The sequence below is a fragment of the Aliirhizobium smilacinae genome, assembly GCF_006335145.1.
GTDB classification, from domain to species: Bacteria; Pseudomonadota; Alphaproteobacteria; order Rhizobiales; family Rhizobiaceae; genus Neorhizobium; species Neorhizobium smilacinae.
Map to the genome: position 1 here is coordinate 1 of NZ_VDMN01000003.1, position 114175 is coordinate 114175.

The 114175-nt window shown below is 59.3% G+C and carries 107 protein-coding genes (1 of these 107 cut by a window edge); 53 read left to right on the forward strand and 54 right to left on the reverse strand.

Annotated features, from left to right (window positions below; genetic code table 11):
• From FHP24_RS14715 to FHP24_RS14730, 4 genes are all read right to left on the reverse strand, one after another.
• The coding region (locus FHP24_RS14715) for a carbohydrate ABC transporter permease (RefSeq protein ID WP_139676993.1) at positions 1–622 on the reverse strand (622 nt) is incomplete at its 3' end.
• A 201-nt stretch (positions 623–823) separates the two neighbouring features.
• A complete protein-coding gene (locus tag FHP24_RS14720; RefSeq protein WP_139676994.1) occupies positions 824–2140 on the reverse strand; it encodes an ABC transporter substrate-binding protein in 1317 nt (438 codons plus the stop codon).
• 146 nt (positions 2141–2286) lie between these two features.
• Positions 2287–3240, reverse strand: a complete 954-nt coding sequence (locus FHP24_RS14725) for a sugar-binding transcriptional regulator (RefSeq protein ID WP_139676995.1) — start codon at positions 3238–3240, stop codon at positions 2287–2289.
• A gap of 111 nt (positions 3241–3351) precedes the next feature.
• Positions 3352–4356 (reverse strand): sugar-binding transcriptional regulator, encoded by a 1005-nt coding sequence (locus FHP24_RS14730; protein WP_139676996.1) that lies wholly within the window; start codon positions 4354–4356, stop codon positions 3352–3354.
• Between the two features lie 198 nt (positions 4357–4554).
• Here FHP24_RS14730 and tal point away from each other — a divergent pair, with 198 nt between their 5' ends.
• Together tal and FHP24_RS14740 are read left to right on the forward strand one after the other, a co-directional pair.
• Complete coding sequence (gene tal, locus FHP24_RS14735; RefSeq protein WP_139676997.1) at positions 4555–5520, forward strand: transaldolase; 966 nt, start codon at positions 4555–4557, stop codon at positions 5518–5520.
• 190 nt (positions 5521–5710) lie between these two features.
• A complete protein-coding gene (locus FHP24_RS14740; protein ID WP_139676998.1) occupies positions 5711–7414 on the forward strand; it encodes a methyl-accepting chemotaxis protein in 1704 nt (567 codons plus the stop codon).
• 89 nt (positions 7415–7503) lie between these two features.
• On the opposite strand, the gene FHP24_RS14745 is transcribed toward FHP24_RS14740, so the two are convergent.
• From FHP24_RS14745 to FHP24_RS14770, 6 genes are all read right to left on the reverse strand, one after another.
• Entirely contained in the window at positions 7504–8799 is a 1296-nt protein-coding gene (locus tag FHP24_RS14745; protein ID WP_139676999.1) for an MFS transporter, read from the reverse strand.
• 142 nt (positions 8800–8941) lie between these two features.
• Positions 8942–9343: a MarR family winged helix-turn-helix transcriptional regulator gene (locus FHP24_RS14750; protein ID WP_139677000.1), complete on the reverse strand. Its 402-nt coding sequence runs from the start codon at positions 9341–9343 to the stop codon at positions 8942–8944.
• Between the two features lie 57 nt (positions 9344–9400).
• Positions 9401–10234: a metal ABC transporter permease gene (locus FHP24_RS14755; protein ID WP_139677001.1), complete on the reverse strand. Its 834-nt coding sequence runs from the start codon at positions 10232–10234 to the stop codon at positions 9401–9403.
• Entirely contained in the window at positions 10231–11106 is an 876-nt protein-coding gene (locus FHP24_RS14760) for a metal ABC transporter permease (RefSeq protein WP_139677002.1), read from the reverse strand. The genes FHP24_RS14755 and FHP24_RS14760 overlap by 4 nt, the downstream gene beginning before the upstream one ends.
• Positions 11087–11998, reverse strand: a complete 912-nt coding sequence (locus tag FHP24_RS14765) for a manganese/iron ABC transporter ATP-binding protein (protein ID WP_139677003.1) — start codon at positions 11996–11998, stop codon at positions 11087–11089. Before FHP24_RS14765 ends, FHP24_RS14760 begins: the two co-directional genes overlap by 20 nt.
• Complete coding sequence (locus FHP24_RS14770) at positions 11995–12894, reverse strand: metal ABC transporter substrate-binding protein (RefSeq protein ID WP_139677004.1); 900 nt, start codon at positions 12892–12894, stop codon at positions 11995–11997. Before FHP24_RS14770 ends, FHP24_RS14765 begins: the two co-directional genes overlap by 4 nt.
• A gap of 227 nt (positions 12895–13121) precedes the next feature.
• Between FHP24_RS14770 and FHP24_RS28735 the strand changes: the two genes are divergently transcribed.
• A complete protein-coding gene (locus FHP24_RS28735) occupies positions 13122–14429 on the forward strand; it encodes a hypothetical protein (protein WP_180356010.1) in 1308 nt (435 codons plus the stop codon).
• 214 nt (positions 14430–14643) lie between these two features.
• Here FHP24_RS28735 and lysS read toward each other — a convergent pair whose 3' ends face one another.
• The 3 genes from lysS to FHP24_RS14795 form a co-directional block, all read right to left on the reverse strand.
• Positions 14644–16140 carry a lysine--tRNA ligase gene (lysS, locus tag FHP24_RS14780; RefSeq protein WP_139677005.1) on the reverse strand — a complete coding sequence of 499 codons (1497 nt, stop codon included), beginning with the start codon at positions 16138–16140 and terminating at the stop codon, positions 14644–14646.
• 224 nt (positions 16141–16364) lie between these two features.
• Positions 16365–17822 carry a glutamate--tRNA ligase gene (gene gltX / locus FHP24_RS14790; RefSeq protein ID WP_139677007.1) on the reverse strand — a complete coding sequence of 486 codons (1458 nt, stop codon included), beginning with the start codon at positions 17820–17822 and terminating at the stop codon, positions 16365–16367.
• A gap of 126 nt (positions 17823–17948) precedes the next feature.
• Entirely contained in the window at positions 17949–19721 is a 1773-nt protein-coding gene (locus FHP24_RS14795; RefSeq protein WP_139677008.1) for an SLC13 family permease, read from the reverse strand.
• Positions 19722–19951: 230 nt separating this feature from the next.
• Between FHP24_RS14795 and FHP24_RS14800 the strand changes: the two genes are divergently transcribed.
• The 4 genes from FHP24_RS14800 to FHP24_RS14815 all read left to right on the forward strand — a co-directional run bounded on the left by FHP24_RS14800 (position 19952) and on the right by FHP24_RS14815 (position 23560).
• Positions 19952–21091 (forward strand): ABC transporter substrate-binding protein, encoded by a 1140-nt coding sequence (locus tag FHP24_RS14800; protein WP_210237840.1) that lies wholly within the window; start codon positions 19952–19954, stop codon positions 21089–21091.
• Between the two features lie 23 nt (positions 21092–21114).
• A complete protein-coding gene (locus tag FHP24_RS14805; protein ID WP_139677009.1) occupies positions 21115–22185 on the forward strand; it encodes a FecCD family ABC transporter permease in 1071 nt (356 codons plus the stop codon).
• Entirely contained in the window at positions 22185–22943 is a 759-nt protein-coding gene (locus FHP24_RS14810; RefSeq protein ID WP_139677010.1) for an ABC transporter ATP-binding protein, read from the forward strand. Before FHP24_RS14805 ends, FHP24_RS14810 begins: the two co-directional genes overlap by 1 nt.
• A 74-nt stretch (positions 22944–23017) precedes the next feature.
• Complete coding sequence (locus tag FHP24_RS14815) at positions 23018–23560, forward strand: glutathione peroxidase (protein ID WP_180356011.1); 543 nt, start codon at positions 23018–23020, stop codon at positions 23558–23560.
• Between the two features lie 43 nt (positions 23561–23603).
• Here FHP24_RS14815 and FHP24_RS14820 read toward each other — a convergent pair whose 3' ends face one another.
• Together FHP24_RS14820 and FHP24_RS14825 are read right to left on the reverse strand one after the other, a co-directional pair.
• The gene (locus FHP24_RS14820) at positions 23604–24374 is read right to left on the reverse strand and encodes a TerC family protein (RefSeq protein ID WP_139677012.1); all 771 of its coding nucleotides are present in this window, start codon (positions 24372–24374) and stop codon (positions 23604–23606) included.
• 107 nt (positions 24375–24481) lie between these two features.
• Positions 24482–25177 (reverse strand): TetR/AcrR family transcriptional regulator, encoded by a 696-nt coding sequence (locus FHP24_RS14825; RefSeq protein ID WP_139677013.1) that lies wholly within the window; start codon positions 25175–25177, stop codon positions 24482–24484.
• Positions 25178–25311: 134 nt separating this feature from the next.
• On the opposite strand from FHP24_RS14825, the gene FHP24_RS14830 reads away from it, so the two are divergent.
• From FHP24_RS14830 to xylA, 5 genes are all read left to right on the forward strand, one after another.
• A complete protein-coding gene (locus tag FHP24_RS14830; RefSeq protein WP_139677014.1) occupies positions 25312–26517 on the forward strand; it encodes an HlyD family secretion protein in 1206 nt (401 codons plus the stop codon).
• A 57-nt stretch (positions 26518–26574) separates the two neighbouring features.
• A complete protein-coding gene (locus FHP24_RS14835; protein WP_139677015.1) occupies positions 26575–28161 on the forward strand; it encodes a DHA2 family efflux MFS transporter permease subunit in 1587 nt (528 codons plus the stop codon).
• Between the two features lie 146 nt (positions 28162–28307).
• Positions 28308–29333: a LacI family DNA-binding transcriptional regulator gene (locus tag FHP24_RS14840; protein WP_139677016.1), complete on the forward strand. Its 1026-nt coding sequence runs from the start codon at positions 28308–28310 to the stop codon at positions 29331–29333.
• A 90-nt stretch (positions 29334–29423) separates the two neighbouring features.
• A complete protein-coding gene (gene xylB / locus FHP24_RS14845; RefSeq protein ID WP_139677017.1) occupies positions 29424–30878 on the forward strand; it encodes a xylulokinase in 1455 nt (484 codons plus the stop codon).
• A gap of 151 nt (positions 30879–31029) precedes the next feature.
• Positions 31030–32340 carry a xylose isomerase gene (xylA, locus tag FHP24_RS14850; protein ID WP_139677018.1) on the forward strand — a complete coding sequence of 437 codons (1311 nt, stop codon included), beginning with the start codon at positions 31030–31032 and terminating at the stop codon, positions 32338–32340.
• A 45-nt stretch (positions 32341–32385) separates the two neighbouring features.
• Here the strand turns inward: xylA and FHP24_RS14855 are convergent, their stop codons facing one another.
• The gene (locus tag FHP24_RS14855; RefSeq protein ID WP_139677019.1) at positions 32386–33447 is read right to left on the reverse strand and encodes an SDR family oxidoreductase; all 1062 of its coding nucleotides are present in this window, start codon (positions 33445–33447) and stop codon (positions 32386–32388) included.
• Positions 33448–33569: 122 nt separating this feature from the next.
• Between FHP24_RS14855 and FHP24_RS14860 the strand changes: the two genes are divergently transcribed.
• Positions 33570–33941 carry a winged helix-turn-helix transcriptional regulator gene (locus tag FHP24_RS14860; RefSeq protein WP_139677020.1) on the forward strand — a complete coding sequence of 124 codons (372 nt, stop codon included), beginning with the start codon at positions 33570–33572 and terminating at the stop codon, positions 33939–33941.
• Positions 33942–34084: 143 nt separating this feature from the next.
• On the opposite strand, the gene FHP24_RS14865 is transcribed toward FHP24_RS14860, so the two are convergent.
• A complete protein-coding gene (locus FHP24_RS14865; RefSeq protein WP_139677021.1) occupies positions 34085–34978 on the reverse strand; it encodes an aldo/keto reductase family oxidoreductase in 894 nt (297 codons plus the stop codon).
• A gap of 120 nt (positions 34979–35098) precedes the next feature.
• Between FHP24_RS14865 and FHP24_RS14870 the strand changes: the two genes are divergently transcribed.
• Positions 35099–35995, forward strand: a complete 897-nt coding sequence (locus FHP24_RS14870) for a LysR family transcriptional regulator (RefSeq protein ID WP_139677022.1) — start codon at positions 35099–35101, stop codon at positions 35993–35995.
• On the opposite strand, the gene FHP24_RS14875 is transcribed toward FHP24_RS14870, so the two are convergent.
• The gene (locus tag FHP24_RS14875; protein ID WP_139677023.1) at positions 35929–36267 is read right to left on the reverse strand and encodes a hypothetical protein; all 339 of its coding nucleotides are present in this window, start codon (positions 36265–36267) and stop codon (positions 35929–35931) included. The genes FHP24_RS14870 and FHP24_RS14875 overlap by 67 nt on opposite strands.
• 93 nt (positions 36268–36360) lie before the next feature.
• Here FHP24_RS14875 and FHP24_RS14880 point away from each other — a divergent pair, with 93 nt between their 5' ends.
• The 7 genes from FHP24_RS14880 (at position 36361) to FHP24_RS14910 (ending at position 44447) form a co-directional block, all read left to right on the forward strand.
• A complete protein-coding gene (locus tag FHP24_RS14880) occupies positions 36361–37443 on the forward strand; it encodes an acyltransferase family protein (protein ID WP_180356012.1) in 1083 nt (360 codons plus the stop codon).
• A 272-nt stretch (positions 37444–37715) separates the two neighbouring features.
• A complete protein-coding gene (locus tag FHP24_RS14885) occupies positions 37716–38054 on the forward strand; it encodes a DUF6665 family protein (RefSeq protein ID WP_139677025.1) in 339 nt (112 codons plus the stop codon).
• A gap of 167 nt (positions 38055–38221) precedes the next feature.
• Positions 38222–39763, forward strand: coding sequence for a sugar ABC transporter ATP-binding protein (locus FHP24_RS14890; RefSeq protein WP_139677026.1), 1542 nt, complete (start codon positions 38222–38224; stop codon positions 39761–39763).
• Entirely contained in the window at positions 39760–40761 is a 1002-nt protein-coding gene (locus FHP24_RS14895; protein ID WP_139677027.1) for an ABC transporter permease, read from the forward strand. The genes FHP24_RS14890 and FHP24_RS14895 overlap by 4 nt, the downstream gene beginning before the upstream one ends.
• Before the next feature lie 98 nt (positions 40762–40859).
• Positions 40860–41825: a substrate-binding domain-containing protein gene (locus FHP24_RS14900; RefSeq protein ID WP_139677028.1), complete on the forward strand. Its 966-nt coding sequence runs from the start codon at positions 40860–40862 to the stop codon at positions 41823–41825.
• A 213-nt stretch (positions 41826–42038) separates the two neighbouring features.
• Positions 42039–43091: a sugar phosphate isomerase/epimerase family protein gene (locus tag FHP24_RS14905; protein ID WP_139677029.1), complete on the forward strand. Its 1053-nt coding sequence runs from the start codon at positions 42039–42041 to the stop codon at positions 43089–43091.
• Positions 43092–43274: 183 nt separating this feature from the next.
• Positions 43275–44447 (forward strand): Gfo/Idh/MocA family protein, encoded by a 1173-nt coding sequence (locus FHP24_RS14910; protein ID WP_139677030.1) that lies wholly within the window; start codon positions 43275–43277, stop codon positions 44445–44447.
• A gap of 63 nt (positions 44448–44510) precedes the next feature.
• Here FHP24_RS14910 and FHP24_RS14915 read toward each other — a convergent pair whose 3' ends face one another.
• The 6 genes from FHP24_RS14915 to FHP24_RS28740 all read right to left on the reverse strand — a co-directional run bounded on the left by FHP24_RS14915 (position 44511) and on the right by FHP24_RS28740 (position 50429).
• A complete protein-coding gene (locus FHP24_RS14915) occupies positions 44511–44900 on the reverse strand; it encodes a DoxX family protein (RefSeq protein ID WP_139677031.1) in 390 nt (129 codons plus the stop codon).
• Between the two features lie 116 nt (positions 44901–45016).
• Positions 45017–45997 carry an HD-GYP domain-containing protein gene (locus FHP24_RS14920; protein ID WP_394344628.1) on the reverse strand — a complete coding sequence of 327 codons (981 nt, stop codon included), beginning with the start codon at positions 45995–45997 and terminating at the stop codon, positions 45017–45019.
• A 165-nt stretch (positions 45998–46162) separates the two neighbouring features.
• A complete protein-coding gene (locus FHP24_RS14925; protein WP_139677033.1) occupies positions 46163–47485 on the reverse strand; it encodes a c-type cytochrome in 1323 nt (440 codons plus the stop codon).
• A gap of 11 nt (positions 47486–47496) precedes the next feature.
• Positions 47497–49266, reverse strand: coding sequence for a GMC family oxidoreductase (locus FHP24_RS14930; RefSeq protein WP_139677034.1), 1770 nt, complete (start codon positions 49264–49266; stop codon positions 47497–47499).
• A gap of 5 nt (positions 49267–49271) precedes the next feature.
• Positions 49272–49973, reverse strand: coding sequence for a gluconate 2-dehydrogenase subunit 3 family protein (locus FHP24_RS14935; RefSeq protein WP_139677035.1), 702 nt, complete (start codon positions 49971–49973; stop codon positions 49272–49274).
• A gap of 279 nt (positions 49974–50252) precedes the next feature.
• Positions 50253–50429, reverse strand: coding sequence for a hypothetical protein (locus tag FHP24_RS28740; protein ID WP_180356013.1), 177 nt, complete (start codon positions 50427–50429; stop codon positions 50253–50255).
• Between FHP24_RS28740 and FHP24_RS14940 the strand changes: the two genes are divergently transcribed.
• From FHP24_RS14940 to FHP24_RS14965, 6 genes are all read left to right on the forward strand, one after another.
• Entirely contained in the window at positions 50428–51801 is a 1374-nt protein-coding gene (locus FHP24_RS14940; protein ID WP_139677036.1) for a GH1 family beta-glucosidase, read from the forward strand. The two genes, FHP24_RS28740 and FHP24_RS14940, sit on opposite strands and share 2 nt — an antisense overlap.
• A 334-nt stretch (positions 51802–52135) precedes the next feature.
• Positions 52136–53170, forward strand: coding sequence for a methionine ABC transporter ATP-binding protein (locus FHP24_RS14945; RefSeq protein ID WP_139677577.1), 1035 nt, complete (start codon positions 52136–52138; stop codon positions 53168–53170).
• Positions 53160–53828 (forward strand): methionine ABC transporter permease, encoded by a 669-nt coding sequence (locus FHP24_RS14950; RefSeq protein WP_139677037.1) that lies wholly within the window; start codon positions 53160–53162, stop codon positions 53826–53828. Before FHP24_RS14945 ends, FHP24_RS14950 begins: the two co-directional genes overlap by 11 nt.
• A 21-nt stretch (positions 53829–53849) precedes the next feature.
• Complete coding sequence (locus FHP24_RS14955; protein WP_139677038.1) at positions 53850–54629, forward strand: MetQ/NlpA family ABC transporter substrate-binding protein; 780 nt, start codon at positions 53850–53852, stop codon at positions 54627–54629.
• 86 nt (positions 54630–54715) lie between these two features.
• A complete protein-coding gene (locus tag FHP24_RS14960; protein ID WP_139677039.1) occupies positions 54716–55492 on the forward strand; it encodes a MetQ/NlpA family ABC transporter substrate-binding protein in 777 nt (258 codons plus the stop codon).
• Positions 55493–55764: 272 nt separating this feature from the next.
• The gene (locus tag FHP24_RS14965; RefSeq protein ID WP_246091803.1) at positions 55765–57897 is read left to right on the forward strand and encodes a bifunctional diguanylate cyclase/phosphodiesterase; all 2133 of its coding nucleotides are present in this window, start codon (positions 55765–55767) and stop codon (positions 57895–57897) included.
• A 4-nt stretch (positions 57898–57901) separates the two neighbouring features.
• Here the strand turns inward: FHP24_RS14965 and FHP24_RS14970 are convergent, their stop codons facing one another.
• The 4 genes from FHP24_RS14970 to FHP24_RS14985 are packed head-to-tail and all read right to left on the reverse strand — an operon-like array spanning position 57902 to position 60666.
• Positions 57902–58222, reverse strand: coding sequence for a low molecular weight protein tyrosine phosphatase family protein (locus FHP24_RS14970; protein WP_139677041.1), 321 nt, complete (start codon positions 58220–58222; stop codon positions 57902–57904).
• An 11-nt stretch (positions 58223–58233) separates the two neighbouring features.
• A complete protein-coding gene (trhO, locus tag FHP24_RS14975; protein ID WP_139677042.1) occupies positions 58234–59190 on the reverse strand; it encodes an oxygen-dependent tRNA uridine(34) hydroxylase TrhO in 957 nt (318 codons plus the stop codon).
• 17 nt (positions 59191–59207) lie between these two features.
• Entirely contained in the window at positions 59208–60194 is a 987-nt protein-coding gene (locus FHP24_RS14980; RefSeq protein ID WP_139677043.1) for a CHAD domain-containing protein, read from the reverse strand.
• On the reverse strand, positions 60169–60666 hold the full coding sequence (locus FHP24_RS14985) for a CYTH domain-containing protein (RefSeq protein WP_139677044.1): 498 nt from the start codon (positions 60664–60666) through the stop codon (positions 60169–60171). The genes FHP24_RS14980 and FHP24_RS14985 overlap by 26 nt, the downstream gene beginning before the upstream one ends.
• A gap of 155 nt (positions 60667–60821) precedes the next feature.
• Here FHP24_RS14985 and FHP24_RS14990 point away from each other — a divergent pair, with 155 nt between their 5' ends.
• The 3 genes from FHP24_RS14990 (at position 60822) to FHP24_RS15000 (ending at position 62674) form a co-directional block, all read left to right on the forward strand.
• A complete protein-coding gene (locus FHP24_RS14990) occupies positions 60822–61460 on the forward strand; it encodes a 2-dehydro-3-deoxy-phosphogluconate aldolase (RefSeq protein ID WP_139677045.1) in 639 nt (212 codons plus the stop codon).
• A gap of 124 nt (positions 61461–61584) precedes the next feature.
• Entirely contained in the window at positions 61585–62322 is a 738-nt protein-coding gene (locus FHP24_RS14995; RefSeq protein WP_139677046.1) for a tellurite resistance TerB family protein, read from the forward strand.
• Positions 62323–62410: 88 nt separating this feature from the next.
• On the forward strand, positions 62411–62674 hold the full coding sequence (locus tag FHP24_RS15000; protein WP_246091768.1) for a hypothetical protein: 264 nt from the start codon (positions 62411–62413) through the stop codon (positions 62672–62674).
• 60 nt (positions 62675–62734) lie between these two features.
• On the opposite strand, the gene FHP24_RS15005 is transcribed toward FHP24_RS15000, so the two are convergent.
• Positions 62735–63055, reverse strand: coding sequence for a hypothetical protein (locus tag FHP24_RS15005; RefSeq protein WP_139677047.1), 321 nt, complete (start codon positions 63053–63055; stop codon positions 62735–62737).
• Between the two features lie 205 nt (positions 63056–63260).
• Between FHP24_RS15005 and FHP24_RS15010 the strand changes: the two genes are divergently transcribed.
• Together FHP24_RS15010 and FHP24_RS15015 are read left to right on the forward strand one after the other, a co-directional pair.
• The gene (locus FHP24_RS15010; RefSeq protein ID WP_139677579.1) at positions 63261–63944 is read left to right on the forward strand and encodes a GNAT family N-acetyltransferase; all 684 of its coding nucleotides are present in this window, start codon (positions 63261–63263) and stop codon (positions 63942–63944) included.
• 11 nt (positions 63945–63955) lie between these two features.
• Positions 63956–64156, forward strand: a complete 201-nt coding sequence (locus tag FHP24_RS15015) for a hypothetical protein (RefSeq protein WP_139677048.1) — start codon at positions 63956–63958, stop codon at positions 64154–64156.
• Positions 64157–64168: 12 nt separating this feature from the next.
• Here the strand turns inward: FHP24_RS15015 and FHP24_RS15020 are convergent, their stop codons facing one another.
• From FHP24_RS15020 to FHP24_RS15030, 3 genes are all read right to left on the reverse strand, one after another.
• Positions 64169–65236 (reverse strand): nickel/cobalt transporter, encoded by a 1068-nt coding sequence (locus FHP24_RS15020; protein WP_394344629.1) that lies wholly within the window; start codon positions 65234–65236, stop codon positions 64169–64171.
• Positions 65230–65874 carry a DUF1007 family protein gene (locus tag FHP24_RS15025; protein WP_139677049.1) on the reverse strand — a complete coding sequence of 215 codons (645 nt, stop codon included), beginning with the start codon at positions 65872–65874 and terminating at the stop codon, positions 65230–65232. Before FHP24_RS15025 ends, FHP24_RS15020 begins: the two co-directional genes overlap by 7 nt.
• A gap of 111 nt (positions 65875–65985) precedes the next feature.
• Positions 65986–66879, reverse strand: a complete 894-nt coding sequence (locus FHP24_RS15030; RefSeq protein WP_139677050.1) for a LysR family transcriptional regulator — start codon at positions 66877–66879, stop codon at positions 65986–65988.
• A 545-nt stretch (positions 66880–67424) separates the two neighbouring features.
• Between FHP24_RS15030 and odc2 the strand changes: the two genes are divergently transcribed.
• The 3 genes from odc2 (at position 67425) to FHP24_RS15045 (ending at position 70199) form a co-directional block, all read left to right on the forward strand.
• Complete coding sequence (odc2, locus tag FHP24_RS15035; RefSeq protein WP_139677051.1) at positions 67425–68558, forward strand: ornithine/lysine decarboxylase; 1134 nt, start codon at positions 67425–67427, stop codon at positions 68556–68558.
• A 114-nt stretch (positions 68559–68672) separates the two neighbouring features.
• A complete protein-coding gene (locus FHP24_RS15040; RefSeq protein ID WP_139677052.1) occupies positions 68673–69242 on the forward strand; it encodes a GNAT family N-acetyltransferase in 570 nt (189 codons plus the stop codon).
• Between the two features lie 261 nt (positions 69243–69503).
• Positions 69504–70199, forward strand: coding sequence for an OmpW/AlkL family protein (locus FHP24_RS15045; protein WP_139677053.1), 696 nt, complete (start codon positions 69504–69506; stop codon positions 70197–70199).
• A 75-nt stretch (positions 70200–70274) separates the two neighbouring features.
• On the opposite strand, the gene FHP24_RS15050 is transcribed toward FHP24_RS15045, so the two are convergent.
• Together FHP24_RS15050 and FHP24_RS15055 are read right to left on the reverse strand one after the other, a co-directional pair.
• Positions 70275–70493, reverse strand: a complete 219-nt coding sequence (locus FHP24_RS15050) for a tautomerase family protein (protein ID WP_139677054.1) — start codon at positions 70491–70493, stop codon at positions 70275–70277.
• A 22-nt stretch (positions 70494–70515) separates the two neighbouring features.
• Positions 70516–71256, reverse strand: a complete 741-nt coding sequence (locus FHP24_RS15055) for an SDR family oxidoreductase (protein ID WP_139677055.1) — start codon at positions 71254–71256, stop codon at positions 70516–70518.
• A gap of 97 nt (positions 71257–71353) precedes the next feature.
• Here FHP24_RS15055 and FHP24_RS15060 point away from each other — a divergent pair, with 97 nt between their 5' ends.
• The 3 genes from FHP24_RS15060 (at position 71354) to FHP24_RS15070 (ending at position 74703) form a co-directional block, all read left to right on the forward strand.
• Complete coding sequence (locus tag FHP24_RS15060) at positions 71354–72247, forward strand: LysR substrate-binding domain-containing protein (protein ID WP_139677056.1); 894 nt, start codon at positions 71354–71356, stop codon at positions 72245–72247.
• A gap of 82 nt (positions 72248–72329) precedes the next feature.
• On the forward strand, positions 72330–73349 hold the full coding sequence (locus tag FHP24_RS15065; RefSeq protein WP_139677057.1) for a serine hydrolase domain-containing protein: 1020 nt from the start codon (positions 72330–72332) through the stop codon (positions 73347–73349).
• A gap of 82 nt (positions 73350–73431) precedes the next feature.
• The gene (locus tag FHP24_RS15070) at positions 73432–74703 is read left to right on the forward strand and encodes a GGDEF domain-containing protein (RefSeq protein WP_139677058.1); all 1272 of its coding nucleotides are present in this window, start codon (positions 73432–73434) and stop codon (positions 74701–74703) included.
• Between the two features lie 270 nt (positions 74704–74973).
• Here the strand turns inward: FHP24_RS15070 and FHP24_RS15075 are convergent, their stop codons facing one another.
• The 5 genes from FHP24_RS15075 to FHP24_RS15095 form a co-directional block, all read right to left on the reverse strand.
• Positions 74974–75960 (reverse strand): WD40 repeat domain-containing protein, encoded by a 987-nt coding sequence (locus tag FHP24_RS15075; protein ID WP_139677059.1) that lies wholly within the window; start codon positions 75958–75960, stop codon positions 74974–74976.
• Positions 75961–76058: 98 nt separating this feature from the next.
• Positions 76059–77183: a CobW family GTP-binding protein gene (locus tag FHP24_RS15080; RefSeq protein ID WP_139677060.1), complete on the reverse strand. Its 1125-nt coding sequence runs from the start codon at positions 77181–77183 to the stop codon at positions 76059–76061.
• A 123-nt stretch (positions 77184–77306) separates the two neighbouring features.
• Positions 77307–77711 (reverse strand): type II toxin-antitoxin system VapC family toxin, encoded by a 405-nt coding sequence (locus FHP24_RS15085; protein WP_139677061.1) that lies wholly within the window; start codon positions 77709–77711, stop codon positions 77307–77309.
• 6 nt (positions 77712–77717) lie between these two features.
• Positions 77718–77963, reverse strand: coding sequence for a type II toxin-antitoxin system VapB family antitoxin (locus FHP24_RS29225; RefSeq protein ID WP_139677062.1), 246 nt, complete (start codon positions 77961–77963; stop codon positions 77718–77720).
• Positions 77964–78011: 48 nt separating this feature from the next.
• Positions 78012–78803, reverse strand: a complete 792-nt coding sequence (locus FHP24_RS15095; protein WP_139677063.1) for a creatininase family protein — start codon at positions 78801–78803, stop codon at positions 78012–78014.
• Positions 78804–78885: 82 nt separating this feature from the next.
• Between FHP24_RS15095 and FHP24_RS15100 the strand changes: the two genes are divergently transcribed.
• Complete coding sequence (locus FHP24_RS15100) at positions 78886–79380, forward strand: MarR family winged helix-turn-helix transcriptional regulator (protein WP_139677064.1); 495 nt, start codon at positions 78886–78888, stop codon at positions 79378–79380.
• Positions 79381–79506: 126 nt separating this feature from the next.
• Positions 79507–80544, forward strand: a complete 1038-nt coding sequence (locus tag FHP24_RS15105) for a LacI family DNA-binding transcriptional regulator (protein WP_139677065.1) — start codon at positions 79507–79509, stop codon at positions 80542–80544.
• A gap of 5 nt (positions 80545–80549) precedes the next feature.
• Here the strand turns inward: FHP24_RS15105 and FHP24_RS15110 are convergent, their stop codons facing one another.
• Positions 80550–81326: a gamma-glutamyl-gamma-aminobutyrate hydrolase family protein gene (locus tag FHP24_RS15110; protein WP_139677581.1), complete on the reverse strand. Its 777-nt coding sequence runs from the start codon at positions 81324–81326 to the stop codon at positions 80550–80552.
• Positions 81327–81602: 276 nt separating this feature from the next.
• On the opposite strand from FHP24_RS15110, the gene FHP24_RS28745 reads away from it, so the two are divergent.
• Both FHP24_RS28745 and FHP24_RS15115 read left to right on the forward strand, forming a co-directional pair.
• On the forward strand, positions 81603–81752 hold the full coding sequence (locus FHP24_RS28745) for a hypothetical protein (RefSeq protein WP_180356015.1): 150 nt from the start codon (positions 81603–81605) through the stop codon (positions 81750–81752).
• A 249-nt stretch (positions 81753–82001) separates the two neighbouring features.
• Complete coding sequence (locus tag FHP24_RS15115; RefSeq protein ID WP_139677066.1) at positions 82002–83108, forward strand: TRAP transporter substrate-binding protein; 1107 nt, start codon at positions 82002–82004, stop codon at positions 83106–83108.
• A 66-nt stretch (positions 83109–83174) separates the two neighbouring features.
• Here the strand turns inward: FHP24_RS15115 and FHP24_RS15120 are convergent, their stop codons facing one another.
• Positions 83175–84659, reverse strand: a complete 1485-nt coding sequence (locus tag FHP24_RS15120) for a TRAP transporter large permease (protein WP_139677067.1) — start codon at positions 84657–84659, stop codon at positions 83175–83177.
• Positions 84660–84680: 21 nt separating this feature from the next.
• Complete coding sequence (locus FHP24_RS15125; RefSeq protein WP_139677068.1) at positions 84681–85220, reverse strand: TRAP transporter small permease subunit; 540 nt, start codon at positions 85218–85220, stop codon at positions 84681–84683.
• Between the two features lie 298 nt (positions 85221–85518).
• Here FHP24_RS15125 and FHP24_RS15130 point away from each other — a divergent pair, with 298 nt between their 5' ends.
• The 4 genes from FHP24_RS15130 (at position 85519) to FHP24_RS15145 (ending at position 90391) form a co-directional block, all read left to right on the forward strand.
• Positions 85519–87840, forward strand: coding sequence for a putative bifunctional diguanylate cyclase/phosphodiesterase (locus FHP24_RS15130; protein ID WP_139677069.1), 2322 nt, complete (start codon positions 85519–85521; stop codon positions 87838–87840).
• Positions 87841–88012: 172 nt separating this feature from the next.
• A complete protein-coding gene (locus FHP24_RS15135; RefSeq protein ID WP_139677070.1) occupies positions 88013–88771 on the forward strand; it encodes an N-acyl amino acid synthase FeeM domain-containing protein in 759 nt (252 codons plus the stop codon).
• Between the two features lie 163 nt (positions 88772–88934).
• Complete coding sequence (locus FHP24_RS15140) at positions 88935–89159, forward strand: aa3-type cytochrome c oxidase subunit IV (protein WP_139677071.1); 225 nt, start codon at positions 88935–88937, stop codon at positions 89157–89159.
• A 209-nt stretch (positions 89160–89368) separates the two neighbouring features.
• Positions 89369–90391: an LLM class flavin-dependent oxidoreductase gene (locus FHP24_RS15145; protein ID WP_139677072.1), complete on the forward strand. Its 1023-nt coding sequence runs from the start codon at positions 89369–89371 to the stop codon at positions 90389–90391.
• 96 nt (positions 90392–90487) lie between these two features.
• On the opposite strand, the gene FHP24_RS15150 is transcribed toward FHP24_RS15145, so the two are convergent.
• Positions 90488–91288 carry a tetratricopeptide repeat protein gene (locus FHP24_RS15150; protein ID WP_246091804.1) on the reverse strand — a complete coding sequence of 267 codons (801 nt, stop codon included), beginning with the start codon at positions 91286–91288 and terminating at the stop codon, positions 90488–90490.
• A 213-nt stretch (positions 91289–91501) separates the two neighbouring features.
• A complete protein-coding gene (gene rpsU / locus FHP24_RS15155; protein ID WP_139677074.1) occupies positions 91502–91735 on the reverse strand; it encodes a 30S ribosomal protein S21 in 234 nt (77 codons plus the stop codon).
• A gap of 292 nt (positions 91736–92027) precedes the next feature.
• Between rpsU and FHP24_RS15160 the strand changes: the two genes are divergently transcribed.
• The 7 genes from FHP24_RS15160 to FHP24_RS15190 all read left to right on the forward strand — a co-directional run bounded on the left by FHP24_RS15160 (position 92028) and on the right by FHP24_RS15190 (position 99966).
• Positions 92028–93002 (forward strand): zinc-binding dehydrogenase, encoded by a 975-nt coding sequence (locus FHP24_RS15160; RefSeq protein ID WP_139677075.1) that lies wholly within the window; start codon positions 92028–92030, stop codon positions 93000–93002.
• A 160-nt stretch (positions 93003–93162) separates the two neighbouring features.
• Positions 93163–94416: a sarcosine oxidase subunit beta family protein gene (locus tag FHP24_RS15165; protein ID WP_139677076.1), complete on the forward strand. Its 1254-nt coding sequence runs from the start codon at positions 93163–93165 to the stop codon at positions 94414–94416.
• Positions 94417–94437: 21 nt separating this feature from the next.
• A complete protein-coding gene (locus FHP24_RS15170) occupies positions 94438–94794 on the forward strand; it encodes a sarcosine oxidase subunit delta (protein ID WP_139677077.1) in 357 nt (118 codons plus the stop codon).
• The gene (locus FHP24_RS15175) at positions 94791–97766 is read left to right on the forward strand and encodes a sarcosine oxidase subunit alpha (protein WP_139677078.1); all 2976 of its coding nucleotides are present in this window, start codon (positions 94791–94793) and stop codon (positions 97764–97766) included. The genes FHP24_RS15170 and FHP24_RS15175 overlap by 4 nt, the downstream gene beginning before the upstream one ends.
• Complete coding sequence (locus FHP24_RS15180; RefSeq protein ID WP_139677079.1) at positions 97759–98319, forward strand: sarcosine oxidase subunit gamma; 561 nt, start codon at positions 97759–97761, stop codon at positions 98317–98319. Before FHP24_RS15175 ends, FHP24_RS15180 begins: the two co-directional genes overlap by 8 nt.
• A 141-nt stretch (positions 98320–98460) precedes the next feature.
• Entirely contained in the window at positions 98461–98766 is a 306-nt protein-coding gene (locus FHP24_RS15185; protein WP_139677080.1) for a hypothetical protein, read from the forward strand.
• Positions 98767–98838: 72 nt separating this feature from the next.
• Complete coding sequence (locus FHP24_RS15190; protein ID WP_139677081.1) at positions 98839–99966, forward strand: zinc-dependent alcohol dehydrogenase family protein; 1128 nt, start codon at positions 98839–98841, stop codon at positions 99964–99966.
• Here FHP24_RS15190 and FHP24_RS15195 read toward each other — a convergent pair.
• From FHP24_RS15195 to FHP24_RS15240, 10 genes are all read right to left on the reverse strand, one after another.
• Complete coding sequence (locus tag FHP24_RS15195) at positions 99963–100448, reverse strand: MaoC family dehydratase (protein ID WP_139677082.1); 486 nt, start codon at positions 100446–100448, stop codon at positions 99963–99965. The genes FHP24_RS15190 and FHP24_RS15195 overlap by 4 nt on opposite strands.
• A gap of 51 nt (positions 100449–100499) precedes the next feature.
• Positions 100500–102449 (reverse strand): glycogen debranching protein GlgX, encoded by a 1950-nt coding sequence (gene glgX, locus FHP24_RS15200; protein WP_139677083.1) that lies wholly within the window; start codon positions 102447–102449, stop codon positions 100500–100502.
• A 31-nt stretch (positions 102450–102480) separates the two neighbouring features.
• Entirely contained in the window at positions 102481–102825 is a 345-nt protein-coding gene (imm40, locus tag FHP24_RS15205; protein ID WP_180356016.1) for an Imm40 family immunity protein, read from the reverse strand.
• A 7-nt stretch (positions 102826–102832) separates the two neighbouring features.
• Positions 102833–104461 carry an alpha-D-glucose phosphate-specific phosphoglucomutase gene (locus FHP24_RS15210; RefSeq protein WP_139677085.1) on the reverse strand — a complete coding sequence of 543 codons (1629 nt, stop codon included), beginning with the start codon at positions 104459–104461 and terminating at the stop codon, positions 102833–102835.
• A gap of 2 nt (positions 104462–104463) precedes the next feature.
• Complete coding sequence (glgA, locus tag FHP24_RS15215; protein WP_139677086.1) at positions 104464–105921, reverse strand: glycogen synthase GlgA; 1458 nt, start codon at positions 105919–105921, stop codon at positions 104464–104466.
• Positions 105921–107186, reverse strand: a complete 1266-nt coding sequence (glgC, locus tag FHP24_RS15220) for a glucose-1-phosphate adenylyltransferase (RefSeq protein ID WP_139677087.1) — start codon at positions 107184–107186, stop codon at positions 105921–105923. The genes glgA and glgC overlap by 1 nt, the downstream gene beginning before the upstream one ends.
• A 12-nt stretch (positions 107187–107198) precedes the next feature.
• On the reverse strand, positions 107199–109415 hold the full coding sequence (gene glgB, locus FHP24_RS15225) for a 1,4-alpha-glucan branching protein GlgB (RefSeq protein WP_139677088.1): 2217 nt from the start codon (positions 109413–109415) through the stop codon (positions 107199–107201).
• Positions 109415–111877, reverse strand: coding sequence for a glycogen/starch/alpha-glucan phosphorylase (locus tag FHP24_RS15230; protein ID WP_139677089.1), 2463 nt, complete (start codon positions 111875–111877; stop codon positions 109415–109417). Before FHP24_RS15230 ends, glgB begins: the two co-directional genes overlap by 1 nt.
• A 237-nt stretch (positions 111878–112114) precedes the next feature.
• Positions 112115–113284: a vWA domain-containing protein gene (locus FHP24_RS15235; protein WP_139677090.1), complete on the reverse strand. Its 1170-nt coding sequence runs from the start codon at positions 113282–113284 to the stop codon at positions 112115–112117.
• Positions 113285–113416: 132 nt separating this feature from the next.
• A protein-coding gene (locus tag FHP24_RS15240) for a transglutaminase family protein (RefSeq protein WP_139677091.1) crosses the window boundary here: on the reverse strand, positions 113417–114175 show its 3' portion. The gene runs 120 nt beyond the window's last position; only the last 759 of its 879 coding nucleotides appear in the window; the start codon falls outside the window, past its right edge — the gene reads right to left on this strand; it ends in the stop codon at positions 113417–113419.

The window sequence follows — 114175 nt, forward strand, 5'->3', positions numbered from 1 at the left end:
GATGCGGGATCGTCAGGTAGATGAAGCGGTTGAAGAAGTTGGCGCCGTCCATCTCCGCTGCTTCACGCTGCTCGCTGTCGAGCGACTGGAGCGCGGTGAGAAGGATGAGCGTTGCAAACGGCAGCCATTGCCAGGCGACGATGATGATGACCGAAAACAGCGGATATTGCGCAAACCAGTCGATCGGCTGCACGCCGAAGAACTTTGCGATATCGGCAAACACGCCGTAGCCCGGATGCATGATCATGTTCTTCCAGATCAATGCGGCCACCGGCGGCATGACGAAGAAGGGCGAGATCACCAGGATGCGGACAATGCCCTGGCCAAAGATCGGCTGGTCGATCAGAAGCGCGATCGCGGTACCGCCGATGACGGTGATGGCAAGCACGCCCAGAACCAGAAGCAGCGTGTTCCAGATCGACTGGAAGAAGGCCGGATCGGTGTAGAAATACTGGTAATTGAAGAAACCTGCGAAGCTGACATTCTGAGGTGTCAGCAGATTATAGTTCTGGAACGAGTAGTACAGCGTCATTGCGAGCGGTACGGCCATCCAGATCAGAAGAACGACGACGGAGGGCGCCATCATAAGGCGTGCCAACGTCCGGGTATTCTGCGTTGCCATCTCTAAAACCCTCCCCGGAGCTTTGAGCTCTCATTGCCGCCCTAAGCGTTCTTGACGAACGTCAGCGCGGAAGCATGATCTTGTTTTTATAGGGTAGCTTGCGGATACGACGAGAGGCTCGGCTTCTGGTCGTTCTGATTTCCATTTGAGGCGGGCTGCCCGGCTTGGCGCCGGACAACCCTGGTCCTGCGAGGAAATCCCTTACTTGATGTAGCCGGCGCGGGTCATGTCGCGGGTCGCCGTTGCCTGAGCGGCGGCAAGTGCGTCGTCGACCGTGGACTGGCCGGCGATGACAGCCGAGAAGAGCTGACCAACCGTGGTGCCGAGAGCCTGGAATTCAGGGATCGCGACGAACTGGCCACCGGTATAAGGGACCGGCTTGATGGTCGGCTTGGTGATGTCGGCAGCGTCCATGGCAGCAAGCGTCGGAGCAGCGAAGGCGGCAGCCTTCTGGTAGTCCGCGTTCTTGTAGAGCGAGGTGCGCGTGCCCGGAGGAACGTTGGCCCAGCCTTCCTTGGCAGCGACGAGCGTCGTGTATTCCTTGCTCGTTGCCCAGGAGATGAACTTCTGCGCGGCTTCAGCCTTCTGCGAGGAAGCCGGAACGGCAAGGTTCCAGGACCACAGCCAGTTGCCGTGGTTGGCTACGCCTTCCTTGGTCGGGAAGATCGCATAACCGACCTTGTCGGCAACCTTCGAGTCCTTCGGGTTCGAGACGAAGGATGCAGCGACGGTCGCGTCGATCCACATGCCGCACTTGCCCTGCTGGAACAGCGTCAGGTTTTCGTTGAAGCCGTTGGAAGAGGCGCCCGACGGACCGGAATCCTTCATCAGGTCGGCATAGAACTGCAGCGAGGCCTTCCATTCCGGCTGGTCGAACTGCGGCTTCCAGTTTTCGTCGAACCAGCGGCCGCCGAAGGAGTTGTTGAGCGCCGAGACGAAGGCCATGTTCTCGCCCCAGCCGGCCTTGCCGCGAAGGCACATGCCCGAGACGTCGTTGCCGCGATCGGTGATCTTCTTCGCCGCATCGGCGATGAATTCCCAGGTCGGGCTTTCCGGCATTTTCAGGCCGGCTTTTTCGAACAGGTCCTTGCGGTACATGATCATGGCGGATTCGCCGTAGAACGGTGCCGCATAGAGCTTGCTGTCGACGGACAGACCGCCGCGGATCGCCGGCAGGAGGTCGTCCATGTCATACTTGTCGCCGAGGCCGTCGAGCGGCAGGAGCCACTTCTGCTTAGCCCAGATCGGAACTTCGTAGTTGCCGATGGTGACGATGTCGTACTGGCCGCCGTTTGCGGCGATATCGGTCGTCACACGTTCACGCAGAACGTTTTCTTCGAGCGTCACCCAGTTTACCTGGATGTCCGGGTTCGCCTTGGTGAACTCCGAGGTCAGGCCCTGCATGCGGACCATGTCGCCGTTGTTAACAGTCGCAATGGTGAGGGTTTCAGCCGAAGCCGCGGTGGCAACAAAAGCCATGGCCGAGCAGGCGCCCAGCAAAAAGGTCTTCAATGTCATATCTTCCTCCCGAGAAGATGAGTGCGAGCATTCGCTTTGCTCGTGGGCAATTACTTATCAAGACCTGACAGAAGTCAACACGGATTCGTCGTTGCACTGCGATTGAAACGTTTTAAATACCTGAATTTAAACGATGAAATTTTTGCTCACAGGCGGAGCAACTGCTCGGCAGAGGCTTCATCAGTGATAATGCCGTTTATCAACTTGCCTCGGAGCGCCGCTGCGATGGCCTTGATCTTGCGTTGTCCCTGGGCGATTCCGATGACCGCACTGGTGTAACGTGACGGGATCGGAACGCTGGCGACACGCTCGTTGACGGCGTTGTCCAAAAGCCTTCCCTGCTGGTCATAGACCCAGCCGCAAATCTCGCCAGCGGCGCCGCTTTCGACCAAACCCTGCATCTCCTCGCGGCCAAGGAATCCATCGACGCAGAGAGGTCCGTCCACACCGAGTTCACCTATTCCGACGAAGGTCACAGCCGCTTCAGCGCCAAGCGCCAGCGTCGAGCGGACAAGCGCCTGATCATGCAGAGTCACGCGTTCTTCCGCAGAGGAACAGAGGACCGGGAGCGGCATGGGGAAATGACGCGCCTTGATGGCATCGGCCATCGAGAAGATGACGTTGTAGAAGGCGGCCGAGCCGTCCGGACCGATATTGCCGGTGAGCGAGACGATGCGGTGCTGCGGGCACTCCATCGGCGGTAGTTGATCGACGGCCGCTTTCAGCGTGCGGCCTGTACCGACGGCAAGCACGATCGGCTCCGGCCGCTTCAGCCAGCGTTCTATTTCTGCGGCCGCCGCCTCTGCAATGCCTGTGGTCGAAGACGATCCGGAAGGGTCGCTGGGCACGACTTCGGCATGACGCAGGCCGTATTTTTCCTTGAGACGTTCCGCCAGTTCAAGACAGGCGGCAATCGGATGGTCGAGCCTGACTTTGATCAGGCGTTCCGCCACGGCAAGCGATACGAGACGCTGTGCCGACTGCCGGGAAATGCCCATGGCAGCCGCTATTTCGTCCTGGGTGCGACCGGCGACGTAATAGAGCCAGCCAGCCCTTGCCGCATCATCCAGCCGTCCCTGGGTGTCAGACCGTTTTGCCATTGCAGAAATCTCCTCCCCCAATTTGCTGGCATTTTTTCCGACTGTCTGTCAAACGCTTGGCAGGGGTCGTTCGGCTGCATCCAACAAAAAGCCGCTTGCATGTCGCGAACGTCAGTCCTCCGAGACGGTCGCCGGCTCCTCTGCAGCCAGCCGCAGCAATTCTTTTGCCGCCGTCTCGTCGGTGATCAGCGTGTTGCAGCCGATGCGGCGGATGGTGGCGCGGATGGCCACCGCGCGGTGGGAGCCGCCGGACGAAAGCACGATATGTCTCGCTTTTTTTAGCGTATCGAGATCGACCGACATGACCCGGTCGTTCAGCGCATGATCGACCGAGCGGCCTTGTTCATCGAGGAAATTGAACATCGTATCGCAGACGCATCCGGATGCGATGAGGCGGTCCAGCTCCTTCTTCGAAATGAAGCCTTCCGAGAGCGAGGTGGAGTGCGGGCCGATATCGCCACAGCTGACGACGGCGAGATCAAGATTCTCGGCAAGGTTGTAGATCGTGTCGAGGCCGCATTTGTCGATCAGGGCGCGCTTGGTGGCGACGGTATCGACCAGAAGAGGGGCCAAAAACATGTAACATTCGGCGCCGAGCTGACCGGCGAACCGCCAGGTGAAGTCGATCGGGTTGGTCTGATGGACGGCGACGATGCCACCAAGAAGCGAGACGACCTTGACGTTGTTATGACGTGCCGGGCGGAAGCTGGAGAGCGAGGCCGTCATGGTGCGGCCCCAGCCGACGCCAATGGTCATGTCGTCCTGAATGACATCGGATAAGAACTGACCGAGTGCGAGGCCGACGGCGCCTGCCAGCGCATCGGCACTGCTGTCGCGCGGCGTCGGGACGACGACAGCCTCGTCGAGACCGTAGGCTTTTTCCAGCTGGATCGCCAGTTCGACGCAGCTTTCGACGCCTTCCGAGATCCAGATCTGCACCTCGGAACGCTTCATCGCCTCGTCGAGCATGCGGATCACGGTTGAGCGGCTGACGCCCAGTCTCTCGGCCACGTCCTTCTGCGTCAGGCCCTGATTGTAATAGAGCCATGCGGCGCGAAGCCTCTGGGAGGTGGCGTCCGAATAGGTGGTGTGGCTTTCGCGTCTCAACCTGGCCAAGTGTGCTCGATCCTCCCGATAAGCAGTGCATGCAATTCTGGCGCGTGCCGTCATGATATCGTCTTCATTGGAACATATGTCAATTGAGAAGGACAAATGTCTTGACTTCTTTACGATCCGGGGATGTTATCTACATAACATGCCTGAGGAGCAAAATCGGCGCTGCGGCGTTGGATATAGATAGCGAGGATCTTTCGGATGACGTCGAAACTAGAGCAGCTTCGTTCCATGACCACCGTGGTGGCCGACACCGGCGACATCGAGGCGGTTGCGCGCCTCAAGCCGGTCGATTGCACCACCAACCCGTCCATCGTGCTGAAGGCAATCGGCTCGCCGGCGTTCGCCGACAAGTTCAAGGAAGCAGTCGCATGGGGCCGCAAACAGGGCGGCAATGACGATGCGATCGCCGTTGCGGTTGCCGACCGTCTTGCGATCGACGTGGGTGCAGCGCTTGCCGGTATCGTTCCCGGCCGTGTTTCCACCGAAGTCGATGCCGACCTTTCCTTCGACACGGAATCCTCGATCAAGAAGGCGCATGACATCATCGCCTCCTACAAGGCGCGCGGCATCGAGCGCGAGCGCATCCTGATCAAGCTGGCTTCCACTTGGGAAGGTATCAAGGCTGCCGAAGTGCTGCAGGCCGAAGGCATCGATTGCAACCTGACATTGCTGTTTTCCCATGCCCAGGCAGTTGCCTGCGCCGATGCGAAGGCATTCCTGATCTCGCCTTTCGTCGGTCGTATCCTCGACTGGTACAAGAAGTCGACAGGCCAGGAATACACGTCGGAAACCGATCCGGGCGTCGTCTCTGTTCGCGCGATCTACAATTACTACAAGGCGAACGGCATTTCGACGATCGTCATGGGTGCCTCGTTCCGCAATATCGGCGAGATCGAAGCGCTGGCCGGTTGCGACCGCCTGACGATTGCCCCGAACCTGCTCGACGAGCTGGACAAGGCCGAAGGCACGCTGGAGCGCAAGCTTTCGCCGGAAAAATTCGAAGCCGTCGCACCGATCAAGATGGACGAAAAGACCTTCCGCTGGATGCTCAACGAAGACCAGATGGCGACCGAAAAGCTTTCCGACGGTATCCGCCTGTTCAACAAGGACCTGATTGCGCTGCGTAATCTCGTCAGCAAGGAATTGCAGCTCGCAGCTGCCTGATTATCGAACCACCGCCAAACATGAGAGGCTCGCCGCGAGGCGGGCCTTTTCATGCGGCGTGTTTTCGCGTTCGGGAGGAGCGGCGCGCTTCACGACACTGTAAAGTTGAATTCGATCAAGTACTTAATTAACTTAAACTTTAATATGGACGGATAATCTCCCGGCAAAATTAGCCAAGCTGGAGATCCCCATGGTCGGTTTGCCTTTCGGCCACATTCAATCCAACGCAGCCCTCGTTGAGGCGCTCAATCGCTCCCAGGCGATCATCGAATTCGATCTCAACGGCATCATTCTGACTGCCAACGAGAATTTCTGCAAAACGGTCGGATATTCGCTGGCTGAGATCGTCGGCAAGCACCATCGCATTTTCGTCGATGCGGGCGAGGCGTCGTCGAAGGACTATGCCGATTTCTGGGCGGGGCTGGCCAAGGGCAAGTTCGACCAGGGCAAATACAAGCGTCTCGGCAAGGGCGGACGCGAGGTCTGGATCGAGGCCTCCTACAATCCGGTTTTCCGCGGTAAAAAGCCGTATAAGGTGGTGAAGATCGCCACGGATATCACGGCGTCGCGCAAGGACGCGCTGGAAAATCGCGGCAAGCTGGATGCACTTTCACGCGCGCAGGCGATCATCGAATTCACGCCATCGGGCGAGATCATCACGGCCAATCAGAATTTTCTCGATGCGCTGGGCTATCGGGCCGACGAGATCGTCGGCCGGCACCATTCGATGTTCTGCGAGCCGGACTATGCGCGCTCAGGGGAATATCGCCAGTTTTGGCAGGAGCTTTCCGCGGGCCGGTTTTCCACCGGACAGTTCACCCGGATTACCAAACAGGGCGAGCCGATCTATATCCAAGCGTCCTACAATCCGATCCTCGACGACAGCGGCCGCGTGTTCAAGGTGGTGAAGTTTGCCACGGATGTTTCCGAGCGCATGACCGTGGTGACGGAACTGGGTGCAGGTCTCGGGCGTCTCGCAGACTGCAATATCCGCCAGACGATCGACGTGCCCTTCAGCTCCGAGTTCGAGCCGCTTCGGCGGGATTTCAACGCCTCGATCGGCGCGTTTCAGGAAACGCTGATGGGTGTGCTCAGGCAGACCGGCATGCTCAACGGCTCCAGCCAGGAGATGAACGAGGCGGCGGACCAGATGTCGGCTCGCACCAAGGAACAGGCGGCATCGCTGGAGGAGGCATCTGCTGCGCTGGAACAGGTGACGTCGACCATCAAGGCATCTTCGGCAAACACGGTCGAGACGCGCAAACTGGTGAAAAATGCTCTGGAGGCCGCAACGTCTTCATCCTCCGTGGTGCGGGAAACGATTACCGCGATGAAGCGCATCGAAGGGGCATCGGCAGAGATTACCAAGATCATCGGCGTGATCGATGAAATCGCTTTCCAGACAAACCTTCTGGCTCTGAATGCCGGCGTCGAGGCGGCTCGCGCGGGTGAAGCCGGCAAGGGGTTTGCGGTTGTCGCGCAGGAAGTCCGGGAGCTCGCCCAGCGTTCTGCGACCGCAGCGAAGGAGATCAAGGCGCTGATCGACAATTCCGGCCGGGAAGTCACCGACGGTGTGCGTCTCGTCGATGAAACGGGAGCCGCACTGAGTGAGATCGAGGCTTTCGTCGCCTCGATCGATCGCAATGTTCAGTCGCTTGCAACGGCGGCGCAGGAGCAGGCGACCGGTCTTTCGGAGATCAACAGCACGGTTTCGCAGCTTGATCGGATGACCCAGCAGAATGCGGTCATGGTCGAGCGGACAACCACGATCAGCCGGGCGCTGGCCACAGGTGCAGCGCAGCTCGTCGAGCTGGTCAATCACTTCAAACTCAACCGGCGTAACCGCATCCGCCAGCCGGGCACAGAGGCGCCGGTTCACAGCAAGGCGGCATGAATTCGCTTTGATGCGCTTTCGTTTCTTGTTCGAGACAATGAAAGGCCCGCGAACCAGCGGGCCTTTTGCCGTTCAGGAACGTGCAGCTTTCAGGCTGTCTGCGTGGCCAAGGCCGGGGCTCCCGGCTTTCTCAGCAGCATGACGCCAACGGCTGCGAGCATGCACATGACGCCAGCAATCTGAAGGGCCGGCATGTAGGTTTCGAAGTCGCTGCGGATGTAGCCGGCACCGAAGGCGGCGGTTGCGGCGCCCAGCTGGTGACCGGTGAAGACCCAGCCGAAGACGAGCCCTGCCTTTTCCCGGCCGAATTTTTCGGCGGCGAGTTTGACCGTCGGCGGCACGGTGGCGATCCAGTCGAGACCGTAAAAGACGGCGAAGGCCGACAGCTCGTAGAAGGAGAAGCCGGAGAAGGAAAGGTAGATCAGCGACAGGCCGCGCAGTCCGTAATACCAGAAGAGAAGGACGCGGTTGTCGTAACGGTCGGAGAGCCAGCCGGAGGCGACGGTGCCGAAAAAATCGAAGATGCCGAGCACCGCAAGCGTGCCCGCGGCGGCGACCGAGGTCATGCCGAAATCGCCGCAGATCGAAATCCAGTGGGTCTGGATCAGACCGTTGGTGGAGAGGCCGCAGACGAAGAAGGAACCGAACAGGATCCAGAAGGTCGGGCTGGTCGATACCGATTTCAGCGTGACAAGCGGCGAGACGAGAGTGGCGAGCAGTTTGTGATCCTGCTTCGGCGGCTTTACGATGGTGGTTTCGCCATAGGCGGGCAGGCCGAGATCGGCGGGATGATCGCGCATCAGCAGGAGAACGAGCAGCATGGCGGCGGTGATGGCCGCTGCGGTCAGGATGAGCGCGACGCGCCAGCCATAGGCTTCGCTTAGCGCCGCAAGCAGCGGCAGGAACAGGAGTTGGCCGGTGGCATTGCTGGCGCTGAGCATGCCGACGACGAGGCCGCGACGCTTGGAGAACCAGCGGGAGGCAACGGTTGCGCCAAGCACCATCGCGGTCATGCCGGTGCCGACGCCGATCACCACGCCCCAGAGCGCCACCAGCTGCCAGACTTCCGTCATGAACATCGAGACGACGATGCCGAACAGGATCAGGCCGAGTGCGAAGGAAACGACCTGGCGAATGCCGAAATGGTTCATGAAGGCGGCGGCGAAGGGGCCGAGCAGGCCGAAAAGCACGAGGCGGATGGCCATGGCAAACGAGATGTCTGCGACATCCCAGCCGAATTCGTCATGCAGCGGCTGGATCATCACGCCGGCGGAGCCCATGGCGGCTGCAGTCGCCAGCATGGTGAGGAAGGTGGTCGCGGCGACCACCCATCCATAGTGAAGCTTTCTCGCCGCCATCCAGCCGGCAACGCCTGTCGATATCATCCGTTGTTCCCTTCATGCATCGCCGGTTGGCGGGAGAATTTGTGGGTATCTACCCGCATTTTCGGGTGATTACCTATATCCGGTTCAAAAAGCTGGAGCAGTTCCAGCCAGAATGCGCCGTGGTTTTGTGTCCGAAACTGCACTAGAGAGCAGCCAGGAGCTCCTGCAATTGTTCTGCTTTCTCACGCCCAAGCCGGGCATCGATCTCGTCCTGCACGCTATCCCAGAGTGGCGCACCTTTATCCAGTATTTCGCGGCCCTTGGGTGCGATCGTCAGCATTGCCTCACGCTGATCTTCACCGTGGCCGATGGCGACGAGCTCCAGCCGCTCAAGTACCTTGGCATTACGGCCGACGGTCGAGCGATCCAGTTCCACCTTATGCGCCAGATCCGTCAGCGAGACCGGCTCAAGCTTCCTGATATTCCGAAGCAGGCTGAATTGGCCGATATTGACGCCAAGCGGCGCCAAGGCCTCGTCATAATAGGACGAGACTTTGCGGGTTGCCTTGCGCAACAGGATGCAGTGGCAGGTGTCGCTGGTCATGTCGCGGGTATATACCCGGACCTGCTTTAAGGCAAGTGGGTATATACCCGCGTCGTGTCAGGCCGTGGCGCGGGATACGATCATGGTGCGGATGAAGGTGGCGATGAAGGTCGCCGTCATCAGCAGTACGATGGTGGGGGCGGGGGCGCTGTCGAGGAAGAAGCTTAGATAGATGCCGCCGAGCGAGCAGCCCAGTGCGACCGCGACCGCCGTGATCAGCATGGTGGTGAAGCGGCGCGTCAGCAGAAAGGCGATGGCGCCGGGAGCAATCAGCAGAGCGACCGAAAGGATAATGCCGATCGCCTTCAAGGCTCCGACGACCGTCAGCGATAGAACGGCAAGCAGCCCGTAATGCAGCAGCCGGGTCGGCAGGCCGATCGCCTTGGCGTGCTGTTCGTCGAAGGCGTGAACCAGCAGGTCCTTGCGGAAGATGACGAAGAAGATAGTCGAGGCGATGGCGATCAGCGTCGTCTCGATCAGGTCCTGCGGCAGGATACCGAGCATGTCGCCGAACAGGATGTGGTCGAGATGGATGTCGGCCTGGACATTGACGTAGAGCACCAGGCCGAGGCCGAACATGCCGGAAAAGACGATGCCGAGAACCGTGTCTTCCTTGATGCGGCTGTTTTCTTTCAGGAAGCCTGTCATCAGGGCGCAGACCATGCCGGCGACGAAAGCGCCGATGGAGAGGGGAATCGCCAGCATGTAGGCGATGACGACGCCGGGAAGCACCGCATGAGAGACTGCGTCTCCCATCAGCGACCAGCCCTTCAGGATCAGGAAACAGGAGAGGATGGCCATCGGCAGGGCGATCATCAGCGTCACCGCAAAGGCGGTGCGCATGAAGTCGATCTGGAACGGGAAGACAAGGAGATCGATCGCATCGCTCATGCGGCATCCTCCGCAGTGGTGTCTCGCAACGAGGCTCTTATGCGGCGGCGCGATGCCAGCATGCCGTGTTTGGGGGCGAAGACGAAGGTCATAAGGAAGATGAGTGTCTGCAACACGACGATGATGCCGCCGGTGGCGCCGTCGAGGAAGTAACTCAGATAAGCGCCGAAGAAGCTTGTGCCCGCACCGATGCCGAGGGCCAGAAGAATGACGCGCTGGAACCGGTCGGTGAGCAGGTAAGCGGTGGCACCCGGTGTTACTACCATGGCGATGACAAGGAATGCGCCGACCGTCTGCATGGCGGCGACGGTGGAGGCAGCGAGCAGGGCGAAGAACATCACCTTCAGCGCATCAGGTTTCAGGCCGATGGTGCGGGCGTGGTTTTCGTCGAAGAATGCGACCATCAGGTCCTTCCATTTGAGCGTCAGGACGACGAGGCTGACGGTGCCGATGATGACGAGCTGCAGCGTATCGCCGGGGCTGATGGCGAGCACGTTGCCCATGACAATGGTCTGGATATCGACCGAGGTCGGCGACAGCGACACCATGAACAAGCCAAGCCCGAAGAAGGAGGTGAAGATCAGGCCGATAATGGCGTCTTCCTTCAGGCGGGTGCGCTGGTTGAGGAAAAGCATGGTTAGTGCTGCAAGGCCGCCGGACATGAAGGCGCCGATGGAGAAGGGGAGGCCGAGCATGTATGCGCCGGCGACGCCGGGAACGATTGAATGCGAAAGCGCATCACCGATCAGCGACCAGCCTTTCAGCATCAGATAGGCGGAGAGAAAACCGCAGACGCCGCCGACCAGAGCCGAGACCCAGATGGCGTTCAGCATGTAGCCGTAAGTGAAAGGTTCAAGAAGCGTCTGGAGCATCGACGCTGTCCTTCTTCTTTTTCTTCGCCTTGGTTTTCTCGGTGCCGTTGCCGTAGGTGACGAATGGGCGCTCGTCGTCGGTGATGACCTTGATGCGGCGCGGGTCAGCGTCGTCATGCAGGTCGGCACCGCCGAGGATGAAGTGGCGCAACACGCCGCCGAAGGCCTTTTCCAGATTGGCTTCGTTGAACGTGTCTGCCGTCTTGCCATAGGCGATGACGGTGCCCTTGACGAAAACGGTACGGTCGCAGAAATCCGGCACGCTGCCGAGATTGTGGGTGGAGACCAGCATGACGCGGCCTTCGTCGCGCAGCGCCTTCAGCAGTTCGACGATCTGTTCTTCGGTCGTCACGTCCACCCCGGTGAAGGGCTCGTCGAGAAGGATGACCTGGCCTTCCTGGGCGAGCGCACGGGCGAGAAAGACGCGCTTGCGCTGGCCGCCGGAAAGTTCGCCGATCTGGCGTTTGCGGTAGTCCAGCATGCTCACCCGTTTCAGCGCCTCGGTGACCATCTCGTGGTCGCGGCGGGACGGGATGCGCAGGAAATTCATGTGGCCGTAACGGCCCATCATCACCACGTCCTCGACGAGGACCGGGAAATTCCAGTCGACCTCTTCGGATTGCGGCACATAGGCGACGAGATTTTTCTTCAGCGCTTCGCGGGCGGGCATTCCGAGTATTTCGACCGAGCCTTCCGTGAGCCTGACGAAACCCATGATCGCCTTGAAAAGCGTCGACTTACCGGCGCCATTGACGCCGACCAGTGCGGTGATCGTGCCCTTCGGCACCTCGAAACTGGCATGTTTCAGTGCCGTGTGGCCGTTGCGATAGGCGACGCTGACATTGTCGAGCTTGAGGCCGGTAGTCACCGGTTTGGTCTTGCCCATCCTCATTGTGCGAGACCCTTTGCAATGGTTTCGGAGGTGACGCGCAGGAGGTCGAGATAGGTTGGGACCGGGCCGTCAGCATCGCTCAGCGAGTCCACATAAAGAACCCCGCCATAGGCTGCGCCGGTTTCGGACGCGACCTGTCTTGCCGGTTTGTCAGAGACGGTGCTTTCCGAAAAAATCACCTTCACGTCATGCTCGCGCATGGCATCGATGACGGAGCGAACCTGCTGCGGGGTGCCCTGGCTATCGGCGTTGACCGGCCAGAGATAGAGCTCTTTCAGGCCGAAATCGCGGGCGAGATAGGAGAAGGCGCCTTCGCTGGTGACGAGCCAACGGTGATTTTCCGGCAGTTTTGCAAGCTCATCTCGGATCGGCTGAACCTCAGCCCGTATCTTATCCGTGTAGGCTTTGGCATTGGCGGCATAGGTTTCGGCGTTGGCCGGATCGATGTCGGTCAGGCCCTTGCGGATGTTCTCGACATAGATGACAGCGTTTTCCGGCGACATCCATGAATGCGGGTTGGGCTTGCCCTGATAGGCGCCACCGGCAATCGACATGGGGGTGACGCCATCGGAAACGGTGACGTTTTTCACATCTCCGAGATTTTTCAGGAAACGTTCGAACCAAAGTTCGAGGTTCAGGCCGTTGCGCAGAACCAGATCCGCATCGCGGGCGCGCAGCAGGTCGCGCGGTGTCGGCTGGTAATTGTGGATCTCGGCGCCAGGCTTGGTGATGCTTTCGACATCGGCCGCGTCGCCCGCAACGTTCTTTGCCATATCGGCAATGATGGTGAAGGTGGTGACGACCTTCGGTTTTTCCTGGGCCTGAGCGGCGAAGGGCAGATAGATCAAGCCGGCCAGAAGGCCGGTACCGAGGCATGCAATTCTCAAAAACGACATACACGATCCGTTGTTGCTGTTGCAAATCATTCGCAATTTAACCTAGCGGCAAAAATCCACCTGTCAATGCTATTGCAAATCATTCGCAATAAACGCGGTGTCCCGCTTTGAAACGGTGGCCTGACAAATCCGCTTAAAGTTTCTTCAATAAGATTGGGCGAATATGCCGAGCATTGTTCCATGACTTGTATTGCGTAACTGGAGTTGACCATGCCGGGTGTTGTTGAATGAAGATCCGGCTGTCGAAGAAGTTCGTCTTTCTTCTGGGGGGCGTGCTGGTTCTCTGCGGCGCGAGCGGTTCGGCAGCGGTGCTGATCGGAACTGACAAGATCCTCGGCCCTTCCTATAAAGACATCAACGGGCTGACCTGTACGACGCTGCAGACACAAAAGATGCGCCGCGACGGCAGCATCTGGGTGCGCAAATATGTGACCAGCGATCAGGCCGGTGACGGCATCTCGAGGTTGAAGACGGCCTTGCGCGTGGCGCGGGCCGTGCAGGAAAAGGAAAAGGCCGGTCTCGTGCAGGTCGCGATGATCGATAGCGCCGGACCCAAGGATACAGCGGAGATGCGCGGTCGCGCGATTGCCGCGCAGGTCGTCTACATTCCGAACCCTGCCAAGATCCCGGCGGGGGGGCAGTCCGAAAGCTACTCCGGTTATTATCTCGATGGCGCGCCGGGCGCCAACGGTCATTTCTACGGTACGCGCATCGATCTTCCACTGGAAGATATCGAACATCTGCAAGCGCATCTGACCGACAAGGCTGACTGTCTCGATCCGGCACCTCCCGAGGGCAGCGAGGCAGCCAAGGCCGAGCCGAAAGCAGCGTCCTCGCACGGTGCGCCTGCCGGTGGCGGCGAGAAGGCGCCAGGCCATGGTGCCACGCCGGCAGCCGAAGGCGCCAGCGGCAAGGAGGCCGAAGGCAAGCGCGAGGAGGTTGCCGCAGTTGAAAGCGGCGGGTTCCTCAGTTCGATTACCGGAATGGTTTTTGGCGCGAAGGAAGAGCCTGCTGCGGGTCATGCCGAGGCGGATCAGGGCGGAGAAAAACCTGTTTCCGCCGGTGATAAGGCGAATGCGCCCGTGATCGAAGACCATGGCGCGCAGGCTGAAAAGTCCGATAATGCGACTGCCGAAAAGCCTGCCGAAGCGAAGAGCTTTCTCGACCAGGCCAAGAGCATGATCCTTGGCGATTCCACCGAAAAGCCGGCTGTTCCCGTGCAGACGGAAGCCAAGTCCGATGCCGGGCAGACGTCGATACCAGCGGAACCCGCACGTGAGCCAAGAACGACTGCCGAGGGTGGCAAGGGCTGGTCGAAGTCGGACGCGGCTGACGAGGTCCATTCGGGGGCACCAACCAAGGATGGTGTCCAGCCGGGGACTGCCGCAGAGGCAGCCCAAGCGGGCGCCCATGCCGGTTCGCAGCCTGCAACTGCCGGTGAAAACGGCGCCGATGCAGCCGGTGCTGCTTGGCTAGAGAAGTTCCGGGCTCAGCAGACAGCACCTGTGGCGGATGGTTTCAAACCGGCGCATTGACGGATGGGGGGTAAAATCCCCTCACCAACGAAATCTAAGACTTAGCTTCGCTAAGATCTTGATTTTGTAACCTCTCCCAAAAGGGGAGAGGTAGAGCGCCGAAAGTGCCTCCTCGGCATCTCTCCCCCTTGTGGGAGAGAAAGCGATTTCAACATCTTAAGCTTGCTTAAGTGTTAGAAATCGCAAGTGAGGGGACCGAAGTCCCGCTCAATCCTCAATCCGCCTTGTTGCGACGTGCCGGGAACAGGATGACGTCGCGGATCGACGGGGCGTTGGTGAGCAGCATGATCAGGCGGTCGACGCCGATGCCCAAACCACCGGCCGGCGGCATGCCCTGGTCGATCGCATCCAGGAACTCGTCGTCGAGCTGCTTGTCCTTCTCGCCGCGGGCATGGGCCTGTTCGAGCTGTTCGACCATGCGCTTGCGCTGTTCTTCCGGGTCGTTCAACTCGGAGAATGCATTGCCGACTTCCCAGGCGTTGCAATAGGTCTCGAAACGTTCGACGAGGCGCGGTTCGCCCGGCACTTCCTTGGCAAACGGCGAGATGTCCTTGGGGAAATGGGTGACGTGGCTCGGCTGGATCAGCGTGCCCTCGACCTTTTCCTCGAAGATGAAGGCGAGGCATTCGCCCCAGGTCCAGTCCTTCTCGACCTCGAAACCGGCAGCCTTGGCAGCCGCGCGGGCCTCTTCATCCGTCTTGATCGACAGGAAGTCGATGCCGGTGACGTCCTTGACTGCGTCGGGCATGGGCACCCGCTTGAACGGACCCTTGAAGGAGATCTGCTTGTCGCCGAAGGTGACCTCCGGCGTGCCATGGATCGAGACGGCAAGCGTCTCGAACAGCCGTTCGACGAGCGACATGATGTCCTCGTAATCGGCATAGGCCCAATAGCATTCCATCATGGTGAATTCAGGATTGTGCCGGGTGGAGACGCCTTCGTTGCGGAAGTTGCGGTTGATCTCAAACACCTTGTCGGAGAGGCCCGACACCAGCGTGCGCTTCAGGAACAGTTCCGGCGCGATGCGCAGGTACATGTCCATCTTCAGCGTGTTGTGGAAGGTCTTGAACGGATCGGCGGTGGCGCCGCCATACACCGTCTGCAGCATCGGGGTTTCGACTTCGAGGAAGTTTTCACCCTCCATGAAGTGGCGGATGCCGGAGACGATCTTCGACCGCTGCTGAAAACGAAGCTTCGATTCCTCGTTGCTCATGATATCGAGATGGCGCTTGCGATAACGGATCTCGATATCGGCAATGCCGTTCCACTTTTCCGGCATAGGCAAGAGTGCCTTTGTCAGCATGGTGATCTCACGCGCGTTGATCGACAGCTCGCCGCGCTTGGTGCGGCGCACGGTGCCGGTGACGCCGATAATGTCGCCGAGATCGATCAGCGGCAGCAGGTTGCGCGCTTCTTCGGGCGTGACATCCTTGTGCGAAAAGATCTGGATCTTTCCCGATGCGTCATGGATGTCCATGAACATGCCGGAATTGCGCGAGGAATAAACCCGGCCGGCGACGGTGACGACATCCTGGGTTTCCGTATCCGGCTCCAGCGCCTCGTATTTGGCCGCCAGTTCCGCATTGGTCATGGTGCGGTGGAAATGCGCCGGATAGACGTCGCCGATGGTTTCGCGCAGCTTGGCAAGCTTTTGCGCGCGCACTTCGGTGACGTCGGAGGAGAGGGCGGTTTCTGTCTTGTTGTCGGTCATCGTGTTCAAATCCTGTTGCGGCATGGCCGCGCCGGCCAGAGGTCCCCGTATCCCTCATTCCTGTGCCCCGAATAAAATTCAGGTTTGTCACAGGAATCCAGTGCGCCCAAGTCTTTGGGCGCGAGAGACTTAATGCATTCTTTCACGGCGCAGACGCGCCGTGGCTGGATTCCTGTGACGAGCACAGGAATGAGGGAGGAGAGTTTGGCTCTCCTCCGCAGTCTCTACTTCCCGTCACCCACCATGGACGAAACCACGGCAGCTGCAATCTTCAGGCGCTGGCGCACGACCGAGCGGCCGAGGATCGCCATGCTGTCGAATAGCGGCAGTGAGCGCTGCGAACCGGACATGGCGATGAACAGCGGCGGGGTGACGACGCGCAGTTTCTTTTCCAGCTTGTCGGCGACGGCGCGCAGTTCGGCGTCGATCGATTCAACATTCCACTCGATCATCTTTTCGATGTCGGCCTGCACCGTGTTGATGATCGCCAGCGTGTCTTCCGGCGAGGTCTTCAGACCCGCAAACGAGGCGGGTGTCAGGTTGACGTCGGCGGCGAGCAGGAAGCCGGCGAGGTTCGGCAGGTCGCCGAGCTTGGTGATGCGGCTCTGGGAGTGCTTCAGGCCTTCCGTCAGGCGCTGGTTTTCCATTGCCCATTCGAGCGTGCGAGCGACGAACTCTTCCGGTGAAAGCTTTTCGCGCAGCCAGCGGCCGTTCAACCAGTCAAGCTTCTGCAGGTCGAAGATTGCGCCGGCCTTGGAGAGCGCTTCCGGATCGAATTTGTCCGCAAGCTCTTCCATGGTCAGCAGTTCTTCGCCTTCGGCGATCTGTACGAAAAACAGGCCGAGGAAGTTCATCAAAGCTTCCGGCAGGTAACCGAGCGCCGAATAATAGCTGATCGATGTCGGGTTCTTGCGCTTCGACAGTTTCGACTTGTCGGCATTGCGCATCAGCGACAGGTGCATGAAGACAGGCGCTTCCCAGCCGAAATAGCGGTAAAGCAGGATGTGCTTCGGGACAGACGCCAGCCACTCCTCGCCGCGGGCGACGTGGGTGATCTTCATCAGATGGTCGTCGATGACGTTTGCCATGTGATAGGTCGGCATGCCGTCGCCCTTGATGAGCACCTGCATGTCAACCGAATCCCACGGGATCGACACGTCGCCGTAAACGCCGTCGGTGAAATCGCAGGATCCCTCGGTCGGGATTTTCATACGCACGACGGAGCCTTCGCCGGCGGCCAGTTTCGAGGTGACTTCCTCGGCGCTGTAGCTCAGGCACAGACCATCGTATTTCGGCGGCTTGCCGGCGGCGCGCTGGCCTTCGCGCATCTGCTCGAGCCGCTCGGGCGTGCAGAAGCAACGGAACGCGTGGCCCTTGTCGAGGATGTCCTGCGCGTAAGGCTGGTACATGTCCTTGCGGTCGGACTGGCGATAGGGGCCGTAGGGACCACCGACATCCGGGCCTTCGGCCCAGGTCAGGCCGGTCCATTTCAGCGCATCCAGCACCTTCTGCTCGAATTCCAGCGTCGAGCGGGTGGCATCCGTATCCTCGATGCGCAGGATGAACTCGCCGCCATGCTTCTTGGCAAAGAGGTAGTTGAAAAGCGCGATATAGGCGGTGCCGACATGGGGTTCGCCGGTCGGCGAGGGGGCGATACGGACGCGCGGGGTCGGATTGATCATGGTGCTGCTCTTCTTCAAGGCGCGCTACCCGTTGATATCGGGCGGCGCCAAGCCTGTTCCGGGAAAAGGGATTGGGGCAGGCTTAGGCCATATTCAGGTGTCAGCGTCAAGAATTTTAGGCCGAAACTAGCCTACCGGCCAGACATAGAGCAGTGCCGGCACGCTGACGAGGATGATCAGGAAGGATAATGGCAGGCCAAGGCGCGGATAATCGGAGAACTTGTAACCCCCCGGACCGAAGACCAATGTGTTGCACTGGTGGCCGACGGGAGTGAGGAAGTCGCAGCCGGCACCGATTGCAACCGCCATCAGGAATGCCTCCGGCCTGAAGCCGAGATTGGTGGCGAAACTGGCGGCAATCGGTCCCATGACGAGAACCGTCGCCGCATTGTTGAGGAAGGGCGTCACGGCCATGGCGGTGACGAGAATGAGGCCGAGCGCACCCCACGCTGGCAGGGTTGCTGCCGCCTGGCCAAGCCAACCAGCGATCAGCTCGCTACCGCCTGTCGTGCGCAAACTGTCCGATACGGGGATCAGCGCAGCCAGCATGACGAGGATCGGGCCATCGACGGACTTGTAGAAATCGGTGAGCGGAATGGCGCGGAAAACGACCATGCCGAGGGCTGCCGCAAAGAAGGCGACCGGCACCGGCGCGAGGCCGACGGCGGTGGCGGCCATGGCCAGCGCCAGAATGACGAGCGGAATGATGGCCCGGCGGCGGGTACCGAGCAGCACTTCTCGCTGGGCCAGCGGCAGAAGCGCAAAATCCTGCATCACAGTCGGCATGTTCTTGCGGCTGCCCTGCAGCACGATCACATCGCCGGCCGCCAGCGTCAGAGTGCCGAGACGTTCCTTCAGGCGTTCGCCATGGCGGCTGATGGCGAGAAGGTTGACCCCCCGGGTATAGGACAGGGAAAGATCCTTGGCGGATAGGCCGCGCAGAGAGGATTCCTGGCTGATGATGGCCTCGATCGAGATGACATCCGCCTGCGCCTGGCCGTTTTCCATCAGTGGCTTGCCGGAGAGCTGCAGTTTTGCGCCGGAAACGATACGATCGAGCGCTTTCGAGGGGCCTTCGAGCAGAACGATGTCGTTCTCGCGCAGCTTCAGATCCGGAAAGGGTGCCATGCGCGAAGGGCCGCGCAACACGGCGTTGGCGATCACCTCGCCGTCGCCGAGTTTGAGCAGTTCGCCGAGCGGCTTCTCCAGCATGGTCGATTGCTGGGTGATCATCGCTTCCGATGTGTAATTGCTGATTTCGACCGCCTCTTCCAGCGAGTTGGTCTGTTTGGTGCGGCTTGGTACCAGCCAGTGGAAGAACAGAAGAAACGTGATGCCGACCACGGCGAGCAGAGCCCCCATCGGGGTGAAGTCGAACATGGTGAAGGACTGGCCGGTCAGTTCCTCGCGGATGCGTGACACCACGATGTTCGGCGAAGTCCCGATCTGTGTCATCAGGCCGCCGAGCAGGGCGGCAAACGCCATCGGCATGAGGTATTTGGATGGGGATGCGCCGGATTTCTTGGCGAACTGGAAGGCGACCGGCATCATGATCGCCAGTGCGCCGATGTTCTTGATGAATGCCGAAAGCAGCGCGACCACGATCATCAGCAGCGCCAGCTGCGTGTGCAGCGTGTTGAGGTTGGGAAAGAATTTCTTGATTGCGACATCGACGATGCCGGAACGGGCGACGCCGGCCGACACGATCAATGCGCTGCCAACGATGATGACGATGTCGTCGGAAAAACCGGAAAATGCCTGATTCACCGGCACGACGCCAAGCAAGACAGCCAATACGAGAGCGCAGCACGCCACCACATCGTAACGAAAGCGATCCCAGATGAAGACGGCCATCATCGCGGCGATGACGGCGAAGGCGAGGATCTGCTGGGTTGTCATGCGGCTCCGGGGGATGCGATGCGGGTAGCGTCAGGCGGAAGGTGGTCGTCGGGGTGAGCCTATAATGTCCGAGCAAGCCGGAGGTTTCAAATGTGAAGGCCAAGATTTTGCAGTTTGGACAATTCAACTGCGAAAAATCTGCGATCAGCAGGAAAGGCTGATTTTTCAAGTTAAAGTTGATTGTTCTAGTCATGAAATCGGCGTAGGCCGCCGGTCGGGAGGATATCTGATTGCCAAGGGACGACCTGATGAAAACGATCGCCTTCTCCGCTTTTGCCCTCGTGCTCGGTACTTCTGCCGCTTTGGCCACCGACTATCCGGCAACGATCACCGATGTCGCCGGCCGTAGCGTCACGATCGCGAAGAAACCCGAGCGGATCATTTTGCAGGATGGTCGCGACATGCTGACGGTCGCATTGCTCGATCGCGACAATCCCTATTCCCACGTCGTCGGCTGGAGCTCCAATTTCGTCAAGTCGGATCCGGGTACGGCAAAGCTGATGGACCAGGCTTTCGGCAAGGCGCCGCCGGTCATGAGCCTCTCCGAAGATGGCGAAGTCGATCTGGAAGCGGTGATCGCCGCCAAGCCTGATGTGGTCGTCGCCCAGATGCGCGCACAGAAGTCGTTTCAGGAGAGCGGCGTAGAAGACAAGCTGAAGGCACTCGATATTCCCGTCGTCTATCTCGATGTGATGGAAGCGCCGGTCGAGCACACGGCCGAAAGTGTCGAAGTGCTCGGTAAGCTCATGGATCGCGAAAAGGAGGCGGGCGAATATGTCTCCTTCTACAAGCAGCATATCGACCACCTAAACGAGGTTATCGCCAAGCAGGAGGCACATCCGAACGTCTTCATCGAAGCAAAGGCCGGCAACAAGGGCGATGGTTGCTGCTACACGCATGGCAACATGGGGTTCGGGAAGTTCATCGCAGCGCTGAAGGGCAACAATATCGGCACCAAGCTTCTGCCCGGCCAGACCGGCAGCGTGTCGCTCGAAACCCTGCTCAGCAGCAATCCGCCGGATGTCTACATCATGTCCGGCTCGCAATGGACAAACCCGGAGAATTCCGCTGCTCCGCTGGGCTATAACGTCACTCCGCAGCAGGTATCCGCGGCGCTCGGCAAGCTCGCCCAGCGGGACGGCTTCCCGGCGATGAAGGCCGCGCAGGAAGGCCACGTCTACGGTATCTATCACCAGTTCTACAACCATCCCTACAACATCGTCGGGTTGGAATACTTCGCCACCTTCATGTATCCGGACGCCTTCAAGGATCTCGATCCCGCCGCCACCTATGCGACGCTGATCAAGACCTTCACCAAGATCCCCGATGCACCGGTCGTGCTCGGCGCAAGCGCGCCGGTAACCCAGTAAGATATCGGATTCGGGATAGCATCATGAGTGTTCTGGAACAGCGTCCGGCATTGGCTCCGGCCGATGCGGAAACTGCCTATCACGGCAAGATCCGCCTGAAAATTATGATGCTCATCGGTCTTGCCGTGGCGCTCTGCGCCGCGGCGGTGATCGACATCTGCGTCGGGTCGTCGGGCCTGTCGCCCGCCGAGGTGCTTGCCGCGATCTTTCAGCCCGAGAGCGTCAGCCGCGGCACAAGGGCGATCGTCGTCGATGTCCGTCTACCCTATTCGCTGATGGCGTTATTGGTCGGTGCTTCTCTGTCGCTTGCCGGCGCCGAGATGCAGACCATTCTCGACAATCCGCTTGCGAGCCCGTTCACGCTTGGCGTCTCGTCGGCTGCATCCTTCGGTGCGGCACTGGCGATCGTTCTGCAGCTTGGCATTCCGGGCGTTCCCCCGGAATGGTTCATCCCCGTCAATGCCTTCATCTTCGCTTTCGGCTCGGTTCTGCTGCTTCAGGCGCTGTCCGGTCTGCGCGGTGCCGGTGTTGAAACGCTCGTTCTGTTCGGCATCGCACTTGTCTTCGTGTTCAATGCGCTGGTGGCGATCATGCAGTTCATCGCTTCTGCCGAGGCGCTGCAGCAGCTGGTGTTCTGGAGCATGGGCAGCCTGACCCGTTCGACATGGACCAAGCTGCAGATCATGGCGTTGGTCATGGTCTGCGTCGTGCCGTTCTCGATGGCCGCCTGCTGGAAGCTGACGGCGCTGAGGCTGGGCGAGGACCGTGCACGGTCTTTCGGCATCGACGTGACGCGGCTGCGCTTCTTCTCCCTGCTGCGCGTCAGCATTCTCGCCGCGACTTCGGTCTCCTTTGTCGGCACGATCGGCTTCATCGGTCTCGTCGGTCCGCATATCGCCCGGCTTCTTGTCGGCGAGGATCATCGCTTCTTTCTGCCTGCGAGCATGCTGTGCGGCGCGCTCGTCATGGCGCTCGCATCCGCCTCCAGCAAAATCATCGTTCCGGGCGTGCTGATCCCGGTCGGCATCGTCACCTCGCTGATCGGCGTGCCATTCTTCCTGGCCCTGATTTTCACCACGAAGGGTAAGGCGTGATGTTGTCGGTGGAAAAACTCTCTGCCGGTTACGGCAAGAAATCGGTCCTGACCGATATCGACATCGCCGGAATGCCGGCGGGTACGATTACGGCGTTTCTCGGCCAGAACGGTGCGGGAAAATCGACGCTGTTGCGGTCATTGGCGGGACTGCACAGGGCGTTAGGTACGCTGCATCTCAATGGAGCCGACATCACAAGCCATTCGCCGGCTCAGCGCGCGCGGGCCATCACCTACATGCCGCAATCGCTGCCGCAGAGGGTGGCGCTGACGGTGCTCGAGGCAACGATCGGTGCATTGAGGGCGTCTTCGCGTGATCCCGATGCGGTGAAGCGCTCGCTTGCTGTCCTTGAGCGTCTCGGTATCAGCAATCTTGCGATGGCGCAGCTGGACTCGCTTTCCGGCGGCCAACGCCAGCTCGCAAGCCTTGCCCAGGCGCTGGTGCGCAAGCCGCGCGTGCTGCTGCTCGACGAACCGACCTCGGCGCTCGACGTTGCCCATCAGATCCGCGTCATGCGCACGATCCGGGAAATCACCGAAGAACAGGGTATCATTGCTATCGCGGTGCTGCATGATCTCGGTCTCGCCTGCCGCTGGTGTGATCGGCTGGTGCTCCTATCCGGCGGGCGCGTCGTCTCCGACGGCGAGCCGGACACGGCGCTGACACCCGATGTTCTCAATCAGGTCTACGGTGTGACGGGTCGCATCGAACGCTGCTCGCGCGGATATATCCAGGTGCTGATCGACGAGGTGGCCTGAGCGAGAGGTCCGGCGCTGGACAATGGAGGCGAGGGGACTAGAGTGGCGCCATTGCCATGCCTCAGGAGCCTCCCATGACCGACATTCTGACCATTCCCGTCAAGCGCACCGACGGGCGCGAAACCACGCTCGGCGAATACAAGGGGCAGGTCATGCTGGTGGTCAACGTGGCCTCCAAATGCGGCCTGACCAAGCAGTATGAAGGCCTCGAAAAACTTTACGAAGGTAAACGCGATCGTGGTTTCGTCATCACCGCTTTCCCGGCGAATGATTTCATGGGGCAGGAGCCGGGCTCGGATGCCGAGATCGCTGAATTCTGCCAACTGACCTATGACGTGAAGTTCCCGGTCTTTTCGAAGATTTCGGTGAAGGGCGACACCAAGCATGCGCTCTACAAGGAGCTGACAGGATCGCCCATCCCGACCATCGGCGATGGCCCGATGAAGGAAAAGCTCCGGTCACGTGGCATGGAAATCAAGGACGGCGACATCGTCTGGAATTTCGAGAAGTTTCTGATCGGTCGAGACGGAAAAATTGCTGCACGCTTCGCGCCGGACGTGACGGCCGAGGACAGCCGGTTAGTCGAGGCTGTGGACAGGGAATTGTCAAAGACTTGAAGCAACGAAAAAGGGCGCCAATCGGCGCGCTTTTCTTGTCTGATCAATGTCGCGTCTCGCCGCCGCCCTTGGCTTTGTTCTTTGCCTTGGCACTGCGCGAAAACATGTTGAGAGCTTCGACCAGGGCCGAGAAGGCCATGGCGGCGTAGATGTAGCCCTTCGGCACGTGGACGCCGAAACCCTCTGCGATCAGCGTCGCACCGATCATCAAAAGGAAGCCGAGTGCCAGCATGACGATGGTCGGGTTACGCTCGATGAAGTTGGCGAGCGGAGTGGCGGCCAGAAGCATGACGGTGACGGCCGCAACGACGGCGACGATCATGATCGGCAGGTGCGGGGTCATGCCGACCGCGGTGATGATACTGTCGATCGAGAAGACGAGGTCGAGGATCAGGATCTGCACGATCGCCGTGCTGAAGCTCATTTTCAGCACTTCCGCGCCGGCACCGACCATGTCCTCCTTATGATCGATGACATCGACGGAGTGGTGGATTTCCTTGGTCGCCTTGTAGACGAGGAAAAGACCACCGGCGATGAGGATCAGGTCCTTCCAGGAGAAGGCCTGACCGAACACTTCGAAAAGCGGGTTGGTCAGCTGGACGATCCAGGCGATCGTGCCGAGCAGGCCGAGGCGCATGATGAGTGCCAGACCGATACCGATCTTGCGTGCTCTCTCGCGATGCTCAGGCGGCAGCTTGTTGGTCAGGATGGAGATGAAGATCAGGTTGTCGATGCCAAGCACGACTTCCATGACCACAAGTGTGACGAGCGCTACCCAGGCCCCCGGGTCTGCTAACAGCGCTGCAATGTCCATCCATATCTCCTGTTTTCAATCAAAGGACGCAAATTCCCGCCCGATTTGGGGATTCGTGGTCTGAAAACAAGAGCAGGTTGAAGAATGGATGCGACAATTTTCCCCGCTCAGCAGGCTTTGGCGATCACGGATTTGTTATTCAGGCCGTAAGCTGACATGAATACATGGATTGCTCCGCGGATGACGCGGTCTATCTCCTGGCGCGATGGCGGATGTGGCATTGTTCCGAAAAGGCGAAACTTGAAGAAGCTGCCGCTGACGAGATCAAGGAACTGGCCAGCAGCGAGATCCAGATCGTCTGTCTGGAGAATGCCGGTAGCGACACCCTGTTCCAGGTAATCGTGCAGCACTGTCCTCAAATTCTGCGGGCCGCGGAAGAAGCGGGAACAGAGATCGGGCATCCGTTCGCGAACGCCCAGCACAGTGCGCATTGCCGTCACGACTTTTTCATCTGTCATGTGTTCGAGGAAGGTGACGCCGAATTCGTACAGACCCTTTTCGATATTCTCGCTCTTGGCGAGAACCATTCTCATCGCGCCGAGAAACGCTTCGCGCTCCATCTCGACCATGGCGACGAACAGGTCTTCCTTATTCTCGAAATAAACATAGATCGTTCCCTTGGAAACGCCTGCTTCGCGGGTGATATCGTTCATGCTTGCGGCATCGAAACCCATGCGCATGAAGACGCGTTTGGCTCCGTCGAGGATCTGCTCTCGCTTGACGGGATCTTCGCCCGCCGCGAAGCGTCCGGAAGCTTTGGCGGTGTCCTTAAGCGAGACCTTTTTTAACCCTTTCGGCGTCATTTCTTTCCGTTTCCAACTTTTTTCGAACCGATCGGTTCGATCTGGACTTGATATGTGGCAAAGAAGGCTTTATGTCAACGCTCCGAACTGATCGGTTCGATTGGTTTCAGCTTCCTTCAATGATGGTTAGACCTATGACGGCTTCTAAAAATGCCGGCGCGCTGCGCACAGTAACAAGTGATGACATCGACGTGAGCAAGGCGCCGGGGCAAGAAAACCCAACTTCTCCGACTGGAGAAGCAAGCCCCGCTGCACCGGCGCAGTCGCAGGCTCCTGCTCAGTCGAGCGAGGCACCGAAGAAAAAGAAGCGCGGCGTCGTGCTTCCAATCGTGGTGCTTGCGCTTCTGGCAGGCGGTGCGTGGTATGGTTACGAGTGGTGGACGACCGGCCGTTTCATGGTATCGACCGACGACGCCTACATCGAGGGTGATATCGCCACGATATCGCCCAAAGTCACGGCCTTCGTGGCCAAGGTGAATGTGGTCGCCAACCAGCAGGTCAAGGCTGGCGACGTTCTCGCCACGCTCGACAATGGTGACTATCAGAACGCGCTCGACCAGGCCAATGCGGCGATAGACACGGAAAAGCTGTCGCTGTCGCGCATCGATGCGCAGGTCGAGGGTGCCGAAGCAAGCCTTGCCCAGGCCCAGGCCTCCAAGGTCGCGCTTCAGGCCGCCGTCCGCGGCGCCGAGATCACCCAGAAGCGTCAGGCGGAACTTGCAACAAAATCGGTCGGCACCGCTGCCGATCTCGACAGCGCCAATGTGGCGCTCGATCAGGCCAAGGCCAACCTTGTGGGCGGCGATGCCTCCATCAAGTCGGCTCAGGCGAATATCACCATTCTGCAAGCGCAACGCAGTGAGGCCGAAAGCTCCGTCCGTACGCTTGAACTGCAGCGTGACAAGGCCGCCCGCGATCTTTCTTTCACGGTGCTGAAGGCGCCTTATGACGGTATCGTCGGCAACCGCTCGGTTCAGGAGGGCGATCTCGTTTCGCCCGGTCAGCGGCTGATGGCGCTGGTGCCGACCCGCCAGCTCTATATCGACGCCAACTTCAAGGAGACCCAGATCCAGCATCTGGAGCCGGGCTCCAAGGTGAAGGTGCATGTCGACGCCTATAGCGATGACCCGATTACCGGCACGGTGGAATCGATTGCGCCGGCTTCCGGTTCGGTCTTTTCGCTGCTGCCGCCGGAAAATGCGACCGGCAACTTCACCAAGATCATCCAGCGCGTTCCGGTGCGTATCGCCTTGCCGCAGGATGCGCTCGACACGGGCCGTCTGCGGGCGGGTCTGAGTGTCGTGGTCGATGTCGACACGCGCACGGCGCCGAAAAACTAACAGCCGCTAACCCGGCTCCTCGTCAAACTGGTCCCCTTTCGGGGCGGAGGTGGTCCCATGGCTGGGAGCGCAACGACAACTGCAGGATCGATGCCGGCAGACGAGCCAATGGACCGGAGAAAGCTGATTGCTTTCTTCGCCATGGTGCTCGGCATGTTCATGTCGATCCTCGATATCCAGATCGTCTCGGCCTCGCTGTCGGAAATCCAGGCCGGGCTTTCCGCCGGCTCGGACGAGATCGGCTGGGTGCAGACATCCTATCTGATCGCGGAAGTGATCATGATCCCGCTGTCGGGCACGCTCGCGCGGATCATCTCGACCCGTTATCTCTTTGCCGCTTCCGCTGCCGGATTCACGGTTGCCAGCGCGCTGTGTGCCACGGCGACGAATATCGATCAGATGATCGTCTACCGTGCCATCCAGGGCTTTATCGGCGGGGGCATGATCCCCTCGGTGTTCGCTGCTGCCTTCACGATATTCCCGCCGTCAAAACGCGCCATCGTCTCACCGATCATCGGGCTTATCGCGACGCTTGCGCCGACAATTGGCCCGACCGTCGGCGGTTATCTCTCGCATGCCTTTTCGTGGCACTGGCTGTTTCTCGTCAATATCGTTCCGGGCATCATCGTCACGGTCGTTGCATGGAACTTCATCAACTTCGACAAGCCGGAGCTTTCGCTATTCAAGAAGTTCGACTGGTGGGGACTTCTCTCGATGGGCGTGTTCCTCGGCGCTCTTGAATATGTGCTGGAAGAGGGCAATTCCAACGACTGGTTCAACGACCATCTGATCGTCATCGGCGCGATCGCATCGGTGGTTGGCGCTGTGGTGTTCTTCTACCGGGCTTTCACCGTCGATTTTCCAGTCGTGGACCTGACCGCCTTCGCCAACCGAAACTTTGCGCTCGGTTCGATCTTCTCCTTCGTGATGGGGATCGGGCTTTACGGACTGACTTATATCTATCCCGTCTATCTCAGCCGGGTGCGCGATTACGACAGCCTGATGATCGGCGAGACGATGTTCGTTTCGGGTCTGGCGATGTTCTTTACCGCGCCGATTGCCGGCAAGCTCTCGACGATCATGGATCTGAGGGCGATGATGGTGCTGGGCTTCGTCAGCTTCGGTGCCGGCACTTACATCATGACCGGCATCACCGTCGACTGGGATTTCTACGAGTTGTTCGTGCCGCAGATCCTGCGCGGTTTCGGGTTGATGATGTGCATGGTGCCGATCAACAATATCGCGCTCGGCACGCTGCCGCCCGCTCGTATCCGCGGGGCATCGGGCCTGTTCAACCTGACGCGTAACCTGGGCGGCGCAGTCGGTCTTGCGATCATCAGTACGCTGCTCTCCAACCGCCAGGACGTGCATTACGAGCGGCTGCGCGAGCATCTCGACTGGGGCAATCCGACCGCGCTCGACCAGTTGAACAACATGGCCTCCAATCTCAATGCGGCAGGGCTGGACGGGTCGATCGGTTCCATTCGGCAGATGGTCAATCTCGTTACGCAGCAGGCCGTGGTCATGTCCTTCAGCGACGTCTTCCTCATCCTGACAGTTCTGTTCGGGCTGATGGTGCTCGGTGTCGCGCTGATCGAAAAACCTTCGCCGCAGATCACAGGGCGGAGTGGCGGCGGCCACTGATCGTTCACAAGAATTTTCGGAAACCACCGCCGAAAGGGGCTGTCGCTGCAAAGTGATGGCCCCTTTTCTGTTGCGCGTCCTACCTGCGGCTATTTTCTGATTTACGTACCTCAAAAACTGGGCTAGGACGCTTCACGGAGGAATTCATGAAGCCCACCGTCCATGATATCGCGCGCAGCGCAGGCGTAAGCCTTGCGACGGTCGATCGCGTTCTCAACGGCCGGCCGGGGGTTCGCCACGTCACCCGCGAGCGAGTGGAAAAGGCGATCTCGAACCTCGGTTATGTACGCGACGTCGCGGCGGCAAACCTTGCCAAGGGACGGACCTATTCCTTCGTGTTCGTGATGCCGAGCAACGACAATTCCTTCATGATCGAAATCCGCGATGAAGTGCATGCCGCGATGTCGCGCTCCGGCGCAGAGCGTACGCAGATCCGTGTCGTGGACGTGCCGCCCTTCGATGCGCAGGCACTGGCGGATGCGCTTGACAGGATTGCGGCTGATAAACCGGACGGAGTTGCTTTCGTTGCCGTCGAAGGCGCCCAGGTGCATGCGGCGGTCGCGAGACTTAAAGAAACCGGTATCGCCGTCGTCACGCTGGTTTCGGATCTTCCCGGCTCGGAGCGGGATCATTTCGCCGGTATCGACAACAATGCGGCGGGGCGTACGGCTGCCAATCTGCTCGGGCGGTTTACCGGCGGGCGTGAAGGCAGGATTGCAGCGATTGCCGGCTCCATGCTGGTGCGCGACCATCGTGAGCGGCTGGAGGGTTTTCTTGCCGTGATGGGCGAGAGTTTTCCGCGGCTTTCCGTGCTTCCCGTCATGGAGGCGCGAGACGATCCGGCGCTTGCAGCGGAAGTCGTTTCGGCGGCCTTGGGTCACCATCCCGATATCATCGGGCTCTACAGTCTTGGTGCTGGCAATCGCGGCATCGTGCATGCGCTTCGCGAGGTTTCTGAGGGCGCGCGGCCCGTCGTTGTCGCGCATGAGCTGACCAGGACTACCCGTGCGGCACTCGCAGAGGGCCTTATCGACGCCTTACTCAATCAGGATGCTGGCCACGAAGTCCGCAGCGCGATCCGCGTGCTGAAGGGCAAGGTGGAGGGCCTGCCGGTGATCGCCGCGCAGGAACGTATCCGTATCGACATATTCCTGAAGGACAACATGCCCTAGAGGTGCGTCCCGAAAAATGTGAAGCGGTTTTCGGAAGAAGACTCACCTTAAACAAAAGACTGCTGCGAAGGCAGGAGGAAAGGAAAAAGCATGTATCTCGGTCTCGATCTCGGCACTTCCGGCGTCAAGGCGATGCTGATCGATGGCGATCAGGCGATCATCGGTTCCGCCAGTGGCGCGCTTGACGTGTCGCGTCCGCATTCCGGCTGGTCGGAACAGGACCCAGCGCACTGGATCCGCGCCTGCGAGGAGGCTATCGCCGGGCTGAAGGCAGCGCATCCGAAGGAGCTTTCGGCGGTGAAGGGCATCGGCCTGTCGGGCCAGATGCATGGCGCGACGCTGCTGGATGCGGACGACAAGGTTCTGCGTCCCTGCATCCTGTGGAACGACACGCGTTCCTTCCACGAGGCGGCGACACTCGATGCCGATCCGCGGTTTCGCCAGATCACCGGCAATATCGTGTTTCCGGGTTTCACCGCGCCGAAGCTTGTCTGGGTGAAGAACAACGAGCCGGATATCTTTGCCAAGGTCGCCAAGGTTCTGCTGCCGAAGGATTATCTGCGCCTGTGGCTGACGGGCGAGCATATTTCTGAAATGTCGGATTCGGCCGGGACGTCTTGGCTCGATACCGGTGCGCGTAAATGGTCGGCCGAGCTTCTCTCCGCGACGGATCTTTCCGAAGACCAGATGCCGTCGCTCGTAGAAGGCACCGACGAGGCCGGCAGGCTGCGTGGGGAACTGGCGGCCAAATGGGGTATTTCCGGTGATGTCGTGGTGGCCGGCGGGGCCGGCGACAATGCGGCGTCTGCCTGCGGCATGGGCGCGGTGAAGGAAGGCCAGGCCTTCGTTTCGCTCGGCACGTCCGGCGTGCTGTTTGCCGCCAACGGGTCCTATCTGCCGAAGCCGGAAAGCGCCGTTCATGCCTTCTGCCACGCGCTGCCCAACACATGGCACCAGATGGGGGTTATCCTGTCTGCGGCGGACGCGATCAACTGGCATGCCAAGGTGATGGGCAAGTCTGCCGCCGACCTTTCCGGCGAACTCGGCGAGACCCTCAAGGCGCCGACCGGCGTCACCTTCCTTCCCTATCTGTCCGGCGAGCGCACGCCGCATAATGATGCGGTGATCCGTGGTGCCTTTATCGGGCTGGAGCATGAATCGAGCCGCGTGGTGCTGACCCAGGCGGTGCTGGAGGGCGTGACCTTCGCGATCCGGGATTCGTTCGAGGCGCTGAAATCGGCGGGCACGTCGATCAGCCGCGTGACGGCGATCGGCGGCGGTTCTCGCTCGCATTACTGGCTGTCGTCGATTGCGACCTCGCTTGGCGTTCCGGTCGATATCCCGGCCGATGGTGATTTCGGTGCCGCCTTCGGTGCCGCCCGTCTCGGGTTGATTGCGGCGACAGGTGCCGATCCGGTTGCCGTCTGCTCGGCACCGACGACGGAACAGACGATCGATCCGGTCATTGGTCTTACCGAAGCTTACGAGATCGCCTATCGGCGTTACCGGGCCGCCTATCCGGCGATCCGGGCTATTGCCGGCTGAAGATCTTATGGAGGGGAGGTCGCTCCCCTCCCATTTCCTGCGACCGGTCAATCTGCGCCGGGTAGCGGCAATTTTCCACCTTGATATGAGGTACGTACCTCATACCTGACTTGTTATCCGTTCAACGCGTTTTCCATGGAGGAGACTTAAGATGAGCACTGGTTTTTTCGGTGATATTTCCAAGATCAAATACGAGGGACCGGACAGCACCAATCCGCTGGCCTACCGGTTCTACAATCCCGATGAGATCGTTGCGGGCAAGCGGATGGAAGACCATTTGCGCTTTGCCGTTGCATACTGGCATTCGTTTGCCTGGGAGGGCGGCGATCCGTTCGGCGGTCGCACTTTCGACCGGCCATGGTACGGCGACGAGATGGCCAAGGCCAAGCTGAAGGCGGATGTCGCCTTCGAAATGTTCTCGCTGCTCGGCGCGCCGTTCTACTGCTTCCACGATGCCGACGTGCGGCCGGAAGGCAAGACGTTTGCCGAGAATACCAAGAACCTCAACGAAATCGTCGATTACTTTGCGAGCAAGCAGGAAGAGACCGGCGTCAAGCTGCTTTGGGGCACGGCGAACCTGTTTTCCAACCGCCGCTTCATGTCGGGTGCCTCGACCAATCCGGACCCGGATGTGTTTGCCTATTCGGCAGCGACGATCAAGACCTGCATGGACGCCACGATGAAGCTCGGCGGCGACAATTACGTGCTGTGGGGCGGCCGCGAAGGCTATGAGACGCTGCTCAATACCGATCTTTCGCGCGAATTCGACCAGATGGCGCGGATGCTGCATCTCGTCGTCGAATACAAATACAAGATCGGCTTCAAGGGCCAGATCCTGGTCGAGCCGAAGCCGCAGGAACCGACCAAGCACCAGTATGATTACGACGTCGCGACCGTCTATGGCTTCCTGAAAAAGTATGGCCTCGAAAACGAGGTGAAGATGAATATCGAACAGGGCCATGCGATCCTTGCCGGCCATACGTTCGAGCATGAGCTGGCACTTGCCAATGCCCATGGCATCTTTGGTTCGATCGACATGAACCGCAACGATTACCAGTCGGGCTGGGATACGGACCAGTTCCCCAACAACGTGCCGGAAATGGCGCTCGCCTATTATCAGGTTCTGCTGGCAGGCGGGTTTACCACCGGCGGCACCAATTTCGACAGCAAGCTGCGCCGCCAGTCGATCGATCCGGCCGACCTGTTGATCGGCCATATCGGCGGTATGGACTGCTGCGCCCGCGGCCTCAAGGCTGCGGCGAAGATGGTGGAGGACGGCGCACTGTCGAAGCCGCTTTCCGAGCGTTATGCCAAGTGGGACAGCCCGGAGGCACAGAAGATGCTGCGCGGCGAATTGAAGCTCGACGAAATCGCCGCCAAGGTGGAGCGCGAGAACATCAATCCGGACCCGAAGTCCGGCCGCCAGGAATATCTGGAAAACGTCGTCAATCGCTACGTTTAATAACTGACCGTCTGCCGGAAGAAATCTCCGGCATACGGTTCCTATTCAGGGAATAAGCCGGTCGGCGCGCAGGCGTTCGAACAGCGTATAAAAGGCATCGTCGGTCGGCTGGTAGTCTAGGAAACCGAGGCGGCGGCTTTTCGACATGTCGGTGACGACTTCGATCGGCCGACCGAGATCGGCGTCAGTATGCCAGGGGGAGGCAAGCCGGTTGATATCGGGCTCGATGAGACCGTGGCTGTCGGCGATCTCGCGCCAGATTGCCGCGTCGTCGGCCATCTGCTTTTCCAGCGGCTGGACGGTCCCATCGAAGGGCGCGGCTTCGATGCCGAACCATTCGGCGATACGGCTCCACATCCATTTCCAGCGGAAGACATCGCCATTGACCACGTTGAAGCCCTGATTGGCGGCAGCAGGCGTGGTGGATGCCCAGAGAAGATGCCGGCCGAGCAAGGTTGCATCGGTCATGTCGGTCAAGCCGTTCCACTGCATGTCGACGCCGGGAAAGCGGAACGGGCGGCCGGTCCGCTTGCAGATCGAGGCGTAGACGGCGAGCGTCGTTCCCATGTTCATGGCATTACCCACCGCCTTGCCGACGATCGTGTGGGGGCGGTGGATGCTCCAGGTGAAGCCGTCGCGGGCGGCGGCGGAAAACACCTCGTCCTCCTGGGCGTAGTAGAAATTGTCGATGTCGAGACGGCCCTGTTCCTCGCGGAAGGGTGTTTGCGGCAGGACGCCTTTTCCATAGGCTTCGAACGGTCCGAGATAATGTTTGAGGCCGGTCACCAGTGCCACATGTTCCACCGAACCTGCCGGCGACAGGGCGTCGAGCAAGTTGCGTACCATGGCGGAGTTGACGCGGATGTTTTCCGCTTCCGTCGGCTGCCGCAGCCAGCTCGATATGAAGACATGCGAGGGGGCGATGCCGGAAAGTGCTGCCTTGAGCGAGGCCGGATCGAGAAGATCGGCGGCAACCGGCGTGACATTGCCCTGTGGCTGCGGATTGCGGGCAAGGCCCCATATCTGCCAGCCGTCCTGGTTGAGAACGTCTGCCGCGGCGCTGCCGACTATGCCGCTTGCGCCGACGATCAATGCTTTTTTGGTCATGGATGCTCCTGTCGTTCTGCCGCTGATCTAGTCTTTTTGCGACAGGCGTGCCAGAAGGCACCCGAACGGGACATAGGTACCCTAGGGTTCCCACTCGATTATATAGGCCAGGGAGACAGGTGATGCAGGTGGGTTCGCCCGATCACGAATGGCGCGAGGATTGCGCGCCGCGCCGGGTGCTGGAAATCTTTTCCAGCAAATGGACAAGCATGATCCTGCATGTGCTGGAGACGCGGCTTGAAGGATGCGCGCGCACCGGCGTGCTGCAGCGCAGCCTGCCGGGAATTTCCAAGAAGATGCTGACCCAGACGCTGCGCGACATGGAAGCGGCTGGACTGGTGACACGCCGGGTGTACGGCACGGTGCCACCGGCCGTCGATTATACGCTCACACCACTCGGGCGGCGTTTCGTCGAACCGATCGATCTGCTTTACGGCTGGGCGCGCGACAATGCCGATGCACTGGATGCGCTGGTGGTGAAGAACCGAAGCTAGAGAATTTCCGCCGTTCTCCGAAACGCGAAAATTCTCTAGCTCGTTGGTTTAACGCAATTCCGGACGCAAAACCGCGCGACTGTTTCGCTGGAATTGCTCTGAGCGGTGATGGGCCGCCCCGTTGCCGAGGCGACCCGCAATCGTCAGGCGGCTTTCTTGCCTGCAATGCCTTCGAGTTCGGCCAGTGCATCGGCCGGCAGTTTCAGTTCGCCGGCTGCAAGGTTTTCGTTCAGATGCCCGACCGAAGAGGTGCCGGGGATCAGCAGGATGTTGGGCGAGCGCTGAAGCAGCCAGGCGAGGGCCACCTGCATCGGCGTGGCGTTGAGGCGTGCAGCGACGTCCGACAGGGTCGAAGACTGCAGCGGCGAGAAACCGCCGAGCGGGAAGAAAGGCACATAGGCGGTGCCTTCTTTGGCCAGCTGGTCGATCAGCGCATCATCTTCGCGATGCGCGAGATTGTACTGGTTCTGGACGCAAACGATCTCCGTGATCTTGCGTGCCTCGGCGATCTGGGTGGCGGTGACGTTAGAGATGCCGATATGGCGGATGAGGCCCTGGCGCTGCAGATCGGCCAAGACCGTTACCTGTTCCTCGATCGATCCTTCCGCCGGGCCATGGAGGCCGTGCATCGAGCGGAAGTTGACGATGTCGATGACGTCGAGGCCGAGATTGCGCAGGTTGTCGTGGACGGCAGCAATCAGCTCGTCCTTCGACATGGCCGGCATCCATTCGGCATTGGGACCGCGTTTTGCCGAGACCTTGGTGACGATGGTGAGATCGCCCGGATAGGGATGCAGCGCCTCGCGGATGATCTGGTTGGTCACATGCGGGCCGTAGAAATCGCTGGTGTCGATATGATCGATGCCGGCCTCGATGGCGGCGCGAAGCACGGCGACGGCAGCGGCGCGATCTTTCGGCGGGCCGAAGACGCCGGGGCCGGCAAGCTGCATGGCGCCATAACCGATACGCTTCACCGTATGGCTGCCCATCTTGAACGTGCCGGATTTTGCAAGGTCGATTGTGCTGGTGCTGGACATGAGGATGCTCCTTTTCATGATCGACAGTGAGATGGAGATAGCGGCGTAGTCCAGGCTTTGGTAGTCCATACAATGCGTATAGTCTGTCCGCTCAAACGGACAATCTCTGAGGTGGACCTCATGGCGGTGGAAATCAGCGATCTTCAGGCCTTTCTCGTGGTGGCGCGGGCGGGCGGATTTCGCGAAGGGGCGCGGGCAAGCGGCGGCAGTGCGTCGGGCCTGAGCGATGCGGTGCGGCGGCTGGAAGCGCAGCTCGGCGTTCGGCTCTTCAACCGCACGACCCGCAGCGTGGCGACCACCGAGGCAGGGCAGGGTCTGTTCGACAGGCTGGCGCCGGCGCTTTCGGAAATGGAGGCGGCGCTCGATGTGGTCAACGGGTTTCGCGAACGGCCGGCGGGGGTGCTGAAGCTCAATGTGCCGGTCAGTGCGGCGCGGCTGGTTCTGCCGTCTATCGTGCCGCGGTTTCTCGCCGCCTATCCCGATATTCGGCTGGAACTGATGATCGAGGACAGTTTCGTCGATGTGATCGCGGCCGGCTGCGATGCCGGCATCCGTTATGACGACCGCTTGGCGCAGGATATGATAGCGGTGCCGATCGGCCCGCGCACCCAGCGTTTTGCAGCGGTTGCCTCGAAGGATTATCTCGACCGGCGTGGCCGGCCGGCGCACCCGCGCGATCTCATGCAGCATGCCTGTATCCGCAACCGCTTCGCCAGTGGATCGATGCCGGACTGGGAGTTCGAACGGGACGGGGAGACGGTGCTGATCGACCCGCCGGCGGCGCTGATCGTGCAGACGGGCGGCGGCGTTGATCTCGCCGTCGATTGTGCAAAGGCCGGTGCCGGCATCGTGACGCTGTTCGAGGATTGGTTGCGGCCACATATTGACAGCGGAGCGCTTGAGCCTGTTCTCGAGGACTGGTGGCCGGAATTTTCGGGACCGTTCCTTTATTATCCTGGTCGCCGGCTCGTGCCGGCACCGCTCAGAGCCTTCGTCGATTTCATCAAGACCAAATAGGTAAAGCGGCCGTGCAGCTTCAGCGCCAATGTTTGCCAGCTCGCGGGACGGATGGCATTGCTGGGGAAAGCCACTGAAGCCAACTCGCCCAGAGTGACTCTTTCGCCCGGATAGGCGGGTTGTCGCGAATAAATGCAAAAAGCCTCGCATCCGCTGCCGCGCTTACCGGCAATCCCGGTCAGCGCGGCATGTCGATTGTATCGATCGACATCCAAGCCGATCATCGCAAACATGATCCAGACGCAGTCGGAAAAATCGATCTTCACGGCCAAGAGGATACGAATTCGCGCCTGTCGTTGCCGTCTATTGCTGGCCGATTGTCGCGATGATATCCAACAATGGGAGGGATATTTGGGGGCGTTTTGATGATTTCTTTAGCCGACAAAGATAGCTCGAAATCAAACAATTTCGGATCCATCCGACTGGCTCTAGCCAGTTTGGTAATTCTTTCGCATTCGCCTGTGCTTATTGATGGAAACAGCTCGCGTGAAATCCTCATCAATATATTCGGTACGATTTCATTTGGAGAACTCGCTGTAGACGGCTTCTTCATCGTCAGCGGGTTTCTGATTGCCAAAAGTTTCTGTGACAGTTCTTTATCAGAATACTTCGTCAAACGGATCGTCCGCATATATCCGGGCTTTCTCGTCTGCTTCGCTTTATGCGCGTTTATCCTTGCACCCGTTGTTGTGGGCGCTACGGCGCTGATGCCAGCGACAGTGATTGCCGGCTTCGCAGAGGCCGTCAGGTTGCGTCCCCCTCTCGCAGCGGGTGGGTTCGCCAATATTGCCTATCCCGATATGAACGGTTCCCTGTGGACGATCGCCTATGAGTTCAGGTGCTACGTCATAGCGGCTGTTTGCGGACTTCTTGGTCTCTATCGTTCTCGAGGGAAATGGATCTTCCTAGCAATAACAGCCATTCTGTTGGCCCTGAATACATCCGGGCTCGCTGCCGGGATCAACCTTCCAATACCTACGATCATTGGTGAGTTTGGAAAAGCAACAAGGCTCACTGGATTGTTTTTTTCAGGAACGTGCTTCTTCCTCTTCCGTGATCACGTGCCGTTTCCCAAATGGGGGGGAATATTATCTTTTGCCTTTCTGATAGCCGGGCTTTCCTTGCCGCCGCTGGCCGAACTTGCCGTCGCCACCTTCGGGGCTTACCTGATCTTTTGGATCGCCTACGCAATTCCGGTCGGGCAGCTTGAAGCATTCACGCGTAAACAGGATCTATCCTACGGTATATATCTATATGCCTGGCCAATTCAGAATTCCTTTATCTATTGGTTCGGTATTCAAAATCACCTGCTGCTATCGGCAATCACGCTCGTGATTGCGGCTGCGATGGCGTCCCTAAGCTGGAGGTTTGTTGAAAAGCCGGCGCAGGATGCGATGAGAAGCTTCAGGTCTTCTGGTCCAAGAAAGACGTTGAGAGATGTAGCCTGAGGCCGGTTGCTCTTTATGGCCCAGAGGCAAAATAACCTTAGTGCGGCTTCTTATTTTAGGGGGGCCGCCCTGATGCCCGATGGTTTGGAACAGCCATCGATTTCTCCGCGAACAGTTTTCCATTCTTGCGGCCCCTAATATGACGCGCAACTTCCGCGTTCAACTTTTCATAACGTAGAGTTGAAGTGGGGGTTGGAGGGTGTTTTGACATGGCGCATTATTGGGGCCGTTGCCTGTCGGCTAGAACTGTCCGGCAAACAAAGGAGATCTTCATGTCAGTTCGTGCACCGCAATTCTTCGGTTCGCCGTCGCTTCAGAGTGGATTGAGCGCCCTGGAATACGAGATTGCCGAGGAGCGTGCGAGCGCACTGGGGCGAAACGGGCGACAGGTGGAAGCCAGCCTTGAAAAGCTTCGGAAATGGGATGCCGATCATGCCGGCAAGGTTGAGGCAAAGCGTCTGGATCTCGTGCAGGAGGCTGCCGAGGCCGTCTGGGGGCTTTTTGTCCAACGGGAATTATGCGGTTTGAGCAATGGTCCCGATGTGGCGAAGGATTATCAGATTCCCGGCGAGGTGATGGCCAAGGTCGGTACTTTCAGACGTTCCGAGTAATGACGCAGAGTTGACGCTCAAATCTGCTTTACGTACCTCAGAATCTTAGATAGCCTGAAATTACAGGGAGGATTTCAGGTGCACCACATCGCTTGCGAGGAGGCAGGCGTTGGGGGCGTGTCGCATGTCGACCGTTTCACGACGCTCGTGAATTTGAGGCCGGGTGGATGATCGCATCCCCCGCACCCAGAGAGGTATCCGTCACTCTGTCGCTGCTTGATGCCAGCGGCCTGTCCAAGACGTTCGGGATCATCGAAGTTCTCAAGGATATCTCGCTCAGCGTTCGCGCCGGAGAGGTCCATGCGATCATCGGTGAGAACGGGGCCGGCAAATCGACGTTGATGAAAATCCTGGCCGGCAACCATCAGCCGACGCGTGGCGAGCTGAAGATCGACGGACAGCAGGTCAGCTTTTCCGGGCCGGTGGATGCGGAAAAGCACGGTATCGTGCTGGTTCATCAGGAAATATTGCTGGCGCCGGACCTTACCGTTGCGCAGAATATCTATCTCGGTCGCGAGCTGGGTAACGGTATTGCGGTCGATGATCGCGCCATGAACGAAGGCGCTGCGAAGGCGATCCATGATCTCGGGGCCGATATCGATCCGAATGCCATCGTTTCGCGCCTTTCCATCGCGCAGAGACAGCTGGTGCAAATCGCTCGCGTGCTGCTGGTGCCGCACCGGATCGTCATTTTCGATGAGCCGACCGCCTCGCTGACGCCACACGAGACCGAGGCTTTGCTGAAGGTCATCACCGACATTCGCGCCAAGGGTGTCGGCGTGCTCTACATCTCGCACCGCCTGCCGGAGGTGAAGGAGATTGCCGACCGCGTGACGGTGCTGCGCGACGGCCGCCTCGTCGCCTCGCATGACACGTCGGAACTCGAGCCTGCCGACATGGCGCGGCTGATGGTCGGCCGCGATGTTGCAAAGCTTTATCCCGACCGGCATGCCGCGGAAGTGCGGGAGCCGGTATTGCAGGTCACCGGGTTCGACGTTCCGGGTTATGCGCGTGACGCGGCCTTCACGCTCAACAAGGGCGAGATCCTCGGTTTTGCCGGACTGATCGGTGCCGGTCGCACCGAGCTGATGGAGGGGTTGGTGGGCCTGAGGCCTGCCAAGGGAACTGTGAGTTTCCGGGGCAAGCCGGTTGCTTTCACCGACGTGCATTCGAGCCTCAAAGCCGGTGTCGCCTATCTTTCCGAAGACCGGAAGGGCAAGGGCCTGCTGCTGACCAAGGATCTGCAGGTCAACCTGACGCTCGCCTCGCTTGGCAAGTTCATTCGCGGCCTGCAGATCGACCGCAGAAAAGAAAGCGATGCCCTCGACAAGGCGATCCGCGATTTCGACATTCGGACGGGGACAAAAACCATCCTTGCCGGCCAGCTTTCCGGCGGCAACCAGCAGAAGCTCCTGCTTGCCAAGATGATGATGCTCGATCCGCAGGTCGTCATCATCGACGAGCCGACACGCGGCATCGATATCGGCAACAAGGAACAGATTTACAAATTCATTGCGGCTCTGGCGCAAGAGGGGCGTTCGATCATCGTCGTTTCCTCCGAAATGCCGGAGCTGATCGGCATCTGCGACCGCATTCTGGTGATGCGCGGCGGCCGGATCGTGGGCGAGGTTCAGGGAGAACACATGACCGAAAACGAGATCGTCCAGCTGGCGACGGGCGTGAATGTCGGCTCAGGAGAGGCGGCATGAGCGTTGTTGCGAGCGATACGGCCAAGGCGCCGAAGACCTCCAAGGACTGGGACATGGCTGCGATTGCGCCTTTCGTGGCGCTCGCCCTGCTGCTGGTGCTCGGCTATTTCGCCAATCCGAATTTCGTCTCGGTCGCCAACCTCACCAACGTCATTACCCGCAGCGCCTTCATCGCCATCATCGCACTTGGTGCGACCTATGTGATCTCGTCCGGCGGGCTCGATCTTTCCGTCGGGGCGATGGTTGCCTTCGTGGCGAGCCTGATGATCCTGTTCATGAATACCGGCGCGATCGCGGATCCGATGCTGATGCTGATCGCCGCCATGCTGGTGGCGCTGGCGCTGGGGGCCGCCTGCGGGCTGGCGAACGGGCTGATCACCACCGTCGGCAAGATCGAACCCTTCATCGCCACGCTCGGCACAATGGGTATCTATCGCGGCCTGACGACCTGGCTTTCACAGGGTGGTTCGATCACGGTGCGGGACCGCGGGCTGCAGCAGCTTTACCGCCCGGTCTATTTCGGCGACGTTTTCGGCGTGCCGATCCCGATCATCGTCATTTTCGCCACCGCAGCACTTGCCGCCTTCGTGCTCTATCGCACCCGTTATGGCCGGCATCTGATCGCCGTTGGTTCGAACGAGGAGGTGGCGCGATATTCGGGCATATCGGTTCAGAAGGTACGCACCATTGCCTATATCGTGCAGGGGCTTTGCGTCGCGGTTGCTGTAATCATCTACGTGCCGCGCCTCGGCTCGACATCGGCGACGACGGGCATCCTGTGGGAGCTGCAGGCGATCACGGCGGTCGTGGTCGGCGGCACGGCGCTGAGGGGCGGTGTCGGGCGGATCTGGGGCACGGTCTGCGGCGCCTTCATTCTGGAGATTGTCGGCAATATCATGCTGCTTTCCAACTTCGTCAGCGAATATCTGATCGGTGCAATCCAGGGTGCGATCATCATCATCGCCATGCTGGTTCAGCGCTCGCTGATGCGGAAATAAGGGGGCAGAACAGCAAGCGCAGACTTGGAAATAGGCCGGGCCATCTGGGGCGGGTTCGGTCAGGAGGAGACGACCCCTTGAACCTTGGGAGAGAGAACATGCTTAGAAGAACTTTTGGACTGGCCGCCGCCGGTCTTGCGGCCTCGGTCGCGATGACCCCGAGCCTTGGCTTTGCGCAGGAAGGGAAAAAGGTCACCATCGGCGTTTCCATCCCCGCCGCCGACCACGGATGGACGGCTGGCGTGGTGTTCCATGCCGAACGCGTCGCCAAGCTGCTGATGGCCGAACACAAGGGCCTCAACGTCATCGTCAAGACCTCTGCCGATCCGGCAAGCCAGGCGAATGCCGTGCAGGATCTTGCGGTACAGGGCATCGATGCACTGGTCATCCTGCCAACCGATCCCGATCAGCTCGTGTCGGCCATCCAGCAGGTGAAGGACGACGGCAAGTTCGTGGCGCTGGTCGACCGTGCGCCTTCCGTCAACGACAACACGATCCGCGATCTCTATGTCGCGGGCAACAACCCGGCGCTCGGTGAGGTTGCCGGCCAATACATCGCCAAGACGACGCCGGACGCCGAAGTCGTGATCATCCGCGGCCTGCCGATCCCGATCGACCAGCAGCGTCAGGACGGTTTCGACAAGGGGATTGCGGGTTCCAAGGTGAAGGTTCTCGACCGCCAGTATGGCAACTGGAGCCGCGACGACGCGTTTCGCGTGATGCAGGATTATCTCACGAAATATCCGAAGATCGACGTGGTCTGGTGCCAGGACGACGACATGGCCGTCGGCGTGCTGGAAGCCATCCAGCAGGCCAAGCGCACCGACATTCAGTATGTCGTCGGCGGGGCCGGTTCGAAAGACATGATCAAGCGCGTCATGGATGGCGAAAAAAGCACGCCGGTCGACGTGCTCTATCCACCGGCCATGGTGGCAACCGCGATGCAGCTGACGGCCGGCAATTTCTATGACCAGGTTCCGGTCAGCGGCAATTATATTCTCGACGCGACGCTGGTGACCAAGGACAACGCGAAGAACTTCTACTTCCCGGACTCGCCGTTCTAAGAAACGCTTATCGCAAGCGGTGGCGCCAGAGTATTGGCGCCGCCAACCACAATCTCGTTCCTGTGCTTGCCACAGGAATCCAGTGCGGCAAGTCCTTGGGGCGGGATAGTCCTTTCATGGCGCGGACGCGCCATGGCCGGCTTCCTGTGACAAGCACAGGAATGAGGGGTGGGGCCTGCTCCCCAACGCCAATTTCTAATGGAGGTATTTTTCATGAAGACGATCAAGGGCCCTGGCATCTTTCTCGGCCAGTTTGCAGGCGACGCGGCGCCGTTCGATAGCTGGGACGGGATCACCAAATGGGCAGCGGACAAGGGGTATATCGGCGTGCAGGTTCCGACCTGGGCGGGCCAGCTGATCGACCTGAAAAAGGCCGCCACGTCCAAGGATTATTGCGACGAGCTGGCCGGTGTGGCGCGCCAGAACGGCGTCGAGATCACCGAACTCTCCACCCATCTTCAGGGCCAGCTTGTGGCCGTGCATCCAGCCTATGACGAAGTGTTCGACGGATTTGCCGCACCGGAAGTGCGCGGCAATCCGAAGGCTCGGCAGGAATGGGCGGTCGAGCAGGTCAAGATGGGCATTTCCGCGTCACGCCATCTCGGTATCAAGGCGCATGCGACCTTTTCCGGGGCGCTGGTCTGGCCGTATCTCTATCCGTTCCCGCAACGGCCGGCCGGGCTGGTGGAGACCGCTTTCGACGAACTCGCGAGGCGCTGGACGCCGATCCTCGACCATGCCGAAGAGAACGGAGTCGATGTCTGCTACGAGATCCATCCGAGCGAAGACCTGCATGATGGCGTCACTTTCGAGATGTTCCTGGAACGGGTGAAGAACCATCCGCGTGCCAACATGCTCTACGATCCGTCGCATTACGTGCTGCAATGCCTCGACTATCTCGACAATATCGACATCTACAAGGACCGGATCAAGATGTTCCACGTCAAGGACGCGGAATTCAATCCGACAGGCCGGCAGGGCGTTTATGGCGGTTTCCAGAGCTGGGTGAACCGTGCCGGACGTTTCCGATCGCCGGGTGACGGACAGGTGGATTTCGGGTCGATCTTCTCCAAGATGGCGGCCAACGATTTTGACGGCTGGGCCGTGGTCGAGTGGGAATGCGCGCTGAAACATCCAGAAGACGGGGCACGAGAAGGCGCGGAGTTCGTCAAGGCGCATATCATCCGCGTCACCGAACACGCCTTCGACGACTTCGCCGCCGGCGGCACCGACGAGGCGGCCAACCGCCGGATGCTGGGGCTCTGATAGGCAAAAGTGGCTGCCCCTCACCCTAACCCTCTCCCCGTAAACGGGGAGAGGGACGTGCCCTGCGCTTACATCGATAGACGCGGAAACGGTGCGGTAAATCCCTTCTCCCAGCTTGCGTGGAGAAGGTGGCGGTAGCCGGATGAGGGGCTGCTTTAGCCAGCACATTCAAGGAGATTTTTCATGGCAATCCAAAGTAAAAAGGAAGACCTGCGCGAGCCGCGTATCCGGCTCGGCATGGTGGGCGGTGGTGCGGGCGCGTTTATCGGTGCGGTGCATCGCATGGCGGCGCGGCTGGATGATCAGTTCGAGCTTGTTGCGGGCGCCTTGTCGTCTACGCCGGAAAAGGCGCAGGCGTCCGGGCGGGAGCTGGGGCTCGATGCTGCGCGCACCTATGGTTCCTATAAGGATATGGCGATCCGCGAGGCTCGGCTGAAGGATGGCATCGAGGCAGTGTCGATCGTCACGCCGAACCATGTGCATTACGAGGCGGCGCGGGAATTTTTGAAACGCGGCATCCATGTGATCTGCGACAAACCACTGACTTCCAATCTGGCCGACGCGAAAAAGTTGAAGAAACTCGCTGACGAAAGCGATGCGCTGTTTATCCTGACGCATAATTACACCGGTTACCCGATGGTGCGGCAGGCACGCGAGATGATCGCAAATGGCGATCTCGGCAAGCTGCGGGTGGTGCAGGTGGAATATGCGCAGGACTGGCTGACCGAGGCGGCCGAGCAGACCGGCGCGAAGCAGGCCGTGTGGCGCACCGACCCGACCCAGTCGGGTGCGGGCGGTTCGACGGGGGATATCGGCACGCATGCCTATAACCTCGCCTCCTTCGTCACAGGGCTGACGCTCGAAAGCCTTGCGGCTGATCTCGACAGTTTCGTGCCGGGCCGCAGGCTGGATGACAATGCGCATGTGATGCTGCGTTTTGCAGATGGTGCGAAAGGGATGCTGTGGTGCAGCCAGGTGGCGCCGGGCAACGAGAACGGGCTGAAGCTGCGCGTCTATGGTGAAAAGGGCGGGCTCGAATGGGCGCAGGAGAATCCGAACTATCTCTGGTTCACGCCGTTCGGTGAGCAGAAGCGGTTGATCACCCGCAACGGTGCCGGTGCGGGGTCGGCGGCAGGGCGCGTTTCGCGCATTCCGTCCGGTCACCCGGAAGGGTATCTGGAAGCTTTTGCGACGATCTATACGGAGGCCTCGCGTGCGATCCATGCCCATAAGAAGGATGTCGCAGTGGACAAGGCGGTGATCTATCCGACAGTTGATGACGGAGTGAAGGGGGTCGCCTTTGTCGAGGCCTGCGTGGCGTCCTCGAAGAGGAACGGGGCCTGGGTCAAACTCTGATAGGCGAACAGCCCGGAGAGATGCGTCTCCGGGCTGTTCGGATCACGAAGCCGCGATGGCGGCTTACTTGCTCTTCATCTTGGCATCGACGCTGACCGGGCCGGGGCCGGCTGCGAAGATGTAGAGGAAGATGAAGCAGAACAGGATGGAGGCGACGCCGCCGTTCTGGGCCGGATAGAAACCGCGCGGGAAATGACCGATGAAATAGGCGCATGCCATCAGGCCCGAGAGGACGAAGGCGGCATAACGGGTCTTGAAGCCGATGAGCACGCAGAAGCCGAGCACCAGTTCCAGCATGCCGGCAACCCAGGACAAGGAGCCGACCGGCGGTACGCTTTGGGCGGCGGGGAAATGCAGGATCTTCTGGGTGCCGTAGCTGAACAATACTAGGGCTGATACGGCGCGCAAAAGACCGAGGAAGTAAGGCTGGGAGCGGTCGATGTTCTGGAGCATAGGCGTTTCCGTTGGAAAATGAGGGGAATGCCTCATCCTTCGGCCGATGCTGCGGCGCAACACAACTCAGTTGAAATCTGCGTGATCCATGTCGTTTGTCGCCTGTTAGGCTGATGTCAACGGAACATCGAACCCAGCCGCAGGACCAGCTTACGGTCGAACAGATTTGGCTTGTCGTACATCCAGGTGAGCGCTTCCGCCGTGGACCATGCTTTTTTATAGGAGCGCACACTGGTCAATGCGTCGAAGACGTCAAAGACCGTGCAGATGCGCACCGCGGTGTTGATCTGCTCCGCCTTCAGGCCAAGCGGATAACCGCTGCCGTCAAGCGCTTCATGATGCAGGCGGCAGACATCTAGGATGAGATTGGAGACACCACCGAGTTTCTTCATATGGCGGTAGCCGATCTCCGGATGACTGCGGATCATCCGCATTTCTGTGGCATTCAGCTTGCCCGGCTTGTTGAGAATGGCATTCGGGATAAGTAACTTCCCTAAATCATGAAGAATGCCCGCGCGGCCGATCTCATCGACGAGATCTTCATCGAATTCCAGCAATACCGCCATCTGCGCCATCAGTCCCGCAACGGAAATGGAGTGGAGATAGGTTCCCTTGTCCTTGGTCTTCAGGCGCGTGACCTGCATGAACAGGTCGGGTGCTGCCTCGACCGCGCGTCGTGCCGATGCAGCCGATTGTGCGATCTGCTCCATATCGAGCTTGCCGGACACCATGCCTGCCAGACCCTGGCGCATCGTTATTATGGCATCATCAAGCGCCTCGTCGGTCTCGGTCGGTGATGACTTGTCAACGGAAGCGAGTTTCGCGTAGCGAGGCGGCGCCCGTTGAAGAAGAGCGGTCACATCGATGCGGCTTTTTTGCCGGCTGACGAGGATATCGACGGCGGAAGAATGCAGTATCGCCCTGAGATCCTCTTCGGAATCGAGCATGAACCTTCGCCGGGAGAATTCACTGCTCGGGCATTCGACCGATTCTATAAAAAGGCCGGTCTGGACAAGATTTTTCGGTAGACGAAGTATCACGCCACTCAATCCTCGAATTGAGAGGATATTTGACGCTAATGATAATGAATAAATCACCTAAACGGGTGATTGCCTTTTTTTATTTTTTCGAATGCTGAATGTTTTGGATACATCCGCCCCATAGGGCGGGTCTGTCATGCGCTGCCAAGGTTCGAATCGTTTCGGTCTTGCCAAGGCCGGGTAAAGTGGCCCCGCCGCGAGTAGCGAGCGGGGCCAGTTTTCTTAGTGCTGAGCCAGGTCGCGGACAGCCTTGACGTCGGCTGCCGAAACAGCGGGCGCCTTGTTGGTCCAGCCTTCGCGCAGGAATGTGGCGAGTGCTGCGACTTCTTCGTCGGACAGTCGCTTGTCGTAACCCTGCATGCGCAGCTTCATCGGACGATCTGCCGTGCTCGGCAGTTCGGCACCGTGGAGGATGACGCTGATCAGGCCTTTCGAAGACTTGGCGGTGACAAGCGAGTTGCCGTCGAGTTCCGGGAAGGTTTCGCCCGCACCCTTGCCGCTGACGATATGGCACGCGGCGCAGTTGTCGAGATAGAGGCGGGGGCCTAGCGGCATATCCGCCTTGGCATCCGTCAGCATCTTTTCCGTTTCGGTGACGACCGGGGTTGCCAGTGCAGCCGAAGCGTTGCCTGCGGGCGCAGTGCCGATCTTCTTGAGGTAGGTGGCGATTGCCAGATTATCCTCACGCGTCAGGTACTGGGTGCTGTCACGCACGACCAGCATCATTTCGCCGGTTGCCGCGGAATGGGCATTGCGGGCCGTCGCCAGATAGGCTGCGGTCTGCTCTGTGGTCCATTTCTGCGGGCCGCTTGCCGGACCACGGAGGTCAGGGGCGGTATAACCGTCGATCTCGCCACCGGTCAGGAAGGCCTTCGACGTCTCGTCGATACCGTCCTGCGCCATGAACAGGTTGCGCGGGCTGTGGCAGGCGGCACAGTGGCCGGCGCCTTCGACGAGATACTTGCCGCGGTTGAACTGTTCGTCCTGGCCTGTCGTCGGCTTGAAGCCGGCTTCGTAACTGGCGGCGAGCCAGTTCCAGGCGCGCAGACCAAACCGCATGTTGAACGGGAAGCCCAGCCTGGTCTCCTCGACCTTGTTGGAGACCGGTTCAACCTGATGCATGAAATAGTCGTAGAGGGCGACGATGTCCTCTTCCGACAGCTTGCGGTAATTCTCATACGGCATGGCCGGATAGAGATGCGTACCGTTCGGGGTCACGCCATCGTAAAGGGCGGCACGGAAATCATCGAGCGACCAGTTGCCGATGCCGGTTTCCTTGTCAGGCGTGATGTTGGTGGTCCAGATCGTGCCCATCGGGCTCTGGATCGCACGGCCGCCCGCGAAAGGCTTGCCGCCCTCGTTGGTGTGGCAGGCCAGACAGTCGCCGGCGCGCATGACATATTCACCCTGGCCTGTCGCCGGCTTGAAGTCGCTAGCAAGCTGAGTGACCGGGCCGGTGCGCTGTACCGGCACGAAGATGAAGGCGAGAAGGGCGACGATGCCCAGAACGACGAGTGTGCCGAGAACACGGACGAGTTTTTTCATCGTGTCTCTCCTCACACCAGCGGACGCGGATTGGGCAGGTAATCCTTACGGATATGATGGGCGGCCCAGTAAGCGAGCGCGCCGACCATGCCGGTCGGGTTATACTGCGTGTTCTGCGGGAAGGTGTTGGCACCCATGACGAAGACGTTGTGCGCATCCCAGGACTGAAGATAGCGGTTGAGAACCGAGGTCTTCGGGTCGCTGCCGGTGACGGTGCCGCCGGTATTGTGGGTCGTCTGGTAAGGACGGACGTCGAACATGGCGCCTTCCTTCTTGAAGCCGGCCTGTGCGATCGTGGGGTTCATCGATTCGACGATCGGCTTCATCTTGGTCTGCATGAAGTTGATCATCTTGATGTCGTTGTCCTTCCAGTTGAAGGTCATGCGCATCATTGGACGGCCGTGACGATCCGTGTAGGTCGGATCGAGGTCGAGATAGTTGTCCCGGTAGGACATCAACGACCCGTGTGCGCCGATCGACATGGCGTGACCGTACCATTCACCGATGCCCTTCTTCCAACCGGCACCCCAGCTGGGCACGTCTGCCGGAAGCGGCATGGTGTGGCCCGGCTGGCCGTTGGTCTGGCCGGCGCGCCAGTAGGCACCGCCGATGAAACCTTCCTTGCCGAAGTCGATATTGTCGATACCGAAGTCGTCGATGCAGTAGCCGTTGGCGCCCGTGCCGATGAACGGGTTGAAGTTCTCGTCCTTGAAGAACATCGTGTAGCCGCCGAGCATCTGGTAGGCATAGTTGCGGCCGACGACACCTTCACCGGTGTTCGGATCATAGGGCTGGCCGATGCCCGACAGCAGCATCAAGTGGACGTTGTTCAGCGCGAAGGCCGACAGGATGACCAGATCGGCCGGCTGGAAGACTTCCTCGCCGGTCTTGTGGTCGAAATAGGTGACACCGGTCGCGGTCTTGCGGTCGGGGGCCATTTCGATGCGCAGCACTTCGGCATTGACGCGGTATTCGAAGTTCTTCTTGCGCTTCAACGCATCGATGATCGCCGTCTGCGGCGACGATTTCGAGTAGTTGTAGCAGCCGTAGCGCTCGCAGAAACCACAGTGGTTACACGGGCCCATCTGCATGTTGTATTCGTTCACATAGTCCTTGGAGGCAATGCCGCCGGGGGACGGGAACGGATGACAGCCATTGGCCTTGGCGGCGTCGCGGAATTTCACGCCGTCCCAGGTCGAGGGCATCGGCGGCATCGGATAGTCGTTCGAACGCGGAGCTTCAAACGGGTTGCCGCCTTCGATGATCTTGCCGTTGACGTTGCCGGCCTGGCCGGAAATGCCGGCGACCTTTTCGAAGCGGTCGAAATGCGGCTCGAGCTCCTCATAGGTCATCGGATAGTCCTGGATCTGCATCCCTTCCGGGATGACATCCGCACCGAACTTTTCCTCGGTATAGGACTTCAGGCGGTATTCCGAGAGCATCGGACGCCAGTTGAGGCCGTTCCAGTGCGTGCCCGCGCCACCGACACCGGTGCCGAGCAGGAAGGTGCCGAGGCTGCGGTAGGGCAGGGCGGTCTCTTCGAGCGAGCGGCGAATGGAAACGGTTGTGTTGGCCGGCTTTTCCATCATGCCGTAACGGATGCCGTATTTCAGCTCGTCGATCATGTTAGGATACTGGAAATCGGGAACGGTAGCCTGATCGTGGCCGCGTTCCAGCGCCAGGATTTCGAGGCCTTCCTGGGCGAGTTCGATACCCATGATCGCGCCGGTCCAGCCGAAGCCGACAAGGACGACGTCCTTCTTCTTTTCTGTGCGTGTCATGGCGCTTAACCCCTTTCACCGGAGATCGAGACGGGGCCGAGCGGATATTTGACGTTATGCTTGCCGACCCATTCCTTGTAGGAGCCGCGGGCGCCGGGGAAGCCGATATAGCTCCATGCCTGCATGCCGTGGTTGCCGCCATACATCGGGTCGGAGAAGTAACCTTCCTTGGTGTTGCCGAGCAGGATGGTGAAGAACTGGTTCAGCTCCGGCTTGATCTTCATCTCGTTCTTCTGCAGCGAGGTCAGCGCCTTGTCCTGCGTTGCCGCATCCAGTTCGGCAAAGATCTTGCCGTGGGTCGTCTTGCACCAGTCGTCGAAGACCGGGATTGCCTGCTGGTAGATTTCCAGCGGCGAAAGCGGGGTCTGCCAGCCGCGCAATGGATCGGCAGCCGCGTCGTGCGGGCCCTGCATGTACCAGTCGGATGCCTTGCCGTAATCGCCGGCGAGCTGCTTGTCGATGAAGACAGGAACGCGTGTTTCGATCGCGCCGGGGCCTTCGCCGTCCGACGGGATCAATCTTGCCACCGCTGCCATCACGAAAGCCCACTCACTGGGCTTGAGACAGTCCGGCTTATATTCGGTGAGCGCCACCGGTTCAGGTTTTTGTTCGGCCTTGGCCGGAACGGCGATACCGGCGATCGCTGCTGTCGCGGCCGAGGCTTTCAGGAAACCTCGGCGGGACGGTAAGCCCGGGATATCTCTCATTGTTCACTCCTTCGTGGCTGAGGGGGACAGCCATTGAAATTCACGCGAGGCCTCCGTTGGGAGCGGGGCGTCACAATGACACCTGCGATCTATCGCCGCAGGCTCTGCGCTTCAAGGATCGAAAGGCTAAACTTTGCCCAATTTTTGCCAAAATTGAGAATGTTTTTCTATGTATGAATGGCTATCGCTAAAATTGCACTTACTTTTAATTGTATTTTGGAATTTATCACTTGGTTTGGTGATGGTTTGTCTACCTTCGCGTGCAAATCCAGAGCCCTTTCAAAGGCCGATTGCCCGAAATCTGGCCAGCTGAAAGCGGTTTTCCAGGCATTCTTGCGCGTCATCGTTGCCCCTGCAAAGCTTCTCCATATCTGCTATTGAGATCGACATTATTTGGCCGGGCGTTGTGTTTTCTGCTGCCCGGCGGGCAATCCATAAAGAGGACAGCTTGCTCATGACCGATCCGAAGACATTTGCTGCACGTTTTCCCGGCGACTTTCTCTTCGGCGTCGCGACCGCCGCCTTCCAGATCGAAGGTGCGACCAAGGCTGACGGGCGCAAGTCTTCGATCTGGGATGCTTTTTCCAACATGCCGGGCCGCGTGTTCAATCGGGACAATGGCGATGTTGCCTGCGATCACTACAACCGGCTGGACGCGGATCTGGATCTCATCCAGGAGATGGGAGTCGAGGCTTACCGGTTCTCGATCGCCTGGCCGCGCATCATTCCGGAGGGGACGGGCCGCATCAATGAAAAAGGCCTCGATTTCTACGACCGGCTGGTGGATGGCTGCAAGGCTCGTGGCATCAAGACCTATGCAACGCTGTATCACTGGGACCTGCCGCTTTCGTTGATGGGGGACGGTGGCTGGACGGCACGATCGACGGCTTACGCTTTCCAGCGTTATGCCAAGGTTGTCATGGCTCGGCTGGGCGATCGGCTGGATGCTGTCGCCACATTCAATGAGCCCTGGTGCTCCGTCTGGCTTTCACATCTCGCAGGCGTGCATGCGCCGGGCGAGCGCAATATGGAGGCGGCACTTGCCGCCATGCACACGACCAATCTTGCCCACGGTCTCGCCGTGGAGGCCATCCGGCACGTGACGCCGAATGTGCCGGTGGGGCTGGTGCTGAATGCCCATTCCGTCATTCCCGGCTCGGAGAGTGCAGAAGACAAGGCTGCGGCCGAACGCGCTTTCGACTTTCACAACGGCGCCTTCTTCGGCCCGGTGTTCAAGGGTGAATATCCCGCGTCGCTGATCGACGCGCTCGGTGACCGGATGCCGAAGGTCGAGGATGGGGATTTGGCCATCATCAGCCAGAAACTCGACTGGTGGGGGCTCAATTACTACTCGCCGATGCGCGTGGCGAACGACCCTGCAGAGGGCGCGTCCTATCCCGCCACCCAAGGGGCGCCGGCCGTCGGCAAAGGGGTGACGGATATCGGATGGGAGATCTATGCGCCGGCGATGAAGTCGCTCGTGGAGGATCTTTATATCAGGTATGAACTGCCGGATTGCTATGTGACCGAGAACGGTGCCGCCTATAATATGGGGCCTGTGAATGGCGAAATCGATGATCAGCCGCGCCTCGACTATTATATCGATCATCTTTCCGTCGTGGCCGATCTCGTCTCGGACGGTTATCCGATGAAGGGTTATTTCGCCTGGAGCCTGATGGACAATTTCGAATGGGCGGAGGGATACCGGATGCGTTTCGGCCTCGTCTACGTCGATTACGAGACCCAGGAGCGGACGATAAAGAAGAGCGGCAAGTGGTATCGCGAACTTGCTTCGCAATTCCCCAGCGGCAACTACAAGGCAAGCTGACAAACGTCAGGTCCCGATGGCGCTGCGGAAGAGTTTTTTCCCAGCGCGGGAATAATTGAAATTCCATCCCTAGGAAATGGGATGGCTCCGGGGCATTGATCTGCCACCCGCAAGGCTGCTAGGCCTTTTTCAAGAGAAAGCCGATCGAAATGCTCCGGAAAGTCACCTGTCATCGAATGTGCCGCCTGGGTGCGTGATCGAGCGGCATTCTCGCCGCCAAGAATGACCTGACTTAACTCGCGAGTTCAATATGACGATCCAAAATGCCGCGACCGATGTCGCGACGTCCGTCCAGGCGGAGGTTGCACCAAAGGAGCCCGTTCGGGGTGCGCCCATGGTGTCCTTCGAGGGTGTAACGAAGCGCTTCGGCGGCACAGGCGGCCAGCCCGCCTTTACGGCACTCGATGGCATCGATTTCACTGTTGCCCACGGCGCGATCACCGGCATTATCGGCCGGTCCGGTGCCGGAAAATCCACACTCATTCGTCTCGTCAACGGGCTGGAGAAGCCGACGTCGGGCAAGGTCGTGGTCGATGGAACGGAAGTCGGAGGACTATCCGAATCCAGCCTGCGCGGTCTTCGCCGGCAGATCGGCATGATCTTCCAGCACTTCAATCTCCTGTCGTCGCGTACTGCCTTCGACAACGTCGCTCTTCCACTGGAGATCGCCGGCGTCGACGCCAGGACGATCAAGGCGAAGGTCGGGCCGTTGCTCGATCTCGTCGGCCTCGGCGACAAGTCCGCTAGCTATCCTTCGGAACTATCCGGCGGGCAGAAACAGCGTGTCGGTATTGCACGCGCTCTGGCGACCGATCCGAAACTGCTGCTTTCCGATGAAGCGACTTCGGCGCTCGACCCGGAAACGACCCAGTCCATTCTCGAACTTCTGAAGCGCATCAATGCCGAACTCGGTCTGACCGTGTTGCTGATCACGCATGAGATGGAAGTGGTGAAGACGATCGCCACCGACGTCGCGGTTATCGACCGAGGGCTCATCGTCGAATCCGGGCGGGTTTTCGATCTTTATGCGAGCCCAAAACACGAAACGACGCGGACTTTGCTTGCTTCGTCTCTGGCGCTGCCGGAATGGCTGCGGACCAGCATCAAGCCGGTGCCGGCAGCAGGCGACCGGGCCTTGGTACGGCTGGTATTCTTCGGGAAGACCGCGTTCCAGCCATTGACGGCCCGGCTGGTTGCCCAACTCGGCTCGGACGTCAACATTCTTGCTGGCGGCATCGAGGAAATCGGCGGCAAGCCGTTCGGTTCTCTGGTCGTCTCCTATTCCGCCGATCCTGCCGTGATCGAGCGGGCAAATCGTTTCTATGCCGAAACCGGCCTGACAACGGAGGTGCTCGGCTATGTCGCCTGATATGCTCCTGAACCTGCTTCTGAAGTCTCTCAGCCAGACGCTGCAGATGGTTGCCGCCGCCGGTATCATCGGCTCGCTGATCGGCTTGCCGATCGGTATCTTCCTTGCCACCAGCGGCAAGGGCGAGCTGTTCCCCGCACCGACGATCAACCGCATCGTCGGCCTGATCATCAATGCGGCGCGCTCGACGCCATTCATCATTCTCGTCGTTGCGATCATTCCCTTCACGCGACTGGTTACGGGCACGTCGATCGGCACCTATGCGGCGATCGTGCCGCTGACGATCGCGACAATTCCGTTTTTCGCGCGTCTTGTCGAAGCGGCGATCCGCGAAATCGACAAGGGGCTGATTGAAGCCGCCCGCGCGATGGGCGCCACCCCGACGCAGATCGTTTTCAAGGTTCTGCTCGCCGAAGCCCGGCCTTCGTTGATGGCGGCACTCACGATGACGATGGTCAGCCTGATCGGGTATTCGGCCATGGTCGGTGCAGTGGGTGGGGGCGGCCTCGGTGACCTTGGCATCCGCTACGGATACCAGCGCTTCATGCCGGAAATGATGCTTACCGTTGTCGTCGTGCTGATCGTGCTGGTGCAGCTCGTTCAGAGCGCAGGTGACGCGCTCGCCCGCCGTTTCGATAAACGCAACCGCAAGAACTGAGTGTTTCAGAGGGACAAGATAATGAAAAAGCTGATTGTCGCGGCGACGCTCGCCGCTCTTTTCTCCACCGGTTCGGCTTTTGCCGAGACCAAGAAGGTCGGCGTGACGCCCGGTCCGCACGCGCAGATCGTCGAGAAGGTCAAGGAAGTCGCAGCCAAGAAGGGCCTCGAACTCGATATCGTCGAGTTCTCCGATTATGTCGTGCCGAACCAGGCGCTGTCGGATGGCGATATCGACATCAACTCGTTCCAGCACCAGCCCTATCTCGACAACCAGGTGAAAGAGCGCAAGCTTGATCTCGTCAGCGTCGCAAAGTCGGTGAACTTCCCGATGGCGGGCTATTCCAAGAAGATCAAGGCGCTTGGCGAGCTGAAGGACGGCGCTTCCGTTGCCATCCCGAACGACCCGAGCAACGGTGCCCGTGCGCTGTTGCTGCTTGCCGACCAGAAGCTCATCACGCTGAAGGACGGTATCGGCGTGAAGGCGAGCGTCGCGGATATTGTCGAGAGCCCGAAGAAGCTCAATATCGTCGAGCTCGATGCAGCCCAGTTGCCCCGTTCGCTCGATGATGTCGATCTCGCAGCGATCACCACCAACTATGCGCTCGCCGCCGGCCTCAACCCGAAGACGGACGGCATTTTCCAGGAAAGCACTAAGGCACCTTACGTCGGCGTCATCGCCGTGCGCGCCAAGGACAAGGATGCCGAGTGGGTGAAGACCTTCGTGGAGAGCTATCACAGCCCGGAGGTCACGGCCTTCATCGAAGAGAAGTTCAAGGGCGCCATCACGCCCACCTGGTAGGGCTAACAGTTTTCGCCGTCGGCCAAGGTTCCTGAACAGGTCGGCGGCGGTACGAAATTCAAGAACAACATCAAGAGGAAATACCAATGAAGAAGTTGATTATCGCCGCAGCGCTTGCAGCTTTTGCTGCAGGTTCCGCTCTCGCTGAAGACATCAAGGTCGGCGTTTCTGCTGGCGAACATGCCAAGATCATGGAAAAGGTTGCCGAGGTCGCCAAGACCAAGGGCCTGAACATCGATATCGTCGAGTTCTCCGACTATGTCGTGCCGAACCAGGCGCTGAACGACGGCGACATCCAGGCCAACTCGTTCCAGCACCAGCCCTATCTCGACAACCAGATCGCCGACCGCAAGTTCGACCTGGTCAGCGTCGGCAAGACCATCACCACGCCGATGGGCGTCTATTCCAAGAAGGTGAAGAGCCTCGACGAACTGAAGGAAGGCGCAACCGTTGCCATCCCCAACGATCCGACGAATGGTGGCCGCGCTCTTCTCGTTCTGGCCAGCAAGGGCCTGATCAAGTTCAAGGAAAATGCCGGTATCAAGGTGACGCCTGCCGACATCATCGAGAACCCGAAGAAGATCGAGTTCGCCGAAATCGATGCAGCCCAGCTGCCGCGTTCGCTCGATGACGTTGCTGCTGCCGTCATCAACACCAACTATGCCATGGAAGCCGGCCTGCATCCGAAGACCGACGCGATCGCCATCGAAGGTGAAAAGTCGCCTTATGCCAACGTCATCGTCGTGCGCACCGCCGACAAGGACAAGCCTTGGGTCAAGACGCTGGTCGAATCCTACCACGACGACAGCATCCGCAAGTTCATCAACGATGAATTCAAGGGCGCGCTGATCCCGTCCTGGTAATTCGGCATCGCTTTATGCCACCTTCGTATCCATCCAAAAATCCTGATCGGGTTTGGGACGATATGAAACAAAAATACTGATCTATTACAGCCCCTTACGCTGAAAGCAGTGCGAGGGGCTGTAATGTTTTGGCCCTTATTTCACGACAATCTTAACTGTATTTGAAGGAATGCCCGCGATAAACTTCTGGTTTAGAGAGGGGTTTTATGGGGCCGTTACCATTCCGTTTCCGACGCCCCGTGAATGTTGGGCGCAAGTCCGCCGTGACCTTGATGCTCGGCGCCTTTGCAGTTGTCGTTTTTCTCGTCACCATTTTCATTCTGACGGCCGTCAACCGGATCGCCGATCACACCAATAATCTCGATGAACAGCGATCGCGTGCGACGACGAGCGGCGCCGTGCACACCTTTCAGGACCAGCTGCACGCGACGCTGAACGACTATGCGGCGTGGGATGATGCGGCCAATTTCGTTTATGCGCCTGATGGCCAGGACTGGATCGTCAGCAATTTTGGCGACATGACCGTCAACAGCGATCTCTTCGATGTCGCGATATTGCTGGATGCCGATCGCAATGTGCTGATGGCTTACCAGGATGGTCATCCCGTCATGTGGTCGCCCGGCGAATATTTCGATGCCTCGCTCTGGACGCTGTTCGACAAAGCGAAGTCTGCAGGTCCCGAAAGCGTGCCGGAGGCGACAGGTTTTACCGCCACAAACAAAGGCATTTCCGTCACTGGTGTCGCTCTGGTTCGGGAGAAATCAGGCGCGATCGACCTGCCTGCGGAAAAACGGCGTTATCTCGTCTTTGCCCGTCATCTCGATGACGACAAGGTTGCTGCACTCGCCGAGACCTATGTCATCGGCGGGCTGCACTTCGTCGGTGCAAACGAAGAGCTGCCCAATGCGGTGGAAATCCGCAATGTCCATGGGCGGCTCCTGGCAAAGCTCGGCTGGACGCCGCGCAAGCCGGGGGATGTCAGTTATCTGCAGGTTCGGCCGCTGGTCTACAGCGCCGTTGCCATGGTCGGGCTTTTCTTCATGCTTCTGCTTGTCGCCGGGACCAATACTCTCAATCGCCTGAAAGCCGACGAGGCCGCAGCACGCCGTCTGTCGATGACCGACAGGCTGAGCGGTCTGATGAACCGCACGGGCTTTTTCGTGGCTCTGGATGAGATGGTGGAGGAGGCGGCGCGCGGTGAGCAGAGCGTGACGCTTCTCTATCTCGATCTCGACGGGTTCAAGGAAGTCAACGATGCCTATGGACACGGAACCGGCGATACGCTGATCCGCAGCGTTGCGGCCGGCCTTAGAATGCTGGTGAGCGAAGACGTGGTGCTTGCGCGCGTCGGAGGCGATGAGTTTGCCATTGCCGTTCTTTCCGTAGAGCCGGGCGGGCAGGCGACTATATTGTGCGAGCGTATTCTCGGCTTCTTCGAGGAGCCCTTCGTCATCGGCGAGCGGGTGGCGGTGATCGGGACCAGTATCGGCATTGCGATCTCGCCACGTGGAGTGGTGAGCGGCGGAGAGCTCGTCCGGCGCGCCGACATGGCCATGTACCGCGCCAAGGATGGCGGGCGTAGCCGTTCTGAGTATTACAAGCCGGAAATGGATGCCGAGCGCGAAGAGCGCCTCCATCTCGAGATCGATCTCAGGATCGCCATAGAACGCCGCGAACTGATGGTTGTCTATCAGCCGGTGGTGTCTGCTGCCGACGGAAGGATCGTCGGGGTGGAAGCGCTGGCGCGCTGGAACCGCAAGGGTCATGGCCCGGTCTCCCCGGATGTCTTCATTCCGATTGCGGAAACCTCGGGGCTGATCGACCAGCTCGGCCTCTTCGTGCTGCACCGGGCCTGCGAGACGCTGAAACGCTGGCCAAGCCTCAAGCTGTCCGTCAATGTGTCTCCGGGGCAGTTCCGCGATCCTGCCTTTCCGCAGAATGTTGCCTCCGTACTTCGGAAAACCGAAGCCAGATCGGCGGACATCACGCTGGAGATGACCGAGGGATATTTCATCCAGAATGCCGACCGGGCCAAGACCTCGATGGCCGAGCTGCGGCGTCTGGGGGTGCATATCGCGCTCGATGATTTCGGCGCAGGCTTCTCAAGTGTCGGATATCTTCGCCAGTTCGGCTTCGACCGGATGAAGATCGACAAGTCGCTGATTCATGCTCTCGACCATGAGCGAAGCGCGGTCGATATGTTGCACGCGACTGTCGCGCTTGCGCGGTCGCTGGACATCCCGGTCACAGCCGAAGGCGTCGAGACGGATGCTCAGGCATTGCAGCTGCGGCTGACAGGGTGCGACCAGCTGCAGGGCTATCTGTTCGGCCAGCCGATGACGGCCGATGATATCGACGGCCTTTTTCAACGGGACGAGCGAAGGGCGATATTTTCGCTGGCTTGACCCGTCACAGATACCGGGGAACCTTGGCGCTTAGAAGCTCCACCAGTCGGGGATCCATGAACTGGTAATCGTCCGGGATATCCAGACAGATGAGGCGCGTATTCTTCATCGCAGCCCGGTATTTCGACTGCAGTTTCGCGCGGTGGGTTCGCTCCATGACGAAGATGATATCCGCCCATTCGACAAGTTCATGGGAAAGCGGGTTCTCGGCGTCATTGTTGGTGCCGGCCGAGGATGTCTCGATGCCGGGCCAACTTGAAAACACCTGCTCCGCCGTCGGGCTGCGAAGCTTGTTCTGGCTGCAGACGAAGAGGACGTTCTTCACCCGCTATTGTCTCAGCTGCCGATGTGCTTGACACCGCGCTGCCTGGCGAGTGCGATCTGGAGCTGCCTTTGGCGATAGCGCAGACGGTCTTCTTCCGTACGGCTGTCGTAGCAGTTCGAGCAGGAGACACCTGCCTCGTAGTGGGGCGAGGTGACTTCCTCGGCGGTGATCGGATTGCGGCAAGCGTGGCAGAGCTTGTGATTGCCTTCCTTCAGGCCATGCTCGACCGAGACGCGCTCGTCGAAGACGAAGCAGGCGCCTTCCCACAGGCTTTCCTCTGCCGGCACTTCCTCGAGATATTTGAGGATGCCGCCCTTGAGGTGATAGACTTCTTCAAAGCCCTCTTCCTTCATAAAGGCTGTCGCCTTCTCGCAACGGATGCCGCCGGTGCAATACATGGCGATCTTCGGCTTGTTGTGCAGGCCGGTATTGTTGCGTACCCAATCCGGAAACTCGCGGAAGGTCTTGGTATTCGGGTCGACTGCGCCCTTGAAGATGCCGATCGCCGTCTCGTAGTCGTTGCGCGTATCGATCAGGATGGTTTCCGGGTCGGAGATCAGCGCGTTCCAGTCCTTCGGATCGACATAGGTCCCGACGATGCGGTTGGGGTCGATATCCTCGACGCCCATGGTGACGATCTCTTTCTTGAGCTTCACCTTCATGCGCACGAACGGCATCTTCGACGCGCGGCTTTCCTTGTGCTCCAGCGTGGCAAATTCGGGCATGGCGTGCAGGTGGGCGAGCAGCTTCTCAACCGCCGCGTCGGTGCCGGCAACTGTGCCGTTGATGCCCTCGCGCGCAATCAGCAGCGTGCCCTTGATGCCGTTCTCGTCGCAAAATGCCTGCAGCGGCTCGCGCACGCTTTCGAAACGTTCGAAGCGCGCAAAGTGGTAAAGCGCCGCAACGAGAAAGCCATTGGTTGCCGCATCGGCTGCTGGGGACCGCGATGTGATCTGATTGTCTGTCATGCGGCTCAAATACAGCGCTATCGCGTGTCGTGCAACGCGGATTCTTTGTCGGTCTTCCGAGTATCTTTTTTGGCCTTGGGCGCCTTGCCGGTGCCCGCGTTTGCCGCTCGCCGCCACAGAAGAGCGATCAGTGTGCTTTCCTCCTCCGGGGTTTCAGCTAGGAGTGTATGCGCCTTTTCAACGGCCTCTCGCCTCAGGGTCTGTTGGCGGTTGATGATGGCGGCCAGCAAGCGTGCGAGCATGTCGCCATCGCCGAACAGGCCGGGCTCCTTGTCGACCAGTTCGGTCAGCACAGAAAGATCGTGTTCATGGCCGAGAAGGTCAACAAGTGTCTTGCACTCGCTTTGTTTCGCCAGCATGGCGGAGGGCCAGATTTCGCGTAACAGCGACAGGTGCATCCAGTAGGCCTGACCGCTCTTGCGCAGTTCATGATAGCTTTCCGCACCGCCCTGCGTCTCGCATTCGGTGAGCGCGGCATGGGCTTTTTTCAACTGCTTCTTCCAGGCCTTGGCGAGATGCCTCGATGTCTGGCGCGGAGTGTCGGAAAGCTTGAGCGTTTCGAGCGCGGCGATCGCTTCCCGGCAGCCGTCGATGGCCGTGGCCATTTTTGAAGGCAGGTCATGTTCTTCGGCCGCAATGCGATCCCGACGGGCGGTGAGGGTGCTGCGTGCTGCATCGAGAGCTGCCCTCTCCTCGGGAGAGGCGGCGAAACCTGCTAGATAGGTGGCCGTCTCGACAAGAGCTGTGGCATCCCGCACCGACGAAAGCGTGCGGGCGATCTCCCTTATTCGTGCATTCTCCTCTCTGCGGAAATCCGGGGCATCCGGTTGGATGAGACGGTAGAGGGAACGAACACGCTTGAAGCGTTTACGGGCGTCGTGGATCGCTTCGTGCTGGCCGTCAGGCTGATTTTCGAGGTAACCGATCGCCTTCGACAGTTGCTGCCGGGCGACGGAGCAGAACTCGACGGTGAACGGTTCAGACGGCCGTAAACGGTAGGCCATGCACCAGCTCCTCGCTCAGGTCTTCGATTGCCATATTGGCGTTCGAATAACGCCGGTCACCGGTAATCTCCTTGCCTATCCATGTAGGAAGCGGCGGTTGCTCTTTCTCGCCGGCAATCTCGACCTCTGCGACGACCAAACCGGCATAGGCGCCGGCATAGACATCCACTTCCCATGTGTAGCCTTGGTAAGGGACGAGGTATCGGGTCTTTTCCAATACGACGCCGAGGGCTTGTTGCGCCATCTCCCGTGCATCTGCCAGTGGAACCTCGTATTCGAACTCATCGCGGGCGAAGAGATCGCGGCCGATCTTGATCGTCAGCTTGGCCTTTTCGCTATCCATGATACGGACACGGACCGAACGATCCTTGCCGGAGGCGATATAGGCCTGCAGGAAGCTGGAGGATGAGGAGACGCCGGAGCGCCAACCATCATTCTTCACCATGTACTTCCGCTCGATTTCCTTCGCCATGTTTTCTACACCTGTCTTGGAACATCGGCAGCAACCTAGTGCAAACATGACGATTGGAAAATGCGTTCTGTCGCACCGCCCGGTTTTTTCTCGACAATGACAAAGGCGACGTTTATTTCCGGGCTGATATTTCAATTGTTTTAGGGAGACCGTGCATGGCCAGCAAAACCGAGAAAGTCCTTTCCATCCTCAAGTTGCAGCCGGTCGTTCCAGTGCTGATCGTAGACGACGCGAAATCGGCTGTTGAGCTTGCCAGGGCGCTCGTTGCCGGTGGACTGCGCGCCATCGAGATCACGTTGCGTACGCCGGCCGCCCTCGATGCCATCAAGGCGGTTGCCGCTGAAGTTGAAGGCGCCAATGTCGGTGCCGGTACCATCCTGAACTCGAAGGATTACGAAGCTGCCGTCAAGGCTGGCTCCACCTTCATCGTTTCACCGGGCATTGCACCGGGCGTTCTTGCCGCCGCTGCCGATTCTGCGGTTCCGCTTCTGCCGGGCACGGCTACGCCGAGCGAAGTCATGACGCTGCGCGAAGCTGGTTATGACGTGATGAAGTTCTTTCCTGCCGAACAGGCCGGTGGTGCTGCCATGCTGAAGGCATGGTCCTCGCCGCTCGCCGGTACGTTCTTTTGCCCGACCGGCGGCATCTCGCTGAAAAATGCCAAGGATTACCTGTCGCTGCCGAACGTCGTCTGCGTTGGCGGCTCCTGGGTCGCGCCGAAGGAACTGGTTGCCGCGGGCGACTGGGCCGGTATCACCAAGCTCGCTTCGGAAGCCTTTGCCCTGAAGGCCTAAGGCGATCTTGCGGGCCACGGCTCGCAAGCATTCTGACAATTTCGTTATCGATCGCGCGGGAAAATTGTTTTCCCGCGTTTTCGTTCCTATCTCCGGTCCATAATTCAACCGATAGGAGATATCGATGTTCGATGCGAAAAAGCTTCTCGACCAGTTTCTGGGATCACAGGCTCCCGGGCGCTCGGGAAGCGGCAAGTCCGGATCCGCCTCGGGCTGGGCAGGGCAGATCACCGACATCGCCAAGAACAACCCCTTGAAGACGGCCGGCATCGCGGCGGCCATTCTGGGCACTAAGACCGGGCGCAAGTTCGCCGGTAATGCTGCCACGATCGGTGGTATCGCCGCCGTCGCCGGCCTCGGTTATCTCGCCTACAAGAACTACAAGTCCGGGCAATCGCCGCAGACCGCGCCACAGCCACAGGCGAACTCATCCCAGCCGATCGCGCTGCCGCCGCCGGACTCTGCCTTCAGCCTGGAATCGCCGCAGCTTTCAAATGATTTTGCGCTGACGCTGGTGAGGGCGATGATTGCTGCCGCCAAGGCCGACGGTCACATCGACCAGAGCGAGCGGGCCAATATCATGGAGAAGGTTCATGCCGTCGATCTCGGCGCCGAGGCCGAGGCGTTCATCGCCGAGGAACTGGCCAACCCGGTCGATATCGATGATCTCGTCGCAGCTGCACGCACCGAAGAGCAGAAGGTCGAACTCTATACCGCCACGCGATTGACGATCGATCCTGACACGCGGGCAGAACGCGGTTATCTCGACATGCTTGCCGGCCGTCTCAACCTGCCGGACGCGCTGATCGACCATATCGATGCTACGGTGTCATCGGCCAAGGTTGCCTCTTCATCAGTATAAGGGACACGGGGAAAGCTCGCTTCGGTTGTGGTTTTTTCGGAACAATCGTTGCTCCCGGTGCTTCTATTGGCATCAAAGGAGCAAGACGATGATGGCAACAGAAAAGATTTCGACCGATATCTGGCTGAAAGTCATGTGTTCCCTGATGATCAATGCCGTGCTCTTTGGCGTTGGCGTCATCACCGTGCTTTCCGTGCCGGCGCTTTCCGCGCAAGCGAAATACCTGATCCCCGGTGTGATCGTGGCCAGTTTCGTGGTCACTCCACTGCTTTGCGGGCTTGTCGCTCGCCGGATGCGGATCCGTAACTGGGGTGTTTCGCACTGGCGCGAAGGAGATCTGATCTCGGGATGACCGAGACGGGACACGATAATGTAGCGAACAAGGGCCGGTCAGATCCGGCCTTTGTTTCGTTTAGCCGTCAGCGCCGCCTGTTCGACGCCGGAACAGCACCTCAAGTCTTTTCCAGATGTTTTCAGGTTCGGGATAACCGATCATAAGCCTGCCCTGGCGCGTGATCGCAATAACGGCGCCGCTCGACCATTCCCCGCCGTGGTCTATGCTTATGAGATTCTTACGGGCGGCGTCCTGAAAGAACGACTCCTCTTCCAGAAATTCATACTCATCTTCGGACAGACAGAGACGTCCCGAGCTTTCGGCAATATGACCAAGCAAGGTCAACAGGCGAGGGTCTGTCGGAGGTTTTTGCGGCAGGTTTACGGGCATCTTCAGCACCCCAGAATCTCTGCTCATCTAAATCTATATTAGAAAAACAACAATATCCTCGCAGCCCTAAATATTGCCGATGATAAATAGGAGATGAGCAGGTCCGCCGTGGTCCGATCTCCTAACTCATTCCCGTTTTGTCTTCCGGCGACGGCAGCATTGCCTTTGTGATTTTCCTGACTTAATCGTCGAGCATCGAAACGAGGCGATCATGATGCGCGACCTGAAAACCTACAAAGTTGCAGCGCCCCAGCCTGTCACGCTGACGGGCCGGTTCGTTACGCTTGAGCCCTATGATCGCGACAGGCATCTGCAGGCACTGTGGAGTGCGCTGGGCGGCGCGGGTATCAACGATCTGATCCGGTATTTCCCCAACGAGGATTACACCACATCGGATGAGTTCGACGTCTGGTTACAGGGCGCTCAGGCGAACCTGAATTTCATCACGCTGGTAGTTCGGGAGAATGCCACCGGAGAGATCGTCGGCATGGCGAGTTATATGCGCCCGGACCCGAAAAACGGGGTGATCGAAGTCGGCTCGGTGGCGCATGGCGAGGCGATGAAGCGCTCGCCGATGGCAACCGAACTGCATTACCTGATGGCAAGGCATGTCTTCGAGGATCTCGATTACCGCCGGTACGAATGGAAATGCCACAATGAAAACGAGCCGAGCAAAAGAACGGCTATTCGTTATGGCTTCACATTCGAAGGCGTGTTCCGCCAGCATGTCATCTCCCGCGGCGCCAATCGCGATACGGCCTGGTTTTCGATGATCGACAGCGAGTGGCCTGTCATCAAGGCCGCGTTCGAGGCCTGGCTGTTGCCGCAAAATTTCGATGCCGACGGCAGCCAGAAGCGTCGGCTGGAGGATATCCGGACCGAGATTGCCGGCGCGTGAGAGGATTGGATATGAGACCCGAGACGAGATCTGCGGCGATTGCGGCAGCCGTAATACTGGTCGGCGCCGTCGTCGTCATCTATTTCCTGCCGTCGCTGGTTCTATGGATCGGGCAATACTCGCCGGCACTCGCCTTCGTCGTCGGAGCGGTGTTGCTGCTTGGCTTCTTCTGGATCTTCTGGCTGAGGGCGAGATACCAGCGCCGCCGCTGAGGGTTTTAAAGCCTATGCCTGCAGCGATGCGCCGAGCAACGACAATCCCACCAAGAGAACGAACAGCGCGCCGCCAATCTCGATAACGTGGCCGACGCGTCGGCCGGTCTTCGAGCCCGGTCCGGCAATCTTCAGGGCTATATCCTTGGCGCCGACCGCAAGCGATGCGAGGATCGTGACGGTGATCGCCGTGCCGAGCGACATAGCCAGCACGGACAGGATGCCGCCGAGATAAAGGCTGTTCAGCAGCGAAAAGCTCATCACCAGGATGGCGCCGGAGCAGGGGCGCAGGCCGACTGCGATAATCGCCGACCAGGCTTCCTTGAGGCTGAAATCCTTGCCGTTCAGCATTTTCGGATCGGGCATGTGGCTTACGCCGCAGGCTTCGCAATAGTCGCCATCGCCCGCATAGTCGTGATCGTCGATTTCCACGGCCTTGAAGTTCAGGCCGGTGGAGCCGCGGCTTGCGGCTGGGCCATCAAACAGCATGGCCGTTGCCGGAGCGGGTTCGGAAACCCGGACGACACGCATTCTGAGGCCTCTGAGCTTTTTCACCAGAAGCCATGCGCCGAACAGGGCGACCATGGCGAAGCTTGCTACTTCCATGGCCCAGGTCGCCTTGGTCATGGTGATGCCGGAGCCGCGCAGGACGACAAAAGCCGCCCCGACGACGAGGATCGCGACGAGGCCCTGGAGAAGTGCGGAGATGAAGGAAATGACGACGCCGCGGCGCAGTTCAACTTCGTTGGCGATCATGTAGGAAGAGATCACCGCCTTGCCGTGGCCGGGGCCGGCGGCATGGAATATGCCATAGGCGAAAGACAGGCCGATCAGGCCGGCCAGCGCGGAAGGGTCTTCCCGCATCGCCTTGAGCGAACCTGTCAGGGCGCGGTAGAAGGATTGCTGGTAGTAGTTGATCCAGCTGAGATAAGGCGCAAAAGGCCCGCCCACGGAAAAGGACGGCTCCGCTGAACCGACGCCCAAAGGGGATTGAGCGTGGGCCGCACCGACAATGCACAGGCCAGCGAACGCCGCCACCATGAAAGCGACTGTCGTGTTGGACCTTGAAGACTTCAGCATGTCATCTCCAGACGGGTCGCGAACATTTTCGACATGTCGGTTCCGGTCGGATCATTGAAGAAGGCGTCGGTCAGGGTGGAGCTGTTCTGGGAGAGAACCTCGTCCGGATCGGGGCGCACGACCTTGTGCTGACATTTTGCGAATGCCGGACCTTCCGCAACGAGATCCTTGTCGGTGGGGAAGTCGATCGCGGTATACATGGTCGGATCGTAGATTCCGAAGGTCAGCCGGCCCTTGAGGGGCATCGGCTTGTCGGGCTTGACGACGAAGAAGACGAGGATCTGGCCATCCTTGAAGGTGACGTGGATCACGTCCGGCTTGGTTACGCCGACTGTCGCGCCATTCATCGTCAGCGTCGTGAAATAGTGGTAATCGGCAAGCGACGTGCGCATGGTCTCACCGAGTTCGGCAAGTTCGTGCTCATCCAGCTTGAGATCGGTGTTCTTGTCGAAATCCAGCAGCACGCTGGAGGAAAATACCTCGTCGAAGCGCCACACATTTCGCAGCTCCTGAACGTTGCCATCAGGGCCGCCGATTACTTCAAGCCGTGATTCCACGAAGATGTGTGGGTGGGCTGACGCAACATGCGGCAGCGCGCAGGCTATCAGGGCAGTCAAGATCGCAAGTCTGTTTCGCATTCGGCCCGGTGCCCTATGTTCGTCCTGCCCGATTTGGCCAGCCTGCTGTGCCGCTGAAATGGGACGGAATTTCGACTCAAGTGTTACACAATTACTGTGTCACCTATTGTGTCATCGCGCCTGGCGGAACCAGTTGGCGAGAAAATCGACGAAGCTTCTGACCTTGGCCGGAAGATAACGGCGATGCGGGTAGACGGCATAGATGCCGCGATCCTTGATGATGTAGTCATCGAAGAGGGTGACGAGTTCACCGGACTGGATCGAGGCATTGGCGATGAAATCCGGGATGATCGCGACGCCAAGGCCTGCGCGGGCAGCACGCACTGTCGCCTGCGGACTGTTGACCTCGATCGGACCGGACACGCCGACGGATATCGTCGAGCCATCCTTTTCGACGAAGCGGATATTGTTGTGCCAGCGCGTATTGGTATCGATGATGAAGGGGACACCGCTCAATTGCTGCGGATGATCCAGCGGGCCGTATTGCGCGACGATATCTGCGGTTGCCACGGCATGGACGCGGAAATCGTTCAGCTTCTTGGCGATCATGCCGGAATCTTCGAGCCGGGTTATACGGATCGCCAGATCGAAATTTTCCTCGATCAGATCGACGAAACGGTCGTCGGCGACGATTTCCAGTTGCACGTCGGGATGTGCCTTGGCGAAATCGATCAGCGACTGGCCGACATCGGCGTCGATGAAGGTGCGCGGTACGGAGACGCGCAATCGGCCCTTGAGGTCCGCATTGCCCTCGCGCACCAGATCGGCAAGATTATCGATCTCCTTCAATATATCCGAGGCGCTGCGATAATAGGTGTGGCCTGCCTCGGTGAGCGAGAACTGCCGGGTGGTGCGGTTCAAAAGCAGCGCACCGAGATCATCTTCCAGTTCCCGGACATATTTGGAGAGCAGCGCCTTGGAGCGGCCGGTACGCCGCGCGGCTGCCGAAAACCCCTCGGCTTCGACCACGTCTATGAAGGCGCGCATGCGGGTGAGGGTGTCCAAGAGACGGCTCCTAAAAAATGAACGAAAATGGTCGTGTCGTTCGATGTTTATGGACCAATGTAAAAAAACGGTCGAGCCCAAAAAATCTCTTGATTATGACGGCGAATATTCTTATCTCCCGCTTTGCCCAAAGTCGCACGTGCCCATGGGTGTCCGCCGACCCTCGAATTGAGATTTATCTCTAAGGTGAGGTCATCGGTAAGGTACCTGGAACTAACCCCTCCAGTCGCTACTCCGGCCAACCGGAAAATGCGAGGACATCTGAAGCAACGACGGTGCGGGCCTTTCTAGTCTCTGCAGGCTTTCCATCAGCCTGCAATTCTGAAGAGGCACACCATCATTGCCGGAAGTGCGGTAGGGACAACCCTCCAATCCAAGGCAGACAAAGCCGGATCAAAGCTCGTGGCAGGGCGTTGGTCTACATATCGCGCGGTGAAGCGTGCTCACGGTACCAGTGTCTCCAACTACTGGGCCGAGCGCATTCTTATCCGTCCTTTGTCCTCCGGTTCGCAGCCGGAGCTTTGAGATTTCGAAGGGACTGACCCATGACCACTGCTCGCATCCTCGACTTCATCAACACCCGACGTCCAGAAGGCCCTTGCCTCGTCGTCGATCTCGATGTCGTACGCGACAATTTCCATGCCTTCCGTCATGCCCTGCCGGACAGCGCGATCTACTATGCGGTCAAGGCAAATCCGGAACCGGCAATCCTCAATCTGCTCGCCTCGCTCGGCTCGAGCTTTGATTGCGCTTCGGTTGCTGAAATCCAGATGGCACTTGATGCCGGTGCAACGGCCGACCGGATCTCGTTCGGCAACACGATCAAGAAAGAACGCGATATCGCTCGCGCTTTCGCGCTCGGCGTTGGCCTTTATGCTGTCGACAGCCATGAGGAAGTCGAAAAGATCGCCCGTGCCGCTCCCGGTGCGAAGGTATTCTGCCGCGTCCTGACGGATGGCGAAGGCGCCGAATGGCCGCTGTCGCGCAAGTTCGGCTGCGTTCCGCAGATGGCCGTCGACGTTCTCGTGTACGCACACCAGCTGGGCCTTGAGTCCTACGGCGTGTCCTTCCATGTCGGTTCGCAGATGACCAAGGTTGATGCCTGGGATTCGGCTCTCGCCGATGCCAAGCGCGTCTTTGCATCGCTGGCCAAGCAGGGCATCGTCCTGCAGATGGTCAACATGGGCGGCGGTTTCCCGACCAAGTACCTGCGCGACATCCCGAAGGCCGAAGAATACGGCCAGGCGATCTCCAACTCGCTGCGCAAACACTTCGGCAACAACCTGCCGAAGACGATCATCGAGCCGGGTCGCGGCATGGTCGGCAATGCAGGCGTGATCAAGGCGGAAGTCGTGCTCATCTCGCGCAAGTCGGACAATGACAACCATCGCTGGGTCTTCCTCGACATCGGCAAGTTCGGCGGTCTCGCCGAAACCATGGACGAGGCGATCCGCTACCCGATCCGCACTGAGCGTGACGGCGACGAGATGGAACCCTGCGTTCTGGCCGGCCCGACATGCGATTCGGCCGATGTCATGTACGAGAAGAACATGTATCCGCTGCCGCTCTCGCTTTCGATCGGCGACGAAGTTCTGATCGAAGGCACCGGTGCCTATACGACGACCTATTCGGCCGTCGCCTTCAACGGCTTCGATCCGCTGAAGGCCTACGTCATCTAAGGCGCTTTCAAGCGTCTATAGTTCCGCGGTTCCCGTACCTCCAGGCGGGGACCGCAAATCCACAATGAACCCTCGATACCGTCTGAAACGGTTTTAAGTGCGGGAGGCCCAGAGATGGCCACTGTTCTTGATTCTGTCCGCGCATTTTTTGCGCCGAGCCAAACCTACACAATTGACACGGAAACTCCGGGCGATGTCGTCGCGCGCGAGACGCTGCTCGATCGCGCCATGGGCGCGGATCGCCGCAAGAAGTCTTCGGAGAAGATCCGCCGCAACCGTGTGCCGGCCGAAGGTCTGGCGCTGGTCGCTCGCGATGGCGATGGCCACGTGATCGGTACGGTGCGTCTGTGGAACGTCGAAGCCGGCATTTCGCCGGAAGGCAATCCGATCGAGGCGTTGCTGCTTGGACCGCTCGCCGTGTCCGAGGATCATGAGGGCAAGGGAATCGGTGGCGCTTTGATGCGTGCTGCGATTGCGGAGGCCCATAACCGTGGTCACGGCGCGATCCTGCTTGTCGGCGATGCGGCTTATTACGAGCGATTCGGCTTTTTTGCCGAAAAGGCTGCGCATCTCGTTATGCCAGGCCCCTTCCAGCGTGAGCGTTTCCTGGCGCTGGAACTGAAGGCTGGTTGGCTCGAGGGTGCGGTGGGCATGATCGTTGCGAGCGGCCGCAAGCTGGCCTGAAACAGAATCATTCAGCCAAAAGGCCTCGTGGCCGTCCCGATCAGCCCAAACCCCCGCCTTCATTTATAGAGGCGGGGTTTTTCTTTGATGTGCCCTCGGGGGTGAGGCGAACTAGCGACGCATCGCCACTGCGTCATTTGGGCAACAAGTTCCGCTTCCTTGATTAGCAGATACAGACACTTGATCTCGATCAAGCGCCCTCTGATGGCCGGGATTTAGACCTTTTCCAGAAGATTCAGATAGGCTGGAAGGAGAGGTTATATGGCTATCAGTGGCTTGAATTGTTCGCGTTGGGTGGCGGGGATCGGCGCAGGTTTTTTTGCATTCGGGGCAGTTGCCGCGGATCTGACACCCGCCCCGGCCGCCCCGGTTGCAGAAGAGGCAATCTCCTCTCCCAGCCCCTGGCAGGTCCGCGTCCGCGCCCTCGGCGTCATCACCAAGGATGATGGCTCTATCGATCAGGCGCCTGGGATTGGGTTGCAATACAGCGACACGGTTATTCCGGAACTGGATATCAGCTACTTCTTCACCGACAACATTGCTGCCGAACTGATCCTCGGCACGACCTATGCCAAGATCAAGACGGATGGTCTGGGCGATATCGATGTCGGCAAGGCGTGGCTTCTGCCGCCGACGCTGACGCTGCAATATCACTTCACCGATTTCGGTGCCTTCAAGCCGTATGTCGGTGCAGGTATCAACTATTCTCTGTTCTATAATCAGTCCGACAAGGCCGGCTTCAAGAACCTCGACGTCAAGAATGATTTCGGCTGGGCTCTGCAGGCTGGTTTCGACTACATGCTCGACGAGCATTGGGGCGTCAACTTCGACGTGAAGAAGATTTTTCTGGAAACGGACTGGAAGGTTGATAGCAGCCCTGTCGGCGGCGCGCCTCTTTCCGGCAAAGCCAAGATCGATCCCTGGCTGATCGGTGCAGGTGTTACCTACCGCTTCTAAATCAAGAAAAAGGCGGGGGTCTTGATTGCGGCGCGACCCAGGTCGCGCCGTTTTTTGTTTCGGCAGCGGTGCGGTTCAACTTTCCCTCGGTGCGCGGTATGCATCCGGAATGACGAAGATTTCGTCGGCGCGGCCATAACCGCCATCCTTCACTTCCTCGATCAGCACCATCGTGTGAGGGCGGGCCGCCTCGCTTAGATAGTCCACCAGCATGTCGGTCGTGCGGTGCACGATCTCCTCTTTCTGAACCTTGGAGAGTGCGCCTTCCGGCGTCTTGATGTTGACGAATGGCATAGATTTTCTCCTTTTTGATCGCTCAGATCATGCCGCCATTGGCGCGCAGGACCTGACCGTTGACCCAGCCGCTTTCCGCGCTCGCAAGGAATGAGACCACGGAGGCGATGTCGTCCGGCTGGCCAAGGCGACCGAGCGGGATGTTGCGGATGATGTTCTGGACGAGCTCTTCCGACTTGCCGGTCATGAACAGCTCGGTTTCGACCGGGCCGGGAGCGACTGCGTTAACGGTGATACGGCGCTTGCCCAGTTCCTTGGATGCAACATGGGTCATGGCTTCGACGCCGGCCTTGCTGGCTGCATAAGGACCGTAGCCTGGTCCATACATGCCGACGACACTGGACGAGAAGTTGATGATGCGGCCACCTTCGCGCAGGCGCTTGCCGGCCTCGCGAATACCGTAAAACGTGCCGGTGAGGTTGACGGCGATGTGTCTGTTGAACTCGGCATCGTCCGTTTCGGTCAATGGCGATAGCTTCATGACGCCGGCGTTGTTGACGAGGACATCGGCGGCGCCGAAGCTTTTTTCCGCAGCGTCGAACAGATTCGTCATACCGGCCGACGTGGCTACATCTGCCTTAACGGCAATCGCATGGCCGCCTGCTGTTTCGATATCCCGGACGACGTCATCGGCCCCGTTCTGGCTCGATGCGTAGTTCACCACGACGGCAAACCCGTCCTTGGCGAGACGGAGGGCGAGTACCCTGCCGATGCCCTTGGATGCTCCGGTGACGATGGCGACGCGCTGTGTTTTCTCGGTCATGAGATTTCTCCTTTTCTGACAGCCAAAATATGCTGATCTAGATTGAGAACAATAACTGTCATTTGACATGACAATTTGCCTGTGCTGAACAATCGGCATGGACAGATTTTTGCGCATGCAGCTTTTCGTAAGGGTGGTGGAACGGGGCAGTTTTCTCGCTGCCGCCGCGGATCTGGGGCTCGCCCGCTCCACAGCCACGCAGGCGATAAAGGCGCTGGAGGCAGATGTCGGCGCGCGGCTGCTTGAGCGGACCACGCGACATGTTGCCGTGACCCTGGACGGCAGCGCATTTTATCAACGCTGCCTGTCGATCCTTGCCGATGTAGACGAGGCGGAGGCGATCTTTCGGGATGCAAAACCGCAAGGCATTCTGCGGGTGGACGCCCATCCAGTGCTGACCCAGACCTTTCTGCTGCCGCATCTCAGATCCTTTCTCGATCGTCATCCGCTGCTCGAGATCCAGTTCGGGCAGGGAGACCGGTTCGTCGATCTCGTGCGCGAGGGCGTCGACTGCGTTATCCGGGCGGGTGAGGTGACCGACAGTTCGCTGATCATGCGAAGGCTCGGCTCGATCCGTGAGATGACCTGCGCCAGCCCGGACTATATCAAGGCTCGCGGTATGCCGCGAAGCCTTGACGATCTGGAGGGGCATCAGGTGGTCGGCTTCATCTCGTCACGCACGGGGCAGATCATGCCGCTTGAGTTCATGGTGGGGGAGGACGTGCGTTACGTCACCCTGCCGGCGCGCGTCACCGCCAACAATTCGGATACGGTGATGGATATTGCCCGCCGCGGATTTGGTTTGATGCAGGCGCCGCGTTATCACCTGCAGCGGCATGTCGATGACGGCACGCTGGTGGAGGTATTGCCTGATTTTCCACCGCCACCGACCCCGCTTTCTGCGCTCTATCCGCAAAACCGTCAGCTTTCGCCACGTGTGCGGGTGTTCATCGACTGGGTTGCGAGGATATTTGCGGAAGCCGAGATCTGATCAGGCTCACGCTGATTCATTTCGACGTGAAGGCGCAGCTTCTGCCTTATTACGGCAATCGCTTCGCCCTATCTCCTAGTCCATGATCACACGCCGTTCCGCACTTCTGTCCACCCCGTTTCTGCTTTCCGCGACCCGCGTATTCGCGCAGCAGCCGGTGCCGCAACCGCCCGAAACGCTGAAAACTGTTCTCGATCGCGCCGCCGGGCTGGAACCGCTGAAGGTGGTTCTGGTCTATCGGAACGGGCAGCCGCTGGCCGAGCGAGCCTTCAACGGACGCTCGCTTACGGCATCAAGCAACATCAAGTCGGCATCGAAATCGATCATCTCCTGCCTTGTCGGCATTGCCATCGACCGCAAGCTGCTTGAAGGGCCGGATCAGAAGATTGCGCCGATCCTGAAAGCAGACCTGCCACGCAATCCCGATCCGCGAATCCACGAGATCACGGTGGGCAATCTGCTTTCGATGCAGGCCGGCCTGTCGCGAATGTCCGGACCGAATTACGGGCGCTGGGTGGCAAGTCCGAACTGGGTGCGTTTCGCGCTCTCGGAGCCCTTCGATGGAGAGCCTGGCGGGGAGATGCTCTATTCGACCGCATCCACACATCTTCTATCGGCCGTGCTCACCCGCGTCGGGGCCAAGTCGACGCTGGCTCTGGCACGAGACTGGCTGGAGCCGGTTGACGGTTTCAGGATCGGTGCCTGGGAGCGTGATCCGCAAGGCATCTATCTGGGCGGAAACCAGATGGCGATGTCCGCCCGCTCGCTGATGGCTTTCGGCGAACTCTATCGCAACGGGGGAAAAACCGGGGAGGGCAGGCAGGTCGTCTCGAAAAGCTGGATCGACCAGTCATGGGCACCGCGCACCAATTCGCGTTTTTCGGGTGACGCCTATGGCTATGGCTGGTTCATGCGTCGCATGGGCGGGGAAGATGTCAAATTCGGGTGGGGTTATGGCGGGCAGATGGTCTATGTCGTGCCATCGCTCGACATGACCGTAGTGATGACGTCCAACGAAAGCGGCCCATCCGCGCGCAATGGTTATCGGGATCAATTGCATGATCTCCTGGCAGAGATCGTCAATGTTACGCGCACGGCGTAACGGGTATTGCTAGAATTGTTGTTGCGCTGCAAACACTCTCGTAAGTAAGTCCATGCCATGTTTTTGCCGTTAGGGGACGGCGATGACATTTGATCTCAGGACCATCTACATGATGACGGCCTTGGCCTGCCTTGTGCTTGGCGCGTTGCAGGCGATCGTCTTCATGTCGGGGCGGTTCGACCGTTGGCTTGCATGGTGGAGCGCCAGCAATATCGCGCTGGGCCTTGGCGATCTCTTCATCGGCTTCCGTGGCCATCTGTCCGATGTCATCACGGTTCAACTGGGGAATGTGCTGGTGATCGCGGGGTGTGCGATGATGCCGGTCGCCATACGGTTGTTTGCCGGCCGGCCGGTCGATTTTTTGCGTTGCGCTGGACTGGTTGTCCTTCTGGTATTGCCAATCCTCATCGCATTTCCCGATAGCGGCACTGCGCGTGAGCGGGTCATATACGGATCGCTTGTCGGCTGCCTTCTGGATCTTGCCGTCGCTTATGAAGCAAGCCGGCTTGCCCGGGACGAAGGACTTTATACGGCAAGGCTTACCTGCTGGCTGTTCCTGACCACGGGTTTCATTTACGCGGTACGGGCGCTATCCGGTGCGGTGGGGCTGTTCGGTGGCGACGGGTTGTTCGAGAGTGGAGCCGAGACGCATGCACTGCTTGGTCTCGTGGTCATGGCGTTTCTGGCGCTGCGTGGCATGCTGATCGTGCTGATGGCCGCAGAACGGGCGGCAAACCAGTTAAAGGAAGCAGCGCATCACGATGCGCTGACCGGTGTGCTCAACCGCGGTGGACTTGTGAATGCCCTGCAGAGTGCATCGCCGGGTCGCATGGCGCTGCTTCTCGTCGATCTCGATCATTTCAAACAGCTCAACGATACCGGTGGACACGCTCTTGGCGACAAGGTGCTGAAGACATTCGCTTTCACCGCAACGAGCATTACCGACGCAGATGATCTCGTCGCCCGTCATGGAGGCGACGAGTTCGTTATCCTGCTTCGACATCAGGATGCAGAGGAGGCCGTTGCTACGGCGGAGCGGCTTCGCCTTGCCTTCGCGCGGGTCCTTGACCAGCTCGATGCGGAGCTGCCTGTCAGACCTACATTGAGTATCGGTGTGGCAGTCGATGTCGATGGGGGTGAAACACTCGAGGCGCTGTTGCAGCGTGCCGACCATGCGCTGTATCGGGTGAAACGGCGTGGCCGCGACGGGGTCGAGGCCTATGAAATCGATACCGGGCGATTATCCGGCAGCATGATCACTGTGGCTCGTGAAAAGGATGCAGCCAAGCCCGATCCGGGCAACGTGGCGATCAATTCCGTTGTGTCGCCCGCGCATTCCGTGGGCGGTGCATAGATTGGCGATTTCGATTTTCCAAGGCTTCGAAAAATCGAATAAAAGCCGCCATATTAGGGTTACCCGTTCATCATGAAGCGGGCATCCAGTTGCATTATCAATGGCTAATACTATGAGTGAATTCACAACCAAAGCGGGCAAATCAGCCGCGGTTGATTTTCGAATTCCTCTCCGGGAGCAACAGCGGTTCCACGTCAATAACGTGAGCCGACGCTATCCCGTGGGGTGGGTGGGGGAAGTATGGAGCCCCCACTCATTCCCCGCGAGGTATCAGGCGCTGATATCGACCACGCCGCAATCGCCGGCTTCGGAAGAGAAGGAAAGCAGCTTGCCGCTTGCACTCCAGCTCAAGCCGGTGATCGCACCCTTGCCCGGGCGTCGAAGAAGAGCTTCCTTCTCGTCGGCGATCCTGACGCCGAGGATCATGCCGTCGATAAAGCCGATGGCCAAAACTTCCTCGGCCGGATGGAAGGCGACCTGGGTTACCATGATGTTGGCGCGTGTGCCGAGTTCCATCGGCGCCTTGCCCATCGGGCCATCCTTGGACGAAAAAGGCCAGACAATTGCTGCCGGCGCGCCGGACGAGGCAAGCCACTTGCCCTTCACCGACCATGACAGGGATTTCACCTTGGCGGGATAACCGGTCATGCGCATGTGTCGGTTGTCACCGGCCTTGCCGTCGAGCTTCCAACCGTGCAGCGCATTTTCCTGCATCATCGTGACGAGGAAACGGCCGTCCGGCGAGAAGGTGACGCCGGTATGGGCGCCTTTCCAATCGAGGTCTGCGGCCGGCGCGTTGGTGCCGACCCAGTGCAGCGACACGCCGTTGTAGCGGGCTGCGGCGATGCGCAGGCCCTTGGGAGCAAAGGCGATGCCTTCAACGCTGCGTTCCTCGGCGAATTCCTTGACCGAACCGTCGCCCTGGCGCACGAAGCTCGACTTGCCGACCGCATAGGCGACCGCATTCTGTGGCCCGCCGGCAATGACGCTGATCCACTTGCGCGGCACTTCGGCCAATAGCGTCGTGGTGCCATCGTGGCCGATGCGCAGAACCTTGCCGTCTTCGCCGCCCGAAAGCAGGGTGGCGCTGAACGGATCACGGATGCAGGTCAAAAGCCCCTGATGCGCTTCGGTGACTTTTTCGCCGCCGTCGAGGCGGTGGACGGTGCCGGCAGCAGTGGCGAAGAAAGGGATGTCGCCCAGGAAGTGCGTGGAGACGACGTGGCCTTCGAGATCAAGCGGTGCAACTGTCGGCATCAGGCGGCCATCATTCCAGACATTGTTTCGGTATCCATATGGTTTTTCGGGCGCCGTTCCCGACGCCCGATTGTCTATATTGAATTCTGCAGCCTATGTCAGGCCGGTGTCTTGGCGGTCGCCTGGCAGGCGAGGAAGCTCTTTTCGATCTTGTCGAAATCGAGATTGCGGCCGATGAAGACGAGACGGCTCTCGCGCTTTTCGCCATCCTTCCAGGGACGCTGATGATCGCCTTCGACGATCATGTGGACGCCCTGGATGACATAACGCTCCTCATCGCCGGCAAAGGCGATGATGCCCTTCAGGCGCAAGATGTTCGGACCTTCCGCCTGGGTGATCTTCTGGACCCAGGGGAAGAAGCGATCCGGGTTCATCTCGCCGCCGCGCAACGAAATCGACTTCACCGTGATGTCGTGGATCGGCGACATGGCATCGTGATGACCGTGGTGGTGGTCGTGATCATGGTGATGATGATCATGGTCGTGATGTTCGTGACCATGATGGTGGTGATCATGGCCGCAATCAGGGCCGCAGACATGGTCGTCATGGTCATGATCGAGGAAATGCGGGTCGTTTTCCAGCGCACGCTCGAGGTTGAAGGCACCCTGATCGAGCACGCGGGAAAGGTCGACGCCGGAGCGGCTGGTCTTGTAGATGCGGGCGGTCGGGTTGATGGCGCGCACGACATCCTCGACCACTGCGAGTTCTTCCGGCGTGACGAGGTCGGTCTTGTTGATGAGCACGACGTCGGCGAAGGCGATTTGATCTTCGGCCTCGCGGCTGTCCTTCAGGCGTAATGGAAGGTGCTTGGCATCGACCAGGGCAACGACTGCATCGAGTTCCGTCTTGGCGCGGACGTCGTCATCCATGAAGAAGGTCTGGGCGACCGGGACCGGGTCGGCAAGGCCGGTGGTTTCGACGATGATGCCATCGAAACGGCCCGGGCGGCGCATCAGGCCTTCGACGACGCGGATCAGGTCGCCGCGCACCGTGCAGCAGACGCAGCCGTTGTTCATCTCGTAGATCTCTTCGTCCGATTCGACGATGAGGTCATTGTCGATGCCGATCTCGCCGAATTCGTTGACGATGACGGCATATTTCTTGCCGTGGCTTTCGGAGAGAATGCGGTTCAAAAGCGTCGTCTTGCCAGCGCCGAGATATCCGGTCAGCACGGTGACGGGAATAGGCTTTGCTGCCTGAGCTTCGGTGGTTTGGTCGGTCATAGGGAAACCTCGAAGGTTATGGACTTGCGCCGAATGGCATTTCCATGGGGCGCCGAAAATCGTCCGCTCCATATAAGGGCAAGCTCGGACGAGTTCAAAGGGTTTCGATGTTATAAAATCACGTTACGGCAAGGTGGTGGCGTCGGTCTCGCGCAGTAGTTGATCCAGCGTCAGCATCGGATTGCCCGTCACCTTGGAATATGCGTAGTGGAAGCAGTCGAAATTGCTGAGGTGCCGTTTGCCGATACCGTGAGTTTCCGCCACCAATATCGCGTGAGCCAATAGCTCTCTTGGTGATCCGGCTTCACGAATTTCTATGCCGCGGGCGTCGAGCCATTCGACAACGGCTCCCATCGCAGCTGTGTAAGAGCAGTCGAGTTGATCAGGTTTTGAGAGCACTATAATAGCTTCCCATGACGCAAGTGGCGAGGTGAAAGGCGATTTCGCCGTTGCCAAGGCCTGTTCATAGGCCGTGGCTGTTTCTTCATCCGCTATCAGGGAAACAATCGCGCAAGCGTCAACAAACATCCGAGATCAGTCCAGATCGTGGTCAAAATCGTGATAGGTGGATGCTGGAACAGGCTGCCTGCCCTGCTTGAAGGCAAGGCCACGCTTCGTCAGGATGCGGCTTGCCGTTTCGCCTGGGGTTTCCTGCTGCACACGCTGATCTATGGTTTCTCTCAGCGCCGTGATGACGGCCTCCGTGATCGTCGTGCCGTCTATCTGTGCCAACTCGCGTGCGAGAGCATCAGCCTCTTCATTGCGAATATTGAGTGTCATGGGCAACCACCTTGTGTAGCCAATTCTCTCACATTGTGTAGCTTTTCGCTACCGCAGAATGCCGACATCGAACTTAGCCACGTCCTCCAGTAACTCGATGATCCCCTCCACCGCATGGGTCACCAACTGCTCGCCACGCTGCGCAGTCGCTGCCGAAGCATCGCCCGCGACACCCTTTTCGTTGAGGTCGGACATCTTCCAGCCAAAAGCATGCGGGCCGTAGGCGCGCAGATGGGTGAAGTCGCGGGTGAAATCGGACTGCCGGGAGGTGAAGGTCTCCGCCTTTGTCATGTCCACCTTGTCGGGCCAGAGTGCCAGCATGACGGAGGTTTCGATGTCGCCGCCGTGAATATCGATCGCTTTGTCTTCCGGTGCGATCCAGCCCGTGGGCTGGCCGAAGCGCGTCCAGCTTGTGGCGACTGCCAGCATGCCGAACCGGATGCGGGCTTCGGTGGCAACGATCGTCATCAGCGGCGAATTTCCACCATGGGCATTCAGCATAACGAACTTTTTGATGCCTTGGTGGTTCATGTCTTCAGCAATGCCGAGCCATCGTTCGACGGCCTCATCGAAAGCAAGCGTGCGGGTTCCAGCGACGTCCATGTGCTCGACGGAGTAACCGACGGGTTCGACCGGAAGGAATGTGACGGGCAGAGATGATGGAAGATCGGGGATGAGTCGCTCGACAAGACCCTCTGCAATCAAGGTATCCGTATCGAAAGGAAGGTGCGGACCATGCTGTTCGTGGGCGCCGAGCGGCAATACCGCGATCCAATCGCGTCTTTCTGTGGACGCAAGTGTCTGATCGTTGTCACAAAAGCGCGGGTTGGGATGCGGCATCTGGCGGTGGTTTCCGGGTTTCGTTATGGATAGCGCGCATTATTATAGTGACGACCTTCACCAAGCAAAGCGGGCAGGGCCGATGAGCAAGAAAAAGGGCGAGAAGAAATCGAAGTCCGGCAAGAAGAAAGATCTTGCTGCACTCTCGGCGGCTGATCTCGCGCCGGCGATTACTCAGGCGGCCCGCTCGGTGCGGACGGCCCTTAGTCGCAGCATATCCGACAGCGGCCTTTATGCCGGTCAGGACGGGGTTATCCTTGCCCTCTCGGAAGACGATGGGCAGACGCCTGGGCAGCTGGCTTTGCGGCTGGGCGTGAAGGCGCCGACCATGACCCGAACGATCGGGCGTATGGAGGCGCAGGGTTTCGTGGAGCGTCGCGCGGACGGTCACGACGGGCGCCTGACAAAGGTGCATCTCACGGAAAACGGTCTCAGAAGCGTCGAATCGATTGGCCAGTCCGTTGCCGATTGCGGCGCGATGGCGGTGAAAGGTTTTTCTGAAAAAGAGGTCCGCACACTGCTGAAACTACTCAGGGCGGTAGAACATAATCTCCAGCCGGAAACCGGCGAAGACTGACAGACCTGCACTCAGCCTGCCATCACCAGACTATTGTCCTTGCGAATTAAATTGTTTATTTAAAAAATTTAGTTCGCAAGGCCGGCGCTAGAAACCGGCTTTCAAGAAGAGCATCTTGGAGGGGTTATGGCGCAGAAGATCAAGCTTTCGACGATCGCCGACAGTCTGGGGCTTTCGACTGCAACAATTTCACTGGCACTTCGTGACAGTCCGCTTGTCGCCTCGGATACGCGCGACAAGATCAAGGAGCAGGCACGGGCTCTCGGTTATATCTACAATCGCCGGGCCGCCAGCCTCAGAACCTCCCGCTCAGGCATTATCGGCGTTGTCGTGCATGACGTGATGAACCCTTTTTATGGCGAAATCCTCAAGGCCATCGAAAGCGAGCTCGACCGCAGCAGGCATACGTTCATTCTTTCCAATCACTACGACTCGGTCGAGAAGCAGCGAACCTTCATCGAGACGCTGCTGCAGCTCGGCGGTGACGGGGTGATCATGTCGCCGGCAATCGGCACGCCGGTCGAGGATATCAGGCTTGCGGAGCAGAACGGCATGCCGGCCATTCTGGTGGCGCGTACGATGGATGGCGTCGATCTGCCGACCTACCGGGGCGACGACAGCTACGGTATTTCGCTGGCGACAAACCATCTGATCGGGCTTGGTCACCGGGTGATTGCGATGATCGGCGGTACGGACCAGACCTCTACCGGCCGCGACCGTTATCAGGGTTATGTCGATGCCCTGCGCAAGGCCAATATCGAGGTTGATCCGAGCCTGCGTATTCCCGGCCCGCGTACCATGCAGGGCGGGTTCGAGGCGGCGGTGAATTTCTTATCCCTGCCGCAGAAGCCAACGGCCGCCGTCTGCTGGAACGATCTGGTGGCGATCGGTCTGATGAACGGCATCGCCCGTGCCGGGCTTATCCCGGGCCAGGATATTTCCGTGACCGGTTATGACGATCTGGAGCAGGCGTCGATCTCGACGCCATCGCTGACGACCGTCTCCAACCAGCAGGCCGACGTGGGGCGACTTGCTGCACGCGCGCTTCTCGACCGGCTTGCCGGAAGTCACGAGCCGGATGGCCTGCATCTGATCAAACCGGAAATGCGCATCCGTCAGTCGACATCGCCTTACAAGCCGCTTCGGGATCTCGCCAAGGCGTAACCCGCCTAGGCCGCTGCGCCTTCGAGTGTTGCCTTGCGGGCTGAATAGGCTCGCACGGCATCGCCGAAAGCTTCAAACAGGGCACGCGAGGGTGCATCGGTTTCGGCCCAATATTCCGGGTGCCATTGCACGCCGACGGCAAAGTTCTTCGCATCGATGACCGAGACGGCTTCGACGGTACCGTCTTCGGCTCGCGCTTCCACCTGCAGGCGCGGTGCCGTTTCGGAAATGGCCTGACGGTGCAGCGAGTTGACCTGCACTTCTCCCGCCGTGCCGAGATAACGAGCGATGCAGGAGCCTTCCTCGACGATGACCGGCTGGCGTATGGCGAACTTGCCGTCGCGGTCCGATACGTCCGGCGAGCGGTGGTCCCAGATGCCGGGTTGTTCCTGGATCTCACTCGCCAGCGTTCCGCCAAGCGCAACGTTCAATTCCTGTATGCCGCGGCAGATGGCGAGCAGCGGAATGCCGCGATCGATGGCGCGGCGGATGAGCGGGAGGGAAGTCGCATCGCGGCCCGGATCGAACGGCCCGTCCTCCTCGGAGGCCTCTCTGCCATAAAGCGACGGATGAACGTTGCTGACTGCGCCGGAAATCAGCACACCGTCGACACGGTCTAGAATGGCGTCCGCCTCGTTGCCCGTTTCGAATGCCGGCACGATGAATGACATGACGTCAGCCACCTTCAGCGCTGCCGACACATACTGGTTCGGCGCGGCGTGCCAGATGGCGCCTTCGATTTCGCGGATATCGGCAGGGACGGCGACAACGGACTTCGGCAAATGAGAGGGCATGGTGGTTCCAGATTGATGAAGGCAAAGCCAGAAAAACAGAGAACGCGGCCAATTGCTAGAGGAATTGCGTTGCAAAACCAGCCATCAAGGACAGTGAAGTCGTCCTGGCCGCATGATCACTGCGGGCCACATGAGTGGCTGAGAGCCTTAGAAAATCGATAACCACACGATCTCATATTTTCTTCTCCTTTCTTGCTCTATGTCATGAAATCAGACCCGCTTTGGCGTGAAGCTGCAAGTACCCCATCCAAAAGGAGACCCCCCATGTTTGCCGCTCTTTCGCCTTATGTCGCTGGCCTTGTCATTATCTGGTGGCTTGTCGGCGCTTATGTCATCCCTCGTGACTTCATTCGCGCGCAGCGGACCAATCATGCGGCCCAATCTGCTGGAAATGAGAAGCTGCCTCGCAGGTAAGTGCGATCTGAAATATAGGCTACCCGGAAGAAGCTGCTGCTGCCGAAATAATGAGCATATCCCGCTGAAAACAATTTATAATTAGAGTTTCGGACAATACATACGAAAGTCTAATTCGTTATCCGTACTTCAGCCACCCGTTTGCGTTGTGCCTCGCTTGCAAGCCTCAAGCCAACATGTTTACCTCGTCAACGATATCCGGCGGATTGGAGGATACGCCGGGAGTCGATCATGATCGGGAGGATATTCATGGATCGTCGTCAATTCTTCAAGAAAACTGCAGTAACCGGAGCGGGCGCCTTGGCCGCGGGGGCGCTTGCTGCGCCTGCAATCGCACAGTCCAATCCGAAGATAAGCTGGCGCTTGACCTCATCGTTTCCGAAGTCGCTCGATACGATTTACGGCGGCGCAGACGATCTGGTGAAACATGTGGCCGCCGCCACGGATGGAAACTTCACGATCCAGCCATTTGCTGCCGGCGAAATCGTGCCCGGCCTGCAGGCACTCGATGCCGTGACCAATGGCACGGTGGAGATGGCACATACCTGCTCCTATTACTTCGTCGGCAAGGATCCGACATTTGCAATCGGAAGCGCCATTCCGTTCGGTCTCAACGCGCGGCTGACCAATGCCTGGTTCTATCAGGGCAATGGCAATACGCTGATGAACGAGTTCTTCGCCAAGCATAATGTCTACGGCCTTCTTGCAGGCAATACCGGTGCGCAGATGGGCGGCTGGTTCCGCAAGGAAATCAACACCGTCGACGACTTCAAGGGCGTGAAGATGCGTATCGCCGGCATTGCCGGACGCGTTCTAGAAAAACTCGGCGCTGTGCCGCAGCAGATTGCCGGCGGCGACATTTATCCGGCGCTTGAAAAGGGCACGATCGACGCGGCCGAATGGATCGGCCCCTATGACGATTACAAGCTCGGCTTCTTCAAGGTCGCGAAATATTACTATTATCCGGCCTTCTGGGAGGGCGGGCTGGCGATTCACTCGCTGGTCAATCTGGAAAAATGGAACAGCCTGCCGAAAGCCTATCAGGCGGCGCTGACCGATGCCTGCGCCTTCGCAAATACCAACATGATGGCGAAATACGATCTGAAGAACCCGACGGCGATCAAGCAGATCGTCGCCCAAGGGACGACGCTCAGGCCTTTCAGCCAGGAAATTCTCGAAGCCTGCTTCAATGCGTCGATGGAGGTCTACAAGGAAATCTCCGCGACCAACGCAGACTTCAAAAAAATCTACGAGGATCAGGTGGCCTTCAAGAAGGAAGGGTATCTCTGGATGCAGCTGTCCGAATACACGTTCGACACGTTCATGATGATCCAGCAGCGCAACGGCAAGCTCTGATCTTTTCGCCAGATACCCCGTAAATCGAAAACCCCGGAGCTTGGCTCCGGGGCTTTTCGTCATTCATCAATTGAACTTCGGCGGTTCGGACAGGTTGGGGGCCGCGGGCTGCGCCGGTGCGCCATCCATCGGCGGCAGGCCGAAGTTCGGCATTCCACCGCCCCCGTTGCCGCTGCCAAATCCCGGGACCTCGATCTTGATGGTGTTCAGATCCACTTCCGGAGGCTTGTCCAGCCAGTAGGTAACGGATTCGGGCCAGAAGATAATGATGCCGACGAGGATGAGCTGCATGCCAAGCCACGGAATGGCACCGAGATAGATGTCCCTGGTCTTCACGGTTTTCGGTGCGATCGAGCGCAGATAGAAGAGCGCAAAGCCGAAAGGCGGATGCATGAAGCTGGTCTGCATGTTGACGCAGAGCAGGACGCCGAACCAGATCAGGTCGATGCCGAGCGACTGCGCGACAGGAGCCAGAAGCGGCAGGACGATGAAGGCGATCTCGAAGAAATCGAGGAAGAAGGCCAGGAAGAAAACGAAGATGTTGACGAAGATCAGGAAGCCGGTCGCGCCGCCCGGAATATGAGACAGCAAGTGCTCGATCCAGAGACCGCCGTCCATGCCCTGGAAGACGAGGCTGAAGCAGGTGGCGCCGACGAGAATGAAGACCACCATTGAGGTGATCGTCATGGTCGAGTGCATCGCCTGTCTAATGAGATCCCATGTCAGCCTGCGGTGCAGGGCCGCGAGCACCATGGCGCCGACGACGCCGAGTGCGCCGGCTTCCGTCGGGGTGGCAAGGCCGAGGAACAGTGTGCCGAGCACGAGGAAGATCAATACGATCGACGGAACCATGCCCCAGAGGACACGCAGGACGAGCGCGGTGTTCAGTTCGCCGCGCGCCTCTGGTGGCAAAGGCGGCACATCCTTTGGGCGAACGATCGAGAGGATGAAGATGAAGCCGAGGAAGATCAGTACCTGCAGGATCGAAGGGCCAATCGCGCCGAGATACATGTCGCCGACCGAACGGCCGAGCTGGTCTGCAAGGACGATGAGAACGAGAGACGGCGGAATGACCTGGGTGATCGTGCCGGATGCGGCGATGACGCCGGTCGCGAGCCTCGGATTGTAGCCGTATTTCAGCATGATCGGCAGGGAGATCACACCCATGGTGATGACCGATGCGGCAACAGTGCCGGTGATCGCGCCGAGAATGGCGCCGACGATGATAACGGCGTAGGCCAGACCGCCCGGAATGGAGCCGAAAAGTTTTCCCGTGCCCTCGAGCAGATCTTCCGCCAGACCGCAGCGTTCAAGGATTGCACCCATGAAGGTGAAGAATGGAATGGCCAGCAACAGGTCGTTGGAAACGATGCCGAAAATGCGCAGCGGTAGGGCCTGCATGAAGGCGAATTCGAAATGGCCGGTGGCGATGCCGAGCAGGCCGAAAAACAGGCCGACTGCCGACAGCGAGAAGGCGACCGGAAAACCGTAGAGCATGAAGATGATCATGCCCAGGAACATGGCTGGCGGCATTATGCCGAATGCGAACATGGCTCTAATCCCCCCGATGATTTATTGAAGCGGCTTTTCGTAGGTCGTATCGACCTGCAGGGTTCCCGTCAGCCCCGCTATCCGCTTGATCAGTTCAGAGAAACCCTGCAGCGCGAGCAGGATGAAGCCTCCGACGATGACGAATTTGACCGGCCAGCGGATGAGGCCGCCGGCATTGGAGGAAATCTCGCCCTGCTGGAAAGAGAGGGAGAAAAACGGCCAGGAAAGCCATGCGAGATAGAGGCAGGCGGGGATCAGAAAAACGATCAGGCCCAGCGTGTCGATCCACAACCGTGCGCGATCTGAAACCGAGCCGTAGATAAGATCGACGCGAACATGCTCGTTGAGGCGCAGCGTATGGGAGGCGCCGATCAGCACGATGAAGGCAAAGAGATACCACTGAATCTCGAGCCAGCCGTTCGAGCTATAGTTGAACAGATAGCGTATGAAGGCGTTGCCTGCGCTTATCAAACAGCATGCAAGCACGAGATAACCGGCAAATTTTCCCAGCACCTCGCTCAAGCGGTCGACCAGACCGCTAAACCTTAGCAAAATTCTCATTCTTTCCCGCTCCCAACAGGTCCTTTTATCCCGCCTGTCCTGCGATGGCGATGTAAACGAAGGTCTAAGGAAAGAAAAGCGGAAATGAATGGCTTGAAATGCCTTCGGCCTTGAAATTCCGGGCTTTTGTCGAATATCGAAACTGCCTTTCGGTGTCTCGAAAGCGGACATTTTCCTTTACGCTTTGTTGAACACGTTCGAATATTCCCCCCTACCGTCAAAGGGGTTAACCCGAGCAACAATCAATTCTTAAAGGGTTTTCTTCACTGTCGCTCGAAAGCCAAGGGAATGAGACCCGATGAAGGATTTGGAAGCGAAGACGCTCCCGACAGAGTTGTATCTGCCGTTCGTCCAATCGCTGTTCAAAAATCGTGGAACGCTGTGGACTGGGATGGTTGTCCATATCCTGTCCTGCGCGATCATCTATGCCACGACCGGGGCGGAATTCTACATTCTCATGATTGCGGTGTTCGTTACCGTATTTGCCTATCGCATCTACTGGTTCCGCCAGTTCGACATGATCGACCACAGCCAGCTTTCCAAGAGTGAGATCGAGGGTTGGGAATCGCGCTATGTGCATGGTGCGGCCATTACGGCTTTCGTGCTTGGCATAGGCAGTGCCTATGCGGTTCTCGTACTCAGGGACATGCTGGCCGCGTTCATGTGCATCGCCGTGACGATGGCGTCGATGGTCTCAATCGTCGGCCGTAACTACGGTTCGGCACGTGCGGTCGCACTCCAGACGATCGGATGCTGCCTCCCCCTGGTTCTCGCCTGCCTGCTGACGGGGGAGCTCTATCTCGCGCTCATCTCGCTTTTCCTGATCCCGTTCGGATTGACGACGCAATCCATGGCGAAGGGCGTGCGGGAATTCCTGTACGAAAACGTGCTCGCCTCGCGGGAAATGACACGGATTGCGGACCAGCTCGATATCGCTCTCAGTACGATGACCCATGCTCTGATCATGCTCGATGCCGATGGCCGCGTGCAGGTGATCAATCGTCGCGCCTGCGAGCTTCTCGAATTGCCGGATGCCGACGAGTTGAAAGGTGCGGCATTCATTACCGTACTGAGGCGAAGCGGAAAGTCGCTTTCGGATGATCTCTTAAGGAAGATCGGGCAGCTCTCGGCGGGGCAAGCGGGTAAGACGCTCTTATGTTTAAAGGAAACCGTCTACCTGGAATTCTCGCTCAGCCACCGCACAGACGGTGGCGTTGTCATGTTGTTCGAAGATGTCAGCGCTCGCGTGGCTGCTGAGGAAAAGATCCTGCATCTGGTGCGCTATGATACGCTGACCGGGCTGCCGACGCGTGGTTATTTTGCCGAACTTGCGACGCGATATCTTAGAGAAACGGAAGCCGACCTTTTCGCGGCCTTTGTGATTTTCGACGTAGATGGCTTCAAGCATGTCAACGACATGCAGGGTCACGTCGTTGGTGATCGACTGCTTGCGGCGATAGCCGACCGGCTTGTGCATGAAGCGGGCGACGAGATCATCGTCGGCCGACTGGTCGGCGACGAGTTCGTGATTTTTGCAACGGGCCGGGATCGCAGTGCTCTTGAGGCTCGCATCAACGCCATTCAGGCTGAAATTCAGGGAAGCTATCGGGTCGACAGGCTCGACCTGACTGTCTTCGTCAATGGCGGAGGCGTCATCCTCGAAGGCCACGACTTCGATATGGAAGCCTGGCAGATCAAGGCGGATCTGGCTCTCAACGACGCGAAGTCGGTGGGCAATGGAACGCTGACCATGTTCCGCCCGGAAATGGATGCGCGCTATGTGGCGGAGCAGCGGCTGAAGGCGGATTTGCGCACGGCGATAGAGCAGGGCGACCTGACGGTCGTCTACCAGCCGATGTATCGTCCAGACGGTTCGGAAATGGAATGCTGCGAGGCGCTGGTGCGTTGGTCGCATCCCGAACGCGGCTTCATCGGGCCGAACATTTTCATTCCGATGGCGGAAAGCATGGGGCTGATCTCGGAAATCACCAGGTTCGTGCTCGACCGAGCCTGCGCCGATTGCGTGTCCTGGCAAAACGAGATGTCCGTCTCGGTCAACCTGTCCATTCACGACCTTCGCGGCGGCAAGATCGTGGCGCTGGTCGCGGATATTCTGGAGCGGTACAAGCTCGACCCGACGCGTCTGCATCTGGAAGTTACGGAAAGCTGCTTCATGGACGAGCCGGTGGTCGTCAGCGCCACGCTTGGAAGGCTGCGTGCGAGTGGCGTGACGATCGCCATCGACGATTTCGGCACGGGCTTCTCAAGCCTCAGCTATCTCGATTCGCTGCCGATCGACATCGTCAAGATCGATCGCGCCTTCGTGCGCGACATCGGCACCGAGCCTCGTCGCCTCAAGCTCCTCAGCGGTATCGTGCATCTCTCGCGTGAACTTGACCTGAAAATCGTCATCGAAGGCGTGGAGACCTTCGAACAGCTCGAACTGGTCAAGAAGCATAAGTTCGCCGATCTCGTCCAAGGTTATATCTTCTCCCCGCCGATCCCTGCGAATGCGATTGCAGAACTCAGTCAGAAAACGACCTCTGGCCGCCGGCTCGCTGGCAGACAGAATCGTCGGGACAAAGGCGTAGAACCGCGCGCTTTCGGCACGACGGGCTGAGCGTCCCTCATTTTATCACCAAAATTCATTCCCTAATGTAGGATGTTCTGAAACGTTACGGGTAACCTATTGTTAACCATAAGTTTTAAAAGACTGTTAATCATGATCTTCATCATTGCGATCACGCCCCGTTTCAGGGTTAATCAATCGTTAATAGCGATAGGTAGCCCAGATGTCAGTGGTTCAGAGTTTTTCAGACAAGTCGTTTTCAGAAAAACTGCTTTCTGCACTCGATCATATCGAGTATCGGCGCATTGAAGGACACGAGGATTTCGAGGATGTGGCCCGGTTGCGTTACAAGGCCTACAAGGCCCAGAACGTGCTACCGGTCGGAGCGAGCCATCTGCTGGACGAAATCGATTTCGTCCCGCATGCCTACGTCTTTGGTATCTACTATTACGAAGAGCTGATCTCGACGGTTCGGGTGCATCACGTGACCTCGGAGCACCGGACATGCCAGTCCGTTGGCGTGTTTCCTGACGCCGTGAACGAGCTGCTTGATTCCGGCCTTACCTTCATCGATCCGGCCCGCTTCGCCGTCGACCCGGACATCGTCGGCGAATTGCCGACCATTCCCTACATCACGCTCAGGCCGTCGATCATGGCGGCCATCCACTTCGACACCGATCGGGTGCTTCAGCACATAAGGCCGCCGCATGCGGCCTTCTACAAGCGCATCTTCCTGGCCGATACGCTCGTGCCGCCGACCATCGCGCCGATATACGGGTTTGAACTGACATTGCTCGCCTCCCGGGTTCGCGAGGTGCGCCCTCAGTTGATGCGGCGGTTCCCGCTTTTCCAGTCGGAGGCCTATGAGCGGCGCCTGATGTTCGGCGAGCAGCCGACGATGCTGTCGCCGCCGCTGACCGTCCTGCCGACCGCACGCTTCGCCAGCCGCCCGAACTCACCGGAAATGGCATTCCTCCGCTGATTTCGCCTTTGCATGCAGGCTGACGGACTGGTGTGGCGAAACCATTGCGCTCTGCGGTTGTTTGTGTATTCCTGATATTGCCCGGCTTCCAGGACGGGTCGCGGGGAGATTTGAGCCTTCAGGTCATCGATGGTTCAATGCGTGGAGATCAGGGAGAGGCTTGATGGACGATCATCATAATGGACCGGTTGAAACTGGTGCGCCGATGGATCATGTGGCGCATGAGCGGACCTACGAGTTTTTTCTGGCGGCAGCCAAGTGGGGCACGATGAGCATCGTCGTGCTGCTTATCGCCATGGCTGGCGGTTTTTTCGGCGGGCTCGGACTGCTTGGGGGCCTTGTCCTGTTCGTCATCCTCAACATCGCCGGCGTTTTCCTGCTGCGCTAGCAGCAGACAGAAACTCCTGCCTCGGTGAAAAACGGATCGTGCCTGCTTGCCGGACGTTGCGACCGTTTTGGAAGACTATACCTTTTTATCGTTCAGCATAAGCGAACAATCCGTCTCGGCGAATCCGATAGTCCCGGACTAACGGAAGCGGCCTCGGCATGCCATGTAAGCATCAACATCATTTTCACATGCTTACGCCGGAGTGCCCCATGAAAAAGATCGGATTTCTCTCTTTCGGCCATTGGACGCCATCGCCGCAATCACAGACCCGCTCGGCCGGTGATACGCTGCTGCAGTCCATCGACCTTGCCGTTGCCGCGGAAGAACTCGGTGCCGATGGTGCCTATTTCCGCGTTCACCATTTCGCCCGCCAGCTTGCCTCTCCTTTCCCGCTGCTTGCGGCAGTAGGGGCCAAGACCAGCAAAATCGAGATCGGCACGGGCGTCATCGACATGCGCTACGAAAATCCGCTTTATATGGCGGAAGACGCGGGCTCTGCCGACCTCATTTCAGAAGGACGGTTGCAGCTCGGTATCAGCCGTGGTTCGCCGGAGCAGGTCATCGATGGCTGGCGGTATTTCGGTTATGAGCCGGAAGATGGCAAGAGCGATGCCGATATGGGTCGTCAGCATGCCGAGGTCTTTCTCGACGTGCTGAAGGGGGAGGGGTTTGCCAAGCCCAATCCGCGGCCGATGTTCCCGAACCCGCCCGGCATGCTTCGGCTCGAGCCCCATTCCGAAGGATTGCGGGACCGCATCTGGTGGGGTGCCGGCTCGAATGCGACCGCCATCTGGGCAGCCCAGAAGGGCATGAACCTGCAGAGCTCGACACTGAAGGATGATGAGACCGGCGAGGCCTTCCACATCCAGCAGGCCAAGCAGATCCGTGCCTATCGCGAGGCGTGGAAAGAAGCAGGGCACGCCCGCGAGCCGCGAGTCTCTGTCAGCCGCAGCATCTTTGCGCTGGTTGACGATCGCGACCGTGCCTATTTCGGCCGCGGCGGCAAGGAGGACGATTCGATCGGCTTCATCGACGAAAAGACGCGGGCCATCTTCGGCCGTTCCTATGCCGCTGAGCCGGATGCGCTGATCGAGGAGCTGCGGAAGGACGAGGCGATCGCCGAAGCGGATACGCTGCTTCTCACCGTGCCGAACCAGCTGGGCGTCGAATACAATGCCCATGTGATCGAGGCGATCCTGAAGCATGTTGCCCCGGCTCTCGGCTGGCGCTAAGGCCGATCAAATCAAGTTCCGAAACGACAATGCCGCCCGAAGGTTTCGGGCGGCACTGTCAATTTCAATACCGAAGATGCTGCAGACGGGGGCCTGTCAGGCGCCGCCGCCACCACGCGTACGTGCCGCGCCATCAACGGCGGGCTTGTAGTTCGGATCAAGCCGAACAGCGTGCGAATAGGATTTGTTGGCGCGGACGCGATCGCCGCGGCGCTCATAAACCAGCGCCTGGTTCGCCCAGGATTCGGCGATCTTGTCGTTCAGCTCGATCGCGCGGTTGAAGTCTGCAAAGGCGTTGTCGTCGTCGTTCAGGGCCACGTAGGAAATGCCGCGACCGTTATACGGCTCCGGCGAGTTCGTCGACAGGGAGATGGCCTTGGAGAAGTCCTCGATCGCCTGGGCGTGCTGGCCGCGGACCTGATAGATCAGGCCCCGGTTGTGATAGGCGCGGCCGTCGGTCGTATCGAGCTGGATCGCCTTGTTGAAGTCGTTGAAGGCTTCGTCGTTGCGCCCGGCCTGGCGATAGATATTGCCGCGGCCAATATAGGCGACGTCATAGCTCGGGTTGATCTGCAGCGCGCGATTATAGTCGTTGGCGGCATCGACCGGCTTGCCCATGTTGCGGTAAACGAGCGCGCGGTTGGCGTAAGCCTGATAAAATTGCGGGTTGAGCTGAATGGCACGATTGAAATCGTCCACTGCGCGCTTGAATTCGCCAGCGCGACCATAAGCAGAGCCGCGGCTGTTATAACCTTCCGGGTCGGATGGGTTCGACTGAATGACGGACGACAGCGACGCGATATTTTCCTGCGAGCCTTGCGCACGGTCGACGCGAATGACGTCGGTTGTGGTCGGTCCCGTCGCGCATCCCGCCAAACTCGCCATGCCGATAAACATGCCTGTGATCAAAGCCCGAGAGCGATGCTTGCTTATGAGCGGCAGGCTGGAAAATTCGATTCCATCGGTAGCAACGGAAGTCTTGGCGGCCATCAGGCGCAGGTCCTTGTCTCGGCAGTATGAGTCGAAATCGACCCGGTGCAATGAAAAAAGCGGCGGCGCCTAAGTCGCCCCCGCTCCATAAACACAGAAAAGCGTCTAAAAGACGGCCGATTAACGAGCGGCAGGGCGCGGCGTTGCCGGCAGCAGGCCTTCGCGCTGCATGCGCTTGCGAGCCAGCTTGCGAACGCGACGAACGGCTTCAGCCTTTTCGCGTGCACGCTTTTCCGAAGGCTTTTCGTAGTAATCGCGCATTTTCATTTCGCGGAAAACACCTTCGCGCTGCAGCTTCTTCTTGAGAGCGCGGAGAGCCTGATCAACGTTATTGTCGCGGACAAGTACCTGCACGTTAAATCCCGTTCCTTTGGTTTGTTGTTCGCCCGGTCATCGTCTGATTTGAAGGCGAAATAATGCTGATGCCCGGCGTCAGGCCGTGCGGTTGGTGAAGGCAGATAGCAGATGAGTCCTGCGAAGTCCATATGCACCACGGTTGTTGGTGCGAAAAATGGTTGTGACGTTGAAACAGGTTTTCGCGCGGGTTGGAACGACTATATCGATACTATTGAAACGGTCACCGCGGAACGCCGACTGCAAGGCCGGCAGTCCCGATGATAATGAAACTTTTTATTGGGAGTTCTTCATGCGCAGCGCCATCTACTCACGTTATGGAAATCCGGCCGATGTCCTTGCCGTAGAAGAGCGGCCTCTGCCGGAGCCCGGTCCCGGTCAGGTTCGTATCAGGATGGGCATGGCGGCTATCCATAACCATGATCTGCTGACAGTCAGTGGCCAATACGGGATCAAGCCTGCTCTTCCCGCCGTCGCCGGAACGGAGGCGATGGGTACCATCGATGCTGTAGGTGAGGGGGTTCTGCATCTGAAGGCCGGCCAGCGGGTTGCCGCATCCGGGCAAGGGTGCTGGGCCGATTATTACCTGGCTTCCGCAGCCGGTGCCGTGCCGCTGCCGGCTTCGATTTCCGACGAGGCCGCGGCGCAGCTTATCTCGATGCCGCTCAGCGCTCTGACGCTTCTCGATTTCATCGGCGCAGGGAAGGGCGATTGGGTAATCCAGAATGCGGCCAATGGCGCAGTCGGAAAGGCATTTGCCATGTTTGCAAGAAAACGCGGCATCAGGGTGGTAAATCTGGTCCGCCGCGACGCGGCGGTGAGCGAACTTGCCGATCTCGGCATAGAGGATGTCGTGTCGACCTCCCAGGACGGCTGGAAAGAGACAGTGCAGGCGATCACCGGCGGTGCGCCCATCAAAGCCGGTGTCGATGGCGTCGGCGGATCGGCTTCCGGCGACCTGCTGTCGACCCTCGGCGAAAATGGTCTGCTTGTCTCCTTCGGCTTGATGTCGGGCCAGCCGATGCAGCTATCTGCCAGCGACATGGTGTTCAAGCAGGCGGTGGTGAAAGGTTTCTGGCTTGCAAAGATCGCTCCGACGCTGCCGCGCGAAGAGTTAACGAACCTGATCGGCGAGATCGTACAGGCTGTCGCGAGTGGAGAGGTTCAGCTGAGCGTGTCCGAAGTGTTCGGTCTGTCGGATATCGCCAAAGCGGCCGCGGCAGCAGGTGAGGCGGGTCGCAAGGGCAAGGTGCTGGTTCAGGGCTGATCCGGATAGATCATGCAGTGTCGAAACAATTTTCCGATGCGTCGCAATATGGCCATTGCGGCGCATATTGTTTTGCGATGGGTATGACACGACCAAATCTCATGGAGACGGCGGCAGAAAGGCTGTCGACCAGGAGGCTAAGCCAAGGAAGAGAGGCGCGATGCGCAAATATTCGGTTTTCGCCATAGCCCGCGAGGCAATGCGCGCCCACAAAGGATGGGAGGCGCAGTGGACGTCTCCTGAGCCGCGTGGCGCTTACGACGTCATCATCGTCGGCGCCGGCGGCCATGGTCTGGGCGCCGCCTATTACCTTGCCAAGGAACATGGCATTACCAATATCGCGGTGATCGAAAAGGGCTGGCTCGGCGGCGGCAATACCGGCCGCAACACGACGATCATCCGCTCCAACTATCTCTATGAAGAGAGCATGGATATCTATGAGCATTCCCTGAAACTGTGGGAAGGCCTGAGCCAGGATCTCAACTACAACGTCATGTATTCGCCGCGCGGCGTGATGATGCTGTCGCACAACATCCATGACCAGCAGGTGTTCAAGCGGCATATCAATGCCAACCGGCTTTACGGCATCGACAACGAGTGGATGACGCCGGAACAGGCGAAGGCCTTCGTGCCGGTGCTGGATATTTCCAAGACTGCGCGTTACCCGATCAATGGTGCAGCACTGCAGCGGCGCGGTGGTACGGCCCGCCACGACGCCGTGGCCTGGGGTTTTGCCCGTGCGGCTGCTGATCGCGGCGTTCACATCATCCAGAATTGCGAAGTCACCGGCATCCGTCGCGGACCGGGTGGCGAAGTTCAGGGCGTCGAAACCTCGAAGGGCTTTATCGGCGCCAAGAAGGTCGGCGTTTCTGCCGCCGGACATTCGTCGGTGGTGATGGAAATGGCGGGCGTTCGCGTGCCTTTGCATTCCAACCCGCTGCAGGCGCTGGTGTCGGAGCCGTTGAAGCCGATCTTCCCTTGCGTCGTCATGTCGAACACGGTGCATGCTTATATCTCGCAGTCCGACAAGGGGGAGCTGGTGATCGGCGCCGGTACCGACCAGTATAATTCCTACAGCCAGACCGGTGGCCTGCAGATCATCACCCACACGCTGGATGCGATCTGCGAACTTTTCCCGATCTTCCGTCGCGTCAAGATGATGCGCCAGTGGGGTGGCATTACCGACAACACGCCGGATCGGTCGCCGATCCAGGGGATCACGCCGGTGCCCGGCCTGTTCCTCAATTGCGGCTGGGGCACGGGCGGGTTCAAGGCGACGCCGGGTTCGGCCAACCTGTTTGCGCATCTCATCGCCAAGGGCGAGCCGCACAAGCTGGCCTCCGGCCTGACGCTCGACCGGTTCCGCACCGGCCGCCTGATCGACGAAGCGGCCGCTGCCGCCGTTGCGCATTGAGATAGGGGATAGATAGACCAGATGCTTTTGATCCACTGCCCCTATTGCGAGGAAGACCGTTCCGAGCTGGAGTTCCGCTGGGCCGGCGAGGCGCATATCGCCCGGCCGGAAAACATCGCAGCAATCTCTGATGAGGAATTCGCCGAGTTCTTCTTCCTGCGCAACAACGAAAAGGGCCTCACCTATGAACGGTGGCGGCATATCCATGGCTGCGGGAGGTTCTTCAATGCGGCGCGCGATACGATCAGCGACAGGTTCCTGATGACATACAAGGCAGGTTTACCCAAACAGCCGGTACCGGTGGCTGAGGAGTTTGCCGCGATCGCCGAGGAGAAATCCGTCGAGACCTGGGAACAGACCGAAGGAGACGCCAGATGAGCGCTTCTTCCAATTCCGGTGCATTCCGCATCAAGGGTGCGGGCCGCCATACGCCGGCTCGCACGGCGCGCTTCACCTTTGATGGCAAGAGCTACACGGCGCTTGAGGGTGACACGGTTGCGTCCGCGCTTCTGGCGCATGGCGTCCATCTTCTCGGCCGCTCTTTCAAATATCACCGTCCGCGCGGCATCCTGACCGCAGGTCCGGAAGAGCCGAATGCGCTGCTCGACGTGTCGCGTGATGCCGCCCGCCGCCAGCCGAACGTACGTGCCACGGTGCAGGAAGTGTTCGACGGTGCGAAGATTTCGTCGCAGAACCGCTGGCCGTCGCTGAGATACGACATCGGCGCTATCAACGATGCGCTCTCGCCGTTCTTTGCTGCCGGTTTCTACTACAAGACATTCATGTGGCCGAAGGAAGCTTGGCATAAAATCTACGAGCCGATCATTCGTCGCTCAGCCGGTCTCGGTGTGGCGCCGACGGAAGACGATCCGGATCATTATGCCAGCCGTTATGTCCATTGTGACGTGCTGGTCGCCGGCGCCGGTGTGGCGGGCCTTACGGCGGCACTTTCCGCTGCCGCGACGGGCAAGACGATCATTCTCGTCGATGAGCAGCCGGAAGTCGGTGGTGCGCTGCATTACGACGCTTCGACCATGATCGGCGGCCAGAACGGTTACGACTGGGCGCAGGCCGCTGCGGCAAAGCTGAAGGCGATGCCGAATGTGACGGTGCTGACGCGCACGACCGTGTTCGGTTACTACAATCACGGCTTTCTTGGCCTCGTCGAACGCGTCACCGATCACATCTCGCGTCCGGGCAAGGATGTTCCGCGTGAGCGCCTGTGGCAGGTGCGCAGCAAACAGGTGATCCTCGCCACCGGCTCGATCGAGCGGCATATGGTGTTCGCCAACAATGACCGCCCCGGTATCATGCTGGCATCGGCTGCGCGCTCATTCCTCAATCATCACGGGGTTGCGGTCGGCAACCGTGTCGGCGTCTATACAGCGCATGATTCCGCCTATGAAGCGGCCTTCGACCTGAAACGCGCTGGTGTCTCGATCGCCGCGATCGTCGATAACCGCGACAGGCCGGGCGAGGCGGTGCTGGCGGAAGCCCGCAAGCTCGGCATCGACGTGTTGGCAGGCCATGCCGTGGTCGATACGTCCGGGCGGCTCAGGATCAATTCGATGACGGTTGCCCGCAACGGCAATTTCGATCGCCGCAAGATCAAGGTCGATGCGCTGATCGTCTCGGCCGGCTGGACGCCATCGGTGCATCTGTTTTCGCAATCGCGCGGCAAGCTGAAATTCGAAGCGGCCAGCCAGCGTTTTCTGCCGGATGTCTATGCGCAGAATTCGATCTCGGTCGGCGCCTGCAACGGCACTGATGATCTCGCCGAACTGATCGACGAGGCAATTCTGGCCGGCGGCGGCAGAGTGGCGCTTTCCGGCGAAAACCGCTTCGAATGGACCGGCGGGATGATCGGTGCGGCCGAAGGGGCAGGGCCGGAAGATGCTGTCAAGGCCTTCGTGGATTTCCAGCATGACGTGACGGCCAAGGATATTTGCCTTGCGGTGCGCGAGGGCATGCATTCGATCGAGCATATCAAGCGCTTCACCACCAATGGCATGGCATCCGACCAGGGCAAGCTTTCCAACATGCATGGCTTGGCAATCGCATCAGAAATGCTCGGCCGGCCGATCCCGCAGGTCGGGCTGACGACCTTCCGCGCGCCTTATACGCCCGTCACTTACGGCACGCTGATCAACCATTCGCGCGGCGATCTGTTCGATCCGGCGCGCAAGACGCCGATGCATGCGCTCGAAGAGGCTGAAGGTGCCGAATTCGAGGATGTCGGCAACTGGAAACGTGCCTGGTATTTTCCCAGGCGCGGCGAGGACATGCATTCCGCCGTCAACCGCGAATGCAAGACGGTGCGCGATGTGGCCGGCGTGTTCGATGCCTCGACGCTCGGCAAGATCGAGGTGGTCGGGCCGGATGCGGCGCAGTTCCTCAATCTGCTTTATACCAATGCCTGGGACACGCTGAAGCCCGGCAAATGCCGTTACGGCATCATGACCCGCGAGGATGGCTTCATCTATGACGACGGCGTCGTCGGCCGATTGGCGGAAGACCGTTTCCATGTGACGACCACGACCGGCGGTGCGCCGCGCGTGCTCAATCATATGGAAGACTATCTGCAGACGGAATTCCCGCATCTTAAGGTCTGGCTCACTTCGACCACCGAACAATGGGCCGTGATCGCGGTGCAGGGGCCGAAGGCGCGCGAGATCATCGAGCCTTTCGTCGAAGGGCAGGATCTGTCCAACGAGGCCTTCCCGCATATGAGCGTTGCGGAATGCACCGTCATGGGCGTGCCGGCGCGGCTGTTCCGCGTCTCGTTCACCGGCGAGGTCGGTTACGAAATCAACGTGCCGGCCGATTACGGTGCGGCGGTGTGGAAGGCCGTCTGGGTACGGGCCGAAAGCATGGGCGCCTGCCTTTACGGCACCGAGACCATGCATGTGCTGCGCGCCGAAAAGGGCTATATCATCGTAGGTCAGGACACGGACGGAACGGTGACGCCGGACGATGCCGGTTACGGCTGGGCGGTCTCCAAGAAGAAGGCCGATTTCGTCGGTATTCGTGGGCTCAAGCGTCCCGATCTGGCGCGCGAAGGCCGCAAGCAGCTTGTCGGTCTTTTGACCAAGGACCCGAAGGAAGTACTGGAAGAGGGTGGGCAGATCGTTGCCGATCCGAACCAGCCGAAGCCGATGACCATGCTCGGCCACGTCACTTCGTCCTACTGGTCGGAAAATCTCGGCCGGTCGATCGCCATTGCGCTGGTGGCCGGTGGGCGCGCGAAGGTGGGCGAAACGCTCTACGTGCCGATGGCGGACAAGACGATCGCTGTCGAAGTGACCGGCATGGTATTTGTCGACAAGGAAGGAGGCCGGATCAATGGCTGAGCTTGGTTCCCATATCGCAACCCGTAGCCTTCCGCTTTCCGGCGTCCATGGTGGCTCGTCCATGGTTCGGCTGGAACCGGCGGCCCCGGCCAGCCGTATTTCGCTGCGCGTACGGGCCGAGGATGTTCCGGCCTTGTCGAGCGCGCTCGGCGTCGATCTGCCGGTGAAGCCGAAGACCTCCGCTTATGCCAACGGCCGCACGGCACTCTGGCTCGGGCCGGACGAATGGCTGGTGATCGACGAAGGTGAAAGCGGGCTGATGACCGCTGCCGCCAATTCCGGCGTGCTGCATTCGGCGACGGACGTGTCTCACCGCAATACGGCGATCCTCGTTTCCGGGCCGGGGGCTGCGGCTGCCATCAATGCCGGTTGCTCGCAGGATCTGTCGCTTGACGTCTTTCCGGTCGGCGCCTGCTCGCGCACGTTGTTCGGCAAGGTGGAGATTGTGTTGCTCAGGACCGCAGAGGATGCTTTCCGGGTGGAAGTCTGGCGGTCGTTTTCCGACTATGCCTTCGGCCTTCTGTCAGAGGGCGCAAGGGACGCGGCGCTTTAGATCGGTCTACGCAATTCCGGACGCAAAACCGGTTTCCACTTTTGCTGGAATTGATTTAGGCATCGGGTCTTCGACCATAGCCTAACTTGATCTTGCCCAGGCAATATCGCACCCTCCCGGATCAAAACGGGAGGGTTTTTCATGCTGGAAATTCAATGGATTTTGCTTGGCCTTATCGCCGCGATTGCTGGCGGAGGTGTTGCGGCGAAGCTGTCCGGCATCGAGTTGTGGAAAGGCGTTTTGGTCGGCGGCGCGGCGGCGGTCGCGGCACTGCTGGCCGCTTTCGCACCCGGCATCGATCGTAACCTCACCATGCCGATGGCGGGGCTGATTGCAGCCGGGATCGCGGGTTCAGCGGTTGGGCTGACCGCGTCGCGAACCGCGCCGCTGGTGATCGGGGCAGCGGTTCCGCCACTCCTTGGTTTGCTGATGCTCGACATAGGCTGACCGGCACATCGCTCTTGCGGTCGCGCTTTTCATGTCGCTATCTGTATCCAGATAAAGCTTTGGGAGGAGCTCGTGAAGATACGTGCAGCCGTGCTGCGGCAATCGCTTGTCCTGCCGCCCTTTGCGGTCAGCCGGCCGCTGTCGATTGAAGAGCTGGATCTCGATCCTCCGGGACGCGAGGAGATCCTTGTACGCATCGGTGCGGCGGGGCTTTGCCATTCCGATCTATCCGTCATCAATGGCGATCGCCCGAGGCCGATGCCGATGGCGCTCGGCCATGAGGCTGCCGGCACGGTGGAGGCCATTGGTGCGGGCGTCCATGACCTGCTGCCGGGTGATTATGTGGTGATGAGTTTCGTGCCGAGCTGCGGTCATTGCCTTCCCTGCGCCGAAGGGCGTCCGGCGCTTTGCGTGCCCGGCGCAGACGCTAACGGCAAGGGGGTGCTGCTGTCTGGAGAACGGCGGCTGGTTTGTGACGAGGTTCCGGTCAACCATCACCTCGGCGTTTCCGGCTTTGCCACGCATGCGGTGGTGTCGCGCCACTCGGCGATAAAGATCGATCGCGAGCTTCCGTTCGCGGAAGCGGTATTGTTCGGTTGCGCGGTGCTGACGGGAGTGGGGGCGGTCGTCAACACCTGCAAAGTGCAGCCGGGACAGAGTGTCGCCGTCATCGGCCTCGGCGGTGTTGGTCTTGCCGCGGTTCTGGGCGCGCTTGCGAGCGGCGCCGAACGCGTGATCGCCATCGATCTGGCACCGGCAAAGCTCGAGGTTGCTCTTAAGCTCGGTGCCACCGACGTCTTTCTGGCTAGCGATGAGGATGTGGTGGAGAAGATCCGCGAAACGACAGGTGGTGGCGTCGATCATGCGCTTGAAATGGCCGGCTCGACCCGAGCCTTTGATCTCGCATACCGTATTACCCGCCGGGGAGGGACGACGGCCACGGCAGGCCTTGCGAACCCGGTCAGTCAGTTTGCTATCCCGGCGGTCAGTCTTGTGGCAGAGGAACGGCGCGTACTCGGTAGTTACCTCGGAGGATGCGTGCCCAGCCGCGATATCCCGCGCTTCATCGGCCTCTATCGGCGCGGAAAGCTGCCAGTGGACCGGCTTCTGTCATCGACCGGACGGCTGGAACAGATCAACGAGGCTTTCGACCTGTTGCACGAGGGCAAGGTCATTCGCCACGTGATCACCTTCGATTAGACCCCTTCGGGCCGATCCTTGGGGTCGAACTGGACGATGGTAATCCAATTGGCCGTGAGTGCCGGCTTCTTTTCGCCCTCGACCTCGACGGAGACGTCATAGCTTGTCATCAACATGCCGGCGCCGCGGAAGCGGCATTCCGACAAGGTGAAGTGTCCACGCACGCGGGCGCCCGATTTGACCGGCGACATGAAGCGGACGCGATCAAATCCGTAATTGATGCCCATTGTCTGTTCGCGGATTTTCGGCACTGTGCCGAAGTTCATCGCAGAAAGCAGGGACAAGGTCAGAAAACCATGTGCGATCGTGCCGCCGAAGGGGCTTTCCGCTGCCGCTCGCTCAGGGTCGACGTGGATGAATTGATGGTCGAGCGTGGCATCGGCGAACTGGTTGATCATCGTCTGGTCAACGGTGATCCACTCGGAGATGCCGAGTTCCTGGCCCACAAGTCCTGGCACGTCCGCCAGCGAAATCTCACGCATTCAGCACACCGTTCTTGTCGTCGTTTGAAGCATTGCCCGTGGGTCGCAGCCTCACCCTTTCAGGCAGAAGCATACGGAGCGGGAAGGAAGGAAGTTGGTCCAAGGCTTGCCGGAAATCAGATCCTGCCAGCCGCTGCCGGGCAGGTTAAACTCAGCCTCTTCATGAGCCCGGTTGAAGAGGATTGCAAGACGAGTCGAGATGCCCGATGTGCGGTCGTCTGTCTTAAGGCTCATGCCGATCAGCCGGATTTCGGCATTTTCCCAGTCGGAAACCTGCATGGGAGACCCCGATGGTGCCAGCCATTCGACATCGTCATTTCCGGTGAAGAAGTCCGTTTCGGAAAACACCGAAAAGCGCTGGCGGATTTTCGCCAGCAGCGCCGTGTGGCGGATCAGCTCCGTGTCCAGCTCTTCCCAGTCCATCCAGGTGATTTCATTGTCCTGGCAATAGGCATTGTTGTTGCCGCGCTGCGACCGGCCGGCCTCATCGCCCATGGTCAGCATGATCGTGCCACGGCTGGCAAACAGCGTTGAAAGCAGTGCGCGGACATCGCAGCGTCGGCGCTCCTGTATCGCGGAATCTGTGGTCAGGCCTTCCGCGCCGTTGTTCCAGGATAGATTTTCGTTGTGGCCGTCGCGGTTATCCTCGCCATTGGCATCGTTGTGCTTGTGCTCATGCGAGACGAGGTCGAAGAGCGTGAAGCCGTCATGGGCGGCGAGAAAGTTGACGCTGCGGGTGCGGCCGGATTTTTCGAAAATATCGGAGGAGCCTGCAAGCCGTGTCGCAAGCGCGCCGGTCATCCACTGATCGCCGCGCCAGTAACGGCGCAGGTCGTCGCGGGTGCGGTCATTCCATTCGAGGAAGGGCTCGGGGAAATTGCCGAGCTGGTAACCTCCGGGGCCGATGTCCCAAGGCTCGGCGATGAAGACGCGATCCTTCAGCAGGTCATCGGACAACATTGCTGTCAGCGTGGCGCCGTTCGGATCGAAACCTTCTGCGGTGCGTCCGACCACGGGGGCGAGGTCGAAACGGAAACCATCGATGCCTGCATGAACGACGAAATGGCGCAGCGTATCGATGATCAGTTGTCGGACGACCGGATGATCGGCTGCGACCGTGTTGCCGGTTCCGGTGTCGTTGACCAGTTCTCCCGCGTCATGCGGCAGATGGCGGTAATAGGCGAGATTGTCGAGGCCGCGCATGGACAGCGTTGCGCCATAACGGTCACTCTCACCGGTGTGGTTGAAGACGAGATCGAGGATGGTGCCGATGCCGGCTTCATGCAGTTTCGCGACGGCCTCGCGAAGCTCCGTCATGCCGCCGGGGCAGAGACGCGGATCGAGCGCCATGAAGGCCACTGGGTTGTAGCCCCAACCATTGGTGAGACCGAGCGGCGGCAGATGGCGCTCATCGATCCATGCGGTGATCGGCATGAGTTCGATTGCATCGACGCCGATCGTCTTGAGATGGGTGATGATCGCCGGATGAGCGAGTGCGGCGACGGTACCGCGAATCTCTTCCGGTATATCCGGATGCAATATGGTGAAGGGTTTGACTGCGATCTCGTAAATGAAACCACCGGTCGGCAGGAGCGGAGCCGCCTTGTCCGCCTCGGCGTCTTCCGTCACGATCGCGCGTGGAACGAGGTTGGCGGTATCCAGCTCGTAGGTGGCGAGATCGTGGTCGGCCTGGAACGGACGGTCGAGTTCCTTTGCGTAAGGATCGACCAGAAGTTTTGACGGATCGAACCACAGTCCCTTGTCCGGATCATATGGTCCGTAAGCGCGGTAGCCGTAACGTTGACCCACGCCTAGGTCTTTTACCGAGACGCGATGGATGTCGCCGGCGTCGCGAAGCATCTGGTGGCGAGCTGTTTCGTTGCCGCTTTCGGCATCGAACAGGCAGAGTTCGATTTTTTCTGCGGACGCGGACCAGACGGCGAAATCCACGCCGGTCGGAGTGAGAGTGGCGCCGAGTTTTAATGCCGTTGAAGCAGGCATGCCGTCAGACCTCTTCTCGAAAAAATGAACATCAGGCGCATGGTGTCCGCAACGGTACAATTACGAAAAAAGGCGGGGACTCGCCCTCGGGATAGGCTTCGACGTAGCCGATAGCGGCGTTGATGCTGCGATTGACAAATACGTCATTGCGCTCGTGTTCAACGGGATCGCAATGCCAATTGTCATAGGTGTGCTCGAACCTGCCGGATTGAAATACCAATAAATCTCCGCCGAGGACGCCAATCCCGCGCTTTCGAAGTTCCGCCAATGCAGAAAGAGCTTCCGGGCGGCTGAGCGCCCAGTTGCGGTGTTCAGGGAAAAGTGGCCGACCGATCGATAATATCGCGTCGATTTCGGCGGACCAGGCAATGATCATTTTGCTATCACGTAATAACCGTTGGCGCATCACGCCCTGAGCGCTTCTTCAGATCGGAGATTTCGTCGGCGACAGCGATCAGGTCGGCCAATGCTTCCTGTGTATCGATACCGTGCTTGGAAGCATCCGGCTCGTAACGTTCGACATAGACGCGGATCGTGGCGCCCGATGTGCCGGTGCCCGACAGGCGGAAGACGACGCGGCTGCCGCCTTCGAACAGCACGCGGATGCCCTGGTTCTTCGATACCGAACCGTCGATCGGATCGTGATAGGCGAAGTCATCTGCGGCGACGACCTTCAGCGAACCAAAGCTCTGGCCCGGCAGCGAGTCGAGTTTTTCGCGCAAGGCGGTGATCATGCCGTTTGCTGCGTCCGAATCCACTTCCTCGTAGTCGTGGCGGGAATAGTAGTTGCGGCCGTATTCGGCCCAATGGCTTTTGACGATTTCGGCCACGCTTTCGTTGCGGCCGGCCATGATGTTCAGCCAGAAGAGCACGGCCCAGAGGCCGTCCTTTTCGCGCACATGGTCTGAGCCGGTGCCAAAGCTTTCTTCGCCGCAGACGGTCGCCTTGCCGGCATCGAGCAGATTGCCGAAGAATTTCCAGCCGGTCGGGGTTTCATACATGCCGATGCCGAGCTTTTCCGCCACGCGGTCGGCAGCGGCGCTTGTCGGCATGGAGCGGGCGATGCCGGCGATGCCCTTGGCATAACCCGGCGCGAGCGTTGCATTGGCTGCAATGATCGCGAGGCTGTCGGACGGAGTTACGAACATGCCCTTGCCGACGATCATGTTGCGGTCGCCATCACCATCGGAAGCGGCGCCGAAATGCGGGCCGTCCTTGCTCATCACGTCGTCATAGAGTTCCTTGGCGTGGACGAGGTTCGGGTCCGGATGATGGCCGCCGAAATCCGGCAGCGGGATTGCGTTTCGGACCGAACCGTCCGGGGCACCGAGGCGGTTTTCCAGGATTTCCGTCGCATAAGGACCGGTAACCGCGCCCATCGAGTCGATGACGACGCGGACGCCGCTGGCGATCAGTGCGCGGATGGCGCTGAAGTCGAAAAGCTGTTCCATCAGCTCGGCATAGTCTGCAACCGGGTCGATCACCTCGACGGCCATACCGGCGACCTTGAACGTACCGATCTTGTCGAGATCGAGATCCGCCGTATCGGCGATCTTATAGGTGTCGATGACCTTGGAGCGGGCATAGATGGCGTCGGTGATCTTTTCCGGTGCCGGGCCGCCATTGCCGATATTGTACTTGATGCCGAAATCTTCGGTCGGGCCGCCGGGATTGTGGCTGGCGGAGAGAATGATGCCGCCGAAGGCGTGGTATTTACGAATGACATTGGAAGCTGCAGGCGTCGAGAGGATGCCGCCCTGGCCGACCATGACCTTGCCGAAACCAACCGCGGCCGCCATCTTGATCGCCTTCTGGATGACTTCGCGGTTGTAATAACGGCCATCGCCGCCGATCACCAAAGTCTTGCCTTCAAAACCTTCGAGGCTGTCGAAAATGGATTGGATGAAATTTTCCGCATAGTTCGGCTGGGCGAAAACCGGAACCTTCTTGCGCAGGCCGGACGTGCCAGGCTTCTGATCCTGGTAAGGGGTCGTTGCGACGGTCTTGATCATACTCAAATACCTTTTCTTTCAAGGATCTCGGAAAAGAGCGCGGCGTAAAGAGCTGCGCTGCGGTTCCACGAAACATCCGATTTCATGCCCTGCTTCTGGATCACAGTCCATAGCTTCTCGTCCTTATAAAGGCGTATGGCGCGACGGAGTGCGCGGGCAAGATTGTCTGTCGTCAGCGGGCCGAAGGAGATGCCGGTTGCTGCCTCGGCCGCAAGCCCCGCATGGCTTGCATCGATGACCGTATCATTGAGGCCGCCGGTGCGGGCGACGATCGGCACGCAGCCGTAGCGCAGGCCATAAAGCTGGGTGAGGCCGCAGGGTTCGAAGCGCGAGGGAATGATGATCGCGTCGCAGCCGGCCTGCATCAGATGTGAGAGCGGCTCGTCATAGGCGGCGATGATGCCGATCTTGCCGGGATGGCGAAGCGCTGCAGCGTGGAAGGCATCTTCGAGCGCCTTGTCGCCGGAGCCGAGGACCGCGAGCTTGGCACCGTGCTCTATAAGATCGTCCAGTGTTTCGGCGAGCAGATCCATGCCCTTCTGTTCGGTCAGCCGGGAGACGACGCAAAAAAGCGGCTCATCACTGGCATCGAGCGAAAACCGTTCCGCGACCAGCCGCTTGTTTTCGGCCCGCGCCTTCAGGCTGGCTGCGGAATAGGCGCTGGAAAGCAGAGGGTCGGTTTCCGGGTTCCAGACGTCGGTGTCGATGCCGTTGACGATGCCTGTGAGATCTTCGGATCGACTGTGGAGCAGGCCTTCCAGACCCATGCCGAATTCCGGGGTGAGAATTTCCTCGGCATAGGAGGGGCTCACGGTCGAGATTTCCCAGCTCGTCTGCAGCCCGGCTTTCAGGAAGGAAATCCTGCCGTAATATTCTATGCCGTCGATCGAGAAAGCATGCGGCGGCAGTTCCAGTGCGGGAAAGATTTCGGCATCGAATACGCCCTGAAAGGCGATGTTGTGGATTGTGATGACGCTCGGCAGCTCCGGCTCTGTCGCGTAACGCATATAGGCGGGAAGCATGGCCGCCTGCCAGTCGTGGACATGTACGAGATCCGGTCGCCAGCTGCCGGGTTCACCGGTCAGGCCCATTTGGGCGATGATGGCGCCAGCCTTGGACAGCGCTGCGAAACGACGCCAGTTATCCTCGTAATCCTTGCCGGTGACGTCGAGATAGGGACCACCTTGCCGGTCGAACAGTTCGGGGCAGTCGAGGATGAGAAGGTCGAGACCCTTGTGTTCAATTTCGAGGATGCGGGCTTCCGCGCCGAGCAGATCGGGAAATGTGCGGCGCAGGGTGGCGCCTTCGGCGATCCGCATCACGGCGGGATAACCCGGCATCAGGGTCTTGACGGCAATACCCTGCCTGCCCAGCGCAATCGGAAGCGCGCCGGCCACGTCGGCCAGCCCGCCCGTCTTCACCAGAGGATAGACTTCGGAAGCGACCGAGAGGACCTGCATCACAAATCCAACTTGTCGATCATCTTCTGGGTTATCAGGCAGATGCCGCTTTCGGTGCGGCGGAAGCGTTTCGCGTCGAGTTCCGGATCCTCGCCGACGATCAGCCCTTCGGGGATGGTGACGCCATGATCGATGACGACATCGCGAAGCTGGGCGCGGCGGCCGATCCTGACATTCGGCAGCACGACGGCGCCTTCGAGCTTCGAATACGAATTGGCCCGCACGCCGGTGAAGAGCAGGCTGCGATTGAGAGATGAACCGGAGATGATGCAGTCACCGGAAATGACGGAGGAGGTCGCCGAGCCACGGCGCTTTTCGTCGTCGTGGACGAACTTTGCCGGTGCGGTGATTTCCGCATAGGTCCAGATCGGCCAGGACTTGTCGTAGAGGTCGAGGCCGGGAACGATTTCGGTCAGGTCGATATTGGCCTGCCAATAGGCGTCGATCGTGCCTGCATCGCGCCAGTAGGGTTCGCGTTCGTAGTCGGAGCGGACGCAGCTGTCGGCGAAGCGGTGAGCAACCGCCTTACCGTGTTCGACGATATAGGGAATGATGTCCTTGCCGAAATCGCGGCTGGAGCCGGCGACTTCAGCATCACGTTTCAGGGCCTCGATCAGGAATTTCGTGTGAAAAACGTAGATGCCCATCGAGGCGAGGGCAAAATTCGGATTGCCGGGAATGCCCGGCGGATCGGCCGGCTTCTCGACGAAATCGATGATCTCGTCCTTCTCGTTGACATGCATGACGCCGAAGCCGGTCGCTTCCATGCGCGGCACTTCCAGGCAACCGACGGTGACGTCGGCACCGGAGTTGACGTGCTGTTGCAGCATCAACTCGTAGTCCATCTTGTAGACATGGTCGCCCGCCAGGATGACCATGTATTCGGTGGCATAACCCTCGATGATGTCGATGTTTTGGAAGACGGCATCGGCGGTGCCTTCGTACCACTGCGTCTCGGAGACGCGTTGGGAGGCGGGCAGGATATCGAAGCTTTCGTTTCGCTCGGGGCGGAAGAAGTTCCAGCCGCGCTGCATGTGGCGGATGAGCGAGTGGGCCTTGTACTGGGTGGCGACGCCGATGCGGCGAATGCCCGAGTTCAGGGCATTGGAAAGGGCGAAATCGATGATGCGGGCCTTGCCGCCGAAATAGACGGCGGGCTTGGCGCGCCGGTCGGTCAGTTCCTTGAGGCGGCTTCCGCGTCCTCCGGCCAGAACATAGGCCATGGCATCACGCGACAGGGGCTGGATGCGTTGTTTATCGTTCATGATTCTCCTCCCTTATATATTTTCTGCCAGTTCCAGCATGATCGTCGCCAACGGTGGCAAAGTCACGTCCGCCCAGATGCTGCCTCCCGCATCCACGGCCTGAACCTTGCCTCCATTGCCCTTGCCGCTGCCGCCATATATCTCGGCATCGGTGTTGAGAACCTCCCGCCATTTTCCCGCATGCGGCAAAGGCAGCCGATAGTTTGCGCGATAGACCGGGGTGAAATTGGTGATGACGGCGACCGGCTTTTCGCCCGGTGCCATGCGCAGCCAAGCGAAGACGGAATTGTCCGCATCATCGACGACCAGCCAACGAAAGCCTTCGCCCTCGCAATCGCGGGCATGGAGGGCCGGCTTGGAGCGGTAACAGAAATTGAGGTCTCGCACGAGGCGCCGTATGCCTTCGTGTGGATGGTAGGCCAACAAGTTCCAATCGAGCGATTTTTTCTCGCTCCACTCGCTCCACTGGGCGAATTCCTGGCCCATGAACAGCAGCTTCTTGCCCGGATAACCCCACATGAAGCCGTAATAGGCGCGCAGATTGGCGAACTTCTGCCAGTCATCTCCGGCCATCTTGGCGATCAGCGATCCCTTGCCGTGGACCACTTCGTCATGGCTGAGCGGAAGGACGAAGTTTTCGGCAAAGGCGTAGACGAGGCCGAAGGTGATGGCGTTGTGGTGATGCTTGCGGTGCACGGGTTCGCGCGCGAGATAGCTCAGCGTGTCGTGCATGAAACCCATGTTCCACTTGAAGCCGAAACCGAGCCCGCCTTCATGCACCGGAGCCGAGACCTTGGGCCATGAGGTGCTCTCTTCGGCGATCGTCATCACGCCGGGATGCGCGCCATAGGAGAGCGAATTCATCTTTTGCAGGAAACGGACGGATTCAAGATTTTCCCGGCCGCCGTATTCGTTGGGGATCCATTCGCCTTCGCGACGTGAATAATCGAGGTAGAGCATCGAGGCGACGGCATCGACGCGTAGGCCATCCAGATGGTATTTTTCCGCCCAGTAAAGGGCGTTGTTGATCAGGTAGGACAGGACCTCGACGCGACCGAAATTGTAGATCGCCGTGTTCCAGTCGGGGTGGTAGCCCTGACGCGGATCGGCATGTTCATAGAGTGCCGTTCCGTCGAAATTGCGCAGGCCGTGGGCGTCCGTCGGGAAATGTGCCGGGACCCAGTCGAGAATGACGCCGATGCCGACCTTGTGGGCACCATTGACGAAGCGGGCAAACCCTTCCGGCTCGCCGAAACGGGCCGACGGTGCGTAAAGGCCGGTCGTCTGGTACCCCCAGGACGGATCATAGGGATGTTCGGTGATCGGCAGGAACTCGATATGGGTGAAGCCCATCTCGACGCAATAGGGGATGAGGCGGGAAGCAAGCTCGTCCCAGGAGAGGAACGTCCCGTCGTCCCGGCGTTGCCATGATCCCGCATGGACCTCGTAGATGGAGATCGGCTGGCGTCGGTGGTCCGCCTTTTCCCAGAATTCCCGGTGGGCATCATCCTCCCATACCTGGGAGAGTTCCGGTGCCGTCACCGAGGCCGTCTTCGGCCGCATCTCGGCGCGGCGAGCAAAGGGGTCGGCCTTCAGAGGCTGCAGCTTGCCGTCCTTGCCGATGATCTCGAACTTGTAGGCTGCACCGGCTGGAACGTCGGGTGCAAAAATTTCCCATATGCCGGTGTCCTGGCGCAGCCTCATGACGTGCCGACGGCCATCCCAATTGTTGAATTCGCCGACTACGGAGACCCGTTTGGCATTCGGCGCCCATACGGCGAAGTGAAAGCCATCGACACCTTCATGCTTGATCGGGTGGGCGCCCATCCTGTCGAAAAGCCTCAAGTGCGAGCCTTCGCGAAGCAGGTAATCATCCATCGGCCCGAGAACCGGACCGAAGGAATAGGGGTCCGTCACCGCCCATTCGACGTCGCCACGCTCGGCACGGTATCGGATCGGCTGCAGTTGGGCGGCATCGACCAGACCTTCGAAATAACCCGCCTCATGGCGCAAGGTCAGTTCGCCGAGTTCCGCGCCGCTGAGAGACAGGACCGTTACTTCCTCCGCGCCGGGAATGAAGCAGCGGGCACGGTATTTTTCGCCGAGCTTGTGAAGTCCAAGCACGGCGAAAGGGTTTGTATGCCTGCCTGCCAGAATCGCCTCGATCTCGGACAACGGGATTTCTCCAGGAGATCTTCCGTCATCGAGCGCACTCGGCGATTTTGTCATCAGGCTCTCCAGATTTCCGACGCGTACTGGCGGATTGTGCGGTCCGAAGAGAACCAGCCCATCCGGGCGGTATTGCGAATTGTCTTTGAATACCAAGATTTAGGGTCGGTCCAGATTTGGTCAACGGTGCGCTGTGCCGCAGCATAGGCATCGAAGTCGGCGGCGACCATAAACCAGTCGTGGTTATAGATGCCGTCGATCAATTCCTGGCAGCGCGACCGATCGTCCGGCGAGAAGACACCCGAGGCGATGGCGTTCAGCGCCTGTGCAAGTTCGGGCGACTTTTCGATCAAGGCGCGGGGATTATGCCCGTCGGTGCGCACCTTCGCCACTTCGTCCGCGGTCAGGCCGAAGATGACGATGTTGTCCTTGCCGACATGCTCCAGCATCTCGACATTGGCGCCGTCGAGCGTGCCGATGGTCAGCGCACCGTTCAGGCCGAACTTCATGTTGCCGGTGCCGGATGCTTCCATGCCGGCGGTCGAGATCTGCTCCGACAGGTCGGCGGCAGGTACGATCGTCTCTGCCAGCGAGACGTTGTAGTTCGGCACGAAGACGACCTTCAACAGGCCGCGCACGGAGGGGTCGTTGTTGATGACGCGGGCGACGTCGTTGGCCAGCTTGATGATCAGCTTGGCGTTGTGGTAGCTCGGCGCCGCCTTGCCTGCGAAGAGTTTAACGCGCGGCACCCAGTCCAGTTCGGGATGCGAGCGGATCTGGTCGTAGAGGGCGACGGCTTCGACGATGTTGAGAAGCTGCCGCTTGTATTCATGGATGCGCTTGATCTGGATATCGAACAGGGCAGACGGATCGAGCCGGATGCCCATACGGCTACCGACGAGATTGGCAAGCGCCACCTTGTTCGTCCGCTTCACGGCGGCGAATTTTTCCTGGAAGCTCGCGTCGTCGGCGAACTTGTCCAGTTCGACCAGCGCTTCGGTATCGTCGAGGAACTTGTCTCCGATCGCATCGCGAATGAGAGAGGTGAGACCCGGGTTACACTGCATCAGCCAGCGGCGAGGAGTGATGCCGTTGGTCTTGTTGTTGATGCGCGTCGGATAGAGCGTGTGCAGGTCGGCGAATACCGTAACCTTCATCAGGTCGGTATGCAGTGCCGAGACGCCGTTTACCGAATGCGACCCGATGAAAGCAAGGTTGCCCATGCGCACGCGACGCTCGCCGCCTTCGTCGATCAGCGAGATCGAGCGAGCTTGGGTGTCGGAGAACTGTTTCTCCTTGCGGGCCTCGAGCAGGATCTTGGTATTGATCGCGTAGACGATCTGCATGTGCCGTGGCAAGAGGCGTTCAAAGAGCGGCACCGGCCATGTTTCCAGCGCTTCCGGCAGAAGCGTGTGGTTGGTGTAGGAGAAGGTCTGGCGGACGATTTCCCAGGAGACGTCGAAATCCATGCCGTGAATATCGACCAGGAGACGCATCAGCTCGGCGATCGATATCGCCGGATGGGTGTCGTTCAGCTGGATCGCGACCTTCTCGTGAAGGTTGGTGAAATCCGGATATTGTTGCAGGTGACGACGCAGGATGTCCTGCAGCGATGCCGACGAGAAGAAAAATTCCTGACGCAGACGCAGTTCCTGACCGGCCGGGTTGGCGTCGGCCGGGTAAAGAACACGGGTGAGCGATTCCGCCTTGTTGCTTTCGCGCAAAGCGCCGATGTGATCGCCGGCATTGAATGCGTCGAGCAGGATCGGGTCGATCGGCTGTGCCGACCAGAGGCGCAGCGTGTTGACGCGGTTGCCGCGCCAGCCGACGATCGGCGTGTCGTAGGCCATGGCGATGACGCGCTCGGCCGGCTTCCACACATAACGTGGCGTATCTTCGTAATCGCCGACGGTTTCGACCGAGCCGCCGAAGCCGATTTCGTAGGAGCTTTCGCGCCGTTCGAATTCCCAGGGGTTGCCGTGGGCAAGCCAGGTTTCCGGCAGTTCGACCTGCCAGCCGTCAGCCATCTGCTGGCGGAACAGGCCGTGGATATAACGGATGCCGTAGCCATAGGCCGGAATATCGACGGTCGCCATCGATTCCATGAAACAGGCAGCGAGACGGCCGAGGCCGCCATTGCCGAGCGCCGCATCGGGTTCGAGCCCCGCGATCACCGACACATCGACGCCGAGCGAGGACAGCGCGTCGCGGATTTCGGCCATCAGTCCGAGATTGCTGACCGCATCGCGCATCAGCCGGCCGATCAGGAATTCCAGCGACAGATAATAGACGCGCTTCTGGCCGGTTCGGTAGGCTTGGCGCGTACTCTCCATCCATCGATCGATGATCCGATCCCGGACGACCAGAATGGTGGCCGTCAGCCAGTCATGCGGCTTGGCCACCTTGGCGTCCTTGCCGATGCGGTAGGTCAGGCGCTCGATGATTTCTTCCGCCATGATCTCTGGGCGGGAGCTGCGCGGGGATGGATAGGGAATTTCGACGGGGGGAGTTGTGTTGTTCATATAGTCGCCAATTGTTCTCGGTTGAGCGGGTGGAGGAATGTCCGATTCAGTCGATATGGCAGAATGTTACCGGCACAGTTATGCACCGATGTGAACGCCTTGCAACGGACGAATTGAAGATGGTTGTTGGAGGGGAACTATAGAGATCAACCCAAAACGTAGAAACCCCGCGGTTGCGGGGTTTTGGTTGAGTTGAGGTTTCGGCAATTGACTGCCGCGTTACCTTTCTGCGACTGGTTATTGCGTAAGCAGGGTCTTGCTGGCACTCGCTTCTTCGCCGATTGCCTTGAATGCATCCAGCAGGTCCGACATGCTTTCTGCCGCATAATAGTATCCTGCGCCGCTTGAGCATTTGTTCAGAAGTGTTTGACCTGCCGTTGGCGCCATGAATGCTATCGAATAAATCTTGATGCCGGCTGCCTTGGCGGATGTGCATGTCGTCAACGTATTGGTGTTGGACGAATCTTTGTTATTCGAGCCATCAGTCATAAAGACTATGTATTTCGTCAGCTTTGTGTTTCCAGCGTCACTCTGAATTTTACTTTCAGAGCCGTTGCCGGTTGTATTAAGATTATCGAATGCCTTCTTCATCGGCGCATACGATTCGGTGTTTCCACCCGCAGACATGGTGTTGATGACATCAGTTCTGGTTTTCGTCGTCCCCCAAGCAAAAGTGCTTGAATCTTGGATTGTACCGCTCCACGCGATCGCGTTCGTGCGGACAAATTTGGACTTCGGGTCTGCCTTGTCGAGCTGATCCAGCAGGAGATTGGCGGCGGTCTTGAGAGCGTCAATTTTCTTAACGTAGCACGGATAAGTGGCCTTGATCGGGCTTCCGCCAGTGTCGTACTGCTGGCAGCTTGTTGCCGGTTTGATCTGCTCACCGGTATTAGCCAACATCGATCCGGATTCGTCCAGCACGAGTGTCATCGACAGTGCGCTTTTCGTCTCGCTGATACCGCTTGTCGTCGAGCTGCTGGCGGCGATCGGTGTAGACGTCTTTCCGAAGAAAGACATGAAAGGTGTCAGGGTGAGAGTGTAGCCGGAAGCGACCTGAATATCGTAGCGTTTCCCATCCGATGTCGTCGTTGTCGTGATTGTCGCGGTGATCGATTTGGCAATGTCGTTCGCAACGTCGGAAGTGACTGAGTTTGCCATCTGGCCTTTGATGAAATTCGAAGCCAGTTTTTTGGCGCCGTCTTCAGTGGCGGACGAATCCTGTGCCATGTAAGTGGCGACAGCCAGGGTTGCTGCGTCGGTTGCCTCTTGAAGATCGCGTTTGGAGCGCATCATGTTCGATACATCAACCGCCAGTCCTCCTGCGCCAATCAGCACCGGCAACAGGATTGCGGTTATTATGCCGAAGTTTCCACTCCGGTCAGCTGACAGTCGCTTAAGCATGGACATGGTCTGATCGCCCCGATCGATGTTTGCGCCATACAAACATTCGCAGGCGAAACTACTCGGGAGGTTGCGAAGGATCGTCTAAAGAAACCTATCGCATTTTATCGATCTGCCAAAATCAGCGCCAAAACGGGTCTACTTGACCGGAATCACGTCAACCGCCTGATCGATCTTCTGATTTCCGTAACCTTTAATGACCCCGATCACGGGTGCCACGTCGGAATAGTCACGTCCGTAACCGACGACGATATGATCGCTGCCGGCGGCAATGTCGTTGGTCGGGTCGAGCTCCACATATCCAACAGCATCGCCACACCAGACGCGCACCCAGGCATGCATCGCGTCGGCGCCTTCCAGTCGTTCCTTGCCGGCTGGCGGAATGGTTCGCAGGAAGCCTGAGACATAGCCTGCGGGAATGCCGAGGCTTCTGAGCGCCACGATCATCACATGGGAGAAATCCTGGCAGACGCCGCGCTTCAGCTTGAAGGCTTGCTTCGGTGTCGTGTCCACCGTCGTTGCTTCGGCATCGTATTTGAAATCCCTGTGAATGCGGGTGCAGAGGGCGGTGGCGATCTCGCGCGCGGTCTGGCCCGGCTTCAGGGTCTCGCGCGCATAGGCCGCGATTGACGGCTCTTCGGGCAATCTCGGGCTGGCACCGGTCAGATGGTGGGGTGAGGACGGATCGACCGACCAGACGTCGGCCAGTTCCTTGCGGAGCTCTTCAAGCGGCGGTGAAAGATCGGCGGTCATCGTCGGGGCCTCGACCATGACGCGCGCCTGCATACGGATATCCAGCCGCTCATGGGGAGCACGGACAAGCACGGACGTAGCCTGTTGACCGAAGAAATCGATGAAGGTGACTTTTTCGTCCGTCGCAGGCGATACCGTGACCGA

Coding starts and splice junctions, on each gene's coding strand:
- FHP24_RS14925 (WP_139677033.1), bottom strand. CDS start 47,485: ATGAAAAAACTCGTCCGTGTTCTCGGCACACTCGTCGTTCTGGGCATC.
- FHP24_RS14855 (WP_139677019.1), bottom strand. CDS start 33,447: ATGACCAAAAAAGCATTGATCGTCGGCGCAAGCGGCATAGTCGGCAGC.
- FHP24_RS14820 (WP_139677012.1), bottom strand. CDS start 24,374: ATGGACATTGCAGCGCTGTTAGCAGACCCGGGGGCCTGGGTAGCGCTC.
- FHP24_RS14955 (WP_139677038.1), top strand. CDS start 53,850: ATGAAAAAGCTGATTGTCGCGGCGACGCTCGCCGCTCTTTTCTCCACC.
- FHP24_RS14990 (WP_139677045.1), top strand. CDS start 60,822: ATGGCCAGCAAAACCGAGAAAGTCCTTTCCATCCTCAAGTTGCAGCCG.
- FHP24_RS15100 (WP_139677064.1), top strand. CDS start 78,886: ATGAGCAAGAAAAAGGGCGAGAAGAAATCGAAGTCCGGCAAGAAGAAA.
- FHP24_RS14825 (WP_139677013.1), bottom strand. CDS start 25,177: ATGACGCCGAAAGGGTTAAAAAAGGTCTCGCTTAAGGACACCGCCAAA.
- FHP24_RS28745 (WP_180356015.1), top strand. CDS start 81,603: ATGTTTGCCGCTCTTTCGCCTTATGTCGCTGGCCTTGTCATTATCTGG.
- FHP24_RS14930 (WP_139677034.1), bottom strand. CDS start 49,266: ATGACACGCACAGAAAAGAAGAAGGACGTCGTCCTTGTCGGCTTCGGC.
- FHP24_RS14950 (WP_139677037.1), top strand. CDS start 53,160: ATGTCGCCTGATATGCTCCTGAACCTGCTTCTGAAGTCTCTCAGCCAG.
- FHP24_RS15130 (WP_139677069.1), top strand. CDS start 85,519: ATGAAGGATTTGGAAGCGAAGACGCTCCCGACAGAGTTGTATCTGCCG.
- FHP24_RS15170 (WP_139677077.1), top strand. CDS start 94,438: ATGCTTTTGATCCACTGCCCCTATTGCGAGGAAGACCGTTCCGAGCTG.
- FHP24_RS14865 (WP_139677021.1), bottom strand. CDS start 34,978: ATGTCCAGCACCAGCACAATCGACCTTGCAAAATCCGGCACGTTCAAG.
- FHP24_RS28740 (WP_180356013.1), bottom strand. CDS start 50,429: ATGAGCAAGCTGTCCTCTTTATGGATTGCCCGCCGGGCAGCAGAAAAC.
- FHP24_RS14770 (WP_139677004.1), bottom strand. CDS start 12,894: ATGTCGTTTTTGAGAATTGCATGCCTCGGTACCGGCCTTCTGGCCGGC.
- gltX (WP_139677007.1), bottom strand. CDS start 17,822: ATGATCAATCCGACCCCGCGCGTCCGTATCGCCCCCTCGCCGACCGGC.
- FHP24_RS14815 (WP_180356011.1), top strand. CDS start 23,018: ATGACCGACATTCTGACCATTCCCGTCAAGCGCACCGACGGGCGCGAA.
- trhO (WP_139677042.1), bottom strand. CDS start 59,190: ATGACAGACAATCAGATCACATCGCGGTCCCCAGCAGCCGATGCGGCA.
- FHP24_RS15125 (WP_139677068.1), bottom strand. CDS start 85,220: ATGAGAATTTTGCTAAGGTTTAGCGGTCTGGTCGACCGCTTGAGCGAG.
- FHP24_RS28735 (WP_180356010.1), top strand. CDS start 13,122: ATGAAGATCCGGCTGTCGAAGAAGTTCGTCTTTCTTCTGGGGGGCGTG.
- FHP24_RS15115 (WP_139677066.1), top strand. CDS start 82,002: ATGGATCGTCGTCAATTCTTCAAGAAAACTGCAGTAACCGGAGCGGGC.
- FHP24_RS15150 (WP_246091804.1), bottom strand. CDS start 91,288: ATGTTTATCGGCATGGCGAGTTTGGCGGGATGCGCGACGGGACCGACC.
- FHP24_RS15235 (WP_139677090.1), bottom strand. CDS start 113,284: ATGTCCATGCTTAAGCGACTGTCAGCTGACCGGAGTGGAAACTTCGGC.
- FHP24_RS14980 (WP_139677043.1), bottom strand. CDS start 60,194: ATGGCCTACCGTTTACGGCCGTCTGAACCGTTCACCGTCGAGTTCTGC.
- FHP24_RS14935 (WP_139677035.1), bottom strand. CDS start 49,973: ATGAGAGATATCCCGGGCTTACCGTCCCGCCGAGGTTTCCTGAAAGCC.
- FHP24_RS15010 (WP_139677579.1), top strand. CDS start 63,261: ATGCGCGACCTGAAAACCTACAAAGTTGCAGCGCCCCAGCCTGTCACG.
- FHP24_RS14870 (WP_139677022.1), top strand. CDS start 35,099: ATGGCGGTGGAAATCAGCGATCTTCAGGCCTTTCTCGTGGTGGCGCGG.
- FHP24_RS14965 (WP_246091803.1), top strand. CDS start 55,765: ATGCTCGGCGCCTTTGCAGTTGTCGTTTTTCTCGTCACCATTTTCATT.
- glgB (WP_139677088.1), bottom strand. CDS start 109,415: ATGACAAAATCGCCGAGTGCGCTCGATGACGGAAGATCTCCTGGAGAA.
- FHP24_RS14985 (WP_139677044.1), bottom strand. CDS start 60,666: ATGGCGAAGGAAATCGAGCGGAAGTACATGGTGAAGAATGATGGTTGG.
- FHP24_RS14720 (WP_139676994.1), bottom strand. CDS start 2,140: ATGACATTGAAGACCTTTTTGCTGGGCGCCTGCTCGGCCATGGCTTTT.
- FHP24_RS15050 (WP_139677054.1), bottom strand. CDS start 70,493: ATGCCATTCGTCAACATCAAGACGCCGGAAGGCGCACTCTCCAAGGTT.
- FHP24_RS15040 (WP_139677052.1), top strand. CDS start 68,673: ATGGCCACTGTTCTTGATTCTGTCCGCGCATTTTTTGCGCCGAGCCAA.
- xylA (WP_139677018.1), top strand. CDS start 31,030: ATGAGCACTGGTTTTTTCGGTGATATTTCCAAGATCAAATACGAGGGA.
- FHP24_RS15160 (WP_139677075.1), top strand. CDS start 92,028: ATGCGCAGCGCCATCTACTCACGTTATGGAAATCCGGCCGATGTCCTT.
- odc2 (WP_139677051.1), top strand. CDS start 67,425: ATGACCACTGCTCGCATCCTCGACTTCATCAACACCCGACGTCCAGAA.
- glgA (WP_139677086.1), bottom strand. CDS start 105,921: ATGCAGGTCCTCTCGGTCGCTTCCGAAGTCTATCCTCTGGTGAAGACG.
- FHP24_RS14940 (WP_139677036.1), top strand. CDS start 50,428: ATGACCGATCCGAAGACATTTGCTGCACGTTTTCCCGGCGACTTTCTC.
- FHP24_RS14960 (WP_139677039.1), top strand. CDS start 54,716: ATGAAGAAGTTGATTATCGCCGCAGCGCTTGCAGCTTTTGCTGCAGGT.
- FHP24_RS15175 (WP_139677078.1), top strand. CDS start 94,791: ATGAGCGCTTCTTCCAATTCCGGTGCATTCCGCATCAAGGGTGCGGGC.
- FHP24_RS15165 (WP_139677076.1), top strand. CDS start 93,163: ATGCGCAAATATTCGGTTTTCGCCATAGCCCGCGAGGCAATGCGCGCC.
- FHP24_RS14765 (WP_139677003.1), bottom strand. CDS start 11,998: ATGAGGATGGGCAAGACCAAACCGGTGACTACCGGCCTCAAGCTCGAC.
- FHP24_RS15180 (WP_139677079.1), top strand. CDS start 97,759: ATGGCTGAGCTTGGTTCCCATATCGCAACCCGTAGCCTTCCGCTTTCC.
- FHP24_RS14750 (WP_139677000.1), bottom strand. CDS start 9,343: ATGACCAGCGACACCTGCCACTGCATCCTGTTGCGCAAGGCAACCCGC.
- glgX (WP_139677083.1), bottom strand. CDS start 102,449: ATGCCTGCTTCAACGGCATTAAAACTCGGCGCCACTCTCACTCCGACC.
- FHP24_RS15055 (WP_139677055.1), bottom strand. CDS start 71,256: ATGACCGAGAAAACACAGCGCGTCGCCATCGTCACCGGAGCATCCAAG.
- FHP24_RS15135 (WP_139677070.1), top strand. CDS start 88,013: ATGTCAGTGGTTCAGAGTTTTTCAGACAAGTCGTTTTCAGAAAAACTG.
- glgC (WP_139677087.1), bottom strand. CDS start 107,186: ATGAACGATAAACAACGCATCCAGCCCCTGTCGCGTGATGCCATGGCC.
- FHP24_RS14890 (WP_139677026.1), top strand. CDS start 38,222: ATGATCGCATCCCCCGCACCCAGAGAGGTATCCGTCACTCTGTCGCTG.
- FHP24_RS15065 (WP_139677057.1), top strand. CDS start 72,330: ATGATCACACGCCGTTCCGCACTTCTGTCCACCCCGTTTCTGCTTTCC.
- FHP24_RS14880 (WP_180356012.1), top strand. CDS start 36,361: ATGATTTCTTTAGCCGACAAAGATAGCTCGAAATCAAACAATTTCGGA.
- FHP24_RS15195 (WP_139677082.1), bottom strand. CDS start 100,448: ATGCGTGAGATTTCGCTGGCGGACGTGCCAGGACTTGTGGGCCAGGAA.
- FHP24_RS14795 (WP_139677008.1), bottom strand. CDS start 19,721: ATGACAACCCAGCAGATCCTCGCCTTCGCCGTCATCGCCGCGATGATG.
- FHP24_RS14725 (WP_139676995.1), bottom strand. CDS start 3,240: ATGGCAAAACGGTCTGACACCCAGGGACGGCTGGATGATGCGGCAAGG.
- FHP24_RS15210 (WP_139677085.1), bottom strand. CDS start 104,461: ATGATCAAGACCGTCGCAACGACCCCTTACCAGGATCAGAAGCCTGGC.
- FHP24_RS15105 (WP_139677065.1), top strand. CDS start 79,507: ATGGCGCAGAAGATCAAGCTTTCGACGATCGCCGACAGTCTGGGGCTT.
- FHP24_RS15120 (WP_139677067.1), bottom strand. CDS start 84,659: ATGTTCGCATTCGGCATAATGCCGCCAGCCATGTTCCTGGGCATGATC.
- FHP24_RS15015 (WP_139677048.1), top strand. CDS start 63,956: ATGAGACCCGAGACGAGATCTGCGGCGATTGCGGCAGCCGTAATACTG.
- FHP24_RS14755 (WP_139677001.1), bottom strand. CDS start 10,234: ATGAGCGATGCGATCGATCTCCTTGTCTTCCCGTTCCAGATCGACTTC.
- imm40 (WP_180356016.1), bottom strand. CDS start 102,825: ATGATCATTGCCTGGTCCGCCGAAATCGACGCGATATTATCGATCGGT.
- FHP24_RS14805 (WP_139677009.1), top strand. CDS start 21,115: ATGAGTGTTCTGGAACAGCGTCCGGCATTGGCTCCGGCCGATGCGGAA.
- FHP24_RS14760 (WP_139677002.1), bottom strand. CDS start 11,106: ATGCTCCAGACGCTTCTTGAACCTTTCACTTACGGCTACATGCTGAAC.
- FHP24_RS14900 (WP_139677028.1), top strand. CDS start 40,860: ATGCTTAGAAGAACTTTTGGACTGGCCGCCGCCGGTCTTGCGGCCTCG.
- FHP24_RS15145 (WP_139677072.1), top strand. CDS start 89,369: ATGAAAAAGATCGGATTTCTCTCTTTCGGCCATTGGACGCCATCGCCG.
- FHP24_RS14915 (WP_139677031.1), bottom strand. CDS start 44,900: ATGCTCCAGAACATCGACCGCTCCCAGCCTTACTTCCTCGGTCTTTTG.
- FHP24_RS14835 (WP_139677015.1), top strand. CDS start 26,575: ATGGCTGGGAGCGCAACGACAACTGCAGGATCGATGCCGGCAGACGAG.
- FHP24_RS14910 (WP_139677030.1), top strand. CDS start 43,275: ATGGCAATCCAAAGTAAAAAGGAAGACCTGCGCGAGCCGCGTATCCGG.
- FHP24_RS14995 (WP_139677046.1), top strand. CDS start 61,585: ATGTTCGATGCGAAAAAGCTTCTCGACCAGTTTCTGGGATCACAGGCT.
- FHP24_RS14810 (WP_139677010.1), top strand. CDS start 22,185: ATGTTGTCGGTGGAAAAACTCTCTGCCGGTTACGGCAAGAAATCGGTC.
- FHP24_RS15085 (WP_139677061.1), bottom strand. CDS start 77,711: ATGTTTGTTGACGCTTGCGCGATTGTTTCCCTGATAGCGGATGAAGAA.
- FHP24_RS14885 (WP_139677025.1), top strand. CDS start 37,716: ATGTCAGTTCGTGCACCGCAATTCTTCGGTTCGCCGTCGCTTCAGAGT.
- FHP24_RS14905 (WP_139677029.1), top strand. CDS start 42,039: ATGAAGACGATCAAGGGCCCTGGCATCTTTCTCGGCCAGTTTGCAGGC.
- FHP24_RS15075 (WP_139677059.1), bottom strand. CDS start 75,960: ATGCCGACAGTTGCACCGCTTGATCTCGAAGGCCACGTCGTCTCCACG.
- xylB (WP_139677017.1), top strand. CDS start 29,424: ATGTATCTCGGTCTCGATCTCGGCACTTCCGGCGTCAAGGCGATGCTG.
- FHP24_RS15095 (WP_139677063.1), bottom strand. CDS start 78,803: ATGCCGCATCCCAACCCGCGCTTTTGTGACAACGATCAGACACTTGCG.
- FHP24_RS15025 (WP_139677049.1), bottom strand. CDS start 65,874: ATGCGAAACAGACTTGCGATCTTGACTGCCCTGATAGCCTGCGCGCTG.
- FHP24_RS14945 (WP_139677577.1), top strand. CDS start 52,136: ATGGTGTCCTTCGAGGGTGTAACGAAGCGCTTCGGCGGCACAGGCGGC.
- FHP24_RS15140 (WP_139677071.1), top strand. CDS start 88,935: ATGGACGATCATCATAATGGACCGGTTGAAACTGGTGCGCCGATGGAT.
- FHP24_RS14740 (WP_139676998.1), top strand. CDS start 5,711: ATGGTCGGTTTGCCTTTCGGCCACATTCAATCCAACGCAGCCCTCGTT.
- FHP24_RS14860 (WP_139677020.1), top strand. CDS start 33,570: ATGCAGGTGGGTTCGCCCGATCACGAATGGCGCGAGGATTGCGCGCCG.
- FHP24_RS15045 (WP_139677053.1), top strand. CDS start 69,504: ATGGCTATCAGTGGCTTGAATTGTTCGCGTTGGGTGGCGGGGATCGGC.
- FHP24_RS15000 (WP_246091768.1), top strand. CDS start 62,411: ATGATGGCAACAGAAAAGATTTCGACCGATATCTGGCTGAAAGTCATG.
- FHP24_RS14895 (WP_139677027.1), top strand. CDS start 39,760: ATGAGCGTTGTTGCGAGCGATACGGCCAAGGCGCCGAAGACCTCCAAG.
- FHP24_RS15060 (WP_139677056.1), top strand. CDS start 71,354: ATGGACAGATTTTTGCGCATGCAGCTTTTCGTAAGGGTGGTGGAACGG.
- FHP24_RS15185 (WP_139677080.1), top strand. CDS start 98,461: ATGCTGGAAATTCAATGGATTTTGCTTGGCCTTATCGCCGCGATTGCT.
- FHP24_RS15020 (WP_394344629.1), bottom strand. CDS start 65,236: ATGCTGAAGTCTTCAAGGTCCAACACGACAGTCGCTTTCATGGTGGCG.
- FHP24_RS15080 (WP_139677060.1), bottom strand. CDS start 77,183: ATGACCGACCAAACCACCGAAGCTCAGGCAGCAAAGCCTATTCCCGTC.
- FHP24_RS14840 (WP_139677016.1), top strand. CDS start 28,308: ATGAAGCCCACCGTCCATGATATCGCGCGCAGCGCAGGCGTAAGCCTT.
- FHP24_RS29225 (WP_139677062.1), bottom strand. CDS start 77,963: ATGACACTCAATATTCGCAATGAAGAGGCTGATGCTCTCGCACGCGAG.
- tal (WP_139676997.1), top strand. CDS start 4,555: ATGACGTCGAAACTAGAGCAGCTTCGTTCCATGACCACCGTGGTGGCC.
- FHP24_RS14830 (WP_139677014.1), top strand. CDS start 25,312: ATGACGGCTTCTAAAAATGCCGGCGCGCTGCGCACAGTAACAAGTGAT.
- FHP24_RS14745 (WP_139676999.1), bottom strand. CDS start 8,799: ATGATATCGACAGGCGTTGCCGGCTGGATGGCGGCGAGAAAGCTTCAC.
- FHP24_RS15070 (WP_139677058.1), top strand. CDS start 73,432: ATGACATTTGATCTCAGGACCATCTACATGATGACGGCCTTGGCCTGC.
- FHP24_RS15230 (WP_139677089.1), bottom strand. CDS start 111,877: ATGAACAACACAACTCCCCCCGTCGAAATTCCCTATCCATCCCCGCGC.
- lysS (WP_139677005.1), bottom strand. CDS start 16,140: ATGACCGACAACAAGACAGAAACCGCCCTCTCCTCCGACGTCACCGAA.